The sequence below is a fragment of the Confluentibacter flavum genome, assembly GCF_002843175.1.
Classification (GTDB): Bacteria; Bacteroidota; Bacteroidia; order Flavobacteriales; family Flavobacteriaceae; genus Confluentibacter; species Confluentibacter flavum.
In genome coordinates, this window is record NZ_PJEO01000014.1 from 230,686 (window position 1) to 322,306 (window position 91,621).

The 91,621-nt window shown below is 34.0% G+C and carries 79 protein-coding genes and 1 pseudogene (1 of these 80 cut by a window edge); 54 read left to right on the forward strand and 26 right to left on the reverse strand.

Features of this window, described 5'->3' with window-relative positions; genetic code table 11:
- Together CSW08_RS04020 and CSW08_RS04025 are read right to left on the reverse strand one after the other, a co-directional pair.
- Nucleotides 1-643, reverse strand: the 5' portion of a protein-coding gene (locus CSW08_RS04020; protein WP_106658614.1) for a FecR family protein. 269 nt of this gene lie to the left of the window's left edge; the window shows 643 of its 912 coding nt (coding positions 1-643); it begins with the start codon at nucleotides 641-643; its stop codon lies beyond the left edge, outside the window.
- Nucleotides 644-692: 49 nt separating this feature from the next.
- The gene (locus CSW08_RS04025; RefSeq protein WP_106658615.1) at nucleotides 693-1,217 is read right to left on the reverse strand and encodes an RNA polymerase sigma factor; all 525 of its coding nucleotides are present in this window, start codon (nucleotides 1,215-1,217) and stop codon (nucleotides 693-695) included.
- A 111-nt stretch (nucleotides 1,218-1,328) separates the two neighbouring features.
- Here CSW08_RS04025 and CSW08_RS04030 point away from each other — a divergent pair, with 111 nt between their 5' ends.
- The 12 genes from CSW08_RS04030 to CSW08_RS04085 all read left to right on the forward strand — a co-directional run bounded on the left by CSW08_RS04030 (nucleotide 1,329) and on the right by CSW08_RS04085 (nucleotide 12,565).
- Nucleotides 1,329-2,405 carry a hypothetical protein gene (locus CSW08_RS04030; protein WP_106658616.1) on the forward strand — a complete coding sequence of 359 codons (1,077 nt, stop codon included), beginning with the start codon at nucleotides 1,329-1,331 and terminating at the stop codon, nucleotides 2,403-2,405.
- A gap of 177 nt (nucleotides 2,406-2,582) precedes the next feature.
- On the forward strand, nucleotides 2,583-2,960 hold the full coding sequence (locus CSW08_RS04035) for an OB-fold protein (protein ID WP_106658617.1): 378 nt from the start codon (nucleotides 2,583-2,585) through the stop codon (nucleotides 2,958-2,960).
- Between the two features lie 46 nt (nucleotides 2,961-3,006).
- Entirely contained in the window at nucleotides 3,007-3,855 is an 849-nt protein-coding gene (locus tag CSW08_RS04040) for a DUF5777 family beta-barrel protein (RefSeq protein ID WP_106658706.1), read from the forward strand.
- 10 nt (nucleotides 3,856-3,865) lie between these two features.
- A complete protein-coding gene (locus CSW08_RS04045) occupies nucleotides 3,866-4,228 on the forward strand; it encodes a hypothetical protein (RefSeq protein ID WP_106658618.1) in 363 nt (120 codons plus the stop codon).
- Nucleotides 4,229-4,245: 17 nt separating this feature from the next.
- Nucleotides 4,246-4,599 carry a c-type cytochrome gene (locus tag CSW08_RS04050; protein ID WP_157831422.1) on the forward strand — a complete coding sequence of 118 codons (354 nt, stop codon included), beginning with the start codon at nucleotides 4,246-4,248 and terminating at the stop codon, nucleotides 4,597-4,599.
- A gap of 159 nt (nucleotides 4,600-4,758) precedes the next feature.
- A complete protein-coding gene (locus tag CSW08_RS04055) occupies nucleotides 4,759-5,304 on the forward strand; it encodes a YceI family protein (protein ID WP_106658620.1) in 546 nt (181 codons plus the stop codon).
- Nucleotides 5,305-5,341: 37 nt separating this feature from the next.
- Nucleotides 5,342-6,244, forward strand: a complete 903-nt coding sequence (locus CSW08_RS04060) for a nucleotidyltransferase domain-containing protein (protein WP_106658621.1) — start codon at nucleotides 5,342-5,344, stop codon at nucleotides 6,242-6,244.
- Nucleotides 6,237-7,691 carry a B12-binding domain-containing radical SAM protein gene (locus CSW08_RS04065; protein ID WP_106658707.1) on the forward strand — a complete coding sequence of 485 codons (1,455 nt, stop codon included), beginning with the start codon at nucleotides 6,237-6,239 and terminating at the stop codon, nucleotides 7,689-7,691. Before CSW08_RS04060 ends, CSW08_RS04065 begins: the two co-directional genes overlap by 8 nt.
- On the forward strand, nucleotides 7,681-8,457 hold the full coding sequence (locus CSW08_RS04070) for a class I SAM-dependent methyltransferase (protein ID WP_106658622.1): 777 nt from the start codon (nucleotides 7,681-7,683) through the stop codon (nucleotides 8,455-8,457). Before CSW08_RS04065 ends, CSW08_RS04070 begins: the two co-directional genes overlap by 11 nt.
- Nucleotides 8,454-9,824, forward strand: coding sequence for a B12-binding domain-containing radical SAM protein (locus CSW08_RS04075; RefSeq protein WP_106658623.1), 1,371 nt, complete (start codon nucleotides 8,454-8,456; stop codon nucleotides 9,822-9,824). The genes CSW08_RS04070 and CSW08_RS04075 overlap by 4 nt, the downstream gene beginning before the upstream one ends.
- Before the next feature lie 2 nt (nucleotides 9,825-9,826).
- Nucleotides 9,827-11,512, forward strand: a complete 1,686-nt coding sequence (locus CSW08_RS04080) for an ATP-binding cassette domain-containing protein (protein WP_106658624.1) — start codon at nucleotides 9,827-9,829, stop codon at nucleotides 11,510-11,512.
- Entirely contained in the window at nucleotides 11,513-12,565 is a 1,053-nt protein-coding gene (locus tag CSW08_RS04085) for a glycosyltransferase family 4 protein (RefSeq protein ID WP_106658625.1), read from the forward strand.
- Between the two features lie 159 nt (nucleotides 12,566-12,724).
- Here the strand turns inward: CSW08_RS04085 and CSW08_RS04095 are convergent, their stop codons facing one another.
- Nucleotides 12,725-13,762, reverse strand: coding sequence for a glycosyltransferase family 2 protein (locus CSW08_RS04095; RefSeq protein WP_106658627.1), 1,038 nt, complete (start codon nucleotides 13,760-13,762; stop codon nucleotides 12,725-12,727).
- Nucleotides 13,752-14,507: a phosphorylase family protein gene (locus CSW08_RS04100; RefSeq protein ID WP_106658628.1), complete on the reverse strand. Its 756-nt coding sequence runs from the start codon at nucleotides 14,505-14,507 to the stop codon at nucleotides 13,752-13,754. The genes CSW08_RS04095 and CSW08_RS04100 overlap by 11 nt, the downstream gene beginning before the upstream one ends.
- 56 nt (nucleotides 14,508-14,563) lie before the next feature.
- On the opposite strand from CSW08_RS04100, the gene CSW08_RS04105 reads away from it, so the two are divergent.
- Nucleotides 14,564-15,220, forward strand: coding sequence for a sulfotransferase family protein (locus CSW08_RS04105; RefSeq protein ID WP_106658629.1), 657 nt, complete (start codon nucleotides 14,564-14,566; stop codon nucleotides 15,218-15,220).
- A 3-nt stretch (nucleotides 15,221-15,223) separates the two neighbouring features.
- Here CSW08_RS04105 and CSW08_RS04110 read toward each other — a convergent pair whose 3' ends face one another.
- The 3 genes from CSW08_RS04110 to rpmH form a co-directional block, all read right to left on the reverse strand.
- Nucleotides 15,224-16,330, reverse strand: a complete 1,107-nt coding sequence (locus CSW08_RS04110; protein ID WP_106658630.1) for a glycosyltransferase family 4 protein — start codon at nucleotides 16,328-16,330, stop codon at nucleotides 15,224-15,226.
- Between the two features lie 90 nt (nucleotides 16,331-16,420).
- Nucleotides 16,421-19,273 carry a carbamoyl-phosphate synthase large subunit gene (carB, locus tag CSW08_RS04115; RefSeq protein WP_106658631.1) on the reverse strand — a complete coding sequence of 951 codons (2,853 nt, stop codon included), beginning with the start codon at nucleotides 19,271-19,273 and terminating at the stop codon, nucleotides 16,421-16,423.
- Nucleotides 19,274-19,385: 112 nt separating this feature from the next.
- The gene (rpmH, locus tag CSW08_RS04120) at nucleotides 19,386-19,547 is read right to left on the reverse strand and encodes a 50S ribosomal protein L34 (RefSeq protein WP_038527912.1); all 162 of its coding nucleotides are present in this window, start codon (nucleotides 19,545-19,547) and stop codon (nucleotides 19,386-19,388) included.
- 250 nt (nucleotides 19,548-19,797) lie between these two features.
- On the opposite strand from rpmH, the gene CSW08_RS04125 reads away from it, so the two are divergent.
- Together CSW08_RS04125 and CSW08_RS04130 are read left to right on the forward strand one after the other, a co-directional pair.
- Nucleotides 19,798-20,697 (forward strand): DUF6263 family protein, encoded by a 900-nt coding sequence (locus CSW08_RS04125; protein WP_106658632.1) that lies wholly within the window; start codon nucleotides 19,798-19,800, stop codon nucleotides 20,695-20,697.
- Nucleotides 20,687-21,262, forward strand: a complete 576-nt coding sequence (locus CSW08_RS04130) for a tetratricopeptide repeat protein (RefSeq protein ID WP_106658633.1) — start codon at nucleotides 20,687-20,689, stop codon at nucleotides 21,260-21,262. The genes CSW08_RS04125 and CSW08_RS04130 overlap by 11 nt, the downstream gene beginning before the upstream one ends.
- 164 nt (nucleotides 21,263-21,426) lie before the next feature.
- On the opposite strand, the gene CSW08_RS04135 is transcribed toward CSW08_RS04130, so the two are convergent.
- Both CSW08_RS04135 and CSW08_RS04140 read right to left on the reverse strand, forming a co-directional pair.
- Complete coding sequence (locus tag CSW08_RS04135) at nucleotides 21,427-22,347, reverse strand: lytic transglycosylase domain-containing protein (RefSeq protein ID WP_106658634.1); 921 nt, start codon at nucleotides 22,345-22,347, stop codon at nucleotides 21,427-21,429.
- 51 nt (nucleotides 22,348-22,398) lie between these two features.
- Nucleotides 22,399-23,064, reverse strand: a complete 666-nt coding sequence (locus CSW08_RS04140; protein WP_106658635.1) for an alpha/beta hydrolase family protein — start codon at nucleotides 23,062-23,064, stop codon at nucleotides 22,399-22,401.
- Between the two features lie 114 nt (nucleotides 23,065-23,178).
- Between CSW08_RS04140 and CSW08_RS04145 the strand changes: the two genes are divergently transcribed.
- Entirely contained in the window at nucleotides 23,179-23,475 is a 297-nt protein-coding gene (locus tag CSW08_RS04145) for an N-acetyltransferase (RefSeq protein ID WP_106658636.1), read from the forward strand.
- 58 nt (nucleotides 23,476-23,533) lie between these two features.
- Here the strand turns inward: CSW08_RS04145 and mtaB are convergent, their stop codons facing one another.
- The gene (mtaB, locus tag CSW08_RS04150) at nucleotides 23,534-24,859 is read right to left on the reverse strand and encodes a tRNA (N(6)-L-threonylcarbamoyladenosine(37)-C(2))-methylthiotransferase MtaB (protein ID WP_106658708.1); all 1,326 of its coding nucleotides are present in this window, start codon (nucleotides 24,857-24,859) and stop codon (nucleotides 23,534-23,536) included.
- A gap of 86 nt (nucleotides 24,860-24,945) precedes the next feature.
- Here mtaB and CSW08_RS04155 point away from each other — a divergent pair, with 86 nt between their 5' ends.
- Complete coding sequence (locus CSW08_RS04155; RefSeq protein ID WP_106658637.1) at nucleotides 24,946-26,565, forward strand: ABC transporter substrate-binding protein; 1,620 nt, start codon at nucleotides 24,946-24,948, stop codon at nucleotides 26,563-26,565.
- A gap of 40 nt (nucleotides 26,566-26,605) precedes the next feature.
- Here CSW08_RS04155 and CSW08_RS04160 read toward each other — a convergent pair whose 3' ends face one another.
- The gene (locus CSW08_RS04160) at nucleotides 26,606-27,781 is read right to left on the reverse strand and encodes a GlmU family protein (protein ID WP_106658638.1); all 1,176 of its coding nucleotides are present in this window, start codon (nucleotides 27,779-27,781) and stop codon (nucleotides 26,606-26,608) included.
- 148 nt (nucleotides 27,782-27,929) lie between these two features.
- Nucleotides 27,930-28,181, reverse strand: a complete 252-nt coding sequence (locus CSW08_RS04165; protein WP_106658639.1) for a type B 50S ribosomal protein L31 — start codon at nucleotides 28,179-28,181, stop codon at nucleotides 27,930-27,932.
- 157 nt (nucleotides 28,182-28,338) lie between these two features.
- Between CSW08_RS04165 and CSW08_RS04170 the strand changes: the two genes are divergently transcribed.
- The 7 genes from CSW08_RS04170 (at nucleotide 28,339) to CSW08_RS04200 (ending at nucleotide 35,389) form a co-directional block, all read left to right on the forward strand.
- The gene (locus CSW08_RS04170; RefSeq protein ID WP_106658640.1) at nucleotides 28,339-28,872 is read left to right on the forward strand and encodes a DUF4199 domain-containing protein; all 534 of its coding nucleotides are present in this window, start codon (nucleotides 28,339-28,341) and stop codon (nucleotides 28,870-28,872) included.
- Nucleotides 28,873-28,909: 37 nt separating this feature from the next.
- Nucleotides 28,910-29,860 carry a glycosyltransferase family 2 protein gene (locus CSW08_RS04175; protein ID WP_106658641.1) on the forward strand — a complete coding sequence of 317 codons (951 nt, stop codon included), beginning with the start codon at nucleotides 28,910-28,912 and terminating at the stop codon, nucleotides 29,858-29,860.
- A gap of 147 nt (nucleotides 29,861-30,007) precedes the next feature.
- Nucleotides 30,008-31,738 (forward strand): phospho-sugar mutase, encoded by a 1,731-nt coding sequence (locus CSW08_RS04180; RefSeq protein WP_203226846.1) that lies wholly within the window; start codon nucleotides 30,008-30,010, stop codon nucleotides 31,736-31,738.
- Entirely contained in the window at nucleotides 31,738-33,573 is a 1,836-nt protein-coding gene (locus CSW08_RS04185) for an ABC transporter ATP-binding protein (protein ID WP_106658642.1), read from the forward strand. The genes CSW08_RS04180 and CSW08_RS04185 overlap by 1 nt, the downstream gene beginning before the upstream one ends.
- Nucleotides 33,574-33,869: 296 nt before the next feature.
- Complete coding sequence (locus tag CSW08_RS04190; protein WP_106658643.1) at nucleotides 33,870-34,412, forward strand: RNA polymerase sigma factor; 543 nt, start codon at nucleotides 33,870-33,872, stop codon at nucleotides 34,410-34,412.
- A gap of 30 nt (nucleotides 34,413-34,442) precedes the next feature.
- Nucleotides 34,443-34,937 (forward strand): hypothetical protein, encoded by a 495-nt coding sequence (locus CSW08_RS04195; protein WP_106658644.1) that lies wholly within the window; start codon nucleotides 34,443-34,445, stop codon nucleotides 34,935-34,937.
- A 14-nt stretch (nucleotides 34,938-34,951) separates the two neighbouring features.
- The gene (locus CSW08_RS04200) at nucleotides 34,952-35,389 is read left to right on the forward strand and encodes a hypothetical protein (RefSeq protein ID WP_106658645.1); all 438 of its coding nucleotides are present in this window, start codon (nucleotides 34,952-34,954) and stop codon (nucleotides 35,387-35,389) included.
- A 39-nt stretch (nucleotides 35,390-35,428) separates the two neighbouring features.
- Here the strand turns inward: CSW08_RS04200 and CSW08_RS04205 are convergent, their stop codons facing one another.
- Nucleotides 35,429-36,475: a WD40/YVTN/BNR-like repeat-containing protein gene (locus tag CSW08_RS04205; protein ID WP_106658646.1), complete on the reverse strand. Its 1,047-nt coding sequence runs from the start codon at nucleotides 36,473-36,475 to the stop codon at nucleotides 35,429-35,431.
- Between the two features lie 103 nt (nucleotides 36,476-36,578).
- Here CSW08_RS04205 and CSW08_RS04210 point away from each other — a divergent pair, with 103 nt between their 5' ends.
- Both CSW08_RS04210 and purL read left to right on the forward strand, forming a co-directional pair.
- Nucleotides 36,579-37,793, forward strand: a complete 1,215-nt coding sequence (locus CSW08_RS04210) for an RsmB/NOP family class I SAM-dependent RNA methyltransferase (RefSeq protein WP_106658647.1) — start codon at nucleotides 36,579-36,581, stop codon at nucleotides 37,791-37,793.
- Between the two features lie 142 nt (nucleotides 37,794-37,935).
- Nucleotides 37,936-41,640 carry a phosphoribosylformylglycinamidine synthase gene (gene purL, locus CSW08_RS04215; protein ID WP_106658648.1) on the forward strand — a complete coding sequence of 1,235 codons (3,705 nt, stop codon included), beginning with the start codon at nucleotides 37,936-37,938 and terminating at the stop codon, nucleotides 41,638-41,640.
- Nucleotides 41,641-41,718: 78 nt separating this feature from the next.
- On the opposite strand, the gene ppdK is transcribed toward purL, so the two are convergent.
- Nucleotides 41,719-44,448 (reverse strand): pyruvate, phosphate dikinase, encoded by a 2,730-nt coding sequence (gene ppdK / locus CSW08_RS04220; protein WP_106658649.1) that lies wholly within the window; start codon nucleotides 44,446-44,448, stop codon nucleotides 41,719-41,721.
- Nucleotides 44,449-44,678: 230 nt separating this feature from the next.
- On the opposite strand from ppdK, the gene CSW08_RS04225 reads away from it, so the two are divergent.
- From CSW08_RS04225 to CSW08_RS04270, 10 genes and pseudogenes are all read left to right on the forward strand, one after another.
- Nucleotides 44,679-46,451: an AMP-dependent synthetase/ligase gene (locus tag CSW08_RS04225; RefSeq protein WP_106658650.1), complete on the forward strand. Its 1,773-nt coding sequence runs from the start codon at nucleotides 44,679-44,681 to the stop codon at nucleotides 46,449-46,451.
- A gap of 122 nt (nucleotides 46,452-46,573) precedes the next feature.
- On the forward strand, nucleotides 46,574-46,966 hold the full coding sequence (locus CSW08_RS04230; RefSeq protein WP_106658651.1) for a hypothetical protein: 393 nt from the start codon (nucleotides 46,574-46,576) through the stop codon (nucleotides 46,964-46,966).
- 225 nt (nucleotides 46,967-47,191) lie between these two features.
- Complete coding sequence (locus CSW08_RS04235) at nucleotides 47,192-47,629, forward strand: MarR family winged helix-turn-helix transcriptional regulator (RefSeq protein ID WP_106658652.1); 438 nt, start codon at nucleotides 47,192-47,194, stop codon at nucleotides 47,627-47,629.
- A 22-nt stretch (nucleotides 47,630-47,651) separates the two neighbouring features.
- The gene (locus tag CSW08_RS04240; protein WP_106658653.1) at nucleotides 47,652-50,045 is read left to right on the forward strand and encodes a 3-hydroxyacyl-CoA dehydrogenase/enoyl-CoA hydratase family protein; all 2,394 of its coding nucleotides are present in this window, start codon (nucleotides 47,652-47,654) and stop codon (nucleotides 50,043-50,045) included.
- A 101-nt stretch (nucleotides 50,046-50,146) separates the two neighbouring features.
- Nucleotides 50,147-51,337 (forward strand): acetyl-CoA C-acyltransferase, encoded by a 1,191-nt coding sequence (locus CSW08_RS04245; RefSeq protein ID WP_106658654.1) that lies wholly within the window; start codon nucleotides 50,147-50,149, stop codon nucleotides 51,335-51,337.
- A 73-nt stretch (nucleotides 51,338-51,410) separates the two neighbouring features.
- A pseudogene (locus CSW08_RS04250) lies at nucleotides 51,411-51,769 on the forward strand (four helix bundle protein).
- 49 nt (nucleotides 51,770-51,818) lie between these two features.
- Nucleotides 51,819-53,630: an acyl-CoA dehydrogenase family protein gene (locus tag CSW08_RS04255; protein WP_106658655.1), complete on the forward strand. Its 1,812-nt coding sequence runs from the start codon at nucleotides 51,819-51,821 to the stop codon at nucleotides 53,628-53,630.
- Between the two features lie 98 nt (nucleotides 53,631-53,728).
- The gene (locus CSW08_RS04260) at nucleotides 53,729-55,057 is read left to right on the forward strand and encodes a M28 family peptidase (protein ID WP_106658656.1); all 1,329 of its coding nucleotides are present in this window, start codon (nucleotides 53,729-53,731) and stop codon (nucleotides 55,055-55,057) included.
- Between the two features lie 22 nt (nucleotides 55,058-55,079).
- On the forward strand, nucleotides 55,080-56,729 hold the full coding sequence (locus CSW08_RS04265) for a M1 family metallopeptidase (RefSeq protein ID WP_106658657.1): 1,650 nt from the start codon (nucleotides 55,080-55,082) through the stop codon (nucleotides 56,727-56,729).
- 4 nt (nucleotides 56,730-56,733) lie between these two features.
- Nucleotides 56,734-57,306: a YdeI/OmpD-associated family protein gene (locus CSW08_RS04270; RefSeq protein WP_106658658.1), complete on the forward strand. Its 573-nt coding sequence runs from the start codon at nucleotides 56,734-56,736 to the stop codon at nucleotides 57,304-57,306.
- 3 nt (nucleotides 57,307-57,309) lie between these two features.
- Here CSW08_RS04270 and CSW08_RS04275 read toward each other — a convergent pair whose 3' ends face one another.
- The 9 genes from CSW08_RS04275 to CSW08_RS04315 form a co-directional block, all read right to left on the reverse strand.
- On the reverse strand, nucleotides 57,310-58,593 hold the full coding sequence (locus tag CSW08_RS04275) for a glycosyltransferase (protein ID WP_106658659.1): 1,284 nt from the start codon (nucleotides 58,591-58,593) through the stop codon (nucleotides 57,310-57,312).
- Nucleotides 58,594-58,602: 9 nt separating this feature from the next.
- Nucleotides 58,603-60,693, reverse strand: a complete 2,091-nt coding sequence (locus tag CSW08_RS04280) for an HAD-IIB family hydrolase (protein WP_106658660.1) — start codon at nucleotides 60,691-60,693, stop codon at nucleotides 58,603-58,605.
- Between the two features lie 320 nt (nucleotides 60,694-61,013).
- The gene (locus CSW08_RS04285) at nucleotides 61,014-62,474 is read right to left on the reverse strand and encodes a magnesium chelatase (protein ID WP_106658661.1); all 1,461 of its coding nucleotides are present in this window, start codon (nucleotides 62,472-62,474) and stop codon (nucleotides 61,014-61,016) included.
- Between the two features lie 110 nt (nucleotides 62,475-62,584).
- The gene (locus tag CSW08_RS04290) at nucleotides 62,585-63,715 is read right to left on the reverse strand and encodes a vWA domain-containing protein (RefSeq protein WP_106658662.1); all 1,131 of its coding nucleotides are present in this window, start codon (nucleotides 63,713-63,715) and stop codon (nucleotides 62,585-62,587) included.
- A gap of 89 nt (nucleotides 63,716-63,804) precedes the next feature.
- Entirely contained in the window at nucleotides 63,805-64,482 is a 678-nt protein-coding gene (locus CSW08_RS04295) for a Crp/Fnr family transcriptional regulator (protein WP_106658663.1), read from the reverse strand.
- A gap of 44 nt (nucleotides 64,483-64,526) precedes the next feature.
- Nucleotides 64,527-65,366, reverse strand: a complete 840-nt coding sequence (locus CSW08_RS04300) for a universal stress protein (RefSeq protein WP_106658664.1) — start codon at nucleotides 65,364-65,366, stop codon at nucleotides 64,527-64,529.
- Between the two features lie 88 nt (nucleotides 65,367-65,454).
- Nucleotides 65,455-66,504 (reverse strand): response regulator, encoded by a 1,050-nt coding sequence (locus CSW08_RS04305; RefSeq protein WP_106658665.1) that lies wholly within the window; start codon nucleotides 66,502-66,504, stop codon nucleotides 65,455-65,457.
- Nucleotides 66,501-67,745, reverse strand: coding sequence for a PAS domain-containing sensor histidine kinase (locus tag CSW08_RS04310; protein WP_106658666.1), 1,245 nt, complete (start codon nucleotides 67,743-67,745; stop codon nucleotides 66,501-66,503). Before CSW08_RS04310 ends, CSW08_RS04305 begins: the two co-directional genes overlap by 4 nt.
- Nucleotides 67,746-67,871: 126 nt before the next feature.
- On the reverse strand, nucleotides 67,872-68,837 hold the full coding sequence (locus CSW08_RS04315; protein WP_106658667.1) for an App1 family protein: 966 nt from the start codon (nucleotides 68,835-68,837) through the stop codon (nucleotides 67,872-67,874).
- Nucleotides 68,838-68,900: 63 nt separating this feature from the next.
- Here CSW08_RS04315 and CSW08_RS04320 point away from each other — a divergent pair, with 63 nt between their 5' ends.
- From CSW08_RS04320 to CSW08_RS04380, 13 genes are all read left to right on the forward strand, one after another.
- Nucleotides 68,901-69,800 carry a diacylglycerol/lipid kinase family protein gene (locus CSW08_RS04320; protein WP_106658668.1) on the forward strand — a complete coding sequence of 300 codons (900 nt, stop codon included), beginning with the start codon at nucleotides 68,901-68,903 and terminating at the stop codon, nucleotides 69,798-69,800.
- A gap of 101 nt (nucleotides 69,801-69,901) precedes the next feature.
- Nucleotides 69,902-72,310 (forward strand): heavy metal translocating P-type ATPase, encoded by a 2,409-nt coding sequence (locus tag CSW08_RS04325; protein WP_106658669.1) that lies wholly within the window; start codon nucleotides 69,902-69,904, stop codon nucleotides 72,308-72,310.
- Between the two features lie 144 nt (nucleotides 72,311-72,454).
- Nucleotides 72,455-72,640, forward strand: coding sequence for a cbb3-type cytochrome oxidase assembly protein CcoS (gene ccoS, locus CSW08_RS04330; protein ID WP_106658670.1), 186 nt, complete (start codon nucleotides 72,455-72,457; stop codon nucleotides 72,638-72,640).
- Between the two features lie 11 nt (nucleotides 72,641-72,651).
- Nucleotides 72,652-74,832, forward strand: a complete 2,181-nt coding sequence (ccoN, locus tag CSW08_RS04335) for a cytochrome-c oxidase, cbb3-type subunit I (protein ID WP_106658671.1) — start codon at nucleotides 72,652-72,654, stop codon at nucleotides 74,830-74,832.
- 101 nt (nucleotides 74,833-74,933) lie between these two features.
- Nucleotides 74,934-75,122, forward strand: coding sequence for a CcoQ/FixQ family Cbb3-type cytochrome c oxidase assembly chaperone (locus tag CSW08_RS18340; protein WP_106658672.1), 189 nt, complete (start codon nucleotides 74,934-74,936; stop codon nucleotides 75,120-75,122).
- Complete coding sequence (locus tag CSW08_RS04345; RefSeq protein WP_106658673.1) at nucleotides 75,119-76,051, forward strand: cbb3-type cytochrome c oxidase N-terminal domain-containing protein; 933 nt, start codon at nucleotides 75,119-75,121, stop codon at nucleotides 76,049-76,051. Before CSW08_RS18340 ends, CSW08_RS04345 begins: the two co-directional genes overlap by 4 nt.
- 134 nt (nucleotides 76,052-76,185) lie before the next feature.
- Entirely contained in the window at nucleotides 76,186-77,610 is a 1,425-nt protein-coding gene (ccoG, locus tag CSW08_RS04350) for a cytochrome c oxidase accessory protein CcoG (RefSeq protein ID WP_106658674.1), read from the forward strand.
- Between the two features lie 228 nt (nucleotides 77,611-77,838).
- On the forward strand, nucleotides 77,839-78,285 hold the full coding sequence (locus CSW08_RS04355; RefSeq protein ID WP_106658675.1) for a FixH family protein: 447 nt from the start codon (nucleotides 77,839-77,841) through the stop codon (nucleotides 78,283-78,285).
- Between the two features lies 1 nt (nucleotide 78,286).
- Nucleotides 78,287-78,988 (forward strand): sulfite exporter TauE/SafE family protein, encoded by a 702-nt coding sequence (locus tag CSW08_RS04360; RefSeq protein ID WP_106658676.1) that lies wholly within the window; start codon nucleotides 78,287-78,289, stop codon nucleotides 78,986-78,988.
- Nucleotides 78,989-79,127: 139 nt separating this feature from the next.
- Entirely contained in the window at nucleotides 79,128-79,802 is a 675-nt protein-coding gene (locus tag CSW08_RS04365) for a TetR/AcrR family transcriptional regulator (RefSeq protein ID WP_106658677.1), read from the forward strand.
- Between the two features lie 2 nt (nucleotides 79,803-79,804).
- On the forward strand, nucleotides 79,805-81,475 hold the full coding sequence (locus tag CSW08_RS04370; protein ID WP_106658678.1) for a peptidase domain-containing ABC transporter: 1,671 nt from the start codon (nucleotides 79,805-79,807) through the stop codon (nucleotides 81,473-81,475).
- Nucleotides 81,468-82,826, forward strand: coding sequence for an HlyD family secretion protein (locus CSW08_RS04375; protein WP_106658679.1), 1,359 nt, complete (start codon nucleotides 81,468-81,470; stop codon nucleotides 82,824-82,826). Before CSW08_RS04370 ends, CSW08_RS04375 begins: the two co-directional genes overlap by 8 nt.
- Nucleotides 82,826-84,223, forward strand: a complete 1,398-nt coding sequence (locus CSW08_RS04380; RefSeq protein ID WP_106658680.1) for a TolC family protein — start codon at nucleotides 82,826-82,828, stop codon at nucleotides 84,221-84,223. The genes CSW08_RS04375 and CSW08_RS04380 overlap by 1 nt, the downstream gene beginning before the upstream one ends.
- 138 nt (nucleotides 84,224-84,361) lie before the next feature.
- Here CSW08_RS04380 and CSW08_RS04385 read toward each other — a convergent pair whose 3' ends face one another.
- The gene (locus tag CSW08_RS04385; protein WP_106658681.1) at nucleotides 84,362-85,195 is read right to left on the reverse strand and encodes a universal stress protein; all 834 of its coding nucleotides are present in this window, start codon (nucleotides 85,193-85,195) and stop codon (nucleotides 84,362-84,364) included.
- Nucleotides 85,196-85,313: 118 nt separating this feature from the next.
- A complete protein-coding gene (gene hemN, locus CSW08_RS04390; protein ID WP_106658682.1) occupies nucleotides 85,314-86,681 on the reverse strand; it encodes an oxygen-independent coproporphyrinogen III oxidase in 1,368 nt (455 codons plus the stop codon).
- Nucleotides 86,682-86,904: 223 nt separating this feature from the next.
- Between hemN and CSW08_RS04395 the strand changes: the two genes are divergently transcribed.
- The 5 genes from CSW08_RS04395 to CSW08_RS04415 all read left to right on the forward strand — a co-directional run bounded on the left by CSW08_RS04395 (nucleotide 86,905) and on the right by CSW08_RS04415 (nucleotide 91,119).
- On the forward strand, nucleotides 86,905-87,480 hold the full coding sequence (locus CSW08_RS04395; RefSeq protein WP_106658683.1) for a superoxide dismutase family protein: 576 nt from the start codon (nucleotides 86,905-86,907) through the stop codon (nucleotides 87,478-87,480).
- Between the two features lie 258 nt (nucleotides 87,481-87,738).
- Nucleotides 87,739-88,278 carry an RNA polymerase sigma factor gene (locus CSW08_RS04400; RefSeq protein WP_106658684.1) on the forward strand — a complete coding sequence of 180 codons (540 nt, stop codon included), beginning with the start codon at nucleotides 87,739-87,741 and terminating at the stop codon, nucleotides 88,276-88,278.
- On the forward strand, nucleotides 88,268-89,074 hold the full coding sequence (locus CSW08_RS04405; RefSeq protein WP_106658685.1) for an anti-sigma factor: 807 nt from the start codon (nucleotides 88,268-88,270) through the stop codon (nucleotides 89,072-89,074). The genes CSW08_RS04400 and CSW08_RS04405 overlap by 11 nt, the downstream gene beginning before the upstream one ends.
- 490 nt (nucleotides 89,075-89,564) lie before the next feature.
- The gene (locus tag CSW08_RS04410) at nucleotides 89,565-90,749 is read left to right on the forward strand and encodes a tyrosine-type recombinase/integrase (RefSeq protein ID WP_106658686.1); all 1,185 of its coding nucleotides are present in this window, start codon (nucleotides 89,565-89,567) and stop codon (nucleotides 90,747-90,749) included.
- A gap of 106 nt (nucleotides 90,750-90,855) precedes the next feature.
- Entirely contained in the window at nucleotides 90,856-91,119 is a 264-nt protein-coding gene (locus tag CSW08_RS04415; protein ID WP_106658199.1) for a hypothetical protein, read from the forward strand.
- On the opposite strand, the gene CSW08_RS04420 is transcribed toward CSW08_RS04415, so the two are convergent.
- Complete coding sequence (locus CSW08_RS04420; protein ID WP_106658198.1) at nucleotides 91,109-91,324, reverse strand: hypothetical protein; 216 nt, start codon at nucleotides 91,322-91,324, stop codon at nucleotides 91,109-91,111. The two genes, CSW08_RS04415 and CSW08_RS04420, sit on opposite strands and share 11 nt — an antisense overlap.
- Nucleotides 91,325-91,621: the final 297 nt, after the last annotated feature.

A 91,621-nucleotide genomic window follows, 5' to 3' on the forward strand; every position in this document is an offset into this window, starting at 1 on the left:
TAAATTTACCATTTAAAATTTGATATACGTCACCTGCCAATAATTTTCTGGTTATGGTATCTGAAGTTACTTTTACAATACCTTCAAAACATTTGACTTCAAAATAATTTTCACGTTGTTTTACATTAAACTGTGTACCTACTACTGTTACTGTTCCGTTTTCGGTTTTAACATCAAAGGTTTTTCCTTTGGCAACCATAAAATAAGCTTCTCCATCGAGCCTTAAAAACCTATTTTCATCCCAATTTTTGGTATTGAATTCAATTGAAGACAGGGCGTTTAACGCTACTTTAGAATGGTCTGGAAGCTCAATAACAGATTTCTCGCCAACTAGGGTTTCTACATGAGTGAGCGTGTTTGAAAAAAAGGCAAAATAAAGACCTAAGCCAATGACAACAACACTCGCTATTTTTAGCAACGGACTGAACCCATTTAATTTTTTAACAGGCGTTTTTGATGATTTATACTGTGTTTTAAAGGTATTAAAATCATCCGATTTAGAGAAATATGATGCTTTAAAATGTTGTGCATTTTCAATAATATATTCGTTTAACTGAGCATCATCCAACTTACTGAACATATCTTTTTCAACATCATTAAGATCATCTTTTAACCAATTTTCTATTAAGTAATCTTTATCCATCTCTATGCTTAACTTTAATATATAACAACTTCAAACTAAATTCTCCTGATTATTTTATTTTAAATCCTTCCAACTCTTTCTTCAACGTATTGAAGGCACTATAAATTCTATATTCCACTACTTTTTGGGTAACATCTAAAAGTTCGGCAATTTCGCTATGCTTTTTTCCTTCCACTTTATTCAATAAAAAAGCAATGCGTTGTTCTTCATTTAAATTTTCTAATACTTTTTGATAGCGTTGTAAAAATTGCTCTTTTTCTAAAATAAATTCAGGCGATTCGTTAGTGTAATTTTTTGGTTTTTCTTGGTGATATTTTAAAACTACTTTTTGGTGCTTTATCTCGTTTAACATCATATTGTTCGCAACGGTAAACAAAAAAGATTTGGCTTTACTTAAAGTGACATTCTTGCAATTATCCCATAATTTAATAAAGGCATCTTGTGTGACATCGTTAGGGTTTATTTGTGACCCATACTTATAATATAAAAAATTGAGCAAGTCTTGTGAGTACTTATTGTAAACACGCTCAAAAACTTTGTCTTCGCAAATGTTGTCGTTAAGTTCTTTTGGCAAAGTATTTAATTTAATGCTTTAAAGTTATATAAAAAATTTATTAAAAAGTTTCAGGAGTTTTATATTCCTAGTTGTTTAATTAATAAAAGCTCCAGTAAAGACGACCAAATTATGAAAACAATAGCTCAAAAAGTTATCTTTTACATCTTTATAATAGCATTGACACTCACAACTTCTTGTAGATCCGAGGAAACGGAATTTATACAAGCACCAGAAGATGAAGTTTTAGTTGCAAATTCATCGGTTGCCAATTTAATGCAAAAAACGTCTCTCAACGATGGGTCTAACGATAACATCATTTGTAATGCCAATTGCTTTAACATAAAACTACCTGTAACCGTAAATGTAAATGGAAATACAATAATTATTAATTCTGAAGAAGATTATAAAATTATTGAATACATTTTTGATGAAGACGATGATGATGTTGATACGATATACATTTCATTTCCAATCACCATAATTCTTAGCGATTTTACAAATGTAGCAATCAACAATTATACAGAACTTTATAACTACTCCAGTACTTGTAATGGTGAAAATGAAATTGATGACGATATAGAATGTTTAGATTTCAACTACCCTATTACGGCTTCATTGTACAACTCAAACAACGAAATTATAGATAGCGTTACCATAACTTCCGATATTCAGCTATATGGGTTTATCAAAAATTTAAGTAGTACAGATTTTGTTACCATTACATTCCCTATTACGGTAACGTTATATGATGGTACCGAATTAACTATTAACAATCTAATTGAGTTAAAAAACCATATAGAAACATATGATGATATTTGTGATGAAGATGATGATTACGATTATAATGATGATGATTGTAACGACTGCAACCAAGATCAATTATTGGATGTTTTAACCAACTGCTCGGGCTGGGAAGTTGATAGATTAAAGCGTTACGGTAACGATTATGATAATTACTATGATGGCTATACCTTCAACTTTTACCCTAATGGCACACTTTCAGTTTATTGGGACGGTATCTCGGCATACGGCACTTGGGTGGCATCTGGGGAAGGTAACAATATGGTAGTAACCGTAAATGTTCCAGGACTGGATTATTGTAATAATGATTGGGTCTTACATGAAATATCTAAATACACTGAAACTAAAATTGATTTAAGAGTTGGAGATAATGACAGATTAAGATATGCTAAAAGTTGTAATTAAAGCACTTTAAAGAAACTAAAGAATATTTATTATTTAAAAAAAAATAGCTAGTAGAAATGCCTAATGAAAAAGAAAAGTTTCATTTTCAAATGTAATTTTTAAGTGTTAAAACATTTGAATACTAGCAAAACTGCTTCAGCTTAACAGCTGAAGCAGTTTAAAAAACAAAAAGAAACTATGAAAAAATGGTCTATATTAATAGTGTTATGTGTTGTGGTTGTTATTATAGGTTACAGATACATTTATCAAGACCATCGAGATATAGCAACCGAAACATCTATATATAAACTTACAGCATCAGATATTTCGAATGAATTTGCCATTAATCCCATGTCATCAGAAAACAAATATTTAAATAAAACCATTGAAGTTAGTGGCAGTATTTCAGACAAAAACCCACAAAACATCACTATAGATGGTAAAGTATTTTGTCAATTTTCAAACAAAATTCAAACGGATTTAAAGACTGACCAAATCAAAATTAAAGGCCGTTTTATTGGTTATGATGATTTGTTAGAACAAGTGAAACTAGACCAATGTACTATTATTGATTAATCCGAAAAACAAAAAAAATAATAAACCAAAAAAACAAATACTGAATATGAGAATTTTAATCTTCATTTTAACCCTTTTTCCATTATCTACTATTGCTCAAGATGATTTGCTAAACGAAATTGATACAGATTCCACATGGGCAAACTATGCTGATGCTACTTTTAAAGGACTAAAAATCGTCAACTTCGAATCAACCAAATTAGTAGCAAAAAACCAATTTACATTTATTGTAGCGCATAGATTTGGTAGCATTGAAAATGGAATTGACACTTTTTTTGGATTGGATGATGCCGTAACACGACTCAATTTCATATATGGTATTTCCGATGGTTTCAATGTTGGATTTTCAAGAAGCTCCTTTCAAAAAATTTATGAGTTCTCAACAAAATACAGGATTCTAAGACAAAAGGAAAGTGGTTCACCTTTTACAGTTGTGGGATTTAATGAATTGCTTATAAATACAGGCTTAAATAAGGATAATTTACCGTTACTGGAATTTAAACATCGCTTAACCTATGTAGCCCAATTATTGATTTCAAGAAAAATAAATACCAATTTATCATTGGAATTGGCCCCCACATTTTTTCACGAAAATTATGTTGCCATAGATGAGCAAGACAATTCGCAATATGCATTGGGTATTGGTGGGCGTTATAAACTTAGTAAACGCTGGTCTATAAATGCTGATTATGGTTGGCACTTAAACAGAGCCGGCAATTCCCCGTATAAAAATCCATTATCTATTGGCTTTGACTTAGAAACCGGAGGACACGTATTCCAAATGCATTTTACCAATGCCCAAGGGATGAATACAAACACCTATTTAGGTCAAGCAACTGGAGACTGGGGAGATGGCGACATATTTTTCGGATTTAATTTAAGTAGAACATTTTAATACCCAAACCATGAAGAAAGTATTTTTATTAGTTGTAGTAAGTAGCTTAACAATCTTTAATTGTGCAAATGATAGTGAGGATGATTTGATTGATTCAGATCCACTTCCATCAACCGTTAATTATACAGTCCACATAAAACCTATCATAGATAATAACTGTATAAATTGTCATAATAACCCTCCAATCAATGGAGCCTCAATTTCTTTACTCACTTATCAAAATGTTAAGTCGGCTGTACAAAACAATCATTTAATAAGTAAAATTAATGGAAATGGCCCAGGAGAGCTGATGCCTTTAGGTGGTCAAAAGCTACCTCAACTCACCATTGATCTCATTACAAAATGGGAAACAGATGGTCTTTTAGAAAATTAACCTTAAATAAGAATGCTATGAATTTTAAATATTTAATGTCATTATTAGTAATCACCGTATTCCTTTTTAATTGCTCAAGTGGTGGTGATGACCCTTCAGCACCAGACCCAACTACAGTTACCTATAATGGCAATATAAAAAGCATTATGAGCAATAATTGTACGTCGTGTCATGGAAGCACACCTGCAAATGGGGCGCCCATGTCTTTAACAACATATAGTCAAGTAAAAAGTGCTGTAGAAACTAGAGGATTAATTACAAGGATAAACAGCACATCAAACCCCATGCCCCCATCACCTAACAGTCCTTTATCAAACGCTGACAAAAATCTTATTCAACAATGGAAAGATGGCGGTTTTCTAGAAAACTAAAGTAAAAGAGGCAGTCTAAAAAGTCTCGTTTTATGTCATATTGAGCTTGTCGAAATATTTTAACTCACCGGTAATCGATATCGGTTTCGACAAGCTCCTGACAAATTAAATGTAAAGGACTACTTAGACAGGCTTGTTATAATCATCAAAACAAATAAAATGAAAAAATTAATATACATTATTGTGTTAATAAGCATTAATACATTTTCCCAGACTAAATTTATAACTAAATCAGGGATTGTCAATTTTGAAGCTTCGGTACCTTCTTTTGAAGAAGTAGCTGCTAAAAACAATTCTGCAACTGCTATTTTAGATACTGAGAATGGTGAATTTGCTGCATTGGTATTGGTAAAAGGATTCCGTTTTAAAAATGCCCTGATGGAAGAGCATTTCAACGAAAACTATGCTGAATCTGACAAATACCCAAAGGCTACCTTTAAAGGTAAGATAGATGGTTTTTTAATAAATAAACTTACCGATAAACCAAGCGTATTTTATCTTAGTGGTTCTCTTACTTTCCATGGAAAAACTAAAACTCTTGAAAAAGTGGCTGTAACCATCTCCAAAAAAGAAGACCAAATAAACATTGTTGGTAATTTTACAGAAAAGGCTTCTAGCTTTGATATTAAAATCCCAAAAATAGTAAGTTCCAAAATTGCCAATGATATTGAAGTAACATTCGAGTTTCTTCTCAAATCAAAATAGTATGCTTAAATTGTTTGTCTAAATTGAATTGAATTGAATGAATGCTCTAAAAACCTTGTTATATTTTTCCATTTTTAAGTATCCTTTAAAGCGAGACGAAATATTTTCATTCTCTGATTTGAAAAACAAGGTTCTTTTGGATGAAGAGCTGTCACAACTTTTGGAAAAAAAAGCTATATACAAAATAAACGACTATTATTTATGTGAAAACAATAGTCTTCATGTGGAAAGAAGAATACTTGGAAATAGTATGGCCAGCGATATATTTCCTAAAGCAATAAAAGTTTCAAACTTTATTGCCAAATTTCCTTTTGTTGAAGGTGTTGGAATTTCGGGATCATTATCAAAAGGCTATCATGATGAAAAAAGTGATATAGATTTCTTTATTATCACTTCTCAAAAAAGGCTTTGGGTTGCACGCACCATACTTGTTCTTTACAAGAAAATATTCTTGCTAAATTCAAAAAAATACTTTTGTGTTAATTATTTTATTGCAAGCAATATGCTTGAGATTCATGAAAAAAACAGATTTACTGCTACAGAACTCATCACCATGATACCAATGTGTGGTAAAGATGTTTTTCAATCTTTTTATAAGGAAAACCAATGGGCAAAAAAATATTTTTCTAATTATGTAAAAAAAGATCATCAAATCAATACCGTTAAAAAAAACTTTTTAATTAAACTTACTGAACGTCTGTTAAACAGTGATTTTGGAGATTATTTGGATATCTGGTTTATGAAATTTACCTATAAAAAATGGAAAAGTAAGTTTAAAAATTTAGATAAAGCTAGTTTTGATATAGCCATGAAATCTACAAAAAATGTATCGAAACATCATCCGCAAAATTTTCAAAAAAAGGTTATTGATACTTTAAACGAAAAGTATTCTAAAGTTAAAAAAATTCATAATATCACTTTAGAACATGAACATGCTTGATGTTGTATTTTCACACTCATACTATTATAAATTCGACCCTAAACAGTGGAAGAACAAAACGCCATACCCGCCGTTAGGCACACTATACGCAGCATCATTTCTTAGAGAAAATGGTTATAAAGTTGGTCTTTTTGATACAAACCTTTTAGACAATCCTCAATCAATTAAACCATTTTTAGAAACACATAAGCCGAAAATTTTTGTCATTTATGATGACGGGTTCAATTACCTCACAAAAATGTGTTTAACCACCATGCGTGAGGAAGCTTTTAAAATGATCAACATCGCAAAAAAACTGAATTGCACCGTGATTGTTTGTAGTTCCGATGCTACAGACCATTATGAAAAATACATTGAATCTGGGGCAGATTTTGTAATAAAGGGAGAAGGTGAAATAACCTTAAAAGAACTTGTTGATGCCAAAACAAACAATACAGATTTTTCGAATATAAAAGGTATTTGTTTTTTAAAAAATGATGAGTTTGTCATGACGCCTAGTCGAACTGTCGCCAAAAACTTAGACGAGTTTTCAATACCAGCTTGGGATTTAGTAGATATGGACGCATACAAAACCATCTGGAAACAAGGTGGTAACACATTTACTTTAAATATTGCTACCACTAGAGGCTGTCCTTATAAATGTAATTGGTGCGCAAAACCCATTTATGGCAATCGGTATAACTCCCATTCGCCGGAATACATTGTAAAACATATTACATACTTGGTTAAAACATATCAGGTTTCACGTTTTTGGATGTGCGATGATATTTTTGGATTGAAACCCAATTGGGTTCAAGAATTCAATCTAGAATTAAAGAAAAAAAATATTCAGATTAAATATTTTATTCAAAGTCGTGTTGATTTATTATTGAAAGAAGATACTATTGATGCTTTAGCCGAATCAGGGTTGGAAGAAGTTTGGGTTGGTGCTGAAAGCGCTTCTCAAAAAATTTTGGATGCCATGGATAAAGGCACCAAAGTTGAGGAAATATACGAAGCAACTCGATTATTAAAAGAAAAAAATATTAAAGTCGCTTTCTTTTTGCAATTTGGTTACCTAACAGAAAATCAAAATGACATTCAGAAAACAATACAAATGGTAAAAGAATTATTACCAGATAATATAGGCATTTCAGTATCATATCCTTTACCTGGAACCCAATTTTATGAAAAAGTAAAAGACGATTTAAAACTAAAAGCCAACTGGAAAGATTCGGACGATTTAGACATGATGTTTCAAGGAACCTATTCATCAAATTATTACAGAAAATTACAGCGTTTTGTTCATAAAGAATATAGAAAAAGCCAAGGGATTTATAATTTAAAACAACTTTTTCAATCAAAACCATCTGTCATGAAATTGAAATCCATTGTAAAATTGGGTTATTATATTCCTAGTGCTTATTTGGATAGTATTAGTTTGAAAACACTTCAAGATGAAAGCTAGTTTTGATGTAGCGGCAAATACATATGATCAATCTTTTACAAATACAAAGATTGGCAGACTTCAACGCTTTTTAGTTTACCAATTACTCTCAAAACATTTACATCAAATAAAAGATATTCTTGAAATCAATTGTGGAACTGGTGAAGATGCTATTTGGTTAGCCAAACAAAATTTCAATGTATTGGCCACTGATATTTCTAAAAAAATGATTGCTATTGGAAAATCAAAAAATCAATATCATAACTTAACTTTTGCACAGCTAGACATTAATCTCATTTCTGAGAAAAAAGATATTGGAACGTTTGATATGGTTTTCTCCAATTTTGGTGGATTAAATTGCTTAACCAACACTGAACTTGAAACTTTCTTCAACAATATTACCAATAATCTTAATAGAAGAGGGAAATTAGCCTTGGTAATCATGTCTAAAAACACCATTTGGGAACAATTCTACTTTCTTTTGAAAAGAAAATTTTCCAAAGTTTTTAGACGAAAAAAAGAAGTTGCAATAGTTAATGTAGGTGGAGAAAATGTACTAACCTATTATTATAATCCAAAAGATATTTTAAATTTAGCAAAAACTAATTTTAATTTCCTAGAAAGTAAACCCATTGGTTTTTTTATTCCACCCTCCTATTTAGAACCCTTTTTTAAAAATAAAATAGGTCTTTTAAATTTTTTAAATCATTTGGAAAACAAAATCAAAAACTGGTCTTTACTTTCAAAATATGCCGATCATTACATTATAATCTTAGAAAAAAAATGAGTGTTTTATTTACACATGCTTATTATTTATCAAATGATTCAAAAGAGCAAAAGATAATGAAACCTTATCCTCCGTTAGGGTTGTTGTATGTGTCTGCTTATTTAGTGAGTAAAAACGTGCCTAATGATGTTTTTGACACTACTTTTTCAACCCAAAGAGAACAACTACAATTCATTTTAGAAAAAAGTCCAAAAGTAGTTTGTATCTACACCAACTTAGTAACTAAAATTGAAGTTATTAAGTTAATTAAAGTCCTAAAAACAGCCAAATATAACCATCCAAAAATTGTACTTGGTGGACCAGATGTTTCTTATAATGTTGAAAACTACTTAAATGCTGGTGCTGATTTTTTAGTTATTGGTGAAGGAGAAGAAACCACTTTTGAATTGTACAATGCTATTTTAAATAATCAAATTTTTCACGAAGTAAACGGAATTGCTTTTTTAGAAAATGAAAAAGTGGTTCAAACCAAAGCACGAACAAAATTTAGAGAACTCGACGCATTACCATTGCCCAATAGAAAAGCTATAAACATGCAAAAATATTTGGACACTTGGAAAAACAATCACGGACAAAGTTCGATGACCATTTCCACACAACGTGGTTGTCCTTATACCTGTAAATGGTGCAGTACAGCTGTTTATGGACAAAGTTATAGAAGAAGACCAGCAGAACAAGTAGCCGCTGAAATGAAGCTGCTAAAAGAACAATACAATCCAGATGCTATATGGTTTGTAGATGATGTTTTTACGGTGAGTCATAAATGGTTATTAGCTTTTAAAGAGGAAGTTTTAAACCAAGAAGCTGTTATTCCATTTGAATGTATTACACGTGCTGAACGATTAAATGATGACATTTTACAAGTATTAAAAGAGATAGGTTGTTTTAGAATTTGGATTGGAGCAGAAAGTGGTTCCCAAAAAATAATTGACTTAATGGACAGACGTGTTGATGTTAACGTGGTGAAAGAAGCCATTCAGAAAACAAATCAATTAGGAATTGAAACTGGAACTTTTATTATGTTAGGTTATCCTGGAGAAACAGAAGAAGACATCTCAGAAACTATACAATATTTAAAAGATGCTAATCCTACACACTATACCATAACCATCGCATATCCTATAAAAGGAACATCACTTTATAATGACATTGAAGACAAGATAACAAGTGCTCCAGATTGGGAAACCTCAACGGATAGAGATATTGATTTTAAAAGAACTTATTCTCGTAAATATTATGATTATGCAGTTTCTAAAGTGGTGAATGAAGTAGAATTTCATAAAAAGAAAAGTAATAATATAACCCAAGCTTTAAAACATAAGACGAAATCTGTTTTGGCTAGTGGAATGATGATGTTAAACAAATAAAAGTGAGTATAAAAAAAACATATCTAAATATTAAAAGTGTAATTCCAAGCAATAAGAGAAGAAAAATAAAACACTTTATATACAAAAGTATATTATTTGCCTTTTTAGATTTAATCTCTATTTCCTTACTGATTCCTGTAATAATTTTACTTTTTAATCCTGAAAAAATTAAAGAATTAAGTTTTAAGTATTTTTCTTTCGATTTAAATATATCTACTTTACAAGTTCAAGTTTTTTTAGGATCATTAATCCTTTTTTATTTAGTTAAAATTATTTTACAAACAAAATTCAATACGTCTTTATATGTTTTCTTTTATTATTTATCTACAGAAATAACAATTGAAAGCACCAATAATTTTGTTTTTCAAAGCTATACCAAACATCAACATTTGAATAAAGGGAAAATCATTCAAGATATCAATACAATACCTGAAGATTTTAGTTGCAAATTCCTATTATCATTTGTGAATCTAATTACTGAAACAATTGTCTTATTTCTTATTTTAGTTGTTCTTCTAATTGCTTATTTTAAACTAACCTTAATTGCTGTGCTTGTCCTTTTTCTTTTGGCAGTATTGATGTATTTAAACAAAAAAAAACAATTAAACCTAATAAATTCTATTTATAAAGAATCACAAGCAAAGTCAAATTCAGAATTATTAAATATCTTAAATGGTTATTTAGAAATTAGAAACTCCGGGAATTATCCAATCTTTTTAGAACGCTTTAAAAAAGAAAAAAAGATCCTTAACGAAGTTACAGGACGATTAATCTCTTTCAATTCAAATTATAGTAAGTACCTAGAATTTGCATTAATAATATCGTTAGTGCTGTTTACAATAATAAATTTTGGCAATAAAGACACCATTATACTGTTAACAATTTTTGGAACTTCAAGCTTAAGATTAATTCCTTCAATCAGTAAAATACTAAGTGCTTTAACATTGATAAAAACTTACAGGTACTCGTTAGATATTTTATTGAGTCATGAACAAAATAATGTGATTAATAATCTCAAAATAAATTATGAAAGTCAATTCAAATTAGAAAACATAAGCTTTGATTATGATGGTAACTCTATTCTAGAAAATATAAATCTAACAATAGACAAAGGTTCTTTTATTGGTATAAAAGGTGATTCTGGCATAGGAAAAACAACATTATTATATATCATCTTAGGAATCATCAAGCCTAAAAAAGGAAATTGTTTTATTGATAAAACAAGAATTGAAAATTATGATTTCTTGCCTTTCGCTAATTATGTGCCACAACAACCTTTTCTCTTCAACGGAACCATTATTGAAAACATAGTTTTAGGGCAAAACCCTAATGAAATAGATTATAATTATATCTATTATTTATGTAAAAAGTTGGAATTACATGTAATTATTGGCAAAATGGATAATGAATATGAAACAGAAATCGCTCTTGAAAGTTCTCGTCTTTCAGGTGGACAAAAACAACGTTTAGCATTAGTAAGAGCTTTATATACAAGACCTTCATTATTAATTCTAGATGAAGCAACGAATCAACAAGATAAGCATTTAGAAAAAGTCATCTTTGATTTTTTAAGTGAAATAAATCAAAAAGATAATACAACTATATTATCTGTATCACATGACGATGATAATGACATTTTTTATAAAAACATTTATAAAATAGAAAATAGGAATTTAACACTTTTATAAATGACTAAAAAATTATTATTCATTACTCCTTTATTTCCTGAAAATGACAAAGAAGATCACAAAGTGCCGTTTGTAAGTCAATTTTCTACTGCTTTTACCGAAAACACAAACGTAGAGGTAGATTTAATTAGCCTATTTTTTCCAAAATCGAGACCTTACAAGTATAACACTATAAATGTATATCCCATTGGAAGTGGTTTCAAAAGATATTACGTATTCTTACCTTATTTAATAAAGGCTATTTATAAAGGCTTTATACTTTGTAAAAAGAACAAGTATGATGGTATTTTATGCTTTTGGTATAGAGAAAGTAGTTTGCTTGGAAAGATATTATCTTCTATTTTCAAAATAAAACTACGCGTTTGGATGCTAGGCCAAGATGCCAAGTCAACTAATAAATACCCAAAGCTATTAAAACTATCAGGTGAAGAAATAATAATGCTTTCCGAACATCAAAAATTAATATTTTTAAATGACCATCATGTTGAAGCAAAACGAATTGCTAATGCATCAATTGATATTAGAAAATTTCCTCAATTGAATACTGGCAATAGAGAAATCACCATTTTAGGTGTTGGTAATTTAAGTGATTTAAAAAATTATTCTCTTTTTATTGATATTCTATCTATTATAAAAAAAGAGTTTAAAGATGTAAAAGCCGTCATTTGTGGGGCCAACAGAGGTGATAAAGCCAATCTTGAAAAAAAAATAAATGCTTTAGATTTACAAGACAACATTCTATTTACAGGAAGTATTTCCCAAAAAGAAGTTTTAGAATACATGAATAATGCTAAAATATTTCTACACACATCAAAATTTGAAGGTAGTGGTACAGTTTTACACGAAGCTCTCTATGCCGGTTGTAATGTAGTAAGTACAATTCCAATAGAAAACCCGAGACATATTGAAGATTCTTTTTTCTATAGTACTAACAAAACAGAACTAGAAAACAGAATATTAACAGTTTTAAAAAGTGATTTTAAAGCTAAAAGAATTGAAAAATTTAAAATGGAAGATACTGTAAAGGAAGTTTATGATTCTTTTTATAATTAAGAGTCTGTTTAAGTTTTATCCTTTGGCTCTTTTATGTGCCTTTTTCCGCCATACATCAGCTATTTTTCGGTTCATAGCTATGGCTATGAATCTCAAAACACCTTCGTCTGACAAAAAAATACCCTATAAAACATTCCAAAAACAAAATTTAAACAGTCTCTAACGTAATTTATTAATTGCTTGTATTCTTTTTTGTTTTAAAAATTTGAAAATTTGATTCGATAAATCCCATCCTAAAAAGCGATGTATTTCTAATAATTGTAATTGTAGCTTATCTTTAATTGAAAGACTAATATTTTCATCCTTAAGCACTTTTTTAAAGGTCATTAAAGTATCGTAAAAAATTTTTCTAACATGGTTTAGGTTTATAATATAGTCTTTATCAATAACTTGAAATAAATAATTACTAACAATCACATCTAAATAATGTTTAGCAATTTTATTTTTTAATTTACTTTTGCCTTGGTATTTTTTAAGAGTACTAAGTTCTAATTCAAATACTCTTTGATAATCTAAAATCCGTTTTTCCTCAAGCACTCTCCTTGTTATTGATGTATCTCTTTTATGTATTTTTAAAAGACTTTCTTTTATTAAATAAGCATTAGATGCTAAAAACAAATATTCGAATAAATAAGGGGTATCTTCAAACCATATTCCCTTAACAAACTTAATCCTCTTTGCTATATCAGATTTATATATTTTACCCCAAACCGTCTCAGAAATCCCATATGAAAACATCTGTGGAATTAATTCGCTCGTCCTTTTAATATCTTTCAAATTATCTTTCCAACCAGAAACAAACTCAACATCTCCATTTTTATTTATAACTGAAAATCTGCACAACACCAAATCTGACTTTTCTTTTATTATTTTATCGATGCAAATACTAATCATCTCTTTTTCTAACTCATCGTCAGCATCCAAAAAAGTCACATACTCTCCTTTTATTGCACTCAATCCATGATTCCTAGCTTCACTTAGACCGCTGTTTTTAATAGTAAAAATTTTAATATTTTCAAAATACGGCTCAAACTTTTCAGCTATTTGTAAAGAATTATCAGTAGATCCATCATTTATTAAAACAACTTCTAAATTCTTATAAATCTGATTTTTAACCGACTCCAAACATCTTGCCAACAATTTTTCTTCATTATAAAAAGTGATAATTATTGACACAAGTGGTTCATCATGCTTCATATTTTGTAGCTATTATTTTCTCAATTGTTTTTTTTAAGACCAAGTTAATTTCACTTTTATTCTTTGGTTGATTCCAAGTAAGATTTGATATAGAATCTGCTGATACAACGATACAAAGTGCATTCAATTTATAAAACTCAGCAAAAGCGTAAATTGAAGCACATTCCATATCAACATGAGTTACATTTTTTCCTTTAAAATAAGTTAATAGCGTTTTGGTTTCTCTAAATGGCGCATCAGTACTCCAACATATACTTTTTTTATAGTTTAATTCTTTTACAAAAAATTCAAACCACTTCTCTTTTTTAGGTTGAAAAGAATCTTTATCCGAATATAAATAAGATGATCCTGTAGTCGAAAACGCATTATTTATAATAAACACCTTTTCTTCAACTTCATCTTTTAACAAGCCCGCTAAGCCTATAAAAATAAAATTCTCTACTCCAAAAGCCCTCAACTCTTCCATTAATCCTATTATTGCAGGAGCGCCATTACCAAACTCAGAACAATAGACGTAATTTTCATCTAAAATATAATTCTGCCCGAATAATCCTTTTAGTTTCTTGCTGAAAATTCGTTGCTTTTTACTCAAAAGGAAACGACTTAACGATAATATTGCTGTTTTAGGTAAGGTTTCAAAATTGTAATTCTTGTTGCTTTTTTTCCATGCAACAATATCTAAAATATCAAGTATCGATTTTTCTTTATAAAACTCTTTATTTCTTTTTAATTCGGTAAATTCCATTGAAAATTACAATTTAACCTTTGTATATTGCAATGTAGCATTATTTTAATATTTATATGAAAGTTTTTGGCATAGGTCTCAATAAAACAGGCACAAAATCTCTGTCAAAGGCATTAACTATTCTAGGCTATAGGGATAGCCTTGCTTTAGATTGGGAGTTGCGGTACACAAAATCTGAAAACAGATGGGAGTTGACAAAATTTTGGTACGAAAATAATTTAGACCCCATTATTTCATTAGCTAAAACCAAAAACAATTTTGAAGATTGGCCCTGGCCTTTGGTTTACAAGGACATGTATCAAGAATTTAATGATGCTAAATTTATTCTTACCATTAGGAAGTCTCCTGAAGTTTGGTACAACAGCTTATGTAAACATGCCAAAACAATATCTGATAATAAGTTTGAAAAACTCATTTATGGATATTATATGCCTCATGATTTTAAAAAAGAACATATTGACTTCTACAACAACCACAATAAGTCTGTTATCGATTTTTTCAATAAAAATGCGCCTGAAAAACTACTTGTTATGTGTTTTGAAGAAGGTGATGGCTGGGAGAAGCTATGTGGCTTTTTAAACCAAAAAAACAACAACTCTGAGTTTCCTCACGTTAATGATTCCAACAGCCGAGAATTAATCTATAATAAGTACTTAATAAAAATGGTGCGTTTCTATAGAAGTCTTAAAAAAAACAGAAATCGTAGTAAGTAATTTTCAATTTAACCTGCTTTCTAAAGTTTCAAAAATTGATTTTATATCTTCCCCAATAGCCCTAAAAGAAAGTTTTCTTTCAAACTGTTCCAAAACTTTCTGTTGCATTTCAATTGTATCTGTACTTACTGCCTTTTTTAAGCTTTCAAACAACTCATCGTCATTCTCTGGAGTAAACATAAAGGCACAATTACTTTTATCAGTCATATATTGAAAAGGCGGAATGTTTGTAATAATTGGGATACATCCACATGCCATAGCCTCTGAAAGTGCATAACCACTACCTTCATAATGTGAACCTAATATAAAAAACTCGTTTTCGTTATAGATTTCTTCTAATAAATGATGTTCTACATATCCTTTTACTATAACGCCTTTTTTTAATTTTTCACTACTTAATATCAAATCTTGAACTTGTAATAACAAATGATTCTCATGAAAAATCATTGTTAAAATGGCATTCACCTCAATATTAAGAAAACGTTCGAATGCTTTTAAAATGGTTAATGGGTCTTTATTGGCATCTAATCTTCCAACCCAAAGAAAAGTATTTGGCTTACGTTTTTCATTTCCAGAAAATTTAAAATAAGTCGAACCTTCCATTACAGAAAAAATTTTACTCTTAGTAAGAATATTATTTTCATACCAAGGTTTAGCATTTTCGATACCTGTAAATAAATAACCATCAATAAATCTATCAGCAATTTTATAAATATATTTTTTAATCCCTTTAGGTTTAGGAGCAAAACCATTGCTTTGTAAAAGAATTTTAGATTTAGGAAGTATCATTTTTAAAAAGACTAAATAATGTACAAAGCCAAAACCATGCACTAAAATATAATCTGGTTGCAAAGACTTTATAAACCAGTTAAATCGAAAAGGAATCATCCATTTCTTTAATTTTTTCCCTTTAAACAAGAATGCTTTTAAAGGTTTGTCTTCTGAAAACGAACTATATTCGGTTGTTCTTGCAACAAAATATAAATTAAAAGAAGTTGCCAGTTTTTCAAGATATCCTACAGTACTATAACATTTCTTCAAAACCTCTTCTGGTTTTTTAAAAGAAAATGTAACATAAAACAGGTCAACAAAAATTTTATCCTTACTCATATAATAAAACTAAAGTAAGAATTAGTTTTGTATATACTTAAAATCCCTTAAAAGAAAAAGGCTAACCTTTTAGATTAGCCTCTTCTATTTTTATTTATTAAGATACATTTTTCGTCTGGAATATAACTCGTAAAACTCATCGTCTTTTAAGCTATCTATAAACAAAATGCTTTCACCGGTACTTTTCATTTCGGGACCCAATTTCTTATTGACATTATGAAACTTATTAAACGAAAATACTGGCTGCTTAATAGCATACCCTTTTAATTGTGGATTAAAGGTAAAATCCTTTACTTTCTTTTCGCCTAACATCACTTTTGTAGCATAGTTTACATAAGGTTCGCCATAAGCTTTTGCAATAAAAGGAACGGTACGGGATGCCCTTGGATTAGCTTCTATTATATAAACTAAATCATCTTTAATGGCAAATTGAATATTAATCAATCCAACCGTATTTAATGCTAAAGCAATTTTCTTGGTATGATCTTTTATTTGTTGCATCACCAAATCACCTAAATTAAATGGTGGTAACATGGCATTACTATCACCAGAATGGATACCACAAGGTTCAATATGTTCCATGATACCTATAATGTAAACATCCTCACCATCACAAATGGCATCAGCTTCTGCTTCTATCGCACCTTCTAAATAATGGTCTAATAGCAACTGATTTCCTGGCATTTGGCTCAACAAATCCACCACATGCTTCTCGAGATCTTGTTTATTAATGACAATCTTCATGCCTTGTCCACCAAGTACATAAGACGGTCTCACTAATATTGGGAAATCCAACACATCAGCAATTGCAGCAGCTTCATCTGCGGTTGTAGCGATATCAAATTGAGGATACGGAATGTTGTTTTCTTTCAATAAATTAGAAAAATGTCCTCTATCTTCAGCCAAATCCAAGGATTCATAGCTAGTTCCTATAATTTTAATGCCGTATTTGGTTAATTTTTCGGCAAGTTTCAATGCGGTTTGTCCGCCCAACTGAACAATAACGCCTTCTGGCTTTTCATGTTTGATGATGTCGTAGATATGTTCCCAAAATACAGGTTCAAAATACAATTTATCGGCGATATCAAAATCCGTTGAAACCGTTTCTGGATTGCAGTTAATCATAATGGTTTCGTAACCACACTCGGCAGCTGCCAAAACGCCATGAACACAGCAATAATCAAACTCGATACCTTGTCCGATTCGGTTAGGTCCTGAGCCTAATACAATAATTTTTTTCTTGTCGGTAACCACACTTTCATTATCTGCATAACGGTGTCCGTCTGCCGTTTCCATATCGCTTTCAAACGTTGAGTAGTAATATGGGGTTTGTGCTTTAAATTCGGCTGCACAGGTATCAACCAACTTGTAAACTCTATTGACACCAAATTCTTCACGTTTATTGTAAACCTGACTTTCTAAACAGCCCAACATGTGCGCAATTTGTCTATCGCCATAACCTTTTTGTTTGGCTTCTAATAACAAATCCTTTTGAATGGTATCTATTTTATACGTAGAAATTTCTTTTTGTAACAGGAACAATTCTTCATACTGCTTTAAAAACCACATATCTATTTTTGTGATTTCATGAATTCTACTTAACGGAATTCCCATAGCAATAGCATCATAAATGATAAAGACACGATCCCATGATGCATTGGTAAGTTTTTCTATAATTTGATTGTAATCTTTATTCTCTTTTCCATCAGCTCCTAACCCATTTCGTTTAATCTCAAGGGATTGCGCTGCTTTATGAAGTGCTTCTTGAAAAGAACGACCAATACCCATAACCTCTCCAACGGATTTCATTTGAAGTCCCAACGTTCTATCAGAACCCTCAAATTTATCGAAGTTCCAACGTGGTATTTTTACAATAACGTAATCTAAAGTCGGTTCAAATAACGCCGAAGTTGATTTTGTAATTTGGTTTTGAAGTTCATCTAAATGATAACCTAATGCTAATTTTGCAGCAATTTTTGCAATAGGATATCCAGTAGCTTTACTTGCCAATGCAGATGAACGTGACACACGAGGATTGATTTCAATAGCGATTATATCTTCTTTTTCATCTGGTGATATTGCAAACTGAACGTTACAACCACCGGCAAAATCACCGATACTACGCATCATATGGATAGCCATATCACGCATTTTTTGATACGTTTTATCACTCAACGTCATAGCTGGAGCAACGGTAATGGAATCACCTGTATGGATTCCAATCGGATCCATATTTTCTATGGAACAGATGATAACCACATTATCATTGGAGTCTCTAAGCAACTCTAACTCAAATTCTTTCCAGCCAATTAAAGCCTTATCAATCATAACTTCATGAATTGGAGATACCTCTAACCCACGCGTTAATAACTCATCAAAGTCCTCTTCTCTATGCACGAAAGAAGCCCCTGCTCCACCCAAAGTGAAAGAGGCTCGAATTATTAAAGGGAACCCAAATTCTTGAGCAATTTCTTTTCCTTTTAAGTAAGAAGTCGCCGTGGCTTGAGGCGCCATAGGAATGCCTATTTTAAGCATCAATTCCCTAAATTTCTCTCTATCTTCCGTAATATTTATGGCGTCGATATCTACACCAATAATATCTACATTAAAATCCTTCCAAATTCCTTTTTCATCAGCTTCAATACATAAATTTAGTGCGGTTTGGCCTCCCATGGTTGGTAAAACGGCATCAATTTGTGGGTGTTCTTTTAAAATTTTAATAATTGATTTGGTTGTAAGAGGCAACAAATACACATGATCGGCCATCGTTGGATCTGTCATGATAGTTGCTGGATTGGAATTTATAAGTATCGTTTCAATTCCATCTTCCTTAAGCGACCTTAAAGCTTGAGTTCCTGAATAATCAAATTCGCATGCTTGTCCAATAATAATAGGACCTGAACCAATAATTAAAATAGATTTTAGTTGTGAATTTTTTGGCATGTTTACTGTTTAAATAGTGTGTTTTAGTATGTTACAAAAATAGGCATTAGCAGACATAAAAAAAGGCATTACACTTAAGTAACACCTTTTAAATATTAACAATTGTTAATCATTATTTTTTATGTCTAGACTCAGATGACACAGACAATTTTTTTCTGCCTTTAGCTCTTCTACGAGCAAGCACTTTTCTTCCATTGGCAGAAGCCATTCTTTCTCTAAAACCATGCTTGTTTCTTCTCTTTCTTTTTGATGGCTGAAATGTTCTTTTACTCATTGTCTTATATCTTTAAAATCTGTATTGTATTTATCTATTCGGTGTTTCTCCAAAACTGGGGGCAAATATACAAAGAGTTTTCACTTTGACAAACCTTATTTTAAAAATATTTTATTATTGATAAAATTTTAAAATCCAATGACAAACACCAGTATTTATTTATGTTATGCACCTCATTTTTGTTAAAAACCTATATAGTTCTTTCCATAAAAATTTAGTTTCTTTGTACTCCGAAAGTAAAATCAAGTCAATGTCTATTTTTTTTAAGGGAATATTGCTATTTTCAGCCTTGTTCTCTAATGTTGTATCAGCTCAAAACATCTTAGAATATCACTTAAAGGTTGGCGATAGCATGACCGTATCTCAAAAAGCGATCCAAGATATTACCCAAGATTTGGATGGGACAAAACACGAGTTAAAAAACACCATTGAAGCCGATTATACGTTTGTTGTTTCCCAAAAAACCGACAGTACTTATATTATTAATTTTAATTTTGAGAGATTTAAAATGGTAACTAATTCCAATCTGTACGGAGACGTAATTAATATTGATACAAAAAACAGTATTTCTAAAGATGATATCCAAGCGCAGGTTTTTTTAGGAATGATTGGCTCCAAATTAAAAATGGAATTACTTAAAAATGGTAAAATAAAATCGGTTTCTGGAACAGAAAAAATGATTGCTAAAATGATTGACAAAGCTGGTATTTCTGATGAACTAACAAAGCAAGTCATGATTGAAAGCATGAAAAAAGAATTCGGTAATAAAAGTTTAGCCCAAAGTTTTGAACAGATGACCTTTATTTACCCAAATAAAAAAGTGAAGATGGGCGACACTTGGGTTAATATTTACAAAGGAGATTTAAATGCTAAAAATACTTGGAAGCTAGATACCATAAATGAAAAAACGTTGGAACTGAGTGCTGATAGTGATATAACAATGTCCACTAAAGATGAGAACGTATCCATGACATTAACTGGTAAACAACAAACGAAATTAACAGCCAGCAAAACGTCTGGATTTATCAAAGATATGGTTGTAAAGCAAACTGCTAAAGGTGTTTCAGTAATGGCACAAATGACAGATGTAGACATACCAACCACAATAACTTCAACCACAACTTATAAAACAATTAAACATGTACAATAAAATCATAAAACTCATTATTGCTGCTGGTATTATTGCTTATGCAGTATTTCAATTTACAGAAAATAATATAGGTAATGGTATCATGCTTATATTACTATCCTTAATTTTTGTGTTTTTATATTTTAAAAATGAATTTATTCTCTTGGCATTTTTAAGATTACGTAAACAAGATTTTCCAGGCGCCAAAAAATGGCTAGATAAAATTAAAAACCCAGAATCTGCACTTGTAAAAAAACAACAAGGGTATTATAATTATTTGCACGGCATCATGGTATCTCAAACCAACATGAATGAAGCCGAAAAATATTTTAAGAAAGCTGTGGAATTGGGACTATCCATGAATCATGATTTAGCCATGGCAAAATTAAATTTATCTGGTATTGCATTTTCTAAACGCAGAAAGCAAGAAGCTCAAAAATTACTATCTGAAGCCCAAAAATTGGATAAACAAGGTATGCTTACCGACCAGATAAAAATGATGAAAGAAAACATGAAACGTGCCCAAATGCCGAATCAACCTTATGGTTCTGGTGGTTCAATAAGACAGCAAAAAAAGAGAGGGTAGTTTTTATTTAAACGTTTTATTTAATGGGCCCCTGAAACAATCCCGGTGATTATCGATTGTTTCAGGGGTCTCTTATTTATATAATTAATAGCGGATAATCAATTTCATTAATAATTATTAACTTTTTCAAATCAGGATGATTACCCATCTGTTCATCCAAAAAATTAATTATAATATCCTTTTTCAGGAATATCAATAGTATATATTTTTCTAGATTTATTGACAAGATGTCTATCTCTAAGCCAAGGATTATGCAGTTTAAGCACTTTATAATTGATGCCATATTTTTCAGCAAACTTGGTGAAATCCGTTACAGTAGAATCTACTTTAACCTGATATGTTGGAATGGTATTGTATAAATCTTTTTCTCTGAAATTAAAGCCATATTTATCTGGATTCGATAAAATCTCTTTTAACGCAACAATCCTAAAAAGATAGCGACCTGTTTCTTCGCCTAAAAGCAAATCATAATAACTGCTCACATTTTGCTCTTTCATACGTCTTGAAACTCCCGCATTACCAGCGTTATAAGCGGCAGCGGCAAGTGTCCAAGAACCTAAATCTTGTTTTGATTTTTTTAAATATTTACAGGCTACTTCAGTGGCTTTTTCAAGGTTATAACGTTCATCTACATTATCATTTACCTCTAAGCCGTTCTCTCTGCCTGTAGCAGGCATGATTTGCCAAACGCCAGTAGCCCCAGCTGGTGACACTGCATTGGTTAATCCACTTTCGATAACCGCTAAATATTTAAAATCTTCCGGGATGCCATGCTTTTCTAAAATAGGTTCAATAATAGGAAAGTATTTTTTGGCACGCTTAAACATTAACAATCCGTTTGATTGCCAATAGGTGTTTACCAACAATTCTTTATCCATGCGCTCATAAATATCAGGATCTTTAAGTGGCATAGGCTCACCTGCAAAATTTAAATCATCCGGTATTTGAAGTGCGTAAACGTTATAATCGTTGATGAGCATTTTCTCGAAATTCTCATCGGTTGGTGCATCTTGTAGGGCGTATATAAACAGGGCTGATAAACTTAATAATCCTACAAAAGCCAACGTTCTTTCTATAATTTTCATAACTAATAAGTTTTGTTTAAAGGTAAAAAAAAATAATGATAGGTTTTAATTCTAGTTTCCCAAAATTATGGATGGTAAATGTTCATTAAACCATTTATATTTATTAATAATCATGATGTGCGAACCATTTTTTATGGTCATACAATCCTTAATATTTTTAATAGGAAATACCGTATCTATGTCTCCATGTATATGAATTAAATTAGGATTCGGTATTTCTTGATTCCAACAAATCATGTTTTTAATAGCCCAACTTAAATAATGGCTATCATTAACAGATAAATACTTTTTATATAACTCCAAACGCTTTGTAACATTATTTCCAAAGGCATATTTGGCAAATAAATCTATATTACTTACTAATTGGGTTGGCAATAATTTATAAGCCATAGTAACTTTTGCAAGTTGCATATGCTTTGGTAATTCATACAATGATTTAACGCTGGAAATGATAATTAATTTTCTAACATTTATATGTTTGCTAATTTCTTGAACGATTACACCTCCAAAAGACACCCCAATTAACACCACATTATCATGTTTTATATGTTTTGATAAACGCAAAGCATAGTCCGTAATTACCTCGTTATCAATAGGTAACAACCATTCTAAATAATGAATTTCAAATTGATTTTCTGGCAACTTAATGTATTCAAAAATTTTAGGACTGGCAGCCATACCTGGCATAAAATAGACATGTATTAGTTGTTGATACATAAGGTTTTAACAGATGAAACCCTTTCATTAAGGATTTTTTGTTGTATATTTGCATAGCAAAGCTACAAAATAGTCTTCCATTATTTAGATTCCATTTAATTAAAAACATATACCATGATTGATGTTGCTGAACTAATAGACAATGATTTCTTACGCCAATATGAAATCAGAATTGATGACCAATTAGCTAAAATTGAGTATTCTTTGCAAGACCGAAAGATTTTTTTAACAAAACTTGTAATTCCAGACGCTCTTAAAGACGACGAGTTTAAAAAGCAATTTTTATGCGCTGTTTTTGAGCAAATTGAAGAACGCAATTTAAGTGTTGTACCAACGAGTCCTGAAATTGCTAAGTTTGTAAGAAGTAACAGAAAGTACAAACGTATGCTTCCTGTTGGGGTTATTATTTAGAATCTCAAAACCACCAAAACAAAACATCCAAAGTTAATGAACTTTGGATGTTTTGTTTTTACAATGCTAGTTCTTTTACAAAATCGAACCTAACCAAGCCGTCATCATCAATTTTAGTCAGTTCTACGTCATGCAACGTATTTACTAATTCTGGATTCCAAGGCATTTTAACCTTCACATAATTTTCAGTAAAACCGTGTATATATCCTTCCTTATTTTCGCCTTCAAATAGCACGGTTCTTTTAGTTCCTAGCTGACTTTCGTAAAAAGCCCGTCGTTTTTTAACCGACAAACCACGTAGCATTTTACTACGTTTGTTTCTAACGTTCATCGGTACCACGTTATCCATATCGGCAGCTTCAGTATTATCGCGTTCAGAATATGTAAAAACATGTAAATAAGAAATATCCAAATCATTTAAAAAATGATAGGTCTCTAGAAAATGTTCGTCCGTTTCTCCAGGAAAACCAACGATGACATCCACACCAATACAAGCGTGAGGCATCACATCTTTTATTTTAGACACTCTATCCACATACAATTCACGCATATAACGGCGTTTCATTTTTTTAAGGATGTCATTATTGCCCGATTGTAACGGAATATGAAAATGAGGCACAAAGGCTCTGGATTTTGAAACCAAATCAATGGTTTCGTTCTTTAAAAGATTAGGTTCAATGGATGAAATTCGCAGTCGCTCAATTCCTTCTACTTTATCCAATTCTTTAACCAAATCCAAAAAGGTGTGTTCATGTTGTTTATTCCCGAATTCACCTTTACCATAATCGCCGATATTAACACCCGTCAACACGATTTCTTTTATGTTTTGGGACGAAATTTCTCGTGCATTATTAAGCACATTCTCCATTGTATCGCTTCGAGAAATACCACGTGCTAGCGGAATAGTGCAATAGGTACATTTATAATCGCAACCATCTTGAACCTTTAAAAAAGCACGGGTTCTATCTCCTATGGAATAACTCCCAACATAAAAATCGGCTTCTTCAATTTCGCAGGAATGCACTTCTCCAAAGTCGTTTTTTGATAGGTCGTTTATATAATCAGTGATTTTAAATTTCTCGGTAGCACCCAACACCAAATCAACACCATTTACATCAGCCAATTCCTGCGGTTTTAATTGGGCATAACAGCCAACGGCAGCAACAAAGGCCTTCGGATTGGCTTTTTGCGCTTGCTTTACAATGGTTTTAAAACGTTTGTCTGCATTTTCGGTTACCGAACAGGTGTTAATCACATAAATATCGGCTTGTTCAGAAAAATCTACACGGTCGAACCCCTCATCTGTAAAACTTCTGGCAATGGTAGAGGTTTCAGCAAAGTTAAGTTTACAACCCAATGTATAAAATGCGACTTTTTTTCTCATTAATTCTTTAGTCATTTCCGCGAAGGGATAAATCTCATTATATTTACCTTTGCTAAAAGATTGCAAATTTACAACTAATAAGTTATATGATAAAACTTCCATTAAAACAAATAACCAACTATTTATCAATTAGTTGTGTGGTTTTACTACTATGTTCTTGTGGAAGCAATACAAATTCAGATACAGACGAGGTCGTTTTTCGTTACAACGAACATAAAAATATTGGCTCATTAGATCCTGCATTTTCAAAAGATATATCTGATATATGGGCTACGAATCAATTATTCAATGGATTGGTCCAAACGGATGAACATTTAAATATACAACCTTCTATTGCTAAAAGTTGGACGATTTCAGAAGATGCTCTAACCTATTCATTTTCATTACGTGAAGATGTGTTTTTTCACAAACATGAACTTTTTGGAAAAGATTCTACCAGAACGGTAAATGCTTCAGATTTCGAGTATAGTTTAAACCGGTTAATTGATCAAAAAGTAGCATCTCCAGGAGGTTGGGTATTGGGTAAAGTAGACCGTTTTAAGGCCGTAAACGATACCCTTTTTCAAATTAGGCTAAAACAACCATTCCCTGCTTTTTTAGGATTGTTGACTATGAAATATTGTTCGGTTGTCCCCAAAGAAATTGTTGATTTTTATGGTAGCGATTTTAGGTCGCATCCCATTGGCACAGGGCCTTTTAAATTTAAACGGTGGGAAGAAAATCTGAAATTAGTCTTTAGAAAAAATCTAAATTATTTTGAAAAAGACAGTCTGGGCAATGCCTTACCTTATTTAGAAGCTGTTGCTATTACTTTTTTACCCGACAAACAAAGCGAGTTTTTACAATTTACGCAAGGAAATATCGATTTTATAATCGGATTGGATGCTTCTTATAAAGATGAAATTTTAACCGCAAATGGTAAGCTCCGCAGTGAATATTCTGAAGATGTTGATATGGTTCGTGGCCCATACTTAAATACGGAATATTTAGCGTTTTATATGGATTCGGACATTCCTGAGATACAATCCGAGCTCATTAGAAAAGCAATTAATTATGGTTTTGATAGAAAAAAAATGATGATTTATTTGCGTAATGGTATTGGAATTCCTGCCGAAGGTGGTTTTATACCAAAAGGTCTGCCAAGCTATAATGAAACGCTCGGATTTAGTTATAAGCCAGACATCGCAAAACAATTGGTCGAGCAATTTAAAAATGAAAGTGGCATTATAAATCCTGAAATTTCGATTTCAACCACTGGCAATTACTTAAGTTTTTCTGAATATATACAACGTGAACTTCAAAAAATAGGACTCATTGTTAACATTGACGTCATTCCTGGAGCAGCCCTAAAAGACGCTAAAGCCAATGGCAAACTAGATATTTTTAGAGCCAGCTGGGTTGCCGATTACCCAGATGCCGAAAATTATTTATCGTTATTTTACAGTAAAAATTTTGCCCCTAACGGACCCAATTATACACATTTTAAAAATGAGTTATTTGACAGATGGTATGAAGATGCATTTACTGAAACCAATGATGAAAAGAGAACTTTACTGTACACGAAAATGGATTCATTAATCATGAAACAAGCTCCTATAGTGCCCCTTTTTTATGATGAAATCGTACGCTTTACCAGAAAAAACGTAAAGGGATTAGGGGTTAGCCCTGTGTATGTTTTAGAATTGAAAGAGGTTAAAAAAAATTAATTTTTTACCACCATTTAGAATTAAATTTTTTAAAAGTCACCTATTCCCTTCTATATTTTTTAGTTTCTTCGAAGACATGTTCTAAAATCGCTTTATCCTGTTCGGTAAATTCTATATGACGTCTGTCCATTACCTTTTCTGCAACTTCAAAAGCCTTTTTGGTTAAATAGGTTGTAAATCCACTATTCCCTCCCCAACTGAAACTGGGTACAAAATTCCTTGGAAATCCACTTCCAAAAATATTGGCACTTACACCAACAACGGTTCCTGTATTAAACATGGTATTAATACCGCACTTACTGTGATCACCCATCATGAGTCCACAAAATTGCAGTCCGGTTTTAGCAAAACTTTCAGTTTGATAATCCCAAAGTCTTACTTCTTCGTAGTTGTTTTTTAAATTAGACGTATTAGTATCAGCGCCCAAATTACACCATTCGCCTAAAACCGAATTTCCTAAAAACCCATCATGCCCCTTGTTAGAGTAGGCAAACAACACCGAATTATTAACCTCTCCCCCTATTTTGCTATAAGGCCCAATAGTGGTAGGTCCATAAATCTTGGCTCCAAGTTTTACAGTACCACCTTCACAAAGTGCAAAAGGTCCGCGAATGATGGAACCTTCCATAATTTCGGTATCTTTCCCAATATAAATTGGTCCTGTACTGGCATTAAGCGTTGTAAATTCCAACTTAGCACCGGCTTCAATAAAGATATTTTCTGGGTCTATCACATTATTAGTTGGAGGTATCGGTTTAGACTTTCTGCCTTCTGTTAATAGATTAAAATCGTCTTGAATGGCATCGCCATTTTTAGAAAAAATGTCCCAAGTATGTTCTATTTTAAGAATATCATCATGATATTCTAAAGCCTCGTAGGTTTCAAAATTAACATCTTCTTGAGTGTCTTTTGTAAAAAAAGCAATCACGTCTTCACCCTTAAAAATAGCTTGGTTCTCTTTTAAATTCTTAATCATTTCAACCAATTCCAAATTAGGTAGATAAGATGCGTTTATCATAATATTTTCATCCATCTCTACCATGGGGTACTTATCAGACAAATAATCTTCTGTTAATGTAGTCGTGGTTGAATCCAAAAAGGTTTCCCATTTTTCCCTAATGGTTAAAATACCTATTCTAATATCTGCAACAGGCCTAGTATATGTAAATGGCAACAGATTATTACGGGAAGGGCCATCAAAAAGAATGTAGTTCATAATTAAATCAAGTTAAAAGTTAAGAGTTAAAAGTGGTTTACTTGAAACTTAACCGTATTAGTTAACTATTCAAAAGTAGGCTAATTGCTTAAAATAAAAAAGCCTTTCAATTCTGAAAGGCTTAATAAATTTATAATATGTAACTAGTTTATTTAGTAAACTTAGCATATTTGTTTTTAAACTTGTCAATACGTCCGGCAGTATCTACTAATTTGGATTTACCAGTGTAGAAAGGATGAGATGTTCTAGAAATCTCCATTTTAATAACTGGATATTCAACACCATCAACTTCAATGGTTTCATTTGTGTTAGCAGTAGATTTTGTTAAAAACACATCATCATTAGACATATCTTTGAATGCTACTATTCTATAATTCTCTGGGTGTATACCTTTTCTCATCGCTAAATGCTTTTATTCTTTTCAATTTTGGAAGTGCAAATTTAGGTATTTTTTACAAATTCGCAATACTTTTTAGAAATTTTTATTATCTAACCTTTTGTAACGTTTTATTATATTTGAATACTAACTAAATATCTAATCATTAAATTCAAAAATCATGAAAAATTCTACTAAGACATTGGCTATACATTATGGTCTTTATTTAGGTTCTTTGTTATCAATATTTACTGCTTTGGGATATGCATTTAATTTAGGATTATTAGTTAATTTTTGGATAATGCTTTTAATTATTCCAATAGGAATTATATGTTTTGGGATTTTTTCTACTGCCAAAGTAAAAAAAAAATTAAACGGATTTCTAGATTTCAAACAAGCATTTTCATCTTACTTCATTACAGTCGCAATAGGCATAATGATAAGTACATTTGTAACAATATTAATTTTCAACTTTATAGATAAAGACGCTGCTTTGGAAGCTAAAAACATTTTGATTGAAAATACAGAGAATATGCTTATTAATGCTGGGGCTCCTAATCAAGCCATTTCTGAAAATATTAATAAAATTGAATCTCAAGACACTTTTGCTTTGGGCATTCAGCTAAAATCTTTAGCTCAAAGTTTAATCTTCTTTGCTGTAATTGGTCTTATTGTTGCAGCTGTAATGAAAAAAACAGACCCAAACGCGTCATAATTTCTTTATCTTTGTTTGAAAATAGAATATTTTCTAAATGGATATATCTGTAGTTATTCCACTACTTAACGAACAAGATTCTTTAAATGAACTCCATGATTGGATTGTAAAAGTAATGAAAACCAATCATTTTTCATATGAAATTATTTATATAGACGATGGCAGCACCGATGATTCATGGCATGTTATTACGCAATTATCAGCTAATAACAAAGATGTAAAAGGCATTCGTTTTTTTAAGAATTTCGGAAAATCGCAAGCTCTTCATGCTGGTTTTGAAATCGCTCAAGGAGACGTTATCATTACTATGGATGCCGATTTACAAGATAATCCAGAAGAAATCCCCGGGCTTTACAACATGATTGTATCTGATGGTTTCGACTTGGTTTCTGGTTGGAAAAAGAAACGTTACGATTCCATACTTTCTAAAAATTTACCTTCCAAATTATTTAATTGGGCTGCTAGACAAACCTCTGGCGTCAAATTAAATGATTTTAATTGCGGCTTAAAAGCGTACAAAAATGACCTAGTAAAAAACATTGATGTTAATGGAGAAATGCACCGTTACATCCCCGTTTTAGCCAAAAACGCTGGCTTTATCAAGATTACCGAAAAAGTTGTTCTGCACCAAGCCAGAAAATATGGCGAAACCAAATTTGGTATGGATCGTTTTATTCATGGCTTTTTAGATTTAATAACCATTTGGTTTTTATCACGCTTTGGCAAACGTCCCATGCATTTATTTGGTGCTTTAGGTGCCATTATGCTTATTATTGGTTTTGGCTTTTCACTGTATCTGGGCATTGATAAAATCTTTTTAAACCCAACCGGAAGATTAATAACGGAAAGGCCACAATTTTATATAGCACTATCCACCATGATTATTGGTACCCAATTTTTTGTGGCTGGTTTTTTGGGTGAGATCATACTTCGCACAAAACAAGATAAAAAACGGTATACAATTAAAGAATATCTTAATTTGAATTAAAAACATTAATTTGTATATTGTTTTTATAATTCATAATTTGATATTAAGTTCCAAATATGCTTGATAAAACTTAAAACTAAACTCTTAATTATATATTTTTGTAATGTTCCAAATTGCTAATCATTAATAAATTTAAACACCACAACCATGATTTACATCGAGCCAAAAATTCTAGATAGAATAAACAAATGGTTAACACCGTCTTTTGATAAAGAAACTCAAGATTTCATTAAAGATAGCATTGCTCACAATCCTAAAGACTTACAAGAAAGTTTTTATAAGGATTTAGAATTTGGAACGGGTGGTATGCGCGGTATTATGGGTGTTGGAACTAACAGAATCAATAAATACACACTTGGAAAAAGTACTCAAGGGTTAAGCGATTATCTAAATTCACGTTTCCCAAATGAAACACCTAAAGCAGTTATTGCTTTTGATTGCCGACATAATAGTAAAACGTTAGCAAAAGTGGTTGCTGATGTGTTTTCAGCCAACAATATAGAAGTTTATTTATTTGAAGATTTGCGGGCAACCCCAGAATTATCATTTGCCGTTAAACATTTAAATTGTCATTGTGGTATCGTTTTAACCGCTTCCCATAATCCTCCTGAATATAATGGTTATAAAGTATATTGGCAAGATGGCGGTCAGTTAGTGCCACCACATGACGAGGCCGTTATAAGGGTTATTGATAAAGTTGAGTATCCAAACATAAAATTTCAACCTAATAATAGTTTAATTCATTACATTGGCAAAGATGTAGATAATGTATTTATTGACGCTTCTGTAAAAAATGGCTGTGTTGGCGCATCTCAAGAAGCTAAAAATAATTTAAAAATTGTTTTTACATCGCTACACGGAACATCCATTACCGCCGTTCCAGAAACCTTAAAGCGTGCAGGTTATAAACATGTGCACATTGTAAAGGAACAAGAAGTGCCTGATGGAGATTTCCCAACGGTTGCATCACCAAACCCAGAAGAACCGGCAGCCTTAAAAATGGCCTTAGAATTAGCGGACAAAGTGGGTGCCGACATCGTCATTGGAACCGACCCTGATGGTGACCGATTAGGTGTTGCCGTTCGTAATTCTGAAAACCAATTACAATTACTAAACGGGAACCAAACCATGCTCATGATGACCGATTTTTTATTAAAAAAATGGAAATCGGAAGGCAAAATTAAAGGAAAGGAATTTATTGCATCTACCATAGTGTCTACACCCATGTTAACGAATCTTGCAAATGCTTATGGTGTAGATAGCAAAATTGTTTTAACCGGTTTCAAATGGATTGCCAAATTAATCCATGATTTCCCAGAACTTAATTTTATTGGTGGTGGTGAAGAAAGTTTTGGCTACATGGTAGGCGATTTTGTTCGCGATAAAGATGCTGTGACATCGACGCTTTTGGCATGCGAAATTGCTGCGATATCTAAAGCCAACGGTAGCTCGTTTTATAATGAGTTAATAAAGCTTTATGTAGCGCACGGATTATATAAAGAAAAACTGATTTCTTTAACCAAAAAAGGCATTGAAGGTGCTCAGGAAATTAGCCAAATGATGATGGATGCCCGTGATAATCCATTTAAAATGGTTAATGGTTCTAAAGTGGTTAAAATTGATGACTATGAGTTATCTAAATCAAAAAACATGGTGACTGGCAAAGAAGACATCCTTGATATACCAAAATCAAACGTATTAATTTACCATACCGAAGATGGTAGCCAAATAGCTTTAAGACCTAGCGGAACGGAGCCAAAAATTAAATTTTACATCAGTGTAAACACCAAACTGGAGTCTGTTTCAAAATTTAAAGAAACAGAAGCTGCCCTTGACGTAAAAATTGATGCTATTTTAAAAGATATGAAGCTTAGTTAATGAATCATTTTCGAAATATATTAAGGTATGCTATACCTTATAAACGATTTGCAATAGGACACATTATTTCTAATGTGTTTTTTGCTTTATTTGGAGCTTTGTCTTTTATTGCCTTAATACCAATGCTTGATGTCCTTTTTAATGAAAAAGACCCTTCTAGCAAAGAAATCATTAAGAAACCTGTTTATGAAGGTATTGGAAACCTAAAAGATTATTATCAAGATACCATGGCGTATCAAGTACATGAGTTTGCCCAAGATGACAAATCTAAAGCATTACTTCTAGTTATTACATGCATTATCATTTTGTTCTTATTAAAAAATATCTTTGGGTATTTAGCTAACTACTTCATGGTTTTTTTAAGAAATGGTGTTGTAAGAGATATAAGAAATAGAATTTACAAAAAAACGGTCGAATTACCCCTTTCTTTTTTTTCAGAACAAAGAAAAGGTGATATTATGGCTCGTGTAACTAACGATGTCTCGATGTTGGAATATTCTATGTTACCGGTTTTAGAACTTATAGTTAGAGAACCGTTAACGATTATTTTCACAATAATAATGATGTTGATTATCAGTCCAAGTCTTACTCTTTTTGTCTTTATTTTTATTCCTATTTCAGGAATCATTATTTCATATGTTGGAAAAAGCTTAAAAAGGAAATCAGAACGCGTTCAAAAAGAGCAAGGTACTATATTATCCACTTTAGAAGAAACACTAACTGGCCTTCGTATTATTAAGGGATTTAATGCCGAAGAAAAATTTAATGGCAAATTCCAAGAATCCACAACTCGATTTTATCACTTTTCAAATAAATTATTAAACCGCCAAAATTTAGCATCACCAACAAGTGAATTTTTAGGAATTTTAGTCATTTCAATTCTGTTATGGTATGGAGGCCAATTAGTCCTTGTTGATAATTCTCTTGATGGTAGCTCTTTCATTGCCTATATGGGATTGGCCTATAACATATTAACCCCGGCTAAAGCTATTTCTAGAGGACTCTATAATATAAAACAAGGTGGGGCCGCGGCTGAACGTATTCAAGAAATTATTGATACTCCAAACCCTTTAAAGGATAAAATAAATGCTATTGTAAAAACAGGATTTGATTCTGAAATTGTATTTGAAAATATTTCGTTCAAGTACCAAGATGAATACGTTTTAAAGAATTTTTCGCTAACCATTCCTAAAGGAAAAACGGTGGCATTGGTTGGACAATCAGGTAGTGGTAAATCGACCATAGCCAATCTTATAACCCGTTTTTATGATGTCAATGAAGGTCGGATTTTAATCGATGGTCTCGATATTCGAGATTTAACGACAATTTCATTACGCAGCCAACTTGGTATAGTAACCCAAGATGCCATTCTTTTTAATGAGAGTATTAAAAATAATTTAAAAATCGGAAATGATAATGCATCCGATGAAGATGTTATTGAAGCATTAAAGATTGCCAATGCTTGGGAATTTGTTAAAGATTTACCTAATGGCATAGAAACAAATATTGGTGATTCTGGAAATAAACTCTCTGGTGGTCAAAAACAACGATTGAGTATTGCAAGAGCTGTTCTTAAAAGTCCGCCCATTATGGTTTTAGACGAAGCAACTTCTGCCTTGGATACCGAAAGTGAGCGTTTGGTTCAAATTGCTTTAGAAAACATGATGAAAAACAGAACGTCTATTGTTATTGCCCATAGATTATCCACAATACAAAATGCCGATGAAATTATTGTACTTAATAAAGGTGAGATTGTAGAAAAAGGCAAGCATAACCAACTCATAGCCAATAATGGTGTTTATAAAAAATTGGTGGATATGCAAAGTTTCGACTAACAATCAGACTGTATAAAATAAAAAAGGATAGAGACTTGGGGGGTTCTATCCTTTTTTTTCGTTCATTGCTAGATTTGGGGACAACTAACAACATAAGCAGGTTTCTGAAACAAACTTAAAACAAAAAAAAATAGTTTACAAGAAAAAACGCATTTAATCGTATTAAATAAGCATTTCGTCGATTATTTTATAATTACATAATTGATTATCAGACAATTAGTTTTTTAATAAAAAATTACAAATCAGCAGGTTAAACTTTTAGTATATTTATCCGTCTAACTTGAATACTATTTTTTGTGACAGACGAAGCACAACTACTTGAAGATTTAAAATCTGAAAAACATAAAGAACAGGCTTTTAGAACCTTAATGACACTTTACAAAGAGCGGTTGTATTGGCATATTCGTAATATTGTGAAGTCTCATGATGATGCCGACGATGTGCTTCAAAACACGTTCATCAAAATTTATAGTAACATCCATAATTTTAAGGGAGAGAGTAAATTGTTTTCTTGGATATACCGTATCGCAACAAACGAATCCATAACCTTACTCAACAAAAATGCAAAACAACTTTTAATATCAAATGAAGAATTACAAGACTCAGCCATAACCAATTTGGCCTCAGATGTATATTTTGATGGCAACGAGATGCAATTAAAATTACAAGAAGCCATTTCAAAACTACCCCACAAACAACAATTAGTATTTAACATGAAATACTTTCAGGATTTAAAATACAAGGACATGGCAGATATTTTAGAAACTAGCGAAGGTGCTTTAAAAGCATCTTATCATTTAGCCGTAAAAAAAATTGAAGCTTATTTAACTAAAAATTAAACCTTTAAACAAATACTAAGTCTAAGGATTATGAGTGACAAATTAAAAAATATTAAAAACCCTGGATTTAAAATACCTAACAATTATTTTGAAGGTATAGAAGATGCTGTTTTAAGTCAAATTAAACTTAAAAGCATAGAAGGTTCTGGATTTAAAGTTCCCGATGGTTATTTCGAGTCTTTAGAAGATACTGTAATTAATAAAATCTCTAAAAACGAGAATACCAAAGTCATTAACTTATTTACTAGAAGAAACTTACTTTATGTTTCCAGCATTGCTGCAACCATATTGTTATTATTTAATTTATCTGTTTTTAACAAAAAAAGTGTCTCTTTTGAAACTTTAGAAACTGCTTCTCTTGAAAGCTATATTATGAATCAATATATAGACTCTTACGATATGGCATCACTTTTAACGAATGAAGACATTATAGAAGAAAATTTCATAGAACATAATTTTTCTGAAGAAAATATGGAAAACTACATTTTAAATAATATTGATATGGAAGGTTTCTTTTCAGAATAAAAAAAATAAAAAAAATGAAAACTATTATCATCACTTTAGCCTTATGTTTTTCACTAAGCACATTTGCTCAAGAAAATAAAATCAAAAGCCTTAAAATTGCTTTTATAACCGAAAAACTGAATCTAACCGAAAAAGAAGCGCAACAATTTTGGCCTGTTTTTAATGCCTTTGACGATACTGTAAGCAACCTAAAGTACAACGAACTTCGTAAACTTGGGCATGAAATCAGAGAGAGTTATGCTTCTATATCAGATGAAAAAGCAAATGAGCTTTTAAACAAGTCTTTAGAAATAGAGGCCAAAATACATTCTGAAGAAGTTAAATTAGTCAAGAAACTTCGAAGCATCATTCCAGCTAAAAAGATTTTAGCTTTAAAAAATGCTGAGGAAGACTTCAATAGAAAAATGCTCGAAGAATTTTATAAAAGGCGTAGAGAAAACAATAACAGATAATGAAAAGGGACGTTTAAAAACGTCTCTTTTTTTATTGAACTATTTACTAAAAGTAAGTTTTGAAATTCTTTTAGAACCTGCAGCATAAGCAACACTATCATTTAAAAATCGAATCGTATAAAAAGGTTCATCACTTAAGTGCTTCCAAGATTCACCAAAATCGTTACTAAAATCAATACCCTTAAATCCAATAGCGACCAATTCTTTTCCACTGGAATTTGGGACAAATTGCACACAACTCCTATATCCAGGTTTTTTATTTTCAGCAACTAATTGCCATGTTTTTCCACCGTCAGAGGTTTTTATTTTATTGGCGGCATTAACATCTGGATAGGTATAATCGCCACCAATAGCAAATCCGTTAAGTTCATCATAAAAATCAATGGAATAGATGCCTTCAGTAGCTTTAGCACTTCCAATGGGTGTTTTTACAACGTTCCAAGTCAATCCTTTGTCTTCAGACATATAAATATTCCCTGCGGTGGTGCCTATCCATGTTTTGTCTCCAATAATTTTAATATTGGTATTACTGGCAGCAAAAGCACCTTCACCCGCTTCTGCTTTTGGAAGCTTGTCACAGGTTATTTTATTCCAAGTGTTTCCCGCATCGCGAGTGATAATAATTGACAAACATCCGTTCATGCTATCGCCTACCGCAATACCTTCTTCATCATTCCAAAACACCATGGCGTCATAAAAAACACCTTCATGATATTCTTCATAAACCAATTCCATTTTTCCTTGATCACCTGTTTTGTATAACAATGCAGGATTATCAATACTTAGCATGAAAAAATCGGTTGCAGTATGTGCTACGGCCCTAAACTCTAAATTTAAAGTATCATAGGTTTGAACCGATGTTTGCCACATATTTTTTCTAGGATTATACAATCCGAAAACACCGTCATTGGCTGCAAACGCCAAACTGCCATCATTTAAAATATCAATAGCTCTTATACTTAATAATGAATCCGAATAAATCGTTTCAATGCTAACGTGATTAAAGTTTCGCGGTATAAATGTTTCCTTCTTTCCGCAGGAAAACAAAAACGCTACACATATACAAAAAACCCAAAGCTGTTTCATAAATTTCAATTGTGTATAAAAATATAAAAGCTAAACGAATAAAGCCCCAAACGATTCAACAAATCAACATATTAATGTAACTTTGCAGCCTTATTTACAAACCATGCGATTACACAGAAATTTATGCTTTTCGGTTATTGACGGATTAACGTTGATCTTCAATGAAGGCCATTATGCCGATAAAGTCATTCAACAATTATTAAAACGCGATAAACGTTGGGGCGCACGCGATCGTGCCTTTGTTGCTGAAACCACCTATGACATTGTACGTTGGAAACGATTATATGCTGAAATCGCTGAAGTTAAAGAACCATTTGACAGAGATAATCTGTGGCGCATGTTTGCCGTTTGGGCAACTTTAAAAGGCATTAAATTACCCGATTGGAAATATTTTGAAGAAACCCCAACACGCAAAATAAAAGGCCGTTTTGATGACCTTTCAAAAATTAGGAAATTCAAAGAATCCATTCCCGATTGGATCGACGAACTTGGCGCAAAAGAACTTGGCGACAAAGTTTGGAGCAAAGAAATGGAAGCCTTAAACGAACAAGCTGATGTTATTTTAAGAGTCAATACCCTAAAAACCAACAAAGAAAAATTACAGGAAGAATTATTTGATTTAGGATTTGAAACAGAAATTCTTCCCGACTATCCACACGCCTTAAAACTAAAAGAGCGCGCCAATGTATTTACTACGGATGCGTTTAGCAATGGTTTTTTTGAAGTACAAGATGCATCCTCCCAATTAGTAGCTGAGTTTTTAAACGTACAACCTGGCATGCGCGTGGTGGATGCTTGTGCGGGTGCGGGGGGAAAAACATTGCATATTGCGTCTTTGATGGAAAATAAAGGGCAAATTATTGCGCTGGATATTTACGAGAATAAACTTCATGAATTAAAACGTCGTGCGAAACGCAACAGTGCGCATAATATTGAAACCAGAGCCATTGATTCTACCAAGGTCATTAAAAAATTATATGATAAAGCTGATCGTGTACTGATTGATGCACCATGTTCTGGATTGGGAGTATTACGCAGAAATCCCGATGCAAAATGGAAACTACAACCAGATTTTATTGAAAAAATAAAAACAACACAACAAGATATTTTACAACAATATTCGAAATTAGTAAAAGTTGGCGGGCAATTGGTTTATGCAACCTGTTCTATTTTACCATCAGAAAATCAGGAACAAATTAATACCTTTTTAAAATCGGAAGCAGGTAAAAGCTTTACACTTTTAAAGGATAAAAAAGTATTGTCGCATCAATCTGGGTTTGATGGATTTTATATGGCTTTGTTGGAGAGGAAAGAATAATATTTAAGCGACTTTAAAGTCCCTTTTTTTATGGTTGATAACAACGTAAATAACTCTAAATTTTCAATGGCCTATTTACATCAAATTAGACTTAAAAAAAGTAAATTTGCACTTTGTTAAACGCATCATAAACTGATACATAATGATTCATTTCTTTGGAAACGTAACCGGCAACATATTTGCTGTTCAAACAACAAAAGAATTATCAACCGAAACCATAACGAAATTAGTGTGGTTATTTGGCAACCAGCCAAGAATAGAACAAGCATCTCTGGATGCTTTTTTTGTTGGCCCTAGAGCCGCCATGATATCGCCTTGGAGCACCAATGCTGTAGAAATTACCCAAAACATGGGCATTTCTGATATTATAAGAATTGAAGAATTTCAAGCGGTTTCAAAAGATTTTAAAGGTTTCGACCCGATGATTTCTGAAAAATTTACTGGATTAAACCAAGAATCATTTACTATAAATATCAAGCCCGAACCTATTCTAAATATTGAAGATATTGCGGCTTACAATCAAAAAGAAGGGCTGTCATTAAGTGATGAAGAAGTTAGTTATTTGGAAGGCGTTTCAAAAAACATTGGTCGTCCGTTAACAGATTCTGAAGTTTTTGGATTTTCACAAGTGAATTCAGAACATTGTCGCCATAAAATTTTTAACGGAACTTTTATTATTGATGATGAAGAAAAACCAACATCCCTTTTTAAATTAATAAGAAAAACATCTGAAACACACCCAAACTCAATCGTTTCAGCCTATAAAGATAATGTGGCTTTTATTGAAGGGCCGAAAGTGGAACAATTTGCACCAAAGTCAGCCGATAAACCCGATTTTTATGATGTAAAAACATTTGAGTCGGTCATTTCCCTAAAAGCAGAAACACATAATTTCCCAACAACGGTGGAGCCTTTTAATGGTGCCGCTACAGGTGCTGGTGGTGAAATTCGCGACAGATTGGCTGGTGGAAAAGGCTCATTACCTCTTGCGGGTACAGCCGTTTACATGACGTCATATTCCAGATTAGAAGAAAACCGCCCATGGGAAAAAGCCTTTCCAGAACGCAATTGGCTATATCAAACGCCCATAGATATTTTGATAAAAGCCTCTAATGGCGCCTCAGATTTTGGAAACAAATTCGGGCAACCGCTTATTTGTGGTTCAGTACTAACCTTCGAACATGACGAAGCCTCTGACCTCCACCCTTTTGGGGGATCGAGGGGGGCTCGTAAACTAGGTTTTGATAAAGTCATCATGCAAGCCGGAGGTATTGGTTATGGTAAAAAAGACCAAGCTTTAAAAGGCAAACCACAAGCTGGTGATAAAATAGTGATTCTTGGTGGCGAAAACTATCGAATTGGTATGGGCGGTGCTGCTGTTTCTAGTGCCGATACTGGTGCATTTGCTTCAGGAATTGAATTAAACGCTGTGCAACGTTCCAACCCCGAAATGCAAAAACGTGCTGCAAATGCCATTCGTGGGATGGTAGAAAGTGATGAGAATTTCATCGTTTCCATTCACGACCATGGTGCTGGAGGCCATTTAAATTGCTTATCTGAATTGGTTGAAGATACTGGTGGAAACATCGATTTAGATGCTTTGCCCGTTGGCGACCCGACACTTTCTGACAAAGAAATTATTGGAAACGAATCGCAAGAACGTATGGGCTTGGTGATTGATAAAGAGCATATCGATATCCTTAAACGTATTACTGATAGAGAACGTTCGCCAATGTACACCGTTGGTGATGTAACGGGTGATGATCGTTTTACATTTGAATCTAAAACCAATGGACATAAACCAATGGATTTAGCGATGGAAGATATGTTTGGCAGTTCGCCAAAAACCATCATGACCGACAAAACCGTTGAAAGAAACTATGATGCTGTTACTTATGATTCCAATAAGTTTCATGAGTATTTAGAACAGGTTTTACAATTGGAAGCTGTTGCTTGTAAAGATTGGCTAACCAATAAAGTGGACCGCTGTGTTGGTGGAAAAGTTGCTAAACAACAATCTGCCGGACCATTACAATTACCTTTAAATAATGTGGGTGTAATGGCACTTGACTATAAAGGGAAAGAAGGTATTGCTACGGCTATTGGGCACTCACCTATTTCTGGGTTGATTGATCCAGCAGCAGGCAGTAGAAATGCAATCACAGAAGCCTTAACCAATATTATTTGGGCACCATTAAAAGACGACTTAAAATCGGTTTCCTTATCGGCAAACTGGATGTGGCCTTGTAAAAATGAAGGTGAAGATGCACGTTTATATGCAGCTGTTGAAGCGGTTTCAGAGTTTGCAATTGATTTAGGTATCAACGTTCCAACAGGAAAAGATTCTCTTTCCATGAAGCAAAAATATCCTAATGAGGATGTGATTGCTCCGGGAACGGTTATTATATCAGCCGCTGGAAACTGTAATGATATCACTAAAGTAGTAGAGCCTGTTTTAAAAAGACATGCTGGCAGTATTTATTATATCAATATTTCTCAAGACGATTTTAAACTAGGAGGTAGTTCATTTGCCCAAATATTAAACAAAATAGGAAACGATGCGCCCACGGTAAAAAGTGCTGCTTATGTTAAAACTGTTTTCAATACCATTCAAAAATTAATTAAAGATGATCAAATAGTTGCAGGACATGATGTCGCTTCGGGCGGATTGATTACCACGCTTTTAGAACTATGTTTTGCAGATAATAATTTAGGCGCTGAAATTGATATTGCTTCTCTTGGAGAAAAAGATACAACCAAGGTGTTATTTGCTGAAAATGCTGGAATTGTATTTCAAGCTAAAAATGATTTATATGTTGAAGAGTTTTTAAACGTAAAGAAAATCGAACATAGAAAGATTGGTATAGTAACGGAAAGCAATACCTTAAACATTATCAATAATTCGGATGTATTGCCATTATCCATTTCAAAATTACGTGATGCTTGGTATAAAACCTCATTCCTTCTAGACCAAAAACAAACCGCAAATAATTTAGCTCAAACGCGATTTGATAATTATAAAACTCAGCCTCTTCAATATATATTTCCTAAACATTTTACAGGCCTCACCCCTAACCCCTCTCCAAAGGAAAGGGGAGCGCGTCCCAAAGCCGCCATCCTCCGTGAAAAAGGCAGTAACAGTGAGCGTGAAATGGCAAACGCCATGTATTTGGCTGGTTTTGATGTAAAAGACGTGCACATGACGGATTTAATTTCTGGACGTGAAACGTTGGAAGACATTCAGTTTTTAGGAGCTGTTGGTGGCTTCTCAAATTCTGATGTACTTGGTTCTGCCAAAGGTTGGGCGGGTGCTATAAAATATAATGAAAAAGCAAATAAAGTCATTCAGGATTTCTTCAAAAGAGAAGATACGTTATCGATAGGTATTTGTAATGGTTGCCAATTATGGATGGAATTAGACTTGATTAATCCAGAACACAACATTCACGGAAAATTGCTTCATAATGATTCGCATAAACACGAAAGCGGATTTACATCTGTGAAAATACAGGAAAACAATTCCATTATGCTTTCAACACTTGCTGGGTCTACTTTAGGGGTTTGGATTTCCCATGGTGAAGGAAAATTTAAGTTACCATATTCTGAAGACAATTATCACATTGTTGCTAAATACGGTTATGCTGAATATCCACATAATCCAAATGGCTCTGATTTTAATACGGCCATGATGTGTGATAAAACGGGCAGGCATTTAGTAACCATGCCTCATATAGAGCGTTCAACATTCCAATGGAATTGGGCATATTACCCAGAAAACAGAAACGACGAGGTATCTCCTTGGCTAGAAGCTTTTGTGAATGCCAGAAAATGGATTGAAAACAAATAATAAATAATATTGTTTTAAAAAAAACCCAGTTAATTTTTAAATTATCTGGGCTTTTTAATTATGAAAAAAATATTAATACTACCTAGCTTCTTTAATTACAGCTTGTGCAGAAACCAATCTGGCTATTGGCACTCTAAAAGGAGAACAACTAACATAGTTCATACCTGTTTTATAGCAAAATTCAATGGAGCTTGGTTCCCCGCCATGTTCGCCACAAATACCAACTTTTAAATTAGGCTTAACACGTCTTCCTCTTTCGGTTGCCATTTTAATCAATTCACCAACACCTTCTTGATCCAAAACTTCAAAAGGATCTACTTTCAAAATGCCTTTTTCAATATAAATTGGCAAGAATTTACCAGCATCATCACGGGAATAACCAAAGGTCATCTGAGTTAGATCATTGGTACCAAAAGAAAAGAAATCAGCTTTTTGGGCAATTTTATCCGCCACTAATGCGGCTCTCGGAATTTCAATCATAGTGCCAACTAAATAATCTATGGTGTCATGTCTTTCTTCAAAAACAGTTTTTGCAGTGTTCCTGATTATTTGTTCTTGCATTTCAAATTCTTTAAGCGTTCCTACTAATGGCACCATAATTTCTGGTTTACTAATAATCCCCTTAGCTTTTAGGTTTAACGTTGCTTCAATGATGGCACGTGTTTGCATTTCAGTAATCTCTGGGTAGGTATTTCCTAACCTACAACCTCGATGTCCTAGCATGGGGTTAAACTCTTCCAGTTCGGCGACTTTATTTTTCACTGCCATTAATGAAATATGCATCTCATCCGCCAGTTCTTTTTGGGTTGCCAATTGATGAGGAACAAACTCATGTAAAGGTGGATCTAACAGACGAATAGTCACAGGAAAACCTTCCATGGCTTCAAAAATGCCTTCAAAGTCTGAACGTTGCATAGGCAGCAATCCATTCAATGCTTGTTTTCTACCTTTTACAGTATCTGCTAAAATCATCTCGCGCATGGCTTTGATTCTATCAACTTCAAAAAACATATGCTCCGTTCTAGTTAAACCAATACCTTGAGCACCAAAACCTCTGGCTATTCTAGCGTCATTTGGTGTATCTGCATTGGTTCTTACTTGCATTATGGCATATTTATCTGCCAACTTCATTATTTCAGCAAACTCACCTGTTAATTCTGGCTCTACCGTAGCTACTTTACCTTCGATAATGTTGCCTGTAGAACCATTCAAGGAAATCCAGTCACCTTCATGATATTCATGTTCACCTACAGTAAGTGTTCTGTCTTTATAGTTTATTTTTAAAGCACCTGCACCAGAGATACAACATTTGCCCATACCCCTAGCTACAACAGCAGCATGCGATGTCATACCACCCCGAGCAGTTAAAATTCCTTTGGCTAAATTCATTCCCTCAAGATCTTCAGGTGATGTTTCAATACGCACTAGAATACTATTTTTGAATTTGTTGGCTTCATCAGCGAAAAACACAATTTTACCGGTTGCTGCACCAGGAGATGCTGGCAAACCTTGCGCTATTATATTAGCTGTCTTTAGTGCTTCAGGATCAAAAATAGGATGCAATAACTCATCTAATTTGTTGGGTTCAATTCTCAACAAAGCTTCTTCCTCACTTATCAACCCTTCATTTAGTAAATCCACTACAATTTTAACCATCGCAGCCCCAGTACGCTTACCATTTCTTGTTTGAAGAATCCAAAGTTTTCCATCTTGGATGGTAAACTCCATATCTTGCATATCTCTGTAATGTTTTTCCAAAATTTGTTGATAACCAACTAATTCATTATAACTCCCTGGCATCAATTCTTCAAGTGATGGATAGTCCTTGACTCTCACATCTTCATCAATTCTAGCCAATTCTGCCCAACGTAATGACCCTAATTTTGTAATTTGTTGCGGTGTTCTAATACCAGCTACGACATCTTCTCCCTGAGCATTTACCAAATATTCACCATTAAAAGCATTTTCACCTGTACCGGCATCTCGCGTAAAACAAACGCCTGTGGCGGAATTGTCGCCCATATTACCATATACCATAGCCTGAACATTGACTGCTGTTCCCCAATCTTCTGGGTAGCCATGCATTTTTCTATAGTAAATAGCACGCTCTCCATTCCAACTATTAAAAACAGCTATAATGGCACCCCATAATTGTTCCCATGGGTCGGCTGGAAAATTATGGCCTGTTTGCTTTTTAACGGCATCTTTAAAATCATAAACTAAATCTTTTAAATCTTGTACAGAAAATTCGGTATCCGAACGGATGCCTCTTTTTTCTTTTAGGTGATCCATTATCTCTTCGAATGGGTCCATGTGTTCTTTAGATTCTGGTTTCATTCCTAAAACTACGCCCCCATACATTTGGATAAAACGGCGATAGGAGTCCCAAGCAAAGTGTTCATTGTCAGTTTTTTTGGCTAAACCAACAACAACCTCATCGTTTATTCCAAGATTTAAAACGGTATCCATCATTCCCGGCATGGACACCCGGGCTCCCGAACGTACTGATACCAGCAACGGATTGTTCATATCCCCAAACCTTGCTCCCATTAATGATTCGATATTTGTTATAGATTCTTCAACTTCCAGTTTTAAATTATCAATAGCAACTTCTTGTCCCAATAAATTATATTCGGTACAAACATCAGTTGTAATTGTAAAACCTGGAGGTACAGGAATTCCAATAGAACTCATTTCTGCTAAATTGGCACCTTTACCTCCTAGCAGATTTTTCATTTTACTATTACCATCGGCCGATTTGTTTCCAAATCTAAAAACTCTGGTTTTTGCTTTTTCCAATAGTTCCATAATTTATATTTTTTATTAATTCATAATTCAAATTACACCTCTAAAGTTACACCTCTGAAAATTGAAATTCAATGACTTAAGTCATGTTGTTGGCAATATTTACTTTAGATTTAAATAAAAAACAACCTTTGAAATTTATAAGCATGCAAGAAAATCACTTTTAATTTGGTAATTTGAAAATCGTTTTTAATTTCATACTTTGCATTACAAGAACTTATATATAAAACTAAATGGCAGAAATTAATAGAATTTTTGATTTCCCATATTATCAGTTAAAAACTTATAATTTGGAAAGAGCATTCAGCACAAAATACAATGGTGAGTGGCAATCTGTGTCCACACAAGAGTTTATAAATCAGGCCAATGCCATTAGCCGAGGGTTATTACGTTTAGGTGTCAAACCAAATGATAAAATTGCTGTAATTTCTTCTTCAAATAGAACTGAATGGAATATTTTAGATATTGGTGTACTTCAATTAGGTGCTCAAAATGCACCCATATATCCTACGATTTCTTCTGAAGATTATGAATATATTTTAAATCATTCTGAATCTATCTATTGTTTTGTTTCCGATAATGAGGTTTTACAAAAGTTAAATGCCATAAAAAAAAATACAAAACTTAAAAATGTTTACACTTTTGATCGTATTGAAAATGAAAACCATTGGACAGATATTTTAAAATTAGGGGAAGATACCAGCAACCAAAATGAAGTAGAATTAAGAAAAAATAGTGTATCGCCTTATGATTTGGCGACCTTAATCTATACTTCGGGAACTACCGGAAAACCAAAAGGCGTTATGCTATCCCATAACAACTTAGTTTCAAATGTATTGGACAGCGAAAAACGCGTACCGTTTGATCATGGAAAATCTAAGGCCTTAAGTTTTCTTCCCGTTTGTCATGTTTTTGAACGCATGATTCTTTATTTATATCTATACTGTGGCGTTGAGATTTATTTTGCAGAATCCATTGATAAAATGGGTGACAATGTAAAAGAAGTGAAACCAAATGTAATGACAGGTGTTCCCAGGCTATATGAAAAAGTGTATGATAAAATTGTATCTAAAGGAAACGACCAAAAAGGAATAAAAAAGATGCTTTTCTTTTGGGCACTTAACTTAGGTTTAAAATATGAACCTTATGGGAAAAATGGCTTTTGGTACGAACTACAATTAAAAATAGCTCGAGCACTAATATTTAAAAAATGGCAAGAAGCACTTGGTGGTAAACTCGACATCATGGTTTCAGGAAGTGCCGCATTACAACCAAGACTTACCAGAGTTTTTGCTGCCGCCCGATTACCCATTATGGAAGGTTATGGCTTAACCGAAACCTCTCCCGTTATAGCTGTTAATGATGTTAGACAGGGTGGTTTTAGAATTGGCACTGTCGGCAAAATTATTGATAATGTGGATGTTAAAATTGCAGAAGATGGTGAAATTTTGGTTAAAGGCCCCAATGTGATGCTTGGGTACTTTAAAGACCCTGAAAAAACTGCTGAAGTCTTAATTGATGGTTATTTTCATACTGGGGATATTGGAGAAATAGACCCTGATGGTTTCTTAAAAATTACCGACAGAAAAAAAGAAATGTTCAAAACTTCTGGCGGCAAATATATAGCACCATCTATCATTGAAAATCAACTAAAACAATCTCGATTTATAGAGCAAGTTATGGTTATAGGTGATGGCGAAAAAATGCCGGCAGCTTTAATTCAAATCAATTTTGAATTTGTTGAAAAATGGGGTAAAATACATGGTATTGTATTTAATTCTAAAAATGATATTATTTCTAATCCGCAAGTTATTGAAAGAATTCAAAGAGAGATAGATGAAGCCAACAAAAAATTTGGTAACTGGGAACAAATCAAAAAATTTGAATTGACCCCAGATGTTTGGTCTATTGATGCCGGGCACTTAACCCCTACCATGAAAATGAAACGAAAGGATATTAAGGCAAAATACATACAACTTTATAATAAGATTTATCAAAACCTATAGATTATAAATTACACACTAAAATAGCAAAATAATAATTATATACTCATTTTTTTAATATTAAAATTAAATATATAGCAATTTTTTAATACTTTTATTAAACTAACTAATAAAACTTATTGAAAATGAAAACAAAAAATTTTTTAGTTTCAGGAATTGCTGGAGGATTCACTGCATTTATTGTAGGCTGGTTATTATACGGCATACTATTTAAGGATTCTTTCCCTCAACCAGCCGAAGACTCAAATTCTATGATTTTAATAGCTTTGGGATCACTTACATTTGGTTTGCTTATTGCCTATATTTTTGTGAAATGGGCCCAAATTTCTTCAGTTGCCACAGGATCAAAAGCTGGTGCCATTATTGCTCTCTTTTTGTCTTTGTACTATAATTTTTTTAATATGGCTATGTCTGAAGAAGTAACTTATCAAATGTTTGCATTAGATCTTGCTTTAAGCATTGTTATGGGAGCTATTGTTGGTGCTATTATTGCCATGGTAAACGGAAAATTAGGATAGTTCCTTATTTATAATGTATGGATTCAAACCACCCATACTGGGTGGTTTTTTTATTTTGTATTATTTAGCTTTAATTTTACAATTTTTATACTATGCGTGCATAATATATTTTTGTATATTTGGAATAACGAACCAGATACTAAATGAATGGTGGTATGGGAAAAAACCTAATACACACCATTAAAGATATTACATCTGATTTATAAAAACTAACCATTATAGCAGATGAAAGACAAAACAATCGATTATGTATTAAGAACCACTTGGTTAACAGTTCAAAAAATGTATAATGAAGAAGCTTCAAAAATTGGGAGCACAATGGCGACCGGCTTTACGTTGTTAAGCATCGACCCAGAAAAAGGAACGCCTTCAACAGCATTAGGTCCCAAAATGGGTATGGAAGCCACCAGTTTGTCCAGAATTTTAAAAACCATGGAACAAAATGGTTTGATAGAGCGCCAACCAAATCCTGAAGATGGAAGAGGTGTCATCATTACATTAACAGATTTTGGAAGAGAAAAAAGAGCTTTTTCAAGAGAAAAGGTACTTGCCTTTAATGAAGCTATTAAAAATAATGCTTCCGAAGAAAAATTAAAACATTTTTATGAAGTATCGGAACTGATAAACCATCTGGTTTCAAATAAAAAAATATACAATCAATAAAAGATATAAGTCCAACTAAATTATGAGTAAACGTTTAATTAATAAAGTTGCCGTTATAGGCTCTGGTATTATGGGAAGTGGCATAGCGTGCCATTTTGCCAATATTGGAGTGGAGGTGTTACTTTTAGATATTGTTCCCAGAGAACTTAACGATACAGAAAAAGCAAAAGGTTTAACACTTGAAAGCAAAGTTGTTAGAAATCGTTTGGTTAATGATTCCCTTACCAATGCCCTAAAATCGAAGCCCTCTCCTATTTATCACGAAAAATTTGCAAGTAGAATTACAACAGGAAATTTAGAAGATGATATTTCAAAAGTGTCTGTAGCCGATTGGATTATTGAAGTGGTTGTAGAACGATTGGACATTAAAAAGAAAGTATTTGAAACGCTTGATAAGCATCGTAAACCGGAGACTTTAATTACATCCAACACCTCTGGGATACCGATTCATTTTATGAGTGAGGGCAGAAGTGACGATTTTCAAAAGCATTTTTGTGGCACACATTTTTTTAATCCTGCACGTTATTTGAAATTATTTGAAATCATTCCAGGACCAAAAACAACTCCAGAAGTTTTAAGTTTCTTGAACAATTATGGTGAACAATTTCTAGGAAAAACATCGGTCATTGCCAAGGATACGCCTGCATTTATAGGAAACCGTATTGGTGTTTTTAGCATTATGAGTTTATTCCATACTGTAAAAAGCCTCAATTTAACTGTTGAAGACATTGATAAATTAACGGGACCTGTTATTGGCAGACCAAAATCGGCTACGTTTAGAACGGTTGATGTTGTCGGACTAGACACTTTAGTTCATGTGGCTAATGGTATTTTAGAAAACTGTAAAGACGATGAACGTCTAGAACTTTTCAAACTTCCAGATTTCATCAATACCATGATCGAAAATAAATGGTTAGGAAGTAAAACGGGACAAGGGTTTTACAAAAAAGAAGGTTCAGATATTAAAACACTGGATTTAGATACCTTAGAATATCGAGATAAAAAATCTGCAAAATTTGCCACTTTAGAATTAACAAAAACCATTGATAAAGTTGTAGATCGTTTTGAAGTTTTAATTTCAGGAAAAGATAAAGCGGGCGATTTTTATAGAAAAACATTTGCTGCCCTGTTTGCATACGTGTCGAATAGAATCCCCGAAATCACCGACGAATTATATAAGATTGATGATGCCATGAAAGCTGGTTTCGGTTGGGAACATGGGCCTTTCCAAATTTGGGATGCTATAGGTGTTGAAAAAGGCATTGCGATGATGAAAGTCGAAGGCTTAGAACCTGCCGTTTGGGTTAACGATATGCTTGAATCAGGAAATAAATCGTTTTATACTATAAAAAATGGCGCATCATATGCTTACGATATTCCTAAGAAAACTCAAGAAAAAATACCTGGACAAGATGCTTTTATCATTCTGGATAACATTAGAAAATCCAATGAAGTATTTAAAAACGCTGGTGTGGTTGTAGAAGATTTAGGTGATGGGATTTTAAATTGTGAATTCCAATCCAAAATGAACACCATTGGAGGTGATGTACTGGCTGGACTTAATAAAGCGATTGATTTAGCCGAAAAAGATTTTCAAGGTTTGGTTGTTGGCAATCAAGCAGCCAATTTCTCTGTTGGTGCCAATATAGGCATGATTTTTATGATGGCCGTAGAACAAGAATATGACGAACTTAATGGTGCCATTAAATATTTTCAAGATACCATGATGCGTATGCGCTATTCATCTATCCCAACCATATCAGCACCACATGGCATGTGCTTGGGTGGAGGCTGTGAATTGTCCATGCATGCTGACAAAGTAGTGGCTGCAGCGGAAACGTATATTGGTTTGGTAGAATTTGGTGTTGGTGTCATTCCGGGCGGTGGTGGCTCTAAAGAACTGACTTTAAGGGCTCAAGACACCTTTAGAAAAGGTGATGTGGAATTGAATACCTTACAAGACTATTTTCTAACCATAGGTATGGCAAAAGTATCGACTTCTGCCTACGAAGCGTATGATTTAGGAATCCTTCAACATGGAAAAGATATTGTAGTCGTTAATAAAGACAGACAAATAGGAACGGCTAAATCTTATGCAAAATTAATGGCTGAAACAGGCTATACACAACCAATCAAAAGAAAAGATATCAAAGTCTTAGGAAAACAAGCCTTGGGTATGTTTTTAGTCGGAACAGATTCTATGGAAGCCTCCAACTTTATAAGTGAACACGATCATAAAATTGCCAACAAACTTGCTTATGTGATGGCTGGTGGCGATTTATCTGAACCAACATTAGTTAGCGAACAATATTTATTGGATTTAGAACGAGAAGCCTTTTTAAGTCTGTGTACAGAACGTAAAACGCTCGAAAGGATTCAACACATGCTAAAAACTGGAAAACCATTACGTAATTAAAATTACTAAGCTATTTGCCTTTAGCCTTTAGCTATTGGCACATTTTAATAAACAATTTTAGTCGCTAGAAGCCAACGGCTAACAGCAAAAAGCAAAAAGAAATGAAACAAGCATATATAGTAAAAGCATACAGAACGGCCGTTGGCAAAGCGCCAAAGGGTGTTTTTCGGTTTAAAAGAGCAGATGAGTTGGGTGCGGAAACCATTCAATACATGATGAAAGAATTACCAAATTTAGACATTAAACGTATTGATGATGTGATTGTGGGCAATGCCATGCCAGAAGGTGCGCAAGGCTTAAACATGGCGAGGTTTATATCACTGATTGGTTTAAACTCTGTGGATGTCCCTGGGGTTACCGTCAATCGTTTTTGCTCTTCAGGAATCGAAACTATAGCCATTGCAGTTGCAAAAATTCAATCAGGAATTGCAAATTGTATCATTGCCGGAGGCTCGGAAAGTATGAGTTCTGTACCAATGACAGGGTTTAAACCAGAATTAAATTATAATACCGTAAAAGCTGGACACGAAGATTATTATTGGGGTATGGGAAATACGGCCGAAGCTGTTGCCAACCAATTTAACGTATCTCGTGAAGACCAAGATGAATTTGCGTATAATTCACATATGAAAGCCTTAAAAGCACAAGCTGAAAATCGTTTTCAAGATCAGATTGTCCCCATTGAAGTTGAAGAAACGTATTTAGATGAGAACGGTAAAAAAGTAATAAAAAAATATACAGTAACAAAAGATGAAGGTCCAAGGGCAGGTACCAGTATAGAAGCATTAGCAAAACTGCGTCCCGTTTTTGCAGCCAATGGCTCTGTAACCGCTGGAAACTCGTCACAAATGAGTGATGGCGCTGCCTTTGTAATGGTCATGGGTGAAGATATGGTTAAAGAACTAAATCTGGAGCCCATCGCCAGACTGGTTAGTTATGCAGCCGTAGGTGTAGAACCTCGGATTATGGGCATTGGTCCTGTAAAAGCCATTCCTAAAGCATTACAGCAAGCGGGTTTAAAATTAGAAGAATTAGGACTTATAGAATTAAATGAAGCCTTTGCTTCCCAATCTATTGCAGTTATAAGAGAACTACACCTTAATAAAGATATTGTAAACGTTAATGGTGGTGCTATTGCATTAGGACATCCGTTGGGTTGCACAGGAACAAAACTATCGGTGCAATTATTTGATGAAATGCGTAAACGAACTATGGTTGGAAAATATGGAGCCGTAACCATGTGTGTGGGCACGGGACAAGGTGCTTGTGGGATATTTGAATTTCTTGGTTAAGACAAAAGATAATAGAAACTAGACAATAGAAAAGAGAGAATAGAGAATAGAGAATAGAGATTTATCGGTGGGAATGAAAAAACGTCATAATTACAAGAATCTAAAAATTTGGAAATTAGCCCTAGAAATTGCTAATGACATCTCAGATCTTCTAATTAATTTTCCAAAACATGAACGATATGATTTATCGTCTCAAATAAGCAGATGCTCTGTTTCTATTCCCAGCAATATTGCAGAAGGGTCTGCAAAAACTGATAAATCATTTAGTAACTATATAGATATTTCTTTAGGTTCATCTTTTGAACTTGGAACACAATTATTGGTTGCTTATCACAGAAAATATATTAATAATGAAACTTTAAAAAACTAGAAGACAAAATAGAAGAATTTCAAAGAATGACAATGAGTTTTCAAAATGGACTAAATGGTTAACAAGTCTATTTTCTATATTCTATTCTCTATTTTCTAAAAAACAAAAAATATGGAAGCAACAGAAGAAAACATTTTACGTGGTGGTCAATTTTTGGTAAAAGAAACAAACTGTGAAGACATATTCATTCCAGAAGATTTTTCGGAAGAACAAAAGATGATGAAAGACGCTGTTACCGAATTTGTTGACAGAGAAATTTGGCCATATAAACCCCGTTTTGAAGCTAAAGACTATGCCTTTACAGAATCGTGTATGAGAAAAGCTGCCGAAATGGGCTTTTTAGGCGTTTCGGTTCCTGAAGCCTATGGCGGTATGGGTATGGGATTTATTGACACCATGCTAGTTTGTGACTATATTTCGGGTGCTACAGGGTCTTTCAGTACCGCTTTTGGTGCGCATACAGGCATTGGAACCTTACCTATTTTATTATATGGAACGGAAGAACAAAAGCAAAAATATGTACCTAAACTTGCTTCAGGAGAATGGTTTGGTTCGTATTGTTTAACAGAACCAAGTGCCGGTAGTGATGCCAATTCTGGCAAAACAAAAGCGGTGTTATCTGAAGATGGAAAGTCTTACAAAATCACGGGGCAGAAAATGTGGATTTCAAATGCTGGTTTTTGTAGTTTGATGATTGTTTTTGCCCGAATTGAAGACGATAAAAACATCACAGGCTTTATTGTTGAATATGACCCAAGCAATCCTAACGGAATAACCATGGGTGAAGAAGAACACAAACTAGGTATTCGTGCTTCTTCAACCCGGCAAGTGTTTTATAATGAAACCGTTGTCCCAGTTGAAAACATGCTTTCCAACAGAGGCAATGGCTTTAAGATAGCGATGAATGCTTTAAATGTCGGAAGAATAAAACTAGCTGCTGCTTGTTTGGATGCGCAACGCCGTGTGATTACCGAATCTGTAAAATACGCCAACGATCGTGTTCAGTTTAATAAGCCTATCTCCAGTTTTGGTGCCATTCAACAAAAAATTGCTGAAATGGCAACCAATTGTTGGGTTGGTGAAGCAGCGACTTACCGCGCAGCCAAAAATATTGAAGACCGTATAGTACTTCGTAAAAATAATGGAAAAGATACCCATCAAGAAGCTGAATTAAAAGGTGTGGAAGAATATGCTATTGAATGTTCTATTTTAAAAGTAGCTGTATCTGAATTTACCCAAAATTGTACAGATGAAGGCATTCAAATTTTTGGAGGTATGGGATTTTCTGAAGAAACCCCTATAGAATCTGCATGGAGAGATGCTAGAATTGCTAGAATTTATGAGGGTACCAACGAAATAAATAGAATGCTATCCATTGGCATGCTCATTAAAAAAGCCATGAGAGGTCATGTGGATTTACTAACGCCTGCTACTGAAGTGGCCAACGAATTAACCGGCATCCCTTCATTTGAAACACCAGATTTTTCAGAATTATTTTCAGAAGAAAAAAGCATTATCAAAAATCTTAAAAAATTATTTTTGATGGTTGCTGGTGCTGCTTTACAAAAATATGGTGAAGAAATAGAAAAACACCAACAATTAATGCTTGCTGCTTCAGATATATTGATCCAAGTTTATTTAGCTGAATCCGCCATCTTAAGAGCTGAAAAATTAGCAAAAAAAGAAGGTGAAGCACAGGTGAAAGAACAAATTGCCATGGCTAAATTAAACTTATTTCACGCTATAGATGTTATTGAAACCGCTGGTAAACACTCTATTATTTCATTCTCTACTGGAGACGAACAACGCATGATGCTTATGGGCCTAAAACGCTACATGAAATACGTTAACATGCCCAATATTATTGAATTAAGAAACATTATTGCCGATAAGGTAATTAAAGAGAACAAATATTGCTTTTAAGTAAAACCCAATATTTTAGTGACTGACTCAATGATTAAATCGCTTTGAATTAATTTTCAAGGCGATTTAATTTTCATTATTTTTAAAATAAAATTTCCATGAAAATTCCATTCCTAAGCTTTTTTCTTTTAACCGCTACCCTTTCCTTATCTCAAACAAACCAAAAAATATATGATATTATTGATGTCGTTTCTGCTGAAAGAATAGAAAAAGACATTAATACATTAGCGAATTTCGGCACAAGAAACACCTTTAGTGATACCGTATCAAATACACGAGGCATTGGAGCTGCCAGACGTTGGATAAAACAAGAGTTTGAAAACATTTCCGATAATTGCGATAATTGCCTAGACGTTTTTTATCAAAAAGATTTTGTGACGAAAAATGGTAATAACAGAGTGCCTCATAATGCTTGGGTCGTCAATGTGATCGCAATTCAAAAAGGCACAACCTATCCAGACCGTTATATCATCATGAGTGGCGATATAGACTCTCGTGCCAGTGATACCATGGATTTTATCACAGATGCACCTGGGGCTAACGACAATGCTTCGGGTATGGCAGGAACTATGGAAGCCGCTAGGGTATTATCAAAATACAAATTTGAAAACAGTATTGTGTACGTCGGTCTCTCTGGAGAGGAACAAGGATTATTTGGTGGAGCTGGTTTAGCCAACTATGCCAAAGAGAACAATTGGGACATTATTGGAGTTTTGAATAATGATATGATTGGAAACATAAAAGGCTTAGATGGCATAATTGATAATCGGACATTCAGAATTTTTTCGGAGCCTGTACCTTCAACAGAAACAGAACGAGAAAGACAATTAAGACGCTTTTATGGCGGGGAGATTGATGGCATTTCCAGACAATTAGCCAGATATGTTCATAAAACCACAAAAACATATATGCCAGAAATGAACCCTATGATGGTGTATAGATTGGATAGGTTTGGTCGTGGCGGACATCATCGGCCGTTTAATGATTTAGGTTTTGCAGGTATCCGAATTATGGAAGCTCATGAAAATTACAACCAACAACACCAAGATATTAGGGAAGAAAACGGCATTAAATATGGTGATATCATTGAACATGTAAATTTTGATTATGCTAAGAAATTAACCGCCGTAAACGCTATTAACTTAGCAAGTTTAGCATCTGCCCCACCATCACCAAAAAATGTTTCTATTGGTGGGGTCGTAGAACCTTCTGCTAAATTTAAATGGGAAAAAGTAACTGGTGCCATTGGCTATAAAATTTATTGGAGGGATACCACCTCGCCTACTTGGGATTATAGTAGATATGTGGGTGATATTTCAGAATTCACATTAGATGGTATTGTTGTTGATAACTACTTTTTTGGAATAGCATCTGTTGGAGAAAACGGATTTGAAAGCGTGGTAGTTTTCCCAAATGATGTATTTTAGAACCTAAATTTTTTTAAAACATATGACGAATCGTTTATTAGCAATATTAGCTATTGTTTTATTTTCTTCAATAGCAACACTACAAGCTCAAGGTTTGCTTTCAGAAAAAACCAATTTCACAAAACAAGATACTTTAAGAGGTAGCATAACGCCAGAGCGTGCTTGGTGGGATTTAACCTATTATCATTTAGAAGTTAAAGTGGATCCAGATAATAAATTTATTTCTGGTAAAAACACCATTCAATATAAAGTTTTGGAACATAACACGGTCATGCAAATTGATTTGCAACCACCGATGATGATTACCAAAATCACTCAAAATGGCAAAGCATTACAGGTAAAAGATGAAGGAAATGCCCATTTTATCACTTTAATTGATAAACAAAACATTGGAGAGATAAACAGCTTGGAAGTCAGTTTTGAAGGTCATCCCAAAGAAGCTATTAATGCCCCTTGGGATGGTGGTTTTTCTTGGAAAAAAGACCCTAATGGCAACCATTTTATTGCCACGTCCAATCAAGGCTTGGGTGCCAGTGTTTGGTGGCCCTGTAAAGACCATATGTACGATGAAGTTGATAGTATGCTTATAAGCGTAAATGTACCTAAAGATTTGATGGATGTTTCCAATGGTAGACTTAGAAATGTTGAGCAATTTGGTGACACAAAAACCTACCACTGGATTGTAAAAAGTCCAATAAACAACTATGGTGTAAACATTAATATTGGTGATTACGTCAATTTTTCAGAAAAATATGATGGCGAAAACGGAATTTTAGACATGGATTATTATGTGTTGCGTGATAATCTTGAAAAAGCGAAACAACATTTTAAAGATGCTCCAAAAATGATGAAAGCTTTTGAGCATTGGTTCGGACCTTACCCCTTTTATAAAGATAGTTTTAAACTTGTAGAAGTCCCTTATTTAGGTATGGAACATCAAAGTTCAATAACCTATGGTAACAAATATTTAAAAGGGTATTTGGGTCAGGATAGATCGAATACCGGTTGGGGACTCATGTTTGATTACATCATAATCCATGAAGCTGGACACGAATGGTTTGCCAATAATATTACGGTTAAAGATGTTGCCGATTTGTGGATTCATGAAGGATTTACATGCTACTCCGAAAGTTTGTTTTTAGATTATCATTATGGTAAAAAAGCGGCTTCAGAATATGTTATTGGTTTACGAAGAGGTATTAGTAATGACAAACCTTTAATTGGCCCGTATCATGTTAATAAGGAAGGCTCTAGTGATATGTATGACAAAGGTGCTAATTTATTGCATACCTTAAGACAGCTGATTGAAGATGATGAAAAATGGCGGCAAATTTTGCGTGGTTTGAACAGAACATTTTATCATCAAACGGTAACTACCCAAGAAATTGAAAATTATATTAGTGAACAATCGGGTATTGATTTAACCGAATTTTTCAATCAGTATTTAAGAACTACCAAAGTGCCCACTCTTGAATATAAATTTGAAAATAAAGCGCTTAAATACAGATGGTCTAACATCGTGGATAAATTTGATATGCCCGTTGTGGTTAAGCTTGGAGAAAAAACCCAATGGTTATTTCCTAAAGCTGAATGGAAAACCATGCTTTTAGAAACAGAAAACGCTTCTTTTGAAGTCGACCCCAATTTTTATGTAGAAAGCAAAAAGCTATAAACCTTTGGAATTATCTGAACATTATTTTAAAACGGATATCGAATGGCGAGCGTGGTTACATGAAAATCATGCAACATGCAAAGGCGTTTATCTCATTTTTTATAAAGTAGAACACGAATATGATAGTATGCGCTGGGAAGAGGCCGTTAAAATTGCCTTATGTTATGGATGGATTGATTCTACAGTAAAAAGTTTGGGTAACGGAAAACGCAAACAATATTTTACCCCTAGAAACAATAAAAGTGTTTGGAGTGCCTTAAACAAAAAATATATCGAAGAATTAATTTCAAATAATTTGATGCATGAAAGTGGTCTAGCCAAAATTGAAATCGCCAAGCAAAATGGTTGCTGGACCACTTTAGATGCTGTTGAAAATGGCATTATTCCAAACGATCTGCAATTAGAATTTGACAAAAATCCTCTCGCTTATTCCAATTACCAAAACTTTGCCCCTTCTTACAGAAAAAGCTATTTGTATTGGCTAAATCAAGCAAAAAGGGAAGAAACGAGAAATAAGCGCATCACCGAAATCATTCAGTTATGCGCTAATAATATTAAAAGCAGAGGCGATTGGTAATCTCTAATTTGTATATATATTTGATTCCGTAGAACGTAAATTGATGGAATTATTAAATATCTCAATAATTCGTTTCGCAATACCTGTCCATCCAAAATTACGACGTGCAAACCTAGCACCTTCTACAGACAATTCATTTCGCAATTTAGGGTATAAAAGAGGCATCGACATCATGGCTCCAAATTCTACGGGTCTGTGAGGATCTGCAAATAAAGCTTGATGCCCAAAATCAATTAAATCATATAAGCCTCCATGTACGGTTACAACACTAGGTGTTCCACAAGCCATAGCCTCAATAGCTACCATTCCAAAGGGTTCGTACCTAGAGGGCATGGCGAAAATATTTGCGGATCTATAAACATTGGCTAAATCTTCATCTGCTATATAATTTTTCCATTTTATTTTATCCAACACACCTAACTCACCTGCCAATGTTTTAAGCTTTTCTATACCTTCGTTATCTCGGTCAGATTGATCGCCGCCAATCGCAGCAACCAAACGTGCTTCAGGACAAAGTTGAATCACCGTAGGTAAGGCCTGTAAAAGAAGATCGTATCCTTTATTATGTGCCATTCGGCCTAGAGCAAGAATATCATTAGGATGGATATCATATTTAGAGCGAACCTTATCATTTTCTTTAGAAGGTACTGGATAAAAACGATTTTCGTCAATGCCTGGTGGAATCATGCCACAATTTCTAGGCAACATGTCATATTGTTTCGTAAGTAGGTCTACCTGTGGAAGCGTTGTCGCAATAACATAATTACACATTTGATACACAAAATATTCTTTTCTTATACGCTCTTTAAAACGGTAGGTTTTCTCCATTTCTATTTCATCCATATCGCTTCCCATGGAATGCCGTTTCCACCAACCAAGGGAATGCGGTGTATGTACATGCGAGATACCTAACTCTTCAGCTATTTTCTGGCCCGCCCAACCGGCATCCCAATAATGCGTGTAAACAATATCATATTTTTTTTGCTCCTTTTTAATTGCGGCTAGACAATTGGTCACAAACTTTTTTAAATGGTCGTGCATATCTTCTTTACGGATAAACTTTTTTCCGCCAAAAGGAATGCGCCACACCCTAAAATTATCATCTACTATGTCATGTTCTGGTTGATCTTCAAATTGACGAGTCACTAAATCTACTTGTTTCCCTAATCTACTAAAACGTTCCGCCAGTTCTAAAACATATACCACTTGGCCACCTGTATCTGGTTTTCCTAATTCGGCATGGGCACCAACATAACCATGTAACGAGATCATTAATATTGATTTCATAATTTTAATTTATTTATTAATTATTTTTAAATCATGACATGCAGAAATGTATTGTGCTGCAGACCAGGCTTGATAAGATTTACCCATAGGCTTTCCGGTAATTCCGTGAGCCCATTCCGTAAATTCCCATGCTTCATTAACGCCTTCTTTATTGATTAAAGCGAGTTTATGCAATTCGGCAACGGCCATGTCTTTTAGACCTAGTTTATTTATAAACTTAACCCAATAACCGCCCACAAAGGGCCATATACCACCATTGTGGTAATGATTTGGTAAGTTTAAAAGATTTACCGTATAATAAGGACGCCAGTCTGGATCTCCCGGGCTTACAACTGGATACACATTAGCTACAGGAAAAGGCTCATTTACGCCTACTCCTAACATAAAACGCAAACTTTGGTGCGCTTTATCTGCATCAATAGTACCGTGCAGAAAAGCGAGTACATTCCCTAAAATATCACAACGCCAACTAAAATCAAACGGTGTTACTTGAGCTATTAAATACGTCGTATCACCCAAACTAAATTGTCTTTCAGCAAAAGATACCGATTGAAATAATTTCTGTTGGGTTGAAGGCCAAAAATTCTGTAATATTTCCTTTTTAATAACTTGAGACCAACGAATAAACTCTCCTGCTTGCTCATAATCGCCTAACATTTCCAACATACGACCAAAACAGACATTGGCCCTGTACCATAATATTTCATCATATAGAATGTTATAACTTCTTCCAAACAAATCGGTCCAATCACCAGCTTCTGGAATTTCAAGTAAAGCATCATTATTGCCGTCATGGGCACCAAGCCATCTCATGGTTTCCTTTACATCTAAAATATGGTCCCTTAAAAAAGCAATATCCTTTGTAACATTCACATATTCGAAAAAGGCAATAACAACCCAAAGTCCGCTATCAATAGAACAGATACCTCCTACTCCAGAATAATCTGGAACGTTATCCTTAATCCTTACATTTGACGGAATTTGTCCATTACGCGATATATGTTCCATTAGCGTTAATAGTGTTTGTCGTTGGCATTGGTGAATGTCTTTATCATGGATAAGTGACAAAGATCCGATAACGGTTATAGCTCCATCCCTAGCCCAAACGCTATGATAATTTTCATCAGTTCCATTAGGCACATTATCTTTTATGGAACATGCGGAAAAACCCAGTGGTGTTATATTTTTTCGTAATGCTTCAACGGCTTTATCATAGCCTTCACGTATCAAACCTATTTTTTCATTTTCATCTTCATTTGCAGCCGCATTGTTTAGTTCCTGTTTTATAAAAAAGTCTTCTGAATGGTCTTCATTATTAGTATTTGTAGCATCTTCTGGAAATATACCATAATAAACAAGGCCTTCAATAACACCTTGGGAATAGTTATTTTCAGAGTGATACACTTGTCTATGCTTTGTATATTTATAGAGTTCTTCATGGGCGTTGGCGACTACAATACCTTTTACATCTGCCATATCGAACATGGCACAATCATTTCCACTATCGCCAGCCACTAACGCATTATTTGGCTTTAAATCTAATTTATTTAATAACCACTGCAATGCATTGCCTTTGTTGGCCCATTTAGGTAAAATATCTAAAAACTTTTCACCCGAATAAACAACATTGACATGCATTTTTGCACTTGCAAAATTTTGCGTGATACTTTCAATAAGCTCTGGACTAGCATCATAGAAGTAATAACTTCGTTTATATGAATGTTGAAACTTAGTAGGTTGTTCACTTATGGGATGGTTAATATTACTAATAAGCTCTTCGACAGCTTCCAAATTCCAACCATCATCTAAAACATCATTAAACTCTTTAACAATACACTTGTTTTTATAGTCGTAAATAAGCGTTCCCACACCAGCTATTATATAATCTGGCTCAGGCAAAACACCCTTTTTTATTAGGCTTAGAATATCGTCGATTAGCCGCCCGGTATTGTAAGTAAGTAAAACTTCAGCATTTGGTTTATATGTGTTCCATACAGCAGTAAAATTACTTTTTAGTGTATGAAATTCTATTAATGTATTATCAACATCAAAAGATAATAATTTTAAATCATGCTGTTGGGAAGTGTTTTTTATATCCATATTTTTATAGAATGTGATAATAATTTATTCAACAATTTGTGTCGATGCAGGTCTGCAACTGTCTTAGACTTATATCCCAAGATACAAAAAATTAAGCATTTCAGCGAAAGGTTCCTCTTGATTAGAAAGAAAAAACATATAAATATAAAACAATGTTGACGTTTATATTATCAAAAATGAAAATAAGATTGGCGCAAATAAGAATAATACTATTTAAATTTTAATAATTAAGGAAAGTCATAAAAAAGGCTTAAAACCAAATTATTTTAGTTTAAGCCTATTTAAAAAAAAAGCAAGTATAGTAGAAGCATTAACGTTCCCTAAATACCGCTTATAAAACTGCCATAAGGGTCTTTAAAATGAGTACCTTCTGCGAACCTAAATTTACTAAGCAACTTAAATTCAACCAACGCCCAAAGCACAAACTCTTTTTCAAAATACACATCGTCTTTTTCAATATCGGGCTGGTACTCACGTAATAAATCATCTAAAGGGGAGATGGCATCCAACATCATTTTGTATTCCTTATCATTAATATCATCCAATAATTCAAAACCATCTTTTTGATTGAAAAACCATGACACAATATCATCATACGGACCTTCCTCAGTTTGTTTTTTAAGTTTACCAATTTTAGGAAAAAATTCTTCGAACAACCTTTTAACAGCTTCACCTATTAAATTATACGCCACTACAGCCGCGCCTTCTTGCTCACCTTCATAAACCAGTTCCACTTTCCCAGTAATGGATGGAATGATACCAACAAAGTCACTTAAACGTACCGTGGTTGTTTCATCCCCAGATTTTAAAGCACGAAGCTCTGCCGTACTTAATAAATTTTCGAATGCGGTAATACTTAATCTGGCACTGACACCACTTTTGGAATCTATAAAGTCACTTTCCCTGGCTTCAAACACAATTTGTTCCAATAAATCTTTTGCTAAATCTGGCACTGAAATGGACTGTGATTGACTTTCTAAAACCTTAGCCTCTTGTTCGGTAATCAATCTTGCCGTTTCAATATCTGCTGGATAATGGGTTAAAATTTGAGACCCAATTCTATCCTTTAATGGCGTTACAATGCTTCCTCTATTGGTATAATCTTCAGGATTTGCTGTAAATAGAAACTGAATATCCAAAGGCAACCTCAACTTAAACCCCCTAATTTGCACATCGCCTTCTTGTAAAATATTAAATAAAGCGACCTGAATTCTAGCCTGTAAATCCGGTAATTCATTGATGACAAAAATACAACGATTAGCTCTAGGTATCATACCATAATGAATCACTCTATCGTCTGCATAACTTAATTTTAAATTGGCTGCTTTAATGGGATCTACATCGCCAATAATATCGGCTACCGTAACATCTGGAGTAGCTAATTTTTCGGCAAAGCGTTCACTTCTATGCAACCAAGAAATGGGCGTATCGTCACCCTTTTCTTTTAGTAATTCTTTGGCATATCTAGAAATGGGCTGAAATGGATCATCATTAATTTCTGAACCCTCTACAAAAGGAATATATTCATCCAATATATTAATCATCAACCGAGCTAAACGTGTTTTTGCTTGTCCGCGCAACCCCAATAAATTAATGTTATGGCGAGATAAAATGGCCCGTTCCAACTCAGGAATCACCGTATTTTCATAGCCATGGACACCTTCAAAGGTGGTTTCTTTATTCTTTATTTTCTGAATGAGGTTATCTCTCAATTCATCTTTAATCGATTTGCTTTTGTATCCTGAAGCCTTTAAGTCTCCAAATGTTTTTATATTTCTCATTTTTTCCTCTCCCTAGCCCTCTCCAAAGGAGAGGGAATTATTGTGGGTATATTAATTCGTTATTTTTTCCGTTTTGTACTCCTCCCCTTTGGGGAGGCTGGGTGGGGCTTCTATCCCCTAATACGCTTCTTCCTATTCGTTTCATAATCCTCAAAAATCATTTCGCCCAAGCCTTTTAATCCCGTGTAAAATGCTTTTCCTTGGTTGGCATAGGTAAATTCGCGAACAAACTGCATTAAATAATCGTCCTGCGCAATCATAAACGTTGTTATGGGGATATGCAATCGCCTGGCTTGTTGCGCCATGGCATAACACTTATTGGTAATAAATGGGTTTAACCCCACACTGTCCTTATAATATTGTCCGTCTGGCATGCGCACACAGCTTGGCTTGCCATCGGTTATCATAAAAATTTGTTTGTTGGTATTTCGTTTTCTTCGAAGTAAGTCCATTGCCAATTGCAAACCCGCCACCGTATTAGTGTGATAGGGTCCCACTTTTAGATAAGGTAGCTCTTTAATTTCAATTTGCCAGGCATCATTACCAAACACCAAAATATCCAACGTGTCTTTTGGGTAGCGTGTGGTGATTAATTCTGCCAATGCCATGGCTACTTTTTTTGCTGGCGTGATTCTATCTTCACCATACAATATCATACTATGGCTAATATCAATCATCAATACGGTGCTCATTTGGGATTTGTGAAGTGTTTCTTCAACAACCAAATCGTCTTCAGAAAGGCTAAAGTTTCCAATACCATGATTAATCTGCGCATTTTTTAAACTTTCGGTAACGGACACTTTATCTAAACTATCACCAAATTGATAGTTTCTAAAATCGCCTGTATGCTCATCACCAATACCAGGACTTTTGCTTTTATGATTGCCCTGGCCACTGCGCTTGATGTTGCCAAAAATTTGGTCTAGAGCTTGCTGACGAATGGCTCTTTCGGTTTTTGCGGTAATGGTTGTGCCTCCACTGTTACCATCTGGATCAATTTCTTCCCGTACATAACCTTTCTTTTTAAGGTCCTCAATAAAATCGTCAATGGTATATTCCGATGTGGTTAACTTGTATTCCTTATCTAGTTCCCGCAACCAATCAATAGCTTCATCAAAGTCGCCCGATGTATGCGTAATAAGCTCTTTAAATATCTCAAAGAGTGTATCAAAAGGAGATTTGTTTGGGGCTTCATATTTTTTAAATACAAAACCCTTTCTAGACGTATTCTTGTTTACCATAGCAGCATAAAAATACGCTATTTAAAGCCAAAAAAAGCTAAGGAAGTATTAAATTTTTCTATGGACAACCAGAGAAACACTTATAAGAACTATTCTACACGTTTTAATCCATCAATATTATTAATCTTGATACGCTTGCCAATTGTAGCTATTAGTCCTTCTTTTTTAAATTGTGATAATACCCTAATGGCTGACTCAACAGCTGTGCCGACAATATTAGCGAAATCTTCGCGAGACAACAGAACACTTAAAGTACCATCTGGGTTTGTGCCAAAGTTATCATGAATATAAATTATAGTTTCAGCAAGCCGCTGTCTCACTGTTTTTTGTGCCATATTCACTATTATATCATCTGCTTCTTTTAAATCGTGCGCCATTTCCTTTAAAACATCAAATGAAAATTTTGAGTTATTAAGCAAATCATAAACAATTTCATTTTTCGGAATAAAACACAATTCCATATCATTTAAAGCTGTTGCTTGTAAATTGGCGGTTTCGCCAGTAATTAGTGAACGCTGACCCAATAAATCACCTTTTACCACAATTTTAACAATTTGATCTTTACCGTTAGAACTTAATTTTGATAGCTTGCAAATACCGTCTTTCACACAATATACGCCGTTTATAGAATCTCCTTCCTCAAATATAACATCACCTTTCTTAATAATCATAGATGTTTTGCAACTAGAAATTCTAACAAGCTCGTCTTTACTTAAAGATTTAAGCGCATTAAATTGTTTTATTATGCATTGTTCACACTTACCCATGCTGTTTATTTAAGTTTTGAAACATTCAGTCTTTCCTAAACACCTTAATGTAAAATTAGAAAAGGCACATTTTTATAGTAACTAATTTCATTTGATGTGGGATGAAATAATATTTTTTGAAAATAATTGAGATTTTTAGCTAACATGGTTATTAAATTAATGTTTCTATCGTCCACAAATTGCTGAACAGCATCTTCTAAATGTGTGTTTGTTAAAAAATGGAAACTATGGTTGCAATTAATAAAATAGTCATCTAAATAATCCTTATTTCTTTGTTGATCATCATTCAGTTCTACTCCTTTTCTATTTACATGCAGCACGTTAACCGAGGCATTATTTGTTTCAACAATATCAATTATGGGCTGTAATATTTCAGGTCGGTAAAAAATGGAGAAATCGGTTGGAAATGCAATTTCCTTAGGCGCTTTATATTTGGCATTTTCTGGAATAACCATCGTAGCACATTTTACCTTTGTAATAACATTGCCAGCATTGCTGCCGATTGGGAGTTTTTTCATATCGGTTGACCCTTTGGTTCCCATTACAATGAGGTGGATCTTTTTTTGCGCTACCTGTTCCCTTATGGAGTGTATCAAATAATTGCTATCTGAAACTGCAAAAAACCTATGAAGAGGATTTTTAGGAAAGCTTTCGTGTATGCGCTTTATAATGTCTTGCAAACATTTTTTTGAGGGCTGTGTTAATGTTTCAGAACTAATATCTTGAGTTTGACTTGGTGATACAACAGATTCTACAAAAGTATTTTTAGTAGTAACATGCAATAAATAAAAATTACATGATGATTTACTAAAAAAATGAAGTGCATATTCAATCGCATTCCATGAATTTTCTGAAAAATCGGTTGGTATTAAAATATTCTTCATGCCTATAATCTTGTAGAAAACAAAATTAATGGCATGGCTATTAATGAAATATGACTAAAATCATAATTCTATTCTTATTTGAACAAAATCAGTCCATTTGCTGAAGTTTATTGATGTCTAAAATTTTAATATTACGGCCTTCAATCTCAATAATCCCCATATCTTTAAAACTAGAAAGCGTCCTGATTAGACTTTCTAATGCAATACCTGCTACACTGGCTAAATCGTTTCGTGAAATTCTAATGGCATCATTGGGTTTACGATTAAGTTTTTCCGCAAATTTCAATATGGTATTTGCTGTTCGTTTTTTAACCGAGCTATAAGCCATTTGCAGTAATTGGTCTTTTACCATGGTAAGATCTTCGGTAAGCAACTGTATAAGTTCTAAGGTTACTTTATGGTTACTGTTAAGCACCTCTTTAAGTTCATTTTTTGAAATCCCTATTAAAACAGCATCTTGTATTGCGGTAGCGGTTTCTTGATAAGGCGTGTTTTGAGTGAAGGAAGTATAGCCAAATAAGTCATCTTCTTTATATAATGCAGTTGTAAGGTCTTTCCCTTGATCATCTAGTTTATGACATTTTATTAAACCTTTAGAAATCAAATAGATGTAATTGGAATTTTGTCCTTCGCCATAAATCACTTCACCTTGAGGAAAACTTAAGGTTTCTCCATTATCATCAAAAAATATTTTAAGGTCGTTAAGCGTTCTAAGTTCTTCTTCATTAGAGTCTGTTTGTTTTTCGGAATCATGTCTATCCTTTAAAATAGCGGCTTTAGCTAAGCGGCTTTCTATGGCACTTATAAGCTCTTCTTCTTCAAAAGGCTTGGTGATATAATCGTCGGCTCCTAAATCCATGCCCTTTCTAACATCCTTACGCTCCGTTTTTGCCGATAAGAATATAAAAGGAATGTGTTTGGTTTTTTCATCTCCAGCCAGGCCTTCCAAAACACCATAACCATCAAGTTCGGGCATCATAATGTCGCAAATAATAATATCTGGCAAACTATTTTTGGCCAGTTCCAAGCCAATCCTACCGTTTGGTGCTGTAGTGACATCATAATCAGATAGTTCTAATAATTCTGCTGTATTTTCCCTTAAAATAACATCGTCTTCTATTAGTAATATGTTCTTCATTGTTTAGCTGTATTTGGCAACGTAATTACAAATTCACTTCCTTTATTTTCCTCACTTATAAAACTGATGGTACCTCCCAGATTTTCCAAATGACTTTTTACAATATTCAACCCAATACCGGTACCCTGTGTAAGGAGTGCATTTTCTGCTCTAAAATAACGATTAAATATATTTTTTTGATCGTTAATAGGAATTCCCATGCCATTATCCTTAATCTTAAACGTAGTGTTTTTATCATTTTGCTTTATTTGAATATCCACTAATGTGTTCTCTGATGAGTATTTAATGGCATTATGTACCAAGTTGGACAATGCCAACTCTACAATCTTTTCATCTTGAAACATGGAATAATCATCTATGTTCTCAGGATATTTTATTTCCTGGCCTTCTTTTAAAAGCATATTGGCATTATACACCACTTCGTTAACCACTTTGCTTATTTTAAACGAGCAGAACTTATAATTAATTTTACCCGTATCTAATTTTTCGATGGATAAAAAGTCATTTAAAATATTATTAAGGTAATGTACTTTGTCTGAAATGGTTTTTATATGCTTATCCCTTTTTTCTTGCTGTTCCGTCAATTTATATTTACCCAATAACATGGCCGAGGTTAAAATACCACTTAAGGGTGTTTTAAATTCATGTGACACCAACGATAAAAATTTTGTTTTTAACTCGTTGAGTTCTTTTTCTTTTTTAAGGGCACTCTTCGTTTTATTCTGCGCTTCAATTCGCTTTTTAATTTCGACATCACGCTCTTGGTTTACAATTTTTAATTCTTCAACAGTAACGCTTAACGCCTTGGTACGCTCTTTAACCTTTCTTTCTAATTCATTGTTTAGTTCCTGAAGTTGAAGTTCTTGTTGCTTTCGTATGGAGATGTCTATAACCAATGCCATCACAAACGCTTCCTTATTAATTTCCAAAGGATTCAAACCAGCCTCCACAGGAAATATAGTACCGTTTTTGTGAGCCCCAAACAAATCACGTCCGCGACCCATTTGCCTACTTTCTTTATGTTTCATAAAACCATCTACATGGGCGCCATGACCAGCATGATATTTTTGGGGAATCAAAACATTAAGATGCTGACCAACAAGTTCATCTTTATTATATCCAAACATACGTTCCGCAGATGCATTTGTTTCAACAATTTGTTGTTTATTATTTACTACTATAACACCTTCTGATACGGCTTCAAAAAGTACATTAAAAATATCTTTTTCGTTCTGATACATTAAATTGGAAATCCTTTAAATTCTTAAATTAAACCAAAATTAATTAAAATAATACTTGCTTGAAATTAAGGTTTGGTTAAAAATCATATAAACCTTATTCATCGAATAAAAACAAATTTACGTTTTTTAAACTACACCTATCATTTTAGAATGCGCTATGGCCTGATGACTAAATTTAAAATAACAAACCGCCACGCCTAAACTCTCAATATTATTAAGGATACTAACAACTTTGGTTTTTGAATTAGTTGTTTTTCTAATGTAAACAGCTTTAATATTTTTTGGGAAAATCTTACTAATTTGCTCATAAATGTACGGATCGCTTTGGCTATCATCGCCAAGCAGCACATACTGTAAATGTGGATAAAATGAAATAATTTCTTTTATTTTAACAAACTTATGCTTGTGGGTACCACGACCTGTAAAGAGAAAATCTGAAATTCCTGCCTTGATATCACTTAGTTTGATAACCGCTTTTGGTAGCTCATGCAATCTAGCAAAAGAATCTATAAACTCATATAAATTCCATTCACTGCTCGACACAAAAAAAAAGGAGTTGGAAGCTACTTCGTTAGTTTGTCCTGCCATACTTAAGGCTTTATAATGCTTCACCACATCTTCAAAAATTTTTCTGTTGTTGATGTTTCTAAATAAAAGCACATAAATTTTTTTAAAAAAACTTCTGCTGTGCGACATAAGAAAGGTATCATCTATGTCCGAGATAATTCCAAGTTTGCTATCAAAAGGTTTTAAAATCTCCCCGACATTCACAATGCCAAAATTGTGAAGTTTACAGCTCACTTCATAATTATGCCAGCCACTTTCAAGTGGTTCGTTGAATGGCACCGTAAATCTAAAAAAACCATCATTTAACGTTTTAGTGGATATCTCAAGGTTTTTAAATTTTAAAGTCACTACCGCATTGGGAAAGGGTTTTATTCTGAACATATGAATTATGGAAACCGCATGCCTAATACCTTTGTTATCAAGACGGTATTTATCAGGCGCCCATGATTGAAATACATGCCCAGATACAACAAGTTCTACATCATTTACATAACCTCTGTATAATTTTAAATCAAGTTTTCCCAATTCAGAATTTATTAACTTATAGTGACTGACAAATTACTTAATTTTAAACAATTTAAAGGCTTTATGAAATCAAAAATAAAATTGCTTTTGGTTATCAATCCCATTTCAGGAGGTTCCGAAAAAGGTGTAATCACTCAAGACATACAAAATATCGTTTTAAATCTGCATGCTACATTAGAAACTTACCAAACCACAGGCGATGAAGATGAAAAACATATTAGAGACATTATAGAAAAAAAATCCATTGACCGGATTTTGGTTGCAGGTGGAGACGGTACCATACAGCTCGTGGCTAAAGCTATCTTAGAATCAAATATACCCATAGGCATTATTCCTGCTGGATCTGCAAACGGATTAGCATCTAATTTCAATTTACCGGATAGTCTAGAAGAACAAGTTAAAATAGTCTTAGGTGATCATTTTATCGATATGGATATTATTTCAGTAAACAACCATCTTTGTCTTCACATTGCTGATATAGGCATTAATGCCCTTCTAATAAAAAACTACGAAAACTCGTCTATGAGAGGGAAACTAGGGTATGCCCTTCAAACCATTCCAACACTTGTAGAATCTGAATTACCTTATCGTTTTTCAATAGAAATAAACGGAAAGGAAATACAAAAAGCAGGCATCATGATAGCCATTGCAAACGCCAACCAATTTGGTACGGGAGCTGTTATTAATCCAGAGGGAAAAATGGATGATGCTATTTTTGAAGTATTGCTTTTCAGAAAAATGGATGTCATCGATATTTTAAAAACCCTAAGCGAAACATCGTTAAGAGACCCTGAATTTGTAGAGAGCTTCGCTACAAATAAAGTAACCATACACTGCAAGAAAAAAATTCCACTTCAAGTGGATGGCGAATACATTGGCGAAGTAGAGACTATTGAGGCAAGCATAGTACCTTCAAAAATAAAAATTATGTTACCAAGGAAAACGGTTCAAATTAATTTGTAGTTTACATGATGTATGCCGATATTTAAAAACATGACTAATATCATATTTTAAAGGCACATCAATTTTGAAATTTGCCCTAGGTATAATAGAGCAAATAATAAATGGACAAACACGCATGCTTTCACTGTGGTTTAGACGCCTCGACGGCGAATATTGTTTATGACGAAAAATCATTTTGTTGTCAGGGTTGCAAAACAGTCTATCAGATCTTTTCTGAAAACGATTTAACCTGTTATTACGATTTACAAAACGCTCCTGGTGCCACGCCCAAAGATATTGAGGGTAAGTACAACTTTTTAGAGAACACCAAAATAATAGAACAATTACTGGAATTCAATGATGGTGCCACCCAAATTGTGTCACTCTACATTCCACATATCCATTGTAGTTCTTGTATTTGGATTTTAGAGAACCTCAACAAATTAAATCCTTCCATAAGCGCCTCTGTTGTAAACTTTGGTAAAAAAACCGTTAGGATCACTTTTAATGCCGAAACCCTCTCGTTAAAAAATCTGGTTACCTTATTAAGTAGTATTGGTTATGAGCCTTTTATAAGTTTAGACGATTATAGTGTGGGTAAAAAACACATTGATAGGTCTTTAATTTACAAACTTGGTGTTGCTGGTTTTGCCTTTGGAAACGTCATGTTTTTATCGTTTCCAGAGTATTTTGAAGTGGGCGAATTCTGGCTCGAACAATTCAAACCCTTTTTTAGATGGCTGATGTTTGCTTTTTCCCTTCCCGTTGTGTTTTATTCGTCGCAAGACTATTTTATTTCTGCCTACAAAGGACTTCGTTCTAAGATTTTAAATATTGATGTGCCCATCGCTTTAGGAGTTTCGGTTTTATTTATTAGAAGTACCGTTGAAATTATGTTCGATATTGGCTCTGGCTTTTTTGATAGTTTAACTGGACTTATTTTCTTTTTATTGCTTGGGAAATTCTTTCAGCAAAAAACCTATGCCTTTTTATCGTTTGAACGCGATTATAAATCCTATTTCCCTATTGGTATCACCAAAATAACTACTGAAGGAAAAGAAGAATCCGTACAGGTGTATGATATTGAAAAGGGCGACCGACTTTTAATTAGGAACGAAGAACTCATTCCTGTGGATTGCATTTTGATAAAAGGACAAGCGCGGATTGATTATAGTTTTGTGACGGGCGAATCTAAAACGGTTAGCAAACAGTCTGGCGACAAACTATTCGCAGGTGGTAAGCAACTGAATGGGACGATAGAAGTTGATGTTTTAAAATCGGTTGAGCAAAGCTATTTAACACAACTTTGGAGTAACGATGTCTTTAAAAAGGACAAATCATTGGCATTTACAAATATTACCAACCAAATAAGTAAACGGTTTACCATAAGCATTTTAATAATCGCTGTATTCGCAACGACGTTTTGGTTGATAGTAGATTCTAGTAAAGCTATAAACGTTTTTACATCGGTGTTAATCATTGCCTGTCCCTGTGCTTTGGCATTGGCTGCCCCTTTTACGTTTGGTAATGTGCTTCGCATTTTGGGCAAGAAAAAATTCTACTTAAAAAATGCCAGTGTTATTGAACAATTGGCTAAAATAGACACCATTATTTTCGATAAAACAGGTACCATTACTGCCAATAAAGAAACGTCCATCGCCTATGAAGGAATATCTCTTTCTAAGGATGAAGAAGTGTTATTAAAAAGCACGTTGAGAGGGTCTAACCATCCCTTAAGCAGATCATTATACCATCTTTTAAACGAACATAATATCCTTACTTTAGATAGGTATGAAGAATATTTAGGAAAGGGCATTGAAGCACAATACAAACAAGATTCCATAAAAATTGGATCTGCACCTTTTGTTGGCTACACTTCTGAAACAGCCACATTAAACACAGCCGTTCATATCAGCAGCAACAATACCTACAAAGGAAAATTCACCTTTTATAATGCATATCGAAAAGGATTGTCGCAGTTATTCAACAAACTAAAGCAGGATTATGATTTGGTCATTCTTTCAGGAGATAACGAAGGTGAAAAAGATAATCTTACCAAGTTGCTTCCAACAAAAACCAAGCTATTGTTCAACCAAAAGCCAGAAGACAAATTGGAATATATTAAATACCATCAAAGTGAAGGCGCCCATGTATTGATGATTGGCGATGGTTTAAATGATGCTGGTGCCTTGGCGCAAAGTCATGTGGGCATTGCCATTTCAGAAAACGTGAATGTCTTTTCTCCCGCGTGCGATGCCATACTGGATGCCTCAAAATTCAACGAATTGTACCATTATATAAAAGCATCAAAATCGGCCATAAACATCATTAAATGGAGTTTTCTGTTGTCGTTCCTATACAATTGTATCGGCCTTTATTTTGCGGTTACAGGTCAATTGGAACCCGTTGTAGCTGCTATTTTAATGCCTTTAAGCTCCATAAGCATTGTTGCCTTTACAACAGTGGCTACTAATAATATTCCCCACCTAACCTCCCCTAAGGGGAGGAAACGGATGCCTGAGGATGAGTAGTTCCCTCTCGTTCGGAGAGGGTTAGGGAGAGGAAAAAATAATTTGTGAATTAGTGGCAAAAAAATAGAATAGAACCAAATATGACAAATGTCATTTTTTACAAAAACAGATAGAGATATTTTTGAACCATAACTTCAATTAGGTATGAGCGTTATTTATGTTTTACTGACTATAAGCATTATTGTGGCTGTTGGTTTTTTTATTGCTTTTATAGTAGCGATAAGAAGCGGGCAGTTCGATGATAGTTACACCCCATCCGTTCGCATGCTGTTTGAAGACGAACTCATTAAAGAAAAATCCAAAAAATCAATACTAACCAAAAAAGATTAACAACCACAACTATGGAAATACAGCAATTTCACTACGATAATAAAATCGTTAAAAACTTTATCTATGCCACCATGCTTTGGGGGGTTGTAGGTATGTTGGTAGGCTTACTTCTTGCATTTCTGTTTTTATTCCCAAACTTAACCGATGGCATTTCGTGGCTAAGTTTTGGTCGTTTACGACCATTGCATACCAATGCCGTTATTTTTGCCTTTGTGGGTAACGCTATTTTTGCAGGGGTTTACTACTCTACACAACGTTTACTTAAAGCTAGAATGTTTAACGATGTATTAAGCAAAATCAACTTTTGGGGGTGGCAACTTATTATTGTTGCGGCTGCCATAACCTTACCATTAGGTTATTCGTCATCTAAAGAATATGCTGAATTGGAGTGGCCCATAGATATTGCTATCGCTGTGGTATGGGTGGTTTTTGGATGGAACTTAATTGGTACCATATTAAAAAGAAGACAACGCCATTTATATGTTGCTATTTGGTTTTATATAGCCACGTTTGTAACCGTTGCCGTATTGCATATTTTCAACAGTTTAGAACTTCCTGTGAGTGGTTTAAAAAGCTACTCGGTTTATGCTGGGGTACAAGATGCCTTGGTACAATGGTGGTACGGACATAATGCCGTAGCCTTCTTTTTAACCACACCGTTTTTAGGATTGATGTACTATTTTGTACCAAAAGCAGCTAACAGACCTGTGTACTCTTATAGGCTTTCCATAGTTCACTTTTGGTCGTTAATCTTCATCTATATTTGGGCAGGCCCACATCATTTATTATACACCGCGTTGCCAGAATGGGCACAAAATTTAGGTGTTGCATTTTCAGTCATGTTATTAATGCCATCTTGGGGTGGTATGATAAATGGTCTGTTAACACTACGTGGTGCTTGGGACAAAGTCCGTGTTGATCCAGTTTTAAAATTCATGGTCGTTGCTATTACAGGTTATGGTATGGCAACGTTTGAAGGGCCTACATTATCACTTAAAAACGTGAATGCCATTGCGCATTACACCGATTGGATTATTGCTCACGTGCACGTTGGTGCGTTGGCATGGAACGGATTCTTAACGTTTGGTATGATTTACTGGTTAGTTCCAAGATTATTTAAAACCAAACTATACTCTATTGGATTAGCAAATCTACATTTCTGGATTGGCACCTTAGGTATTATTATGTATGCATTGCCCATGTACGTTGCTGGATTCACCCAAGCCAGTATGTGGAAGCAATTTAACCCAGATGGCACATTAACTTACGGAAACTTTTTAGAAACCGTTACCGAAATTATGCCTATGTACTGGATGCGTGCCATTGGAGGTACTTTATTTATTACAGGTATGCTTATTATGGTTTATAATGTGATTGTTACCATAAAACAAGGTAGTAATGTGGAAGACGAATTAGCTGAAGCTGCTGCGCTAGAACGTGTTACCAAAAAACGTGTTATCGGAGAAGGTTGGCACTCTTGGTTAGAGCGCAGACCAGTGCAATTGACCCTTTTAGCGACTGTTGCCATATTAATTGGTGGTATCATTCAAATTGTACCAACCATTATGGTAAAATCCAATATACCAACCATTGCCAGTGTGAAACCATACTCGCCTTTAGAGTTGGAAGGACGCGATATTTACATCCGCGAAGGTTGTGTGGGTTGCCATTCACAAATGATTCGTCCGTTTAGAAGTGAGGTTGAACGCTATGGCGAATACTCAAAAGCAGGAGAGTATGTTTATGACCATCCCTTTTTATGGGGCAGCAAACGTACAGGACCAGATTTACATAGAATTGGTGGTAAATATTCCGATAATTGGCACTTTAACCACATGTACGATCCACAAAGCACCTCATCGGGTTCCATCATGCCTCGTTATCCTTGGTTAATCAATGATGAATTGGATAAATCGTTAACCGAAACCAAAATGAAAGCGATGGTGTCGTTAGGTGTTCCTTATACAGAGGAAGACATAGCTAATGCTCAAGAGCATATGCTGAAGCAAGGGGCAGACATTGAGAAAAATCTTTATACCGATCCAGATTTTATGAATTCTTATGAAGCTGACAAAACATATGCTAAAGATAATGGCGAAACTTTTGTTGAAATGAGAAACAGAGAAATTGTTGCCATGATAGCGTATTTGCAACGCTTAGGCACCGATATAAAAGTAGAAACATTAAAATAGTTGGTGGTTGGTGGTTAGTGGTTGATGGTAAAAACCATAAACTAACAACCATCAACCAAAAACCATTAACCATTAACCATTAACCAAAAACTAAAAAAATCATGTTAAAATTCATAAAAGGTCACATGGAGAGTATGGAGGGTATCGAGATTTACCCTATCATATCACTTCTCATTTTCTTTAGCTTTTTTGTCATCCTTTTTTGGTGGGTATTTACCGCTAAGAAAGAGTATATAAAAATTGTAAGTAATATTCCATTAGATAACAACCAAAACGACACAGAGCTATGAGACATTTAATTCCATCATGGATACGCGTACCAATTGTATTCTTCATCATTTTCGGGTTAACCGAATATGTGATTGATTCTGGAGACAAACCTGCCTTTATGGTATATCCCGCCGTATTGCTATTTCTTTTTCTGGTTCTGCTTATCCTTATTGCTATTGAAGCAATCGTTAGTGCCTTAGAAAATGTGATGCTTTTTAAATTGGATGAAGAAGCCAAAGCGCGCTTTTTAGCCGAAAAAGAAAGCACTTACAAATTCACTTGGATAAAAAACACCTACAAAAAACTTTTAGGCTCTAAACCGCTTGAAGAAGAAGGTGAAATTATCCTTGACCATAACTATGATGGCATAAGAGAGTTAGATAATAACTTACCACCTTGGTGGCTATATGGGTTTTACATCTCCATTATATTTGGTGTTGTATATTTGTTAAGATACCACGTATTTAACGGGGCTAACCAATACGATGAATTAGAAACCGAATTAGCAAATGCACAAGCAGCTATTGAAGCCTACAAAATAACCGCCAAAGATTTGGTTGATGTTAATACCGTAACCTTGCTTACAGATGCTGCCGATTTAAGCGCCGGCAAAACCATTTTCGAAACCAATTGTATTGCCTGCCACATGGCAGATGGTGGCGGTGGTATTGGTCCGAACTTAACCGATCAACATTGGATTTTAGGTGGCGATATTAAAAGTATTTTTAATACCATCAGCGAGGGTGGGCGTTCTGGTAAAGGAATGATTGCTTGGAAGCAACAATTAAAACCACTTGAAATGGCGCAAGTTGCCAGTTATGTTTTAACATTTCAAGGTACTACACCTGCCAATCCTAAAGAACCAGAAGGTGATTTATGGGGAGAAAGCACTTCTGAAATTCCTGCCGAAACGGCAACAGATTCAATACAAGCAGTGACTAATCAATAGCATGTCAGTTCGAGTGTTCCGTCCCGATGGTTATCGGGATCTATCGGAATGTATCGAGAACACTCTCACAATGGTCTCGATATAAATTTTTAAAAAATTCACTCGACATGGCATCTATATAGAAAACAACAACATTGAAAACACCAGAAAACGAAGTATTTAGAGATTCCATTAGCACGATTACCGAGGAGGGCAAACGCGCTTGGGTATTTCCTAAAAAACCTAGTGGCAAATTCTATACCTACAGAAAATGGGTAAGCTATATATTACTGGTATTTTTACTTACTGCTCCATTTATAAAAATAAATGGCAACCAATTTTTAATGTTCAATGTTTTAGAACGCCGTTTTAATATTTTCGGATTTCCATTTTGGCCACAGGATTTTTTTCTTTTTGTAATTTCCATGATCATTGGCGTGGTGTTTATTACGCTGTTTACGGTTGCTTTTGGTCGCATTTTTTGCGGTTGGATTTGTCCGCAAACCATCTTTATGGAAATGGTATTCCGACGTATAGAATATTGGATTGAAGGCGACAGAGGTAAACAAATACGGTTGGCCAAACAACCTTGGAACGCCGAAAAAATAAGAAAAAAAGGATTAAAACTGATTATTTTCCTTTTCATTTCCTTTGTCATTGCGAATGTGTTTTTAGCGTATTTAATAGGTGGGGATAAACTGATAAGCTATATAACCGACAATCCTCTTAACCACATTAGCAACCTAATATCCTTACTCATTTTTACGGCTGTTTTTTATTTTGTATTTGCATGGTTTAGAGAACAAGTTTGCGTGATTGCCTGTCCTTATGGAAGGTTACAAGGGGTATTGTTGGATAATAAATCGATTGTGGTGGCTTACGACCACAAACGTGGAGAAGGTGAAAACGGCAGGAAAAAAATTAGAAAAAATGAAGATAGACAGGCCTTAGGACATGGTGATTGCATCGATTGTTTTCAGTGTGTACACGTATGCCCAACAGGTATCGATATTAGAAACGGCACGCAACTAGAGTGCGTAAATTGTACCGCTTGCATTGATGAGTGCGATAGCATTATGGAAAGTGTCAACCTGCCTAAAGGTTTGATAAGATACGCCAGTGAAGATAATATCGAGAAAAAAGCGCCCTTTAAACTGACGGCGAGAATCAAAGGCTATATTGCCGTTCTTACTATTTTAATTGGGTTGCTAACTGGGATGCTCTTTTTAAGGAACGATTTAGAAGCAACTGTTTTAAGATTGCCAGGGCAGTTATTTGAGCACAAAGAAAATAACATCATCAGTAATGTGTTTACTTATAAATTGATAAATAAAACGACGAATGATATTGACGATGTGAGTTTTAAATTAATGTCCCATAAAGGCGACTTAAAGTTGGTGGCAACCAGCAATAGCTTTACGGTTCCTAAGCTGGGTATGGCTAAAGGAACGCTGTTTGTTGAAATTAATAATGCGGCTCTAACTGGGGATAGGAACAAAATTAAAATTGGCGTTTACCAAGGCGACAAATTGATTGAAACTACGACGGCTAATTTTTTAGGCCCTAGGAGCTTTAGGTAGTTGATGGGTGATGGTTGTTGGTTGTTAGCTAGTGGTTGTTAGCTATTAACTATTTGGTGTTGGGTGTTGGTTGATGGGTGATAGGTAATTGGTACTGGGTGCTGGGTTTTAGGTCTTGGGAAAAGTGCTAAAAAAGTAATAATGAGATCCTGAAACAAGTTCAGGATGACAAAATAAATAGATTTCCTCCCGATAGCTATCGGGACAGGATGACAAAAAAATAATAAGATGAAAATAAACTGGGGAACTGGGATTGTATTGGCGTTTATAGGGTTTATAAGCTTTATCATGTATTTTATTATCACTATAAATGTGGATGATAAGTTTGACCACGACTTGGTAACAGAAGATTATTATGCCGAAGAACTAAAATACCAAGAGGATATTGACAAACTAAACAATGCCAAAAATTTAAATGAAAATATAAGTCATAAACGAACTGCTGAAGGCTTACTTATTGTTTTTCCTAAAGATATTGATCTAAACAACATTACTGGAAATGTGTTCCTATATAGACCATCTAACAAACAATTAGATTTTGATACGGTTATTTCATTGTCTAATCAATATTTGCTCATACCTGACAAACGTTTGGTAGATGGTCGCTGGAACATTAAAGTGGATTGGCAATACAACGGACAATCTTATTTATATAAAGAAACCATAAATTATTAATATGCTCATTTCGGCATTTGTATTGGGATTATTGGGAAGCTTTCACTGCGTGGGCATGTGTGGGCCTATTGCTTTTATGCTGCCTTTAAACAGAACAAATACCTATATTAAAATATCACAAATTGTCCTTTACCATTTAGGAAGACTGTTGACTTACAGTATTATTGGATTTGCATTTGGGCTTATCGGGAAAAGCTTATATCTTTTTGGTTTTCAGCAACAACTATCTATTATTGTTGGGTTGCTCATGATTGTTGTTGTGCTAATACCTTATCAAACATTTAGTAAATACAATGCCTCTAAGCCCCTCTTTAAAATCATTTCAAAAGTTAAATCTTCGCTAGGTGCTGCCCTAAAGAAAAAAACACTGGAAACCTTTTTAACCATTGGTTTTTTAAATGGTTTTTTACCTTGCGGATTGGTGTATATGGCTGTGTTTGCCGCCATTGCCAGTGGCAACGCCTTGAGCGGTAGTTTGTATATGGCCATTTTTGGATTGGGAACTATCCCATTAATGACGACAGCGATTTATTTTAGTCATTTTTTAAAAGGAAATATGCGACAAAAAATACAGAAAGCCATTCCTGTTTTTGTTGTTATTATAGGGCTTCTATTTATTCTTCGCGGCTTAGGATTAGGCATACCTTACCTCTCTCCTGCCCCCATGCATGATATTGTGACAAGTAGCATGGATTGCCATTAGTATTCCTGACGGATTCAACCGTTTTTAAGTCCTTTTATTTTTTTCAATAGTTTTTAATTATGAACGATTGATAAATATGATAGCATTATTTTCATTTTTAATAGTAATACTATTATATTTGCAATTGAATTAAGACATCATGCGAACCTTACTATCCAATTTAAAAATCGCTGTCCCAGAAAACATATTTCTGAAAGATCCTGAATCATCCGAATTAGGGAAACGTATTATTGAAAACAGCATTTTGTTAATAGATGCCATTGGTTTTGATGCCTTCACTTTTAAAAAATTGGGAGAAAAAATAGGCTCTAACGAAAGCTCTATTTACCGCTACTTTGAAAGTAAACATAAACTTCTGTTATATTTATCGTCTTGGTACTGGGGCTGGATTGAATACCAGTTGGTTTTGGAAACACATAGTATTTCTGATAAGAAAGAAAAGCTATTAAAAGCCATTGATATTGTTTGTAGGACCATAAAAACAGACCAGAGTTATACGCATATTAATGAAGTTGCCCTTAATAATATTATTATTAACGAAAACTCAAAATCTTTTTTAACCAAGGAAGTCGACCAAGAAAACAAAGATGGTTATTTTGTTATTTACAAACGTATCGTAAATCGTTTGAGTGATATTATTAAAAATTCGCAACCCGATTACCCATTTCCTGATTCTTTAGCAAGTACTATTCTAGATGGTGGTTTGCACCAGCATTTTTTAAAGGATCATTTTAAGTCCATAACCAGTTGCAACGAAAACATATCACCCTCTAATTTCTTTACCAACCTTACCATAAATACCTTAAAATTATAATTATGGAGCAACCCGCAATAACACCATGGCAACGTTTAATTGGCCTCATGAAACTGGAAAAAAGGGATATTCGACAAATATTCTATTACGCCATTTTCTCGGGTATCGTAGCTTTATCACTTCCTTTAGGAATTCAAACCATTATTAATTTAATTCAAGGCGCACAGATATCAACATCTTGGGTGGTTTTGGTAGTCTTAGTGACGCTTGGTGTCGCCTTTTCTGGGGCGTTACAGCTCATGCAACTACGCATTATTGAAACCATACAACAACGTATTTTTACGCGTTCCTCTTTTGAGCTGACTTACCGTTTCCCGAAAATAAAAATGGCTGAATTGCGCCATTACTATCCACCGGAATTAGCAAATCGGTTTTTCGATACATTGATTATCCAAAAGGGATTATCTAAAATACTTATTGATGTTCCTACGGCCCTTCTGCAAATTCTATTTGCACTATTATTACTATCGTTTTACCATCCATTTTTCATCATTTTCGGAATCTTATTACTTTTTCTCATATTCATCGTTTTCAAATTTACCGCCAAAAGAGGTTTAGAAACCAGTTTGGTAGAATCTAAAAACAAATACAAAGTCGTTCATTGGATCCAAGAAATCGCTCGAAGCATTACCAGTTTCAAACTTTCAGGAAACACAAGCCTAGCATTAAGTAAAAACGATTATTTGGTATCTAATTATTTAGAATCGCGAGAAAACCATTTTAAGGTTTTAATGATGCAGTTTATACAAATGATAAGTTTTAAAGTGATTGTCACGGCAAGTTTATTGCTCATTGGTGGTGCTTTGGTATTGAATCAACAGATGAACATTGGGCAATTTGTAGCTGCTGAAATTATCATTTTATTAGTCATCGCCTCTGTAGAAAAACTGATTCTTGGATTAGAATCCTTTTACGATGTTTTAACGTCCATTGAAAAATTAGGAGAAATAGTTGATAAAGACATCGAAGACCAAGAAGGTGAAAAACCTGTTTTTAAAGGCGACATTACTATAGAACTAAACGAAGTTTCCTATAGGGTTCCAGAGAGAGACGGTCCTATTATGTACAATATATCACTTCATATAAATTCAAAAAGTAGAATTTTAATACTTGGAGAAAGTGGTGCCGGAAAATCTACATTATTACGCCTTATAGCTGGTGTTATTGAACCTACTGCTGGCTATATTTACATTAACAATTTATCTGTAAACAGTTTAAATTTAAATCATTATCGAGCACATCTAGGCTTATCATTAACAGAAGAATCCCCTTTTGACGGTACCATAAAAGAGAATTTAACTTTTGGAAACACAACTATAAGTGATGATGCCATTTTTGATGTTTTAAACAAAGTGGGGCTTATGGACTTTATAAAGGAGCAACCTAAAGGATTACAAACCATTTTAAATCCAGACGGTAAACAAATGTCGCATACCGTATCTAAAAAAATTATTTTGGCAAGAGCCATAATAAAAAACCCAAAAGTACTCATTTTAGAAGATGCCTTGGATAGGTTTAACCCAATAGAAACCAATGCCATCATCGATTATATAACACATCCAGATAGGCCATGGGCACTTATAGTGGTTAGTGGTAATAATAGTTGGAAATCAAAATGTTCCCAAATAATTCAATTGGAAAAGGGTGAAATTAAAAACATAGACCATGCTTAACATATCTCACAATTCGGTAAATAAATATGTAGACTTAAATCAATTCAAGTCTACCCAAAAAATATTCAACAAACCCTATTACAAACAATTCAACAAATTCTTGCTTGCTATGGCGATTATCGCATTCATCGTACTTTTTTTACCATGGACACAAAACATAACTGGGCAAGGGCAAGTAACCACGTTGAAACCAAATCAACGGCCACAAACCATACAGTCCCAAATACCGGGACGTATTGAAGAATGGTATGTTAATGAAGGTGATTTTGTAAAACAAGGTGATACCATAATGAGAATTTCTGAAATAAAAAGTGAGTATTTTGATGATAAATTGGTAGAAAGAACCAGTGACCAGATTGTTGCCAAATCGTCATCAGTTGGTGCTTACCAAGGTAAAGTAGACGCATTAAACAGGCAAGTTGCCGCGTTGTTAAATGAGCAAAAATTAAAGTACCAGCAAACACAAAATAAGTTGATGCAAGCCCATTTAAAAGTAAAAAGCGACAGTATCGATTTGGAAGCTGCCAAAACAAATATAGAGATAGCAGACCGCCAATTTAACCGTACCCAAACCTTGCAAGACGAAGGACTAAAAGCCGTTAAAGATGTAGAAGAAAAGCGTTTAAAGCTTCAAGAAACCCAAGCCAAGCTAATATCGCAAGAAAACAAGTATTTGGCAAGCAAAAACGAGGTCATCAATGCCCAAATAGAATTATCCAGAATTAATGCTGAATATGTCGACAAAATTTCCAAATCACAAAGCGATATGTACACGGCACAATCTAGCGGGTTTGATGCCGAAGCACAAGTAACCAAACTAGAAAACGAATACACCAATTATGTAAAGCGAAACAGTTTATTGTACGTAACAGCTCCGCAAAGCGGCTATATAAACAAAGCATTAACAGGTGGTATAGGTATTACCTTTAAGGAAGGTGAAGCATTGGTAGGTATTATGCCACAACAATATGATTTGGCCGTAGAAACGTATGTAAGACCAATTGATTTACCACTGCTACATATTGGTGAAAAAGTCCGTGTTCAGTTTGATGGTTGGCCTGCTATTGTTTTTAGCGGTTGGCCCAATGCAAGCTATGGTACGTATGGTGCTAAAATAGTTGCTATTGAAAACTTTATTAGTGACAATGGTAAATACAGGGTATTATTGGCACCTGATGAAACCGACTACAAATGGCCTGAAGCGATACGAGTGGGTTCAGGTGCTTACACTATTGCACTTTTAGAAGATGTGCCTATTTGGTTTGAGCTATGGCGACAAATTAATAGCTTCCCTCCAAACTATTACCAACCACAAGGCAACAGTGAAACCGCATCAAAAAAAGATAACTAATGAGAGTTTTATTATTAACTATATGCCTTTTCGTAAGTCTTTTTACATCAGCCCAAAACGACAGTATCTCGGTCATTAGCCTGTCTGAATACATAAGTTTCGTAAAATCCTTCCATCCCATAGTAAAACAAGCGAACTTAATAATTAATGAAAGTGAAGCCAAATTAATGAAGGCCCGTGGTGCATTCGACCCAAAACTGGAAGCAGATCGCGATAGAAAAACCTTTAGCGGCACCGAATATTACGATAAATTCAATGCTGCATTTAAAATTCCCACTTGGTATGGCATCGAACTAAAAGGGAGTTTTGAAGAAAATGATGGCGTCTATTTAAATCCAGAAGCAACTATTCCAGAGGGCGGCCTGTACAGTGCTGGAGTTTCTGTATCGCTGGCCCAAGGTTTATTAGCGAACAAGCGTATGACCATGTTAAAACAAGGCAAATTATTTGTAAACCAAGCCAAAGCAGAAAGGCAGTTATTAGTGAACAACATTTTATACGAAGCCACCTTAACGTATTTTAATTGGCTAAAAACTTATAATGAAAAACGTGTTTACGAAGATTTTTTAGATAATGCGGACATGCGTTTTAATGGTATTAAAAAGAATTATGAAGTTGGTGAAATGCCAGCCATTGATACTTTAGAAGCCCGTATTGCCTTAAACGATAGAAAATTAAATCTTGAAAAATCGAATATTAAATACATTAAAGCCTCTTTAGAATTATCCAATTATTTATGGCTGAACGATAATACACCCATTGAAATTAAAGAGCATATTATTCCAGATATTAATACTCTTGAAACTATTGACGAAACATTGAGTATGTCGTTACTGAACATAGAAGATTTAGATTTGGAAAATCATCCGAAGCTGCAATCCTTAGATCTTAAATTCCAAAGTTTGACGCTTGAAAAACGCTTACAGTTAAACAATTTACTTCCAAAAATAGATTTGCAGTATAATTTTTTATCTCAAACACCCGAAGTGACGCAGTCGTTCAGTACCTCGGCATATAAAAGCGGATTGCATATTAGTTTTCCTTTGTTTTTAAGAAAAGAACGAGCCGATCTAAAATTGGCCAAACTTAAATTGCTGGATACGGAATTCGAGATACAATCAACAAAAATCACATTAAAGAACAAAATAGATGCAATCATTCAAGAATTGAATTCCTATATCATACAAAACGACTATACCAACACCATTGTTTCAGATTATAACGTCATGCTAAATGCCGAGGAACGCAAATTCTTTTTAGGTGAAAGCTCTTTGTTCTTAGTAAATTCCAGGGAATCAAATCTTATAAATGCCAAACTAAAAGCCATTGAATTGGAGTATGACTTTTTTAAAACCAAGGCGACCTTGTTTAATGTCTTGGCACCTCCTATAGAATAAAAAAGAGCTAATGCATTTCTGCAAAGCTCTTTTTCCCAAGCTAAACTAACCTGTTGGGGGTAGTTATTTTATTCTAGATTCCCTCCCGATAGCTATCGGGATTCACGGGAAATCGAAGATTCGACGAAGTCAATTTATTTAAATCTTAAATGTCATAACCGGTAAATTGGCATGGTTTGCTACATCTTCGCCAATACTTCCTTCAAAAAAGCTTGCCAATCCTTTTCTGCCGTGGGTTGGTATTACAATTAAATCCGCTCCAATCTTATCAGAAAAATTCAAAATACCTTCTTCAACCGTATAATCGGATACATAATGCACATCGTCCATTTTATCCAAATTCCTATCGGCTTTTGTGAAAAAATTAACCACCATTTTTTCTATTTCTGTAGATGTTTTAAAACTATTGGTAGGCAAGTTTACATGCACCATCTGAAATTTACAGTCCAGTTTTTGCATCATTTTAGAGGCATTCAAATATGGCTTAATGGTTTCTTCTGAAAAATCGCAAGCAAAAATGGCTGATTTAAAGTTTATATTGTGTAAATCGTTTTTTATGACTAAAACAGGTACATCTGCATGCCTAACCACACGCTCTGTATTAGAGCCAACAAATAAATCGATAACACCGCTTGTTCCATGGGAACCCATGATTATGATATCGGCATCATGATTTCTAACTATGTCGTTAACTTCACTAAACACCTTAAAATGTTTTATAATAGGGGTTACTTTTATATCTTTTAAATACTCTTTTTTAAGGAAGTCTTCAAATCGTTGCTCTGCCAATCTAAAAAAGAAAACGGTTTTTTCATCTATGAAACCTTCAGAAGAGGTTAGCATGACATCTGCCATTTCTAACATGTGCAATGCTAAAATTTCGGCTTTGAACTTTTTAGCAAACTTAGCGGCTGCTTTTAGAGCAAATTCTGAATGCTCTGAAAAATCTATGGGGACGATGATTTTTTTCATAATATGATATTTTATTTTAGATTCATAATTAGCGATGAGATGCTGAAACAATCCCGATAGCTATCGGGACAGCATGACAAAACTAAATTAATTCTGCATGACAAATCAATATCAGTAATCAAACCGTCATTGAAAACAAGTTTGTATTGGGTTGTTTTCGTTGTAACAACAAATCGAAAGCCATACAAATGTTTCTGACAAATGGCTGACCTTTTTTAGTAACCTCAATACTATTGCTCCCAATATTAATCAATCCATCCATTTCCATTTCCTTTAAACGGGCAATCACCTCTGGAAGTTCTTTAAAATAAAAAGAATTTACCGTCCAGGATGTTTTAAAACGGCACATTAAGTTAAGAATATGCGTTCTAATTACCAAATCTTCTTCATTTAAAATATGGCCCCTTTGTACCGGCAACCTATTTTCTTTCAGTAAACGGTAATAAGCTTCAAGATTTTTTTCGTTTTGCGAAAACGCATATAAACTATCACTTATGGCAGACACTCCCAAACCAATCATGGCCTGTGTTTTTGATGCCGTATAACCCATAAAATTTCTGTGCAACTCCCCTTCCACCATCGATTGGTACAAGGTATCGGTTGACAATGCAAAGTGGTCCATACCTATTTCGGTATAACCAACTTCGGTAAGCCGCTTTTTTCCTAATTCGTATTGTTTTCTTTTAATCTCTGGCGTTGGCAAATCATCATCATTAAATCCGCGTTGTCCGTTGCCTTTAATCCATGGCACATGGGCATAGCTATAAAATGCCAACCTATCTGGAAGCAATTCCTTAGTGTTCAAAATAGTTTGTTCTATATTTTCCAATGTTTGGAACGGCAACCCAAAAATAATATCGTGCCCAACCGATGTATAGCCTACCTCCCTAGCCGTTTCTGTTACTCGTTTTACATTCTCAAAAGGCTGTATTCTATGTATTGCTTTTTGTACTTTTTCATTATAATCCTGCACACCATAACTTACACGTCTAAAACCCACACTATAAAGTGCCTCTAAATGCGCTCGTGTGGTATTATTAGGGTGTCCTTCAAAACTAAATTCGTAATTATCGGCTCGTTCAGAGGTATTTAAAATGCCTTCAACCAAACGTTTTAAATTATCTGGACTAAAAAAAGTTGGCGTGCCCCCACCAAGATGCATTTCCTTAATAATGGGTTTTTCGTTAAATAAATCTAAGTATAAATTCCATTCTTTTAAAACCGCATTTAAATAAATATCCTCAACACTATGTTGTTTGGTAATGCGCTTATTACAACCACAAAATGTACACAGGCTTTCGCAAAAAGGCAAGTGAATATAAAGGCTTATGCCTTCTTTATAATTACTTTCATCAAACGATTTTCTTAAAGAAGATGTCCATTTTTTCAAGGAAAAGGTTTCCTCATTCCAATACGGTACTGTTGGATAGCTGGTGTATCGAGGACCTGCAATATTGTATTTATTGATTAATGAATTTTGTAGCATACTAACAATTTATTAAGTCAAAAGTAGCTGAGCTTGCTTTTAAAAAATATGATATAAGTCATAAATCCCTTGTGCCTTTTGAAACATGAATTTACTATCAGACCGAGTGTAAATGAATTCAGAAAATAAATTTCTATTAAAATGCTTACGCCTTTTTATATAAAATTTGTAATTGCATGTATAAAGCAGTAACTTTAACCTAAAATACTAAAAACCTAAAAAAATGAGAAAACTAAGTTATATCATAATTCTAACAGCCTTGAGTTTGGCTGCTTGTAAAAACGAAAAAAAGCAAGAACCCGTTATGGAAAGCGACACTATGGAAACAGGCATGGAAGCGCCTACATCTAAAGAATTAAACATAACATTAAACCCAAAAAGCGAAAGCAGCGCTGCGGGGACTATTATTTTTAAAGAAGAAAATGGTACCGTAAACCTGCATGCCATGATCACTGGATTAACGCCAGGCGAACATGCCATCCATATACATGAAAAATCGGATTGCTCTGCTCCAGACGGCACATCTGCTGGTGGACACTGGAACCCAACAAACCAACCGCATGGTAAGTGGGGTGCAGAAACAGGTTACCATAAAGGTGATATAGGAAATTTTACCGCTGATGAAAATGGAAACGGCATGGTGATGTTCACCACCGATGAATGGTGTATAGGTTGTGATGATGACAGCAAAAATATTATTGGTAAAGGTGTTATTGTACACGCTGGAACCGACGACTTTACAACACAACCAACAGGTGATGCCGGTGGTAGGGTGAGTTGTGCTGGGATTATTGAGTAAATTGTTTAGTTGTTGAGTTGTTTGCTGTTGAGCTGTCAGTTCGAAATTCTTTTTCTGAATGTTGTATCGAGAACTTTATCCTGTTATTGAGTGGTTTAGGACTTCGGCTGCGCTCATCCTGACATAAAAGGGTTCTAGGTATTGGGTGCTGGGTTCAAGGTACGGAATATATAATGTTTTATTAAAAAATTAAAAGCTACTTTAACGAGTAGCTTTTTTATTTTATATTTATTACTTTCGGAAACTTAAATACTTTTGATGTCATTAGATGCCCTCGTAGAACAATTTAAACAGAAAGACGAAAAAGCTTTTGAAACTCTATATAACATGTATAGCAAAAGTATGCACGGTGTTATTTACAACATCGTTCGGGATAACGATATTGCCGAGGAAGTGATGCAAGATGTTTTTGTAAAGGCTTGGCACAATGCCAGCAGTTATTCCTCTGATAAGGGACGTTTCTTTACCTGGATCCTTAATATTTCCAGAAACGCCGCCATCGATAAAACACGCTCAAAAAACTTTAAGAACTCCAAACAAAACCTCAATTCCGATTTTTTCGTAGATATCCTCGAAACTAGCGACAGTTTAGATAATTCAACCGACGCCATTGGCATTAAAAAGTTTGTCACCAAGCTTGCCGAAAAGTGTAAAAAAGTTATCGAACTCTTGTATTTTAAGGGCTATACACAAAGTGAAGTGTCTGAAACGTTAGACATGCCCATAGGAACCGTGAAAACAAGAAATAGGCAATGTATTCAAGAACTTAGAACCATTGTATTGAAAAATGGATATTAAAGCATACATAGAATCCGGCATATTAGAGCTATACGTAGCAGGTGCACTTTCTGAAGCAGAAAATAAGGAAGTGTATGCCCTTATGCAACAACATCCCGAAATTTTACAAGAGGTTTTAGATATTGAATTAGCCATAGTAGAACTAACAGCATCCGTTTCCCAAAGTACTACCAGAAAATCATTAGAACTCATTAAAAAAACATTAGGCTTTAACGGTACAGATGATGCCAAAGTTATTTCCATAGCTAAACCTAAATATAACTGGATTACATATACAGGTTGGGCGGCTTCCATTATTTTGGCAGTAGGTTTATTATGGACCGTCACCCAAAACAATCAGTTAAAATCAAACATTCAAACTGTTGAAACCCAAAAATCGCAGTTGGAGATTGAGATTGAATTTGCTAAAACCAATTTAGATAAGGCCAAAACCCTTATTTCTGTGTTGCGTGATGAAAACATTACCCAAGTGCCATTAACTGGTCAAGGCCCATTTGCGGCAACCTACGCCAAAGTGTATTGGGATACCAACGCCAAGCGTATTTTTTTAGATGTGGATGGTTTACCAGATCCACCACAAGGCATGGTGTACCAAGTATGGTCGTTAACCCTAAATCCGTTGACTCCTGTAAGTTTAGGAACGCTTGACCAATTTACTACAGACGATAACAAGATTTTTGAAATAGCCAACCCAAACCAAAGTGAAGCTTTTGGAATTACCCTGGAGCCTGCTGGTGGTAGTGCATCGCCTACTATGGAACAATTGTATACGTTGGGGGTTGTAGCTTCTAGTTAAGGTGTTCGTTGTTGAGTTGTTTGTTGTTTGTTGTTTGTTGTTTAGCTGTCAGTTCTAGGGAAATCTTATTCTATTATTGTTATTTTCTATTTTTATTATTTATTCTTTGTTTCATTGAGCTCTGGGTATTGGGTGCTGGGTTTGAGTGATATTCTTTTTCAGAATTTAGTATCGAGAACTTTAACTTGTTGTTGAGATGTTTGTCGTGGAGTTGTTTAGAACTTTCAAGGTTCTGGGTTTTGGGTTCTTGTTTGGAAACTTACAGCACTACTAATGGGTTCTCGATACAATTCGCTTGTGGCCAATCACTCGAATTGACATTATCATATACTTTAGGCATAAAAATCCTCAACATTACATATATTTTCAACCTGATTTATAATTGAATCGTGGTTCTGATTTTGTTTTACTATTCATCAAAAAAAACAACTAAAAAATTTTATTTGTAAGAATATTTATTTGTATATTTAGGATTATAAATACAAATAAATTGGCTGCTTTACCTACTGTTACATTACAATCCCAATACTATAAAGATTCAAACCAAATACTTATTGGGTTTAAGTATAATGAAGCCCTTATTAAATTGGTAAGAACGTTGCCGAATGCCGTTTGGAGCAAAACGCTGAAAAGTTGGCACATAAAGAACAGTCCAGAACATTTAAAATTGATTTTTTCGGTATTTAAAGACCATGCCTTTGTTGATGCCAAACTATTATTCAGCAAGCCGGCCGTAAAACCAAAAACGTTCCCCGAGAAACGCCAAAGGCAATTAAGTCAGGATAACAAAAATCTGCTGAATGCTTTTTTCAAATATTTAAAAGGCAAGCGCTACGGCGAAAGCACCGTAAACACCTATTGCTTTTTTATGGCTGAATTTATTGATTTTAACAACCAAAAGGCCATCCATTTTTTGAATAATAGAGATGTGGAGCTATTTATTGAAACGGTATTTATTAAACGTAACTATTCCGTAAGCACCCAACGCCAATTTATTAGTGCCTTAAAATTGTTTATTGTTTTTTGTCCGGACACCCAAATTAACGATTTGGAGTTGACGCGTCCCAAAAAATCAACCATATTGCCGTCGGTACTATCGCAGGAAGAAACCATTAATCTGTTGCGATGCACCAAAAACCTCAAGCACAGAGCCATTTTGGCATTGCTTTATTCGGCAGGCTTGCGGATAAGCGAATTGCTGAATTTACGTGTAGAAAACATTTTAATACATAGAAAACAGATTTTTATTAAAAATGCCAAAGGACGAAAGGATCGATATGCCACGTTGGCGGACAGTTTTTTACCGTTGCTTCAAAATTATTTAATGACTTATACGCCATCGGTTTATTTTGTAGAAGGCAAAAAAGGCAGTATGTATTCGGCAAGCAGTGTTAGGAAGTTTTTGGCGAAATCGTGTCAAGAAGCCAATATAAAAACAACTGTAACCCCACATACTTTAAGGCACAGTTATGCTACACACCTACTTGAAAATGGTGTTGGCATTCGGCACATACAAGAACTTTTAGGGCATAGTAAACCAGAAACCACGATGATATACACGCACGTAGCAAGAAAGGATTTAATCAACATTAAAAGCCCATTAGACCATGCTTTGGAGCAATTATTGGAATCCCAAAAAGGAGACCAAAAAGCCCTATTATCCCGAAATATTTAATGAATAATGAGTATATTTACCCACATATAGCCAGTTACCACCCATTAAAGAGAACGTATGAATGAAAGAGTAGAGTGCGGATTTAGGAATTTTAGATAATAAGAATATGGAAAAAATAAATAACGTAGAAATAGATAACGGATATTCAAAGCATCAGTTACAGTATGTTCAATCACCAAAAGAAATTATTTCGGCGGCATATACGGTAACGCATAGATTAGAAGAAGATATTGTAAAAGAAATAAACGAAAAGGGAATAAAATTACTAATAAAGACAAACTCCGACTATTCTATGGTTGAATACTCGGAATTAATAACCGATGATTATGATTTAAAGCATAGGTTTAACGAAAACCATCCTAGGAGTTAGTATATGAAAGGTTTTTTGCGTCATGCTCGTTTTTGAAACCAATTAAAAAACATATTTGAGCAGTCATGATATATATATTTTTATCACCAAAATCGTAACCGTTTTTAATGAAAATCGAATGAATATCATAAAACCTTAAACCATTCTTTAATTCTGGATTTACGGTAATTGGATAAATGATTTTTTGTGGATTGGCAACTGACATATTTTAAAGTTGTATATAAAGTAGAATTACTGTTTCTGTTCAGTTTCTTTATTGTCAACCAAATAAAGAATCAAATAATAACCAAGAAATGCAATCGGAGAAAAACGAGGATAAAGAAAGGTTAACTGACAAAACAAAACAAACCCGAGAAACAGTATTAAGTATTTCGGACTCAACAAAACAAAAAACCATTCCTTAACAGACATTGAACGGATTTAAAAACAACGGCTGACCAAAAAACGGGTGGTAACACCGTGTATAATTAATTGCTAAACTGTTTTACTTCGGAAAAGACCC

Excerpts from the sequence above, each read along its gene's own strand:
- CSW08_RS04070 (WP_106658622.1), top strand. The coding sequence starts at position 7,681 with ATGAAAGCTAGTTTTGATGTAGCGGCAAATACATATGATCAATCTTTT.
- purL (WP_106658648.1), top strand. The coding sequence starts at position 37,936 with ATGATTCATTTCTTTGGAAACGTAACCGGCAACATATTTGCTGTTCAA.
- mtaB (WP_106658708.1), bottom strand. The coding sequence starts at position 24,859 with ATGAGAAAAAAAGTCGCATTTTATACATTGGGTTGTAAACTTAACTTT.
- CSW08_RS04360 (WP_106658676.1), top strand. The coding sequence starts at position 78,287 with ATGCTCATTTCGGCATTTGTATTGGGATTATTGGGAAGCTTTCACTGC.
- CSW08_RS04305 (WP_106658665.1), bottom strand. The coding sequence starts at position 66,504 with ATGAAGAACATATTACTAATAGAAGACGATGTTATTTTAAGGGAAAAT.
- CSW08_RS04325 (WP_106658669.1), top strand. The coding sequence starts at position 69,902 with ATGGACAAACACGCATGCTTTCACTGTGGTTTAGACGCCTCGACGGCG.
- CSW08_RS04040 (WP_106658706.1), top strand. The coding sequence starts at position 3,007 with ATGAGAATTTTAATCTTCATTTTAACCCTTTTTCCATTATCTACTATT.
- CSW08_RS04200 (WP_106658645.1), top strand. The coding sequence starts at position 34,952 with ATGAAAACTATTATCATCACTTTAGCCTTATGTTTTTCACTAAGCACA.
- CSW08_RS04100 (WP_106658628.1), bottom strand. The coding sequence starts at position 14,507 with ATGGAATTTACCGAATTAAAAAGAAATAAAGAGTTTTATAAAGAAAAA.
- CSW08_RS04280 (WP_106658660.1), bottom strand. The coding sequence starts at position 60,693 with ATGGATATAAAAAACACTTCCCAACAGCATGATTTAAAATTATTATCT.
- CSW08_RS04395 (WP_106658683.1), top strand. The coding sequence starts at position 86,905 with ATGAGAAAACTAAGTTATATCATAATTCTAACAGCCTTGAGTTTGGCT.
- CSW08_RS04170 (WP_106658640.1), top strand. The coding sequence starts at position 28,339 with ATGAAAAATTCTACTAAGACATTGGCTATACATTATGGTCTTTATTTA.
- ppdK (WP_106658649.1), bottom strand. The coding sequence starts at position 44,448 with ATGGAACTATTGGAAAAAGCAAAAACCAGAGTTTTTAGATTTGGAAAC.
- CSW08_RS04155 (WP_106658637.1), top strand. The coding sequence starts at position 24,946 with ATGATAAAACTTCCATTAAAACAAATAACCAACTATTTATCAATTAGT.
- CSW08_RS04105 (WP_106658629.1), top strand. The coding sequence starts at position 14,564 with ATGAAAGTTTTTGGCATAGGTCTCAATAAAACAGGCACAAAATCTCTG.
- CSW08_RS04400 (WP_106658684.1), top strand. The coding sequence starts at position 87,739 with ATGTCATTAGATGCCCTCGTAGAACAATTTAAACAGAAAGACGAAAAA.
- CSW08_RS04290 (WP_106658662.1), bottom strand. The coding sequence starts at position 63,715 with ATGGTAAACAAGAATACGTCTAGAAAGGGTTTTGTATTTAAAAAATAT.
- CSW08_RS04355 (WP_106658675.1), top strand. The coding sequence starts at position 77,839 with ATGAAAATAAACTGGGGAACTGGGATTGTATTGGCGTTTATAGGGTTT.
- CSW08_RS04225 (WP_106658650.1), top strand. The coding sequence starts at position 44,679 with ATGGCAGAAATTAATAGAATTTTTGATTTCCCATATTATCAGTTAAAA.
- CSW08_RS04230 (WP_106658651.1), top strand. The coding sequence starts at position 46,574 with ATGAAAACAAAAAATTTTTTAGTTTCAGGAATTGCTGGAGGATTCACT.
- carB (WP_106658631.1), bottom strand. The coding sequence starts at position 19,273 with ATGCCAAAAAATTCACAACTAAAATCTATTTTAATTATTGGTTCAGGT.
- CSW08_RS04260 (WP_106658656.1), top strand. The coding sequence starts at position 53,729 with ATGAAAATTCCATTCCTAAGCTTTTTTCTTTTAACCGCTACCCTTTCC.
- CSW08_RS04145 (WP_106658636.1), top strand. The coding sequence starts at position 23,179 with ATGATTGATGTTGCTGAACTAATAGACAATGATTTCTTACGCCAATAT.
- CSW08_RS04310 (WP_106658666.1), bottom strand. The coding sequence starts at position 67,745 with ATGTATCAGAACGAAAAAGATATTTTTAATGTACTTTTTGAAGCCGTA.
- CSW08_RS04380 (WP_106658680.1), top strand. The coding sequence starts at position 82,826 with ATGAGAGTTTTATTATTAACTATATGCCTTTTCGTAAGTCTTTTTACA.
- CSW08_RS04035 (WP_106658617.1), top strand. The coding sequence starts at position 2,583 with ATGAAAAAATGGTCTATATTAATAGTGTTATGTGTTGTGGTTGTTATT.
- CSW08_RS04195 (WP_106658644.1), top strand. The coding sequence starts at position 34,443 with ATGAGTGACAAATTAAAAAATATTAAAAACCCTGGATTTAAAATACCT.
- CSW08_RS04255 (WP_106658655.1), top strand. The coding sequence starts at position 51,819 with ATGGAAGCAACAGAAGAAAACATTTTACGTGGTGGTCAATTTTTGGTA.
- CSW08_RS04050 (WP_157831422.1), top strand. The coding sequence starts at position 4,246 with ATGAATTTTAAATATTTAATGTCATTATTAGTAATCACCGTATTCCTT.
- CSW08_RS04125 (WP_106658632.1), top strand. The coding sequence starts at position 19,798 with ATGTCTATTTTTTTTAAGGGAATATTGCTATTTTCAGCCTTGTTCTCT.
- CSW08_RS04295 (WP_106658663.1), bottom strand. The coding sequence starts at position 64,482 with ATGGGTAAGTGTGAACAATGCATAATAAAACAATTTAATGCGCTTAAA.
- CSW08_RS04235 (WP_106658652.1), top strand. The coding sequence starts at position 47,192 with ATGAAAGACAAAACAATCGATTATGTATTAAGAACCACTTGGTTAACA.
- ccoN (WP_106658671.1), top strand. The coding sequence starts at position 72,652 with ATGGAAATACAGCAATTTCACTACGATAATAAAATCGTTAAAAACTTT.
- CSW08_RS04415 (WP_106658199.1), top strand. The coding sequence starts at position 90,856 with ATGGAAAAAATAAATAACGTAGAAATAGATAACGGATATTCAAAGCAT.
- CSW08_RS04370 (WP_106658678.1), top strand. The coding sequence starts at position 79,805 with ATGGAGCAACCCGCAATAACACCATGGCAACGTTTAATTGGCCTCATG.
- CSW08_RS04045 (WP_106658618.1), top strand. The coding sequence starts at position 3,866 with ATGAAGAAAGTATTTTTATTAGTTGTAGTAAGTAGCTTAACAATCTTT.
- CSW08_RS04085 (WP_106658625.1), top strand. The coding sequence starts at position 11,513 with ATGACTAAAAAATTATTATTCATTACTCCTTTATTTCCTGAAAATGAC.
- CSW08_RS04175 (WP_106658641.1), top strand. The coding sequence starts at position 28,910 with ATGGATATATCTGTAGTTATTCCACTACTTAACGAACAAGATTCTTTA.
- CSW08_RS04060 (WP_106658621.1), top strand. The coding sequence starts at position 5,342 with ATGAATGCTCTAAAAACCTTGTTATATTTTTCCATTTTTAAGTATCCT.
- CSW08_RS04210 (WP_106658647.1), top strand. The coding sequence starts at position 36,579 with ATGCGATTACACAGAAATTTATGCTTTTCGGTTATTGACGGATTAACG.
- CSW08_RS04265 (WP_106658657.1), top strand. The coding sequence starts at position 55,080 with ATGACGAATCGTTTATTAGCAATATTAGCTATTGTTTTATTTTCTTCA.
- CSW08_RS04160 (WP_106658638.1), bottom strand. The coding sequence starts at position 27,781 with ATGAACTACATTCTTTTTGATGGCCCTTCCCGTAATAATCTGTTGCCA.
- CSW08_RS04375 (WP_106658679.1), top strand. The coding sequence starts at position 81,468 with ATGCTTAACATATCTCACAATTCGGTAAATAAATATGTAGACTTAAAT.
- CSW08_RS04275 (WP_106658659.1), bottom strand. The coding sequence starts at position 58,593 with ATGAAATCAATATTAATGATCTCGTTACATGGTTATGTTGGTGCCCAT.
- CSW08_RS04095 (WP_106658627.1), bottom strand. The coding sequence starts at position 13,762 with ATGAAGCATGATGAACCACTTGTGTCAATAATTATCACTTTTTATAAT.
- CSW08_RS18340 (WP_106658672.1), top strand. The coding sequence starts at position 74,934 with ATGTTAAAATTCATAAAAGGTCACATGGAGAGTATGGAGGGTATCGAG.
- CSW08_RS04075 (WP_106658623.1), top strand. The coding sequence starts at position 8,454 with ATGAGTGTTTTATTTACACATGCTTATTATTTATCAAATGATTCAAAA.
- CSW08_RS04205 (WP_106658646.1), bottom strand. The coding sequence starts at position 36,475 with ATGAAACAGCTTTGGGTTTTTTGTATATGTGTAGCGTTTTTGTTTTCC.
- CSW08_RS04365 (WP_106658677.1), top strand. The coding sequence starts at position 79,128 with ATGCGAACCTTACTATCCAATTTAAAAATCGCTGTCCCAGAAAACATA.
- CSW08_RS04185 (WP_106658642.1), top strand. The coding sequence starts at position 31,738 with ATGAATCATTTTCGAAATATATTAAGGTATGCTATACCTTATAAACGA.
- CSW08_RS04140 (WP_106658635.1), bottom strand. The coding sequence starts at position 23,064 with ATGTATCAACAACTAATACATGTCTATTTTATGCCAGGTATGGCTGCC.
- CSW08_RS04165 (WP_106658639.1), bottom strand. The coding sequence starts at position 28,181 with ATGAGAAAAGGTATACACCCAGAGAATTATAGAATAGTAGCATTCAAA.
- CSW08_RS04245 (WP_106658654.1), top strand. The coding sequence starts at position 50,147 with ATGAAACAAGCATATATAGTAAAAGCATACAGAACGGCCGTTGGCAAA.
- CSW08_RS04030 (WP_106658616.1), top strand. The coding sequence starts at position 1,329 with ATGAAAACAATAGCTCAAAAAGTTATCTTTTACATCTTTATAATAGCA.
- CSW08_RS04385 (WP_106658681.1), bottom strand. The coding sequence starts at position 85,195 with ATGAAAAAAATCATCGTCCCCATAGATTTTTCAGAGCATTCAGAATTT.
- CSW08_RS04285 (WP_106658661.1), bottom strand. The coding sequence starts at position 62,474 with ATGAGAAATATAAAAACATTTGGAGACTTAAAGGCTTCAGGATACAAA.
- ccoS (WP_106658670.1), top strand. The coding sequence starts at position 72,455 with ATGAGCGTTATTTATGTTTTACTGACTATAAGCATTATTGTGGCTGTT.
- CSW08_RS04110 (WP_106658630.1), bottom strand. The coding sequence starts at position 16,330 with ATGAGTAAGGATAAAATTTTTGTTGACCTGTTTTATGTTACATTTTCT.
- CSW08_RS04405 (WP_106658685.1), top strand. The coding sequence starts at position 88,268 with ATGGATATTAAAGCATACATAGAATCCGGCATATTAGAGCTATACGTA.
- rpmH (WP_038527912.1), bottom strand. The coding sequence starts at position 19,547 with ATGAGTAAAAGAACATTTCAGCCATCAAAAAGAAAGAGAAGAAACAAG.
- CSW08_RS04420 (WP_106658198.1), bottom strand. The coding sequence starts at position 91,324 with ATGTCAGTTGCCAATCCACAAAAAATCATTTATCCAATTACCGTAAAT.
- CSW08_RS04065 (WP_106658707.1), top strand. The coding sequence starts at position 6,237 with ATGCTTGATGTTGTATTTTCACACTCATACTATTATAAATTCGACCCT.
- hemN (WP_106658682.1), bottom strand. The coding sequence starts at position 86,681 with ATGCTACAAAATTCATTAATCAATAAATACAATATTGCAGGTCCTCGA.
- CSW08_RS04300 (WP_106658664.1), bottom strand. The coding sequence starts at position 65,366 with ATGAAGAATATTTTAATACCAACCGATTTTTCAGAAAATTCATGGAAT.
- CSW08_RS04320 (WP_106658668.1), top strand. The coding sequence starts at position 68,901 with ATGAAATCAAAAATAAAATTGCTTTTGGTTATCAATCCCATTTCAGGA.
- CSW08_RS04130 (WP_106658633.1), top strand. The coding sequence starts at position 20,687 with ATGTACAATAAAATCATAAAACTCATTATTGCTGCTGGTATTATTGCT.
- CSW08_RS04135 (WP_106658634.1), bottom strand. The coding sequence starts at position 22,347 with ATGAAAATTATAGAAAGAACGTTGGCTTTTGTAGGATTATTAAGTTTA.
- CSW08_RS04180 (WP_203226846.1), top strand. The coding sequence starts at position 30,008 with ATGATTTACATCGAGCCAAAAATTCTAGATAGAATAAACAAATGGTTA.
- CSW08_RS04345 (WP_106658673.1), top strand. The coding sequence starts at position 75,119 with ATGAGACATTTAATTCCATCATGGATACGCGTACCAATTGTATTCTTC.
- CSW08_RS04240 (WP_106658653.1), top strand. The coding sequence starts at position 47,652 with ATGAGTAAACGTTTAATTAATAAAGTTGCCGTTATAGGCTCTGGTATT.
- CSW08_RS04055 (WP_106658620.1), top strand. The coding sequence starts at position 4,759 with ATGAAAAAATTAATATACATTATTGTGTTAATAAGCATTAATACATTT.